Origin of the sequence: Collinsella sp. AF05-9 (genome assembly GCF_003465595.1) — a bacterium.
GTDB lineage: Bacteria > Actinomycetota > Coriobacteriia > Coriobacteriales > Coriobacteriaceae > Collinsella.
In genome coordinates this window covers 1-115,343 of record NZ_QSBB01000004.1, presented here as the reverse complement: position 1 = coordinate 115,343, position 115,343 = coordinate 1, and the positions used below count along the sequence as shown (strand labels likewise).

Below are 115,343 nucleotides of genomic sequence, written 5' to 3'. Positions count from 1 at the left end.
CGCTGGGCGTGCCGCTGGGCGGCCTGCTCGCCGAGAGCTTTACGTACATTCTGCAGATGCCGTCGCTGTACTTTGACGTCGAGGTTGAGCCGCTGAGCTACGTGCTCGCCGTGGTACTTTCCTTCGGCTTTACGATTGTCGTCAACCTCGCTACCAATCGCACCCTCAATAAGATCGACATGGTCGGTGCCCTCAAGAGCGCCGAGTAACCTGCCAAAAAGGGACAGGTTTATTTTTGGCAGGTTTTATCTGGGCAAACGCCGGACAACCATTAGATGGCCCGGCGTTTGCCCCGTTTTGCTGGGGATGTCTGTCGTTCAGCATCTCAACGTACTGGCCGATGAGCTTTTCCATTTGCCTTTCATTCTATTTGGTTTTCGCTCGCAGGCGTGGATGAGAGGCTCTCTTTAGCCTTCGAGATTGGGCTTGTATGGGTCGTATGCCACAAAATGGGCCTATCTACTACGTTTGCTACCACACCCTCGACCATGACAAAGATTATGAAATTAAAACCGCAGGTAGAGGGCTTGCCAATTTTCGGAAAAGGCGGATATGGTCGGTCCTCTCGAGTTAAACGTGGTAAATAGGCCCTTTTCTTGGCGCGCGGTCAGCTCAATGCTAATCTCCGTGCCGGAACTGACCCAGTTGTTTGTAAGTTGCGGTGATATACGGACTGTTTGGCGCTTTGGAGCTTCAAAACAGTCCCTAGCTCACCGCAACTTAGGAGAAGGGCGGGGGTGGTTGGGTGCTAGTGGGTCGGAGCGTGTTGGGCCTGTTTGCGGTGCTTCCATTGTTTGCGGCACCAGCGCATGAGCGCCTTTATGACGGGAATCGTGATGAGGATGATCCATGCAGGATGGGGCTGTCCCAAACAGAGCCACATGTAGAGGAACCAAGCGATGGCGGCTGCCGGGTAGATGGCCTCGATCAGCTTAGACAGGTGGCGCCGATCGATGAAGTCACCAATCGCGTAGTAGACGGGAACCAGAAAGACGAGGAAAAGCCCCATGCCCCATGTGCCGTAGACAATGCCGAGCACCAGATAGGCGAGAGTGACAAGTGCGGGGAAGGGGAATTTGTTCCATGCACGTCCGACCTTGGTGTGGAAATGCTTGCCATGATGGTCGAGCTTGTCGTGTGCTTCCTTCCAGCTGGAAAACGTCTCGCCGTCGATGGTGACGGTGCCGTCGTCATTGGTGCGTACGCTATGTCCATCGTCCTCAAGCGTATCGATATGCACGCCGTCCGGCCCCACATGCACCTCTTCGCCCTTGCGCTCGTTGGTCACATGGATGCCGCTCCAGCCAACATGGACTTCCTCGCCTTTATTGGGATCAATGACGTGGATACCGCGCGCGAGGGAAATATCGACAAGTGGTTTGTCGCCGCAATCGGCGTGCTCGGCAGAATCTTCAGCCTCGTCAGCCACATCCGCCGTCTCGGTGTCGGCGCTACCGTCCTTCAGGTCGTCGGCATCGTTGGCCGCCTCCCCATATAACAGCTCGTCCAACGACACGTCATACAGCGCGGCGAGCGCAATGAGGTTATCGGTATCGGGTGAGGACTCGCTGCGCTCCCATTTACTAACAGCCTGGCGGCTTACGCCCAGCTGGGCAGCAAGCGCCTCCTGAGAAAGGCCGGCAGCTTTACGGCGATCGACGAGGCGTTGTGCCATCGCAAGATTCATGGTGGTTCCTTTCGTTTGATGGTCGAATCGAATGAGCCGAGTATGCCGAGAACAACCGGTAGCGACCACCATTTCTAGTTAGAATCTGCCCCAACCCTACCGCAACTACCGGTAGCAACCCCTAACGACCAGCCATTTCAGGACAAATGTCAGTGCTATTCTCAGCTAAGAGCCTGCAACATCCCAAAATCTCAGCCCACGCACTTGCAGCAAGAAGACGAATAGCCTCGGCCTCCCTAGTTACCGCAGGAGGCCCCAGGGCTTTCCTCCCAAATCTTTCCGCAGGACGGAAGGACCCCGCCGCGCGAAGCGCGCAGCGGGGTCCTGACATGTCCGAGGACGATTTGGGAGGAAAGCCCTGGGGCCTCCGATGAGAGCAGTTCCAGCCGAGGCTATTCGTCGCCGAAGCTGATGCCCAACGCCTTGGCCTCGCGCACCAGGTCGCTCTGGGGGTCGACAAACTTGAGCTTGCCGGCGACCTTCTCGAGCGGCATGTGGCACATCTTGCCGTCACGCAGGGCAATCATGTAGCCAAACTCGCCGCGCAGGCAGCCAAGCGCGGCCTCGACGCCGCACTGGGTCGCAAAGATGCGATCCTGGGCATCGGGCTGGCCGCCGCGCTGCGTGTGGCCGGGGATGGCGACGCGGGTCTCGCGACCGGTCTTGGCCTCAATCTCCTTGGCGATGTCGTAGACGATCGACGGGCTCGTGCGCTCGGCAAGCTTCTTCTTGTATTCCTTCTTGGACAGCGCCGCGTCCTCCTTGGAGATAGCGCCCTCGGCGACGGCCACGATGGTAAAGCGGCTGCCGGTCTCCATACGATGCTCGATGGTCTTGATGACGTTGTCCATGTCGTAGGGGATCTCGGGAATCAAGATGACATCCGCGCCGCCCGCGACGCCGGCGTACAGCGGGATCCAGCCAACCTTGTGGCCCATGATCTCGATAACGAACACGCGGCCGTGACTCGAGGCGGTGGTGTGAATGTCGTCGATGCACTTGGTGGCGACGTCGATGGCGCTCGTAAAGCCAAACGTCAGCTCGGTGCCCCAGGTGTCGTTATCGATGGTCTTGGGCAGGGCGATAACGTTGAGGTCCTCTTCGCGCAGGCGGTTGGCGATCTTGGTGGAGCCGTTACCGCCCAGCATAAACAGGCAGTCGAGCTGCAGCTTATGATAGGTGTGGACCATCGCCGGCACCTTCTCGACACCATCGGTCTCGGGGGTATCCAGACGCTTGAACGGTGTGCGACTCGTGCCCAGGATGGTGCCGCCGCGGGTGAGGATACCGCTAAAATCGGCGGGCGTCATGACGCGGAACCTGCTGTAGATAAGGCCCTGATAGCCGTCCTCAAAGCCATAAATCTCGATAGGCTCTTCGCTATTGGTCATAAGCGTTTTGACAATGCCGCGCATGGTGGCGTTGAGCGCCTGGCAGTCGCCGCCACTAGTAAGAAGACCGATCCTAAGCATGGTGAATCCTTCCGGGCAAGTTATAACATGCGCATAAGTTTACCCCCGCACACTGTTGATACGGGGGTAAAACGTGTTAGCTCAAGCGTATAGAAATGTAAACAACGCCAGGCGAGCGTAAAGTCGACGGGCCTGGCTCCTTACAGTGCGAATGCGTCGATGTCGCCCCAGTGGCGGCGCAGCGTGATGGCGGCAGCAGGCTCGGTGTTGTCAAAGACGACCGACCACTGCGTGTTGCTGGTGATGTCTTCCGGACTGGGCTCTTGCGCTGCAGCGCGTAGGGCCTTCCAAGCGACTGCCTCGTCTTGGGCGCCGGTATGGGCGTCGAGGACATCGGCGATTGCGGCGGCGCGCTCTTTACCATGGCCTAGCTCGCCATTCTTTTGGTTGGGCAGCACTTCGTCGCCATAGCAGGCGTAGAAGTTCGTAACCTGGGTTACAGGAGTCGCTTTGAAAGCGCGGTCCGGATCGTGCGGATCCCACTCTACTACGCGCGCGTCACCGGCGGCGTCGTTTATAAAGAAGTGGTAATCGCGTCCTGCCATGGCGTGCATGTCGTAGGCAGAAAGCAGGTCGACAGCTTCTTGCGTGGTGGCGGCACGGTCGAGCACCAGACGGATGGCGAGCGAGGTATTGATGACGGGGCGTTGCGTGTCCTGGTCGCAGGGCTTGGAATCCAGGGTGAGGACGGCAATGGATACGCCGCATTCGTTAACACCGTCGAGCTGGGCAAACGGGCCCATGAGTGCGGCGGCGCGTCCGGCGACGGAGTCAAGCGGAGTGTTATCGCCCAGGTTGTTAAGGGCGGCAAACCCGATGGAGGCATAGCCGTCGCGCGGGTGATTGCGCACCAGTAGCGCCGAGGTGTCGTCCTTAAAGTCGTAATTGCGACCGGTGCGCACGCGGCCTTCGGCATCTACGGCGACAAAAGCGCTGCAGGCAAACTGGGGCGCCTGGACATGTGCCGGCACACCGGGCAGCACCTGCGCCACCACGGCATCGATGTAGGCCTGGTCGTCGCGCACGCCAGCGGCGATGATGCGATCAAGATCGTAGTCGTAGGCAATGTCGATTGCGTACAGGTCATAGCCATCCGCGTAGCCGGTCAAGCGTTTGAGCGACGCGGCGGACTTGATTTGCTTGCGGTAAACGATGCCGGCGGCAGCGGCAAGGCCGACGGCGGTTCCTGCAACACCGCAGGTGATGGCAATGATACGTGGCTTCATGACGGCTCCTCTCGTCCTGTTAGCGCAATTGTCGCAAAAGGAGCGCGGGCATGATGGCTCAACTTGGTGAGCGGCGCGGAATTAAGCACGGAATGAAGAGTGCGGCGCTGGCGTGGCGGGGTATGCTGGAGGGGACCATCAACCCAGCGAAAGGGGAGAGCATGACGGATCAGGAAACGCCCGAGCGCGCGCATGTGACGGCCGACGATATCGAGGCCGCCAACGAGCTTATCGACTTTATCGAGGCATGCCCCAGCATGTTCCATACGGCGGCGACCATTATGGCCGAGCTCGACGAGGCGGGCTTTACCTACCTGCCCGAGAATGCGGCGTGGGACATCGAGCCGGGCGGGCGTTATTACACGCAGCGCAACACCTCGAGCGTCGTTGCCTTTAAGGTGGGCGAGGACCTGGCCGCGACGTGGGGCGAGGACGGCGTTGCCGGTGACTATCATTTTCAACTCACGGCGTCGCACAGCGATTCTCCGACGTTTAAGGTCAAGGCCGTGCCCGAGCTCGACGGCGCGGGCGAGACGCTGCGCCTGAACACCGAGGCCTACGGCGGCATGATCGACTACACCTGGTTCGACCGCCCGTTGGCGCTCGCGGGCCGCGTGTTGGTGCGCGAGGGCGACCGTATTGAGAGCCGCCTGCTCGCCACCGAGCGCGAGGTCGCTATCATTCCGAGCCTTGCTATTCATATGAACCGCGGCATTAACGAGGGCTTTGCTCCCAACCGAGCCGTTGACCTGTGCCCGCTCATTAGCGCCGGCGACCTTAAGCAGGGAGATTTTGACGCCCTGATCGCTGACGAACTGGACGTTGAGCCCGAGCAGATCCTGGGCCGCGATCTGTTCCTGGTCAATCGTCAGGATGCGCGCATTTGGGGCTGGGCCGACGAGTTTATCTCGACGCCCAAGCTCGACGACCTGGCCTGCGCCTATACCTCGCTACAGGCATTTTTGGGTGCCGAGAATGCGCATGACGTCTCGGTCTTCTGCTGCTTTGATAACGAGGAGGTTGGCTCCGAGACCAAGCAGGGCGCCATGTCGACGTTCTTGGCCGACGCGCTGCGCCGCATCAACGGATCGCTGGGCTTTGATGACGAGTCGTATCATCGCGCCCTTGCCGCATCGATGCTCGTGAGCTGCGACAACGCGCATGCCGTGCACCCCAACCACGCCGAGAAGTGCGATGCCCGCAACCAGGTGGTGCTTAACGGCGGCATCGTCATCAAGGAAGCCGCCAACCAGCACTACTGCACCGATGCCTTTAGCCGCGCGGTGTTCCAGGCCATCTGCGATGACGCCGACGTGCCCACGCAGGCCTTCGCCAACAAGAGCGATATGGCCGGCGGCTCCACGCTCGGCAATCTGTCCAATATGCAGGCGAGCATGCATGCCGTGGACGTGGGTCTGCCGCAGCTTGCCATGCACTCGAGCTACGAGACCGGCGGCGTGCGCGACGTGATGTACGCCATCCGCGCCCTCACCGCCTTCTACGAGCGCAACCTAACCATCAACGGCGCCGAAAGCGTGGAACTCTAAATGCGAGCCGAAGAAATGAAGGCCGAGCGTGGGGCTCAGCTTATTGATCGGGGTTTACAGCTGTTCGTCGCCGCTTGCCATGAGTCAGGGGTCGACGTGTCCAAGGCGCGACCAACGAGTGCTGAAGAACTCAAGCGTAACGCCTATTCGGACCGCTATGACGAGGAGACGGACTGGCTCTAATAAGCGAAGTGTCGAAAACGCTAGATGTATGTTTGATATCACTTTGGCGAGAGTGTCGCAGACAGAACTACCGGTATGGCGCAAGCCAACCTGACCCCATTGCGCCAAACCTACCAAAAAGGGACAGGTTTATTTTGGCAGGTTTTATCTGGGCAAATGCCACAACGCCAACGGCAAGACGGAACTGCTAAGGCTTGCAGATGAAGCCGACGCCAGCGAAACGCCGCAGGTAGAGCGCACGCCAGCGAGAGCCCGCCGTTTGAGCCAAGGTGCCGTGAAATGAAAAGGCATTGACCTTCTGGTCATGCCGCCGAAGTTGAAAGGCAGATTGCCGTCCAGACGGGCTCGCAGCGTCGGCTCATTACGCCGTTTGTAAAACGGCGTAATTCTTAGTGCTCGATCCAGCAGCGCAGGGTCTCGCCGGCCTGCAGGTGACGCAGATTCTCCGCGGCGATGTCGACCACGTTGTTGAGCGTGGCGGCCAAGTGGAACCAGCCGGAGATGTGCGGCGTGATGAGCATGTTGGGCGCATCCCACAACGGGCTTGTCTCAGGCAGCGGCTCGGGGTCGGTGACGTCGACCGCGGCGCCGGCGAGATGTCCCGACTCCAGGGCGGCAACCAGGTCGTCGGCAACCACAAGATCGCCGCGGCCGCCGTTGGCAAAGAAGGCGCCCGGCTTCATCGCGGCGAAGAACTCGGCGTTCGCCAGACCGCGGGTCTCGGGTGTGCTGGGCATAAAGGATGCGACGATGTCAGCCTCGGCCAGGCGCTCGGGCAGGGCGTCCATGCCGTCCATGTCCTCAAACACAATGGGGTAGACGAGTGGATGGCGCTTGATGCCGCGGACGTGTGCACCCATGCTGCGGCAGAGCGTGGCAAAGTGGCCGCCGATATCGCCAGCGCCCAGCACCAGCACGTTGGCGTTTTTGAGCGAGGTGACCGGCCCCAAATCCTTCCAGCGATGCTCGCGCTGCAAGTCGTGATAGCCGGGCAGGCGCTTCATCATCGAAAGGACCATGGCAAACATGTGCTCGCTCACGGCCTGGCCGTAGGCGCCCACCGAGCAAGACAGTTTGGCGTCGGCTGGCACGGTGCCGGCGGCCAAGTAATCGTCATAGCCCGCGGTCTGTAGTTGCAGCAGCTGGAGGTGCTCGCATGCGGTAAGTAGGGCAGGGTCTATGTTGCCCAAGATCACGTCAGCGTTGGCGACTTGTTCGCGCGTGATAGCGTCGGCGCTCGTGTAGATAAAGTCCTCGCCCGGAGCGCTCGACTCAAGAATTGCGCGATGGTGGTCGTTGACGGGCAGCAAAACCAAGATGTTCACAAGCAGTCCTTTCCGCTTGACCCGCCAAAAAGGGACAGGTTTATTTTGGCGGGTTTTATCAGGCAAAACGTTCAAACAAAAACGCCGGATGCTAGACGAGCGTGCCCGTCAGCATCCGGCGCATCCACGGCTACCAGCTCAGCAGCTCGTAGCCGTCCTCGGTCACCACGAGCTGTACCTCGCACTGGGCCGAATCGCTGCCGTCCTTGGTGCGCACGCACCAACCGTCGCCCTTGCTAATCTTGATGTCGGGCGCTCCGGCGTTGACCATGGGCTCGATGGTAAAGACCATGCCCGGAGCCATGATGGTGTCTACATCGGGCGCCTCGGTGGTAAAGCCCACAAACGGGTCCTCGTGGAACTCCTTACCGATGCCGTGTCCGCCGTACTCGCGCACCACGCTAAAGCCGGCGTCCTCGACCGTCTTTTGCACGGCCTCGGCCATCACGGATAGCGGCAGCCACGGCTTGACGGCCGCCAGACCCGCCTCCACGCTGGCGCGGGTGACGTCGACCAGGCGCTGGCGCTCGGCCGAGACTTCGCCGATGCAGAACATACGGCTCGAGTCGCTAAAGTAGCCGTCCAAGATCGTGGAGCAGTCCACGTTGATGATGTCGCCCTCGTGCAGCACGTCCGTATCGCAGGGGATACCGTGGCAGACCACGTCGTTGATCGAGGTGCACACGCTCTTGGGATAGCCCTCGTAGTTGAGGTCGGCCGGCGTGCCACCGTGCTCGACGGTGTAGTCGTAGATCATCTGGTCGATCTGGTTGGTGGTCATGCCCGCGGCGATGTGCTCGCCCACGTAGTCGAGCACGCCTACGTTGATGGCGGCCGAACGCTTGATGCCCTCGATATCGGCGGGCGTCTTGTAGAGTGTGCGGGGCAGAACCTCCCAGCCCTCTTCCCACAGGCGCTCGAGGCGCTCGTCGAAGGCGCTGTGGCATTTCTTATATTTTTTGCCGCTGCCGCACCAGCAAGCGTCGTTGCGGCCGGGCACGGGTCCATTGTCAAACATGGCTAACTTCCTTTCATTCGCAGCTAGTATAGCCCACCCCATCAGCCAAGTACCGGGTAGTCTGTGCGGTTCTGCTAGTAGCTCACCTGGCAGGGGATGCCGAGCGCGCGCACGCGTGCGGCGATTGTGTCGAGCACCACGGGCGCTGCTTTGGCAAGGCCGGCGACCGGTGTCTCGCGCGCCACCGTGTAGATGGTCGCCTCCTGCGGGCGAATGCGCTCGAGTGCCGCGAGCCAGGGGCCGACGTACGCTTCACCAGTGTTATCGAGGGACTTGCCCTGGTACTCGCCGTTCAAAAAGATCGTCTGGATAATAACGTGGCCGTTAAAGCTCGCGAACGTCTCGATCTGGTGCTCGACGTCGTAGGGGCCAACGGGCTGGTCGAGCAGCTGGATAAAAGCCGGGTCGACCGTATCGAGCTTGAGGATGTTGTCGTCGACCATCATGAGCGCATCGTGCACAGCGGGCTGGTCAGCGCGCGTGCCATTGGAGAGCACGGCGATCTTGGTGTTCGGGGCCAGCTGGTCGCGCAGCGCGACGGCACCGGCGATGGCCTGCGGAAACTCCGGCGCGGCGGTGGGCTCGCCGTTGCCGGCAAACGTGATCACATCGGGGAGCTCGCCCTCGGCTGCCATCTCGCGCAGCTTGGCCTCGAGTGCGTCGAGCACCACGGCGGCCGTGTTATACGGCTCATGGCAGGGACGCTCGGCGTTAAGGCCGTTCTCGCAGTAGATGCAGTCGAACGTGCAGATCTTGCCCGACGCCGGCATCATGTTGACACCGAGCGAAAGGCCCAGGCGGCGACTGCGCACCGGTCCAAAGATGGGGCTGGCATTTAAAAACGTAGACATAGGCATATGCTCCTTGGGACAGTTGTGCCTAAGCATAGCATCGGTGCCAAAGCCTGATTCGGGCTTGTGCTTTTCAGGTTTCGTTTTTTCACGCTGTCCTCAATGTCCACGCCATGAGAGGTTTCCGGTTGGGTACAGTTAATGCGTTAACAAGGTGCAAGACGATGGGGCACAACATGGATTTTACGGTCGAGAATGCGGGCACCACGATTGCCTGTCGCGAGTTTGCCGAGCCGGGCGTGCCGTCGGATGCGCCTGCCTTGGTGTGCGTGCACGGCGCTTGCGTCGACGGCACATTTTTTGACGGGATCGCCCGCGAGCTCGCCTGCGGCTATCGCGTAATTGCCTACGACCGCCGCGGTTGCGGCGAGAGCGGCGACGTTGCGGACGGGCGCTACGACCTTGCCGTCCAGGCCGCCGACCTGCAGGCCGTTATCGAGCATGTCGGCGCTCCGGCAAACGTGCTCGCGCACAGTGCCGGTACGCTGGTGACCCTGGAGCTTCTCCGTACAAACCCGGCCATTGTCTCGCGCGCGATGCTGCACGAACCCGCCGTGACAAACGAGGGCGCTGGCCTGGGCACGGCCCCGGTTTTGCTCGAGATGATTGCTGCGGGAAAGGTCTCGAGGGCATTAAGAGCCTTCCTGAGTGCCATCGGTGATTCGGATCCTCAAGCTCCCAAGACAACCGAGGCGGAAGCCAAGCATGCCCTGCGCAACGGCCGCAGCTTTATGGCAAACGAATACGGGATCATTATGACCTGCGTTCCCGATTGGGATCGCGTCCGCGCATCGAAAACGGTGGCCGCCGTGTTTTTGGGCGAGCTCTCGATTGGCACGCCCCGCGAAGCGGGCACGAGAGCGTCGGCTGAGCTTTTGGGCTGTCCGCTCGTAACGGTCCCCGGCGCGCACAACGGGCTGCGCGATCGACCGGTAGCGGCTGCCCAGGCCGTCCGTGGCGTCCTAGGGTTCTAGCAGCTGCAATAATCAAAACGGGCTTTTCCCGTAAACATTTCGACCGTGTTAACAGATGCGCCCAGAACCTTACGGCTGCGGCTTCAGCCCTACCGTCTGCCAACTCATGAAAAAGAAACGGTATTCACGTGCGTACCTGCATCGACAAGGTGCTACCCTTGTAACATTTGGCACCCACTGCTACCAAGCAAAACTACTGAAAGGGCCCCCTATGCTCAATAATCACGAGGCCAATCTAACCGACGAGGAGGCTGCCGCCGAGGTCGCCCGTGTCGCGAAGACCTACCCCGTGGTGCGTTTGCTGTCTTTCGATCAGATTAAGGGCGATCCTAACTGCCTGCTCGCCGGCGAACGGTGTCCCTGTCTGCGCCAGTCAAGTCTTGAAGCCTTGGCGGCGGGTTCCGATGAGGTGTCGGAACGGCTGCTCAACGATGGCGTTGAGTACCGCGCTCGCCTGCGCCCCCTGAAGGTCGAGGGCGAGCCTCATGTCCTGCTGATGGTGCGTCCGATCGATGAGCAAGAGGCTGCAGAAGAGGACCTTGTCTACACCGATGTGCTGACGAGTGTGCACAATCGCCGGTATTACGAGGAAAAGCTTCGCGGCGCCCGTATGAATGCCGGCGTTGCGATGATCGACCTTGATGATTTTAGGGTCTTCAACGATACGTGTGGCCGTCATGCCGGCGACCTTGCGCTCGGTGCTGTGGCGACGGCCATACGCAGCGGTATTCGTTCGACTGACGAGCTTGTCCGCTATGGTTGCGATAAGTTTGTGGCCGTCATGCCCAATATCCCCTCCGATGACTTCGCCCGTCGTCTGCGTCACGTATCCGATGCCGTTCATTCCACGGTTATTCCGGGGCATGAGCGCGTTAGCTTGACGGCATGCGTTGGTGGCGTTCGCATTCATGGCGAGACGGTCGATGAGGGCGTTGGCCGCGCTGTCCAATTATTGAGCCGCGCTAAGGCAAAAGCCGGTACGGTCATGACCGATACCGATTCCATCGAGGCCTTCCAAAGCGAAAAGCCTACGGTGCTTATTGTCGATGACTCCGAGATGAACCGAGCTATTCTCAGCGAGATGCTCAAGGACGAGTATTGCATCCTCGAGGCCGATAACGGTCGCGCGGCACTCGACATGGTCGACCGCTATGGCGATGAGTTGTCGCTCGTGCTGCTGGACATTGTCATGCCGGGCATGAACGGCTTTGAGGTACTGGCCGATCTGTCGCGCCGAACGGGTATCGACAATCTGCCTGTCATCATGATCTCGAGCGAAGATTCCGACGATGTGGTGCTGCGCGCGTATGAGCTGGGTGCCTCGGACTATGTCAACCGCCCGTTTGACTCCCGTGTCGTGCGCCGCCGTGTAAGCAACACCATCCGCCTGTACGCCAAACAGCGTCGTCTGACGAGCCTGCTGTCCCAACAGTACAACGAGCGCGTCAAGAACAGCCGCATGCTCATCGACATCATGGCCGGCGTCATGGAGCTCCGCAATGGCGAGAGCGGCAGGCACGTTACGAACATCGAGAAGCTGACCGAGCTGCTGCTTGGCTGCCTGGTCCACCGTAGTGACAGCATCTCCCTCGACAACGAGGAGCGCTCTACGATTGCCCTGGCTTCGGCACTGCACGATATCGGCAAGATGTCGATTGACGATGCGATTCTCAACAAGCCCGGGCGCCTCACGTCCGAGGAGTTCGAGATTATGAAGACGCATACCACGATCGGCGCCGACATGCTCCATGAGCTGGGCCGCCATCACGCCGGCAATGCGCTTATGGAATATGCGTACCAGATTGCGCGTTGGCACCACGAGCGCTGGGACGGCAAGGGTTATCCCGATGGCCTTAAGGGCGACGATATCCCCATCGCCGCACAGGTGGTTTCGGTGGCCGACGTATACGATGCGCTGACGAGCATGCGCGTGTACAAGGATGCCATCCCGCACGAGGAGGCGATCCAGATGATCCTGGACGGTAAGTGCGGCACCTTTAACCCGCTGCTGCTCGACTGTCTGCTCGAGGTGCAAGACCGTATTGCCGAAACATTGGCGCGCCCTGCCGAGGTCGTTGCGCTTCCTACGATTTAGTTTGACCAAAGGAGTTTGAATCCATGATTTCCATGCGTGAAGCGTATGAGAAGATCGGCGCCAATTATGATGACGCTTGCACTCGGCTGATGGGCGAGGAGATGCTTGCCCGCTTTGCCCTCAAGTTTTTGGATGACGAGAGCATGGACAAGCTGGAGGCCGCCATGGCGGCAGGAGACGCCAAGGAAGCGTTTATGGCAGCTCACACGCTCAAGGGCGTGAGCCAGAACCTGGGATTCGATAATCTGTACGAGCCGGCGGTCGTGGTGACCGAAGCGCTGCGCGGTGCCGATACTGTTGACGGCGCTCGTGAGGGAATGCATGCGCTGCAGCAGCAATATGCGGCCACAATGTCGGCCCTGCGCGAGGCGGCTGAATAAGGGCTTGCGAGCCTTGGTGTGTGCCGGCCACGTACAGGCAAAAGGGCGCCCCGTCGGACCATGTGGCCGGCGGGGCGCCCTCATCTGTTGTGCCGTCCGTGAACTAACGGGCCTGCTTTACCTTGGCCGCTGCCTCGACAAACGACTTCCACAGGTTAAAGTCGGTCTCGAGCGTTTGCCAGGTGTACTCGGGGTGCCATTGCACGCCCAGGCAGAACGGCTGGCCCTCGACCTCGATGCACTCGGGCACGCCGTCGGTTGCCTTGGCGACCAAGCGCGTGCTTTTACCCAGACGATCGACGCAGCAGTGGTGTGCGGAGTTGGTCTGGATCAGCCTGTGCCCGCCAAGCGCGCGCTCCAGCAGCGAGCCCGGCACGACCTCGACGGGATGCACGGGGTCGTTGAGCACGTGGGTATGGCGCCACTGAGTGCGGCCCTCGCGAGCGCCCAGGCTCGGCACGTCCATGCACAGGGTGCCGCCAGTGGCGACATTGAGCAACTGCGTGCCGCGGCAGGTGGTAAAGAGCGGCTTTTTGGCGCGGAGTACCTCGCCGACCAGCTTAAACTCAAAGCTATCGCGGATCTCGCAGCAGAGGGTGGGGTCGTAGGGTCGATCATCGCCCCAACGTTTGGGATTGACATCGGGGCCGCCGGGAATGGCGATGCCGTCGGCGATATCGACGTAATGACGGATGACCTCAATGTCCTCGGTGATGGACATCTGCAGCGGCAGGCCGCCGGCGGCAAGGATGGCATCGACAAAGACACTTGCGATTTCCTCGTTGGGGGAGAGCGTCTCGCTCAAAAAGGGCTTCGCTTCTTCCCAGCGCGGTGCTACCAGGATAAGCGGGCGGTCGGCGGGGTCGACGTCGACGTGCGGGGTATAGGACGATGAGGTACGGGTTCCGATCATGGGCGTGGCTTTCGAATCCGGGTGGACATGGCGCAGGGGCGTGGCGGGACAGATGCGGCGCGGGACAGACGCTCCTGATGAATGTGCCCTGCGTGGCATTTGGGTTAGTGGCCCTTGATGGAGTTGAGGAACTCCTGGGCGCGTTGGGTCTTGGGGCGGTCAAAGAACTCGTCGGGTGTACCGGTTTCCACAATCTGGCCGTCGGCCATAAACACGACGCGGTCGGCCACGCGGCGGGCAAAGTTCATCTCGTGCGTAATCACGATCATCGTCATACCCTGCTGGGCCAGACGGACCATGACCTCGAGCACCTCGTTGATCATCTCGGGGTCGAGGGCACTTGTGGGCTCGTCAAAGAGCATGGCCTTGGGCTGCATGGCGAGCGAACGGGCGATGGCCACGCGCTGCTGCTGGCCGCCCGAGAGCTGTGCGGGCACCTTATCGGCCTGTTCGGCAACGCCCACGCGGCTCAACAGATCCATGGCGCGCTCACGAGCTTCCTCCTTGGACACGCCCAGCACGTCGACCGGCCCCAGCATGACGTTCTGCAGTACCGTCATATGTGCAAACAGGTTGAACTGTTGGAACACCATGCCCAGCTCGGCACGCATGCGGGCAAGGTCTTTGCCTTCCTGCGGCAAGGGCTCGCCCTCGATGAGGATCTCGCCCGAGTCGATGGTTTCCAGGCGATTGATGGTGCGGCACATGGTCGACTTGCCCGAGCCCGAGGGGCCAATCACAACGACGACCTCGCCGCGGTCGACCGAGAGATTGATGTCGTTGAGGACGTGCAGATCGCCGTAGTGCTTATCGACGTGCCTGAGCTCGATCAGCGGCTGATTGCCGGTGGAAGAGGTGCTCTGTGCCATGGTGCTCGGCTCCTTATGACTCGAAATGGTAAAGCGTTAGCGGATGATGGTCGCGCCGGTCTTGTGCGAGACGTAGACAGCGGCCTTGTTGATCGCGACGTTGATGAGGATGTAGATGACCGCGATCACCAGATAGACCGATACGAGCGCGTCGTAGTTGGTAATGAGCACGCGGGCATTTTGCATGAGGTCGGGGTAACTCACCACGTAGGCGACGGTGGTGTCTTTGACTACGACCACGAGCTGCGAAATCAACGACGGGATGATAAATCGGATAGCCTGCGGCAACACGATTTTAAAGGTGATTTTGGCCTTGGAGAGACCGAGCGCCTGGGCTGCCTCGACCTGACCACGCGGCACGGCGTTGACGCCGGCGCGGAAGATCTCGGCAAGTACGCCGGCTGCAGCGAGCGCGACGGGAAGCGTGAGCATCCAAAACGACGGCAGTGAAATCTTGTACTGAGGCAGCACCAAAAAGAAGAAGTAGATGAACAGCAGGCTCGGCACGCCACGGAAGAAATCGGTGAGCACGCGGCAGACCAGCTGCAGCGGCTTGATGTCGCTGGTACGGCCGAGCATGAGGGCTAAGCCCAGTACCAGCGCGATGGCGCCGGCGGTGAGCGCGACCTTAACCGTGCCCTCAAAACCGGCAAGCAGGAACTTCCAGGTGGTGAGGTGCGTAAAGAAGTACCAGTAATGGACCGAAAGCTGGCCGGTCACATAAAAGCGCTGCAGTACCAGAGCGATGAGCGCGGCCACGGCAACAAGTGAGATGGCGGTGCCGACGCGAATCTTGGCGCGCATCTTGGGGCCGGGAGCCTCGTAGAGCGCATCGCGCATGGTGAGCGCGGAGGTGGAGTGCTTGCTCATCGGAGGATCCTTACCTTCTTATCGATATAGTTGCCAATGTGGCTCACCACAAAGGCCGTGCCCAGGTAGCCGAGCGCCGAGATAAAGAACGCGGCGACGCCGCCGAGCGAGCGCGTGTTGATGTAGCTCACCACGCCGGTGAGCTCCTGCGGTTTAAGCGGCACCTGACTGCCGAGCGCGGTGGTGAGCATGACGGCGATAAAGAGGTTGGTCATGGGCAGCACGCTCGAGCGCAGCGCCTGCGGAATCACGATCTTGGCGAGGATACGGCTGAAGCTCATGCCCAGCGAGCGGGCGGCTTCCACCTGGCCGACACCGACGGTGTTGATGCCGCTCATAAAGTTCTCGGAGCCAAAGGCAGAACCCAAGAGCACTGTGGCGACGATGACGCAGGTGCGGTAGGGCAGGACGACCTTGAGCGGCGGCAGCGCGTAGACGACGATAATGAGCAGCGCGATGCCGGGGATGTTACGGAAGACCTGGACATACAGGTCGCCAAAGACGCGCAGCGGCTTGAGCGGCGACACGCGCATCACGGTGACGGCGACGGCCAGCACCATGGCGATGGCAAACGACTCAAGCGTCATGCCCCAGGTTGCTAGCAGCGCGTCGATATAGTTCTGGCCATAGAGCGACCAGAGCTCGGAGAGACTCATGCGGACCTCCCGCCGATAAGGAAAGGGGGCTCCCGTGTGTACGGAAGCCCCGACAACTCAGTGAGGAAACAGTTTAGCGCAATAAAGCGCATCATGCGTTTCCATATGGTTTCGTAGCGGCCGTTACTAGGCGTATTGCCTAGGCGCCGATCTCGGGTAGCTCGGGAACATTGGTGTCGCCCGTACGGTCGCCAATGCAGATCTGCCACAGTTCGGTCCAGGTGCCATCGTCCTCGATCTTCTTAAGGAAGTCGTTGACAAAGGCGACGCCGTCGGAATCGAGCGGCAGGCCGATGCCGTAGGGCTCCTTGCTGCCGAAGGGCTTACCGGCAATCTTGTACTTACCGGGCTCGCGGACCAGGGCGCTCTGCTGCATGTTGTTATCGATGACGTAGGCGTCAACGCGGCCCTGCTGGAGTGCCTGGCGGGCCTCCTCGTCGGTCTTGAACTCCTGCTGGCTGGCCTTGGGGGCGAACTCCTCCAGGATGGCGGGGCCGTTGGAGCCGGACTGGACGGCGACATTCTTGTCGGCCAGGTCGTCGACGCTCTTGATGTCGTCGTTATCGGCGAGCACCAGGATAGCCTGCTGGGTGTAGTAGTAGGGACCGGCAAAGGAGACGAGCTTCTTGCGATCGTCAGTGATGGTGTAGGTGGCAAAGACAGCGTCGACCTGGCCGTTCTGCAGGACGGACTCGCGCGTGTCCGAGGTCACCTGGGTGATCTCGACCTTGTTCTCGCCCAGAATGTAGTTGGACAGGAGCTGTGCGATACCGGCGTCGAAGCCGCGGGTCTGACCGTCTTTCTCGTTGAGGAGGGAGAAAAGTGTGGAGGTCTGAACGCCACCGATCTTAAAGACACCGGCGTCCTTGACGGCCGTGGCCCAGGTGCTGGCGGCGATGGCGTCGTCATCGGCCTTGGGGCCGTTGTCGACGAGTTTGTCGAATGCCTTGGCATCGAGTATGGTGGAAGCCTCGGTATCTTCGGAGCTCTTGGAGGAGCCGGCGGCGGAACCCTTGTCGGCCTCGGCGCTGGTGTCGGAGCAGCCGGCAAGACCAAGGCCGGCGACGGTTGCGAAGGTGGCGGCAACGAAGCCGCGGCGGTCGAGAACGACCTGCTGGGAGAGGTTTTTGCTCATGGTAGAACACCTTTCTCAATAAAATCCCTAGCGGTTGAGTAGAGTTATACCCTATCGCGCTCAAATGGGTCAACACGAAATAACTCAGAAACATACTTACCTTATGGGTAATTCTTCCTACCAAAAAGGGACAGGCACCTTTGTGGTGGTTCTTGCAGATGTGGTGGCCTGTCTCGCTGCTTTGTCTCAATCTGTAACAGTTAGACGAGGAAATGGGTTCTACCTGTTACAGATCGAGATTTTCTCTTTAGGGGAATTCGAATGTCTCAATCTGTAACATCTGGACGGCCAGAAGGTCTCTATCTGTTACAGATTGAGACAAAGGTCAGGGACTAAGACGTCTTTTCTAGATCTGTAACAGTTAGACGGGAATTCGGGCCATAGATGTTACAGATTGAGATAATTGAGCTGTGAAAACAAAAACCTCCGCATGGGTGCTTCCCTTGCGGAGGTTTTTTACTCGTTGAGTAGCCTTACGGCCTCGGCGGCCATGTTCTCGACCGTCATGCCGTTCTGAGCGAGCAGCTCGTTGGGGTCGTAGCGGTCGGGGAAGCCCTTGGCGATGCCGAAGGTGCGCGTGCGCACGGGCGTGCAGGCCAAGTAGCACGCGACGCGTTCGCCCCAACCGCCGTCCAAGATGCCGTCCTCGAGGGTGACGACAACGCGAAGCTCGGCGGCAAGGCTGTCGAGGAACTCGCGGTCAAGCTCGGTTGCAAAGCGAGGGTTGACGAGCGTGGCCTCGATACCGTATTCGGCTGCCAAGCGGTTTGCCACACGCTCGCCCAGCTCAAAGAAATCGCCGAGCGCGAGCACGGCCACGTCGCGGCCCTGGCGCACCACGTTGTAGCGCGCGACACCGTAATCGGCGTCCTCGGCAGGCGCCAAGTCGGGACGGCTTACCAGGCCAATACCAGGCACACGAATCGCCACGGGATGCTCGCGGTGGTCGAGCGACCAGCTTAGCATGGACAGATATTCCTCCATGCAGGCCGGCGCCAGGTAGTGCATGTTGGGAAGACCGCCCAGCATGGAAATATCAAAGAACGAAAGATGCGTCTCGGATGTGGTGCCAAAGATCGACGCGCCAAATACAAGGATCGTCGCCGGGGCATCGTTGAGGCACAGGTCGTGCCACAGTTCGTCGTAGGCGCGCTGCAAAAACGTGCCGTACACGCCAAAGACCGGCTTGGCACCGGCGCTGGCGAGCGCGGTGGCAAAGGTCACGGCATGCTCCTCGGCAATGCCCACGTCAACAAACTGCTTGCCTGCCGCGGCGCGAAGCTCGGGCGTAAAGCCCATGATGTAGGGCGTTGCGGCCGTGATGCCCACAACCTGCGGATCGCGCTCTATGGCAGCGCTCAGGGCCTCGCCCGTAATGTCGGCATAGGTGCGCGGCGCAGGCTCGCTCGGATGGCCCGGGCAGAGCTTGCGCCCAGTCGCCATGTCAAACGGACCTACATGATGCCAGCGCTCGGGGTCGCTCTGGGCCGGCTCAAAGCCCTTGCCCTTCGCGGTGGAGACGTGCAGCACGATGGGATGATCGATATCGCGCAGTTCCTGCAGCACGTCGACTAGGGCCAACACATCGTTACCGGCGTCCAGATAGCGGTAGTCGAGCCCCATCGCGCGGAAAACGTTGCGCTCACAGGTGCCGTTGCTGGCGCGCAGCTCGGCCAGATTGCGATACAGGCCGCCATGGTTCTCGGCAATGGACTGGTCGTTGTCATTGACGACGATGATCAAGTTGCTGTCGAGCTCGGCGGCATTGTTAAAGCCCTCAAACGCCAGACCGCCCGAAAGCGAACCGTCGCCAATGATGGTGATGACGTTGTACGCATCGCCCGCCAGGTCACGAGCGTGCGCCAAGCCGCAGCCCAGGCTCACCGATGTGGAGGTGTGGCCCATGGCGAACAGGTCGTGTTCGGACTCGTCGGGATTGGCAAAGCCAGAGGCCTCGCCGTAGCGTGCCGGGTCGATATAAGTGTACGCGCGCCCAGTCAGCGCCTTGTGGGCATAGGTCTGGTGTGACACGTCAAAGACAATTTTGTCGGTGGGGGAGTTAAACACGCGATGGAGCGCGACCGTAAGCTCAACGACGCCCAGGTTGGGGGCAACGTGCCCGCCGACGGCGGCGGAGCTTTCGAGGATGGCGTGGCGGATCTCGCCGCAGAGCAGCGGAAGCTCGGCGCGATCGAGAGCCTTGACGTCCTCGGGCGTTGTCGTTTGCGTAAGCAGCATCGTTGTGGGTTACTCCATGCGAATCGTGCGCCGGCACTCCCTCGGCCGGCACAATTGCACAAGACAGTCTCGCACATTTTGGCGTTTGATATGTGACGGCGGCGCGGTAATTCGCCAACTGGTGGGGCAAAACGTTTTGTCCGATGCCATACTGATAAGTTCCATGATGATTTTATTCATTGCGTGCAGGCTGTGGCTTGCCGCCGAGCGCCGCCGGAAGGAGGCCGCATGTCCGATACCGTTCGTGCCGAGAAAATCGCGTGCGAAGTAGACCATGCTGCCCGTCAACTGGCACAGGCGGGCCGTCTGGACCTGACGCGCGAGTTTATCCAGCATGGCGATGTGACGGTGTATACGCATGTGACCTCGGTGGCGCGGGCAAGTCTGTCCTTTGCCGAGCGCCTGGGCCGCGTCGGTGTTTCGGTCGACCGCGCCTCGTTGCTGCGCGGAGCCTTGTTACACGATTACTTTCTCTACGATTGGCACGACCCCGACCCAAGCCATCGACTGCACGGATTCCGGCATCCATTTTTTGCTCTGGCGCGTGCCGAGGAAGATTTTGAGCTGACGCCGCGCGAGCGGAATATCATCGCGCGCCATATGTTTCCGCTGGTACCGGTGCCGCCGACGTGTCGCGAGGCATGGATTGTGTGCCTGGCGGATAAATGGTGCGCGCTGCGCGAGACGATTGCCGGCCGTCTGCCGCGCAAAGACAGGGCGGACGATGACGTGAGCAGCGAATCGAACGAAAAGAGGAGTGGGTAGACGGTGGGAACCGCGATCGACATGGCATTTGACGGCGCGACGCTTGCCGCCTGTCCGCTCTCGGCGCTGGTACTCTCGTTTGCCTTCTACGGTTTTTGCGGCTGGGTATGGGAGTCGACAGTCTGCGCCATGCTCAACCACGGACGCTTTGCCAACAGCGGCTTTTTGCTAGGGCCGTGTTGTCCCATCTACGGTGCGGGCGGCATTGCGTGCTGGTTGCTGCTGCGTGGAATCCCAGACGCCTCGAACCAGTTTGTCGCTGCCGCGCTCGTATGCAGCGTGATCGAATATAGCGTGGGCGTGCTGTTGGAAAAAACGACGGGTGCCCGGTTTTGGGATTACTCGCATCTGCCGTTTAACCTGCACGGACGCATCTGCCTGTACTGGGCCTGCGCGTTTGGCCTGGGTGCACTGTGCATTTGCCGTTTAGTGGAGCCGGCATTGCTGGGGCTGCTTGGCCATCTGCCGGTGCTGATTGTGCGGCTGTCCGCCTTTATCGTCGCGGTCGCGATGATGGTCGACGCGGTGTGCTCGTTGGCGAGCTGGCGGCGTCTGTCTGATCAGCTGGAGCGCGTCCGGGCCGACCTTGCCGACCGCATCAATGAGTCGCTTGCCGATGCCTCGGACTCAATGCTCGAACGTATTCCCGATTCTACGATTGACTCGGTGGCACAGACGCACATCCGTAGCCGTGCCGTTAACGCGTGGCTGGCCGAGCTGGGTGACGCCGCGCTCGATGCCCTGCGCGAGAAGGCTTCGATGCCGACGTTTATCTCGGATGGTGCTCGCGGCCTGGCGCTCGCTGCCCGCCGCGTTGCCGATGTCGCGCCGAGCATGCCGCGTCCGTCGCTCAGTCGTCGCCTTGCCGGCAAGCGCATGAGCCGTCCGGTGCCGAGTGTGTCGCTCAGCCGTCGTGACCTGCGCTTCTTTAACGCCTTCCCGCGTCTGCGCATCAATCGCTACGAGGGCGTCATCCGAGCTACCGACCTCCGCGACCGAGCCCGCGAGCTGTTCCGGCGCTAGCCAGAGCGGAGCCAAGCGCGCCCTTCTCGTTCGCACGTTTCCCGTTCGTTTCGCGCCCGTTGCCGTGCCGTTTCCAAGATTGCGGCACCGTTTCCATTCGACAACGCAGCGTTTAACAACGCCGTATCTGGTCTACACCAGTTGGCCCTCGGCCGCATCATGAGCGCCGACAACGTTCATGCGACCAAGGGGGAGCGAATGTACGATACGGGATCGACAACGTTTATGCTCATCTGCACCATGCTCGTGTTTTTAATGACACCGGGTCTGGCGTTTTTCTATGGCGGCCTGTCCAGGCGCAAAAATGTCATCAACACCATGCTTATGTGCTTTGGCGCCATTGGCCTGGTTGGTGTGCTGTGGATTGTTGCCGGCTGGTCGCTGGCCTACGGTGGCGACGGTTCTAACCCGTTTATTGGCGGCTTTGACCAGCTGCTGTGCCTGCCGGTGCTCAACCAGGTGCTGCAGGCGGCCGAGGGCAATGCTGCGGATGGTGCCGTCTACCCTCAGATCATCAACATCGCCTTCCAGATGGCGTTTGCCATGATCACCGCCGCTATCGTTACGGGCAGTCTGGCAGGCCGCGTTAAGTTTGGTGCCATGACGGCCTTCCTGGGCATTTGGCTGCTCGTGGTCTATGCGCCGCTCGCCCACATGGTTTGGGGCGGCGATGGTTCCTTTATCGGCGACATCATCGGCGCGCTCGACTTTGCCGGCGGCGACGTGGTACACATTTCGTCCGGTCTCACGGGCCTGATTCTCTGCTTAATGCTCGGCCGTCGTCGCGGCTTTGGCATGATGAGCTACCGTCCGCATAACGTGCCGTTTGTGGCGCTGGGCGCCGGCCTGCTTTGGTTTGGCTGGTTTGGCTTTAACGGCGGCAGCGAGTTTAAGGCCGACGCCGTGGCGGCGCTCGCCATCCTCAACACCGTGACGGCCAGCGCGGCGGGCATGGTCTCGTGGCTTGCCGTCGAGCGCGTGCACATCGGTCGCCCCACGCTGGTGGGTGCCAGCACCGGTCTGGTTGCGGGCCTTGTGGTGGTCACGCCGGGTGCGGGCTTTGTCGAGCCGTGGGCAGCGCTGGTCATGGGCCTGATCGTCTCGCCCGTCTGTTACCTGGCCATCAGCCATCTTAAGACCAAGTTTGGCTACGACGATGCGCTCGACGCGTTCGGTTGCCACGGTATCGGCGGCATCTTGGGCGGTGTGCTCACGGGCCTGTTCTGCGTGCCGGAGCTCTCGTGGACCGGTAAGGGCGGCCTGTTCTACACGGGCGACGTGTCGCTGCTTGTCTCGCAGGTTCTGGGCATTGTGGTGACGGTCGTTATTGTGCTGGTGCTCGACTTGGTGATCGCCGCGGTGGTCAAGGCACTGTTCCACGGCAGCCTGCGTGTGGACGAGGCCGACGAGGCGCTGGGCCTGGATGCGAGTCAGCACGGTGAGAGCGCATATCCTTCTTTCTCCGGACTCGATTAGCAGCGCGGCTTTCCCAAGCACCCGACCTTGCCCCTCAAACCGTCGCTTGCGTACCGAAGTACGCGGCGCTCCTCTTTCGGGGCAATCTCGGGCACTTGGAAAACCCGCGTTATTGAATGGCAATTCATTTCTTTACTAAAGAGAGGAATTCACTATGAAGAAGATCACGGCGATCGTCCGTCAGGAAAAACTTGAGGTTCTCAAAGACGCGCTGTTTGCTGCCGATGTTCGCGGCATGACCATCAACCAGGTGCAGGGCTGCGGCGCGCAGCATGGCTGGAAGGAATACGTGCGCGGCAACGAGTTGCTTGTCAACACGATCCCTAAGGTGCAGTTCACCCTCATCTGCGCCGATGAACATGTCGACGGAATTGTCGACATCATCTGCAATGCCGCCCGCACCGGCGCCGTCGGCGACGGCAAGATCTGGGTCGAGCCGGTCGAGGAAGTCATCCGCATTCGCACCGGCGAACATGGCCCCGCCGCGGTGTAGAATCGACCGTCTGCCATCCGCAACGTTAAAATGCTGCAATGAGGCACAAGGCTTGCGTTGCGGATGGGCGGATTATGGGTCGCAATAAATATCCCGAGGAGACGGTCGCGAAGATTCTCGACGCGGCACTGGAGCTATTCTGCGCACAGGGTTATGAGGGGACGAGTATTCAAGATATCGTTGACCGTCTCGACGGCATGACCAAGGGCGCTGTCTATCATCACTTCAAGAGCAAAGAAGAGATTTTCAACGCCGCGTTTGATCGGGCGATGACTCCGATTGTTGAGCACCGCCGCTCGATGCTTGGCGTCGGTAATATGACCGGAGCCCAAAAGCTCAAGCGACTGTACGCTCCCGAGTCCGTTGTTCCACAAATTGAGCTATGGGCACGTATGCGTCCTGCAGCAGATCCGGTAAAAAGCTCGCGCCTACTGGCGATGCAGTACCAGGGCTCATTTGACGAGTCGGCCGATGGCTGTCTCTTGCCAGTGATCGAGGAGGGCATCGCCGACGGCTCCATTGCGTGCGAATGCCCGCGCGAAGCGGCGGAGGCCGTATCGTTGTTGGCGAATCTTTGGCTGCTGCCATTGTTCCGTCCGCTCGAGCCCAAGGAGCGAATGCTCGCTCGCGCACAATGTTTGGCGCAGATGGCTGCCGCGGTGGGGCTCGATTTGGGTAATGAAGTGCTCCAGACAACGGCGCAGATTTGGGACGTATGGGACTGCGCCGGGTGGTAATATAGATACCAACGGTATGTAATTGATTTGTGAGGGTAGCCACGGCTGCCCTTTTCAAGTCATTAAATACATACTAGTGGTATGTATAGGGGGTGGGCTTATGGCTGGGCTGAGAGACGTCGGTGTCTCGTTGAAATCAAAAACAGTGCGGTCAATCAGGCTCGCGGAACTTCTGGTTGCGCAGCTGTGCACGTATTCGATGCTGTCGGCGCTGTGCTTTGCGTATCCACTTTACTTGTTCGATCGCAGTTGATCGTCAACGTTATATGGCGTCGTCGCGGCGATAGCGTTCATACCCGGCGTACTTGCAACTCCGGCTGGCGGAATCTTGGCGGATAGGGGAAGACATCGCGAGGTCCTCGTGGCCCTCGGCATTGCTCTGATGACTGCATCACTGCTGTCTATCCCCATGAAGCGCTCGTTGCCTCTTGCGGTCGTCGTAGTAGCGATACTTTGTGTTCAATATGGTGTTCAATCGCTGCTAAAGCCAATGCTCCAAATTGAGACGGTGCGCATGGCGGGTGAAAAGAAGGTTGAGCGGGCCACTGCATTGGTTTCGCAGGTGACCATGGTGAGCAATATCTTGGGTCCTGTGGTCGGGACGGCAGTCTATGGGTGCTTTGGCATCGATGCTCTTTGCACAATCGCGTCGGTAACGTTTGCGATTTCAGCTCTGTTGTTTGGTGGCGTACTCAAGCAAAATGCCTCATCTGAAACGATGGGAGACGGCGCGACTCGCACGACATGCCGAAACGATTTTCGGGAGTCGATTCGGTATCTGTTGCAAAATGCATCATTGGTCGCTGTGATTTTGCTTGCGGCCGTTTTGAACCTTGCGTTGGTTGGGCTAACGATTGGCGCTCCCATTATTGTTACAAAGCATCTCGGCATGCAATCGTCCTGCGTTGGGATAGTTGAGGTTGCTCTGGGCTTGGGTGGTCTTACCGGCAGTGGCTTGGTCGGCATTTGGCCGCATCGCTTTTCTTTCAATGGCATATGTCGATATGTTGCGATGATCTGTTTTGGAGTCGCGCCGATCATTGTCGCGCTATTGTGCGGCACTGATGTATGTGCGTTCGCCGTGTTTGCAGTTGGTTCGGCATGGGTCATGGTGTGGGCAAGCATTGCGTCGGTTGAAATCATCGCGTTTGTTCAGCGGGCAGCGCCGACTGAGCTCTGCGGAAAAGTGCTTTCGGTCGTTTACATGGTCCTTTCCTGCGCAACGCCTATCGGCCAATTGACGTACGGGGCTGCATATGATCGATGGACACCGGCGATTGTATTCGCAGCCATGTTGGCGGTGCTGACGTTGATGACGGCTCTGTTTTATCGGCTGAAAAATCGATTGCGGCGATTGTCTTAACGCGCTGGGGCACCGTGAATTTGTGAAGGCGGTGGTACGCCGCGCCGGGACGGCATTGTTTGGACATGCCTCTCCTTCGTCTACAATATCGGGCAGACGAAGGAGAGACATGCCCATGATCAAGATGTTTGCGAGTGACTTAGACGGAACGCTGCTTAACGCCCTGCACGAGGCAGATGGGACTATCCGCCGCGCCATTCGCGAGCTGACTGAGGCTGGCCTGCACGTGGTTCCCGCGACTGGACGCTCGACGTTGCCGATCGGCGAGCATGGCTTTACGGGCCTGGCGCTTGACGCCTGCTGCTCCAATGGATCCATCGTGCGAGACAGTCATGGCGAGGTGCTCAAAACCTGGACCATCGACCCGCAGGTTACCGAGGAGCTGCTCAAGGCGTTCCCGGACATTTGCTTTGATTGCTCCACGCCCGATGGCATGTTTTCGAGTGGATCGTTCGAGATGCATCAGGCGGGCTTTAAAAAGGACAGCCCCATCAAGCGCATCGTGATGCGCGGTATGCGTGCGCGTGGCGGGTACCACGAGGAACAGTATTTCGACCAGTCGATCGGCGATATCTTGCGTCACGATGTATGCAAGATCAACTGCCGCGTGATCTCGCCCGAGTTGGAGCGCGACCTTAAGGCGTATCTTGCCGAGCGATCGGACCGCGTGGTCAACGCGCCGTTTGACCCGGTGATGTTCGAGATCACGGATGTGGCATGCAACAAGGGCGAGAGTGTGGCCTGGCTGGCGGGCTACTACGGCATTGCCGAGGACGAGGTTGCGGTTTATGGCGACGGCGGAAACGACATCGCCATGCTCAAGCGTTTCCGCCACAGCTACGCGACCAAAAACGCTAGCGATGCAGCTAAAGCCGCCGCGAGCGCGACCATCGGCAGCTGCATGGTCCACGCCGTCCCCAAACACATGTTCGCCACCATGCGCAAGCAAAACTCCCGCACCGTCATCGAATAATGTGACAAAGGGACAGCCCCTTTGTCACAGGGGCCTGTGTGCTTGGAATACGAACATATATTCGTATATATAACTAGGCTCTGGTAGAATCGGTATCGTTGACGGCAGTTCCATGTGCCGGGCAGCGCCCTCCATTTGATGGGAGGTGATGCCCATGACCGATTTGATTGATTTCGTGAGACTTCTGACCGCCGTGGTCTCGTTCTTCACGGCGCTTGTCGGCCTTTCCGAGGCACTCAAGCAGCGTTCGAAGCGCAACAGAAGGGGTCGCCGCCGCTAAGGCGTTGACCCCCTAATGCAAACAACGGCGCTGCCCAGCCAGCTACAACTTGGGCTGCCGTCGACACTATTCTACCCACGAATGACATTTTGGACAATCGGTAATGCCGCTCCAAAAGCCAGGCGGGTTGTGACAAAGGGACTGCCCCCTCGTCACATTCCAAATATTGCCTTTACGTGTTGGTACACACGGTGTGCAATAATACTCGCACTGTGCAATAGCGCACAGGCTGAGTAACAAGGAGGACGCTTGTCCCAGCTCGAGAAATGCGATCGCCGGTCCCTTCGCTCGCAGCGTGCCCTTCGCCAGGCACTTGCCAGCGAGCTTGCCGAAAGCGGCGACCTTTCGCGCATTAATGTCGCGTCGCTCACCGAGCGCGCTGGCCTTACGCGCCGCACGTTCTATTCGCACTACCGCGATATCCCCGACTTTATCAATCAAATCGAGGACGGCTTGCTGGCCGAGATCCGTGAGCGCATTGAGCTCATCACCGCAGCTCAGCTGCCCGATCTCTATCACAATATCGACGAGCTCGAGCCGGCGCCCGGTTCGGTTGAGCTGCTGCGTTATCTTGCGGCCAACCGCGACTTAATCGGTGCGCTGCTGGGTCCGGGCGGCGACCAGGCCTTCATTAAAAGGATCATCGACACCGCGCGTGAGGCTGTGGTGCCGCGTGCGCAGACGGGCATTTTGGGCCTGGCGCTGGGCACGTTCTTTGACTACTACGTCACCTACGTCGTGAGCGCCGAGGTTGGCATGATTCAGCGCTGGTTTGAGCGTGGGCTCACCGAATCGCCCGAGGCCATGGCGCGCATTATGACGGTGCTCGCTTTTGTTCGTCCTGGTGACCTGTATGGCCAACCCATCGATATCAACGTGCCGGAATACGGCATGAAGCTATTGAACTTGCAGCTCGAGGACGCGGCCGACACCGCCGCAACCGTCAAGTCCAACAACTAAGAGGAGAGACAATGAGCAAACTCGTCGAGGGCATCAAGGATCGTATGGTCGCTGCCGCACGCGAGGCCGCGCCCGCCGTGGTGGACGCCGCGCAGAAGGCCGCGACCGCGGCTGCCGAGAAAGTTGCCGAGGCAGTTGCCGATGCCAAGAACGCGGCAGGGGAGACGTCCATCGCTAGCGAGCTCGCCACCGCCGCTGAGCCCGTGGCCGCCGCCCACGCCCCCGAAGGCGCGATTTTCAACTCCGAGGCCGCCCGCGGCAACCTGCACCTGGGCATCGACGTGGGCTCCACCACCGTCAAGCTTGCCGTGCTCAACGATGACAACCAGATCGTCTACGCCAAGTACCAGCGCCACCACACCGACGTCCGCGCTTGCGCCCGCGACTTGTTCGAGGGTGCCGCGACTGTGCTGCCGACGGCCCAGATGACCTGTGCCATCACCGGCTCGGGCGGTCTGCTGCTGTCCCAGTGGCTCGACCTGGAGTTTGTCCAGGAAGTCATCGCCAGCAAGCGCGCCGTCGAGACCCTCATCCCGGCCACCGATGTCGCCATCGAGCTGGGCGGTGAGGACGCCAAGATCATCTACTTTGACAACGGCATCGAGCAGCGCATGAACGGCACCTGCGCCGGCGGCACGGGCGCGTTCATCGATCAGATGGCCACTCTGCTGCACACCGACGCGAGCGGCCTCAACGAGCTCGCGGCCAACGCCACCACCATCTATCCCATCGCCAGCCGCTGCGGCGTTTTTGCCAAGACCGACGTGCAGCCGCTGCTCAATGAGGGCGCCCGCCCCGAGGACGTGGCCGCCTCCATCTTCCAGGCCGTCGTGACCCAGACCATCTCGGGCCTGGCGTGCGGCCGTCCCATCCGCGGCAACGTCGCCTTCCTGGGCGGCCCGCTGCAGTATCTCTCCGAGCTGCGCCACCGCTTCTACCTCACGCTCAACCTGGACGAGGAGCACCGTATCGTGCCCCAAAACGCTCACCTGTTTGTGGCGAGCGGCGCCGCCATGGCGCACGAGTCCAACAAGCTCAGCACGTTCCCGCAGCTCATCGAGGCCATTGATGCCCTGGGTGACACACAGGGTGCCGAGGTCGAACGTCTGGATCCGCTCTTTGCCACCGACGAGGACTTTGCCGAGTTCAAGGGTCGCCACGACCAGGAAGTCGTCCCCAAGGGCAAGCTCGACGGCTACACCGGCCGCGTGTTCATTGGCATCGACGCCGGTTCCACCACCATGAAGGCCGCGCTCGTGGGCGAGGACGGCCAGCTGTTGCATACCTGGTACGGCAACAACAACGGCGACATCCTGGGCACGGCCAAGGTCATCATGGCCGATTTCTACAACCACATCCCCGCTGGCTGCACCATCGGCCACGTGACCACCACGGGCTACGGCGAGGCGCTGCTCATCGAGGCCCTCAAGGCCGATTCCGGCGAGATCGAGACCGTCGCGCACCTGCGCGGCGCCAAGGCGTTCCTGCCCGGCGTCGAGTTTATCCTGGACATCGGCGGCCAGGACATGAAGTGCCTGCGCGTCAAGGACGGTGTCATCGAGCACATCATGCTCAACGAGGCCTGCTCGTCGGGCTGCGGCAGCTTTATCGAGAGTTTCGCCGTCTCTATGAACATGGACGTGCGCGCGTTCGCCGACGCCGCCATCCATGCTAAGGCCCCCGTCGACCTGGGCAGCCGCTGCACGGTCTTTATGAACTCGCGCGTCAAGCAGGCGCAAAAGGAAGGCGCCACGGTGGGCGACATCGCGGCCGGCCTGTCCTATTCCGTCATCAAGAATGCCCTGTTCAAGGTCATTAAGCTGCGCGACCCCAAGGAGATCGGCAGTCAGGTGATCGTTCAGGGCGGCACCTTTATGTCCGATGCCACGCTGCGCGCGTTTGAGCAGCTCACCGGCGTGCATGCCGTGCGCCCTGACATCGCCGGCTGCATGGGCGCCTACGGTGCGGCCCTACTCGCCCGCGATCGCGCCGCCGCCGACGGCATTTCGACCATTCTTTCTGCCGAGGATATCGCGCACCTCACCGTGACGCAAAAGCATGTCCGCTGCGGCCGTTGCTCTAACAACTGCCAGCTTACTGTGAACGACTTTGGCGGCGGTAGGCGCTTCATTACCGGCAACCGCTGTGAGAAGGGTGCCGGCCACAAAAAGCAAAAGACCGAGGCCCCCAACCTCTTCAAAAAGAAAAACGAGCTGCTCTTTAACCGCGAGGTTCTGAGTCCTGACGAGGCCCCGCGCGGCACCGTGGGTATCCCGCGCGCACTTAACATGTACGAGAACTACCCCTTCTGGCACGCGTTCTTTACGCGCCTAGGCTTTAGCGTGCAGCTGTCCGACCAGTCGAGCAAGAAGACCTACCAGGCGGGCATCGAGTCCATGCCGTCAGAGAGCGTGTGCTATCCGGCCAAGATGAGCCACGGCCATGTGATGAACCTTATCGACCGCGATGTCGACTTCATCTGGATGCCGTGCGTGCGCTGGGAGCGCAAGGAGGATCCGACCGCCGGCAACTGTTACAACTGCCCCATCGTCATGAGCTACCCCACGGCGCTGGCGCTCAACATCGACGAGATTCGCGAGCAGAACATCGAATTCCTGTATCCGTTTGTGCCGTATCACGATAAGACCGAGCTCAAACGCCGCCTGTATCAGGTGCTTGCCGTCGACCGCGTGGCCGATGCTGAGGCCGGTCGCGGTCGCGTGCGCGGTCCTAAAATCACGCGCTCCGAGGTCGATGCCGCCGTCAACGCTGCCTTTGAGGCCGATGCGCGTTTCCACGAGGACATCCAGACTATGGGCGAGGAGGCTCTTAAGTGGGTCGAGGACCACGGCGGTCACGGCATCGTGCTCGCCGGTCGTCCCTACCATAACGACCCCGAGATCAACCACGCCCTGCCCGAGCTTATCTCGAGCTTTGGCTTTGCGGTCTTTACCGAGGATTCGCTTGCGCATCTGGTGAAGCCCGAGCGCCCGATCCGCGTCGTCGACCAGTGGATGTACCACAGCCGCCTGTACGCCGTCGCCCGTTTTGTGACGATGCGCAACGATTTGGACCTGATCCAGCTCAACTCTTTCGGCTGCGGCCTCGATGCCCTGACTACCGATCAGGTGCAGGAGATCCTGGAGGCCAGTGGCAAGATCTACACCGTGCTCAAGATCGACGAGGTGTCCAACCTGGGCGCCGCGCGCATTCGCATCCGCTCGCTCATGGCGGCACTCAAGGACCAGGAGGCCGAGCGCTTGGCCGAGGCCACGGCTGCGGGCAAGGTCTTTGAGCAGGGCGACGCTGCGCCGGTGGCGCCCTCCACGGATGCCCCCGCGTTCGCGAGCCGCAAGTACACGTTCGAGGCACAGCGTGAGAGCGCCTCGACCGCGTGGCCCAAGGTGCCCTTTACCGAGCAGATGCGCGACGAGGGCTATACCATCCTGTGCCCGCAGATGGCGCCGATTCACTTTGACCTGGTCAAAGAGGTGTTCCGCGGTGCCGGCTACAACTTGGAGCTGCTGCCCTCGACCGACCACGATGCCGTCGAGGCTGGCCTGCGCTATGTGAACAATGACATTTGCTACCCGTCGATTCTGGTGACGGGCCAGATTATGGAGGCCATCGAGAGCGGTCGGTACGACCTGTCCAAGACCGCCGTGGTCATCAGCCAGACCGGCGGCGGCTGCCGTGCCACCAACTACATCGCGCTCATCCGCAAGGCCCTGCGCGAGAGCGGCCACCCCGAGATCCCCGTGATCTCGCTTTCGGCCGTGGCGCTCGGCGAGGACAATCCCGGCTTTAAGCTGACGCCGGCGCTGCTTAAGCAGGCAGTCTACGCGGTGCTCTTTGGTGACGTGATGATGCAGATGCTCTACCGCTGCCGCCCGTACGAGGCCACGCCCGGTGCCGCCAACGCGCTCTACGAGGAGTACATGGCGCGTGCCCGCAAGTTGGCGCCCAAGTTCAACCGCCACAACTACACCAAGCTGTGCCGCGAGGCCATCCGCGCGTTCGACACCATGCCGCTCGTGGGCGAGGGCACCAAGCCGCGCGTGGGCGTGGTCGGTGAGATCTTGGTCAAGTTCCATCCAACGGCTAACAACCACGTGGTCGATGTCATTGAGCGCGAGGGCTGCGAGGCCGTGGTGCCGGGCCTGCTCGACTTCTTCCTCTACTCCATGAGCAACGCCGAGCTGCAGAAAGACGAGCTGGGAAGCTCTGCTACTACGCGCGCGGGCATGCAAGCGCTCATCAAGCTCGTGGACTGGATGCGCACGCCGGTGGAGGAGATGCTCGAGAAGTCTCGCCGCTTTGAGGCGCCCGAGCGCATCGGCACCATGGCCGACAAGGCCCGCACGGTGCTTTCGGTGTGCAACAACATGGGCGAAGGCTGGCTGCTCACGGCCGAGATGCTCGACCTCATCGACCACGGCGCGCCCAACATCATCTGCACGCAGCCCTTTGCGTGCCTGCCCAACCACGTGGTGGGTAAGGCTGTGATCAAGGAACTGCGCCGTCAGCACCCCGAGAGCAACATTGTCGCGGTGGACTACGACCCCGGTGCGTCCGAGGTCAACCAGCTCAACCGCATTAAGCTCATGATCAGCGTGGCCAAGGAAAACATGCGCGCCGGCAAGGGCTTTAAGCTCGAGAAGGTGGCGCCGCTCGCGATGGACGAGGTCACCGGCCAGATGCGCGCCCACGACGGCTGCGTGAGCTGCGAGCCGGCCAGCGAGGAAGCCGTTGCGTCGGTCGCCGAGCGTCTGGGACGCGGCATTAAGAAGTAGCTTGCCCGCTATGGGCTAGATATGAGACAAACGGGTGGCAGCCGTGCCGGCTACCACCCGTTTTTGCTGGACATATGTTGCGTAAACGCCCCAACTATCACCCTTTGCGAACTTAGATTTCGGAAGTATGCGGCAAAATCTGAATAGGCCGAGCACACCGGATATGTCAAAGCTCTGTACCTGCGGTTTTATTGGCGAAAAATCAGGACGTGCTCAAGAGTTTCGGAATTTGCCGCATACTTCCGAAAACGACGTCTCGGTGGCACCAAAAACTGCCCTCGGAACCCTGAGATAATGAACATATGTAGCCGTTTGCCGCGAAATACCGCCCGTTTATAGAACCCACCCCCAGCGCGCGTCATCCTTACGTTTGAATTAATACACATCTATGGAATTACGTAAGAGAGGATCGTCCCATGAGCTACAAGACCGTTTGTGTTGCCGGCGGCGGCGTGTTGGGAAGCCAGATTGCCTTTCAGGCTGCCTACTGCGGCTTTGATGTAACGATTTGGCTGCGCAGCGAGGGCAGCATCGGCCGCACCCAGCCCAAGATCGATCACGTGCGCAAGGAGTACATCTCGGCAATCGAGGGCATGGCGGACGGTACGGGCGAGTGGTGCGCCGGTATCGCCGATGGCACCCAGCCCTTCGACAAGGAAGCGGCGCTCGCCGCCGTCGAGCGTGCCTACTCCACACTCAAGCTGGAGCTCGATCTTGCCAAGGCCGTGGCCGACGCCGACCTGGTCATCGAGTCTATGGCCGAGGACACCCAGGCAAAGATCGACTTCTACAAGAAGCTCGCCCCGGTTCTGCCGCAAAAGACCGTCATCGTGACCAACTCATCCACGCTGCTGCCGAGCACCTTTGCCAAGTACACCGGCCGTCCCGAGAAATACCTGTCGCTGCACTTTGCCAACTCCATCTGGAAGAACAACATGACCGAGGTCATGGCACAGGACCAAACCGACAAGCGCTACTTCGACGAGCTCGTCGACTTTGCCAACGATATCCGTATGCTTGCCCTGCCCGTCAACAAGGAAAAGAACGGCTACCTGCTCAATTCCATGTTGGTGCCGTGGCTGCTTTCGGGCCTTGACCTGTATGTTTCGGGTGTGAGTGACCCCAAGAGCATCGACCTTGCATGGACGCGGGGCACCGGCGCCCCCAAGGGCCCGTTCCGCGTATTCGACACGGTGGGTATCCAGACGGCCTACAACATCGTCATGCAGTATCAGAAGGTCCCGGGCCTGGTGAGCCCGCTGCTCAAGAAGATGATGATGCCCTACAACTTTAAGGCTATGGCATCCGTCCTCAAGAAAATGCTCGACGAAGGCAAGCTGGGCGAAAGCTCGGGCGAGGGCTTCTTCAGGTACTAAAAAATGATCCCTCGGGGACGGAGGAAAACGGGTCATCGCATTCCTGCGCCCCCTGTGCGTCTTGCGGCTAACAGCTCCGGCTGCCGCGAGCCTGAGCTAGCCTTAAGGGGCGTTTGTTAAGCTGCGAGTCAAATTGGACAGGGCTGGGCAAACGCCATGGTATATGAGGGAAGCGACGGTGGCATTCAAAGACGGTAACGATATGGAATTGAGTGATAAAGACAGCAGGTTGCTCACGCGCCGAGCGGCTCTTGCGGGTGCGGCGGGCGCGCTGACGCTTGTCGGGACGGGGCTCATGGGCTGCTCCGTTGTCAGTGCCGGGGCAAGCGACGCATCTGCTGCGAGCAATGAGCTCACCGACGAGCAAAAGAAGCTCCACAATCAGATCGTCGCGACCTACAACGTCGAGAAACAGGCTGCCATCAAAGAACAGCTCGATGCCGAGTACGCTGCAGGCGACTACGACGAAACTGCCCCGTTTGTCAAGCCGATCCCTTTGGTACCGACACCCTGAGGTGCTACGTGCGTTTTGCAACGACAGACCCCGTAGCCGTCACCTACGAGGTCGCCGGTCTCAAAAAAACCGACGATACGCCCAAAGTCGCCGCCTTTTCCGCACGCCCCACGGTGGCGACACGCCGGTCACGGAGCACGAGTTCAAGGTCATCGGCCTCATTCCCAACCGCAAAAACACGGTAACCCTAACCTGCATCGCGCAGAATGGCACGAGCCGTACCTCGAAATTCACCGTCAAGACGCCGACGCTCAAGGGCGAGGAAGAAGAGCAGCTCGCCGTCACGGCGGGGGGTCCAACACGCCGCTCGCCGATGCCCCCTCCGCGAGTGGCAGCCATATGGTTTAATGTTAGAAACATATAGTTGTCGCCAGCCTGCTGGCGACATTCCCCCTGATACCGGAGGTACCAAGTATGTTTTGCACTCCGTTAAACAAGTATCGGGTTGGTTGACATGAACCGCCGTACTATCTCGATAGCCCTCGCAGTGGTTTGCTTGGCTGTGCTCCTGGGCGCTGCAGGGCAGTTTGCTATAAATCGAGAAACATCCTATATGCAGGAATGCGTTTCCGAAGGCTTTGCCATTGACGGTTACTATCGGGATGACAAAACAAGTCTGGAAACCCTGGCCTTTCTTGAAGAGGATAACCATCGTTGGCAACTGGTCGACAAAGACGGCAGCTGCGTTGACGGGCAGTTTAAGCGTACGGATGATCCCAATATCCTGGTATTAAAGAAGGAAAACGGCGAAGAATTCGGCACGGTTCACGTTGCGTATATATCGCGCCGACGCAATCAGGGGCAGATTTACCTAATTAGAAATACTAAGGTGACCCGATTTTATCTTGTGAGCACCGATCCGGCGTTTACGGTGGAGTCTGGCGATGTCGATGCGGACGTCTGATTCACGGCAATAAAACAGCGAGCGGGGGCGCGGTCATGAACTACGCCCCCGCTTTTTGCTCGTATTCGTGTCGCGTCTGCGCCTCGTCGTGACTTGCGCCTACGCCCTGCGTTACCTCACATCAAACTCAACGCGATCGAGTTCGGGCACGTTGAGGTCGATGAGCTTGCGGGCAACGCGGCGGTCGTGCGCCCCGAGCGCCTCGCTTGTCGTCACATGGGCGACAATCTCGCGTTCGACGATGCCCTCCTCGTCCCCTTCGGTAGCCGAGGTCTCGACGGCGACGGTGTAATCCTCAAAGCTTGGCAGCACCGCGGCAAGCTCGCGCGTGGTTTCGGTGACGCCGTAGCCGTCCTGTACGCCGGCCTGCGCCGAGCCAATGGAACCCGCGGTCATAACGATGCAGGGGATGGCAAAGATCACCGTTCCCACGATGATGTGGCGGCGCACCTTGCGCGATAGCTCGTCGACCTCGGCGTTTTCCTCGGCGGTCACGATGCCGTCGCCGTTCAGATCGCGCTTGAGCGGTACGCGCAAAAGAAGTAGCACGGCTTCGGCAGCCAGTGCGATAAAGACCACGTTGATGCCAAACTCATAAAGCGCCGAGAGAAACAGTGACCCGCTTGCGATGGCGATGCCATAGCCCGCCGCGCACAGGGGCGGCATGAGCGCGGTTGCCACGGCCACGCCCGCGATAAGCGTTGCTGGCTCCTGGTCGCGTGAGTTGCCTAGGCCGCCTGCAAAGCCGCCGGCGAGCGCGACAGCGAGGTCCCACACGGTGGGCGTCGAGTTGTCGATGATGGCGGCCGTGGTGGTGCCAAGGGGCGAGAGCTTAAAGTACAACGTGGACGTGAACAGGCAAAAGGCCATCTGTAGAGCCAAGCCCGCGACGGCCTCGACGGTGATCTCGCGGTCGAGCGTGGCAATGCCGTATGCCATGGCAAGGACCGAACCCATGAGCGGGCAGATGAGCATGGCGCCCACGATGGCGATGTCCGAATCGATATCGAGGCCAATACTTGCGATTAACATCGCGATGATGAGGATGCACAGGTGAGTGCCAGTCAGACGCGCCCCGTTTACAAAACGCTTGCGGATCACGTGATAGGGTGCGCGTCCCTCGCGAATGTTGAACGCGCGCTTGAGGAAGCGGGTGACGTTTTCCATGGCTTCGCTATGAGCAGGGCGGATGCCGTGACGCCGATGATGACGCTCACGCAGTCGTTCGATCTGTTGTTTATCGAGTTCCATGTCCACCTCGTTCTGGCACGGGCCGCGCAACGCGCCCGTTGTCCTAACTCTACACCGTGGCGGACGAGGTGTCTGTTGGATGCGGAATCCGATAGGGCGGATGACGCGGGAGCAAATGCAAATCACAGGTTCAATTTGATCCCGCAATAATATGATGCACCAGCTCCTACATATGTGACGAAATTGTGAAGCACGAGAGCGTGAATTTCAAAAAATACGCTGGTCGCCAATGTTGCGCAACAGAATTCAAAAATCGACAGCTACCGTTTGATACGTATGGATACATCCGTGTCAAAGGGAGAAAGCCATGGCAAACTACAGTCCACAACACTTTGGGCCTCGGGCCAAGACTGTCAACGTCAAGGGCGTTGCTAACCGCGCCGTCGCAACCGTTTTGACGGCGGGCCTCATTGCTCAGCCGCTTATGTCGCCGCTGGCGGCAATCGCCGCACCGTCAACCGATAACGGCGATTCTGTTCAGGGGGGGGGTAGTTCTGTAGAGAACACCGTTGCCGCCGGTAACCAAGCGGTCGTAAAGACGGCTGCCCAGCTGGCCGAGGAGTCGGCAAAGCAGCTCAAGGACGCTCAGGCCGCCTACGATGCCGCCCAGAAGAACGCCGATGCGGCGGGCCAGTCTCAAAAGCAGGCGCAGCAGCAAAAGAATCAGGCCTCGCAGGCTGTGAGCGACAACGAAATCGAGCAGAACGCAGCAGAAGTCGCCGCGCTCCAGGAGAAGATTGACGAGCTCAAAGCCGCCGTCGAAAAGACCGAGCAGCAGCAGAAGAAGCTGGGCGACCTGAACGATCAGCTCGATCAAGCCAACAAGAGTGTCGAGGATAAGACCCAGGCGCTCAAGGACGCCAAGGCAAAGCAGGATGAGGCCAAGAAGGCCCTCGACGATGCCCAGGCCAAGCTCGAGGCCATGGGTATGGACGAGTACGAGGCCGCCAAGAAGGCCGTCGAGGACGCGCAGGCAAAGCTCGATGACGCCAATAAGGCCGTTACTACTGCACAGGCCAATCTGGACCAGGCCAAGGCTGCCGAGGCCAGCGCCCAGCAGGAAAAGCAGAATACCGAGGCAGCTTTGACGACTGCCCAGGCCAAGAAGCAGGAGACTGCTGCTGCTCTCGCAGCCGCAACCACCGCGCGCGATAACGCCCAGCAGAAGTTCAACCAGGCGCAGGCCGCGCTCGATGCTGCCGTCTCGGGTACGGGTGTTGACCTGAGTGCGCTTGAGGCCGCCGAGAAGGCCGCCGCTGGTGAGCTTAAGACCGCGCAGGCGGAGCTCAATGCCGCGACGGATGCCGACGCTACCGCCCAGGCGAACCTGCAGGCGGCCCAGAATACCGCCACCGCCGCGCAGGAGAAGGCCAGCGCCGCCAACGCTGCCGTGGCATCTGCCCAGTCTGCATACGATGCGGCAAACAAGGAGTACAAGGACGCGGCCAGTAAGCGTGACACCGCGAAGTCGGCATACGAGCAGGCCCAGCAGACCGAAGCCGACAAGAAGGCGGAGTACGACCGACTCGTCGAGGTCCGTCAGCAGAAGCGTGCTGAATACGATGCAATTTGCGCCGAAGTTATATCGGCAAAGAGCGCTTATGATGCCGCGAGCGCTGAAGTCGACAAGCTTAACCAGCAGATTGCCGACCTCAAGTCGAACATGACCGTAGACCAGAATGTCATCAGCCAGGGTATGTTCGGCTTCATGAACTACATCATCGGCGGCAGCCAGTTCACAGCCACGCAGAAAAAGAACGCCCAGGATGCCGTATCGATGCTGACCGGTGCTGAGGGCAAGGCCGAATGGTATGACCAGTACGTCGATCAGGACATGTCTCGCGACACCAACCCGCTTTCCTTGGAGCAGATGCGCAACGCCTTGACATATCTCGACACCCAGAACAACCTCCGCAAGGCGAACGGTCAGTCGGCGCTCAGCGTCAGCCTCCGCATGACTGCGGCAGCCGCCCTTAATACATCATATTCATCGAACATCTGGGGACACTCGAACTGCTACTGGGATAACGGTGAAAATCTTGCTGGCGGTGGCGGTGCATATACCGGCGGCGAGACTGAGGACACCCTAGGCTGGCCCTACACCGGTCTCTATACCCAGGAGAAGGAGGCATTCGATAAGTACGCCAAGAAGAATGGTGACCTTGAAAATCATCGATATGATTCCTACTATATCTCCCAGCACTACACAAGCATCTCCCAAGAGTGCGGGCACTATCTCAACATCATCGATGCCGGTACGAAGGCTATCGGCATCGCGACCGGTAGCGGTAAAAACACCGATTCCGAGGTAACCATCTTCGATTACAGCTCTTTTGACAGTCAGGCTGATTTCACTGTCTCCGAGTTCAAGAAGCTCCTGAACGACTACATCGCTTCCGCCTACAATGCAGGCGGCACGCAGGAGCAGAAGGAGCAGCTGAAGCAGCTTCAGAATAAGCTGGCAGAGGCGCAGAAGAATTATGGTTCGACCAGCAATGCCTACTACGCTGCCGTCAATAAAAAGGATTCCGCACGCGACGCCTATACCGCGGCCGACACAAACGTGAACACTGCCAAGGGCGAGTACGAGAAGGCTAAGTCCGGCACCGCCGCCGCGAAGACGGCATACGACGCCGCCGAAGCCAAACTCAAGGGTGTCGACGTCAAGACGCCCCAGACCAAGCTCGACGCCGCCAAGAGCGAGGCCGCTACTGCCCAGGCAGCTCTCGATAGGGCAAACGCCACGCTTGCTGACAGCAAGACGAAGGCAGCCGAGGCCGCTGCTCACAAGGCGAAGGCTCGCAGCGCCCGCGACGCCGCCAAGGTAAAGTCCGATCAGGCCAACGAGGCGTATGACAACGCTACCGCTTCGGTCAAGGACCTTGCCGCCAAGTGCGATGCCGCCAAGACGGATCTTGCGAACAAGCAGGGCACGCTTAACGATGGCAAGAAGGCCGACGACACTGCCCAGGCTGGCGTTGACAAGGCTCAGGCCGCAGATGTGCACGCCGCGACCGCTCTTTCGGGCGCCAAGCAGGCAGTTGCCGCCAAGACGCAGACCCTGTCCGACGCACAGGCGAAGGCCAAGGCCGCCGAGGACGAGCTTGTCACCGCAAACAAGGCCTTCGAGCGCTTCGCCGGCGCCCAGAAGGCGGTCGACGACGCCAAGGCCGCCTATGACGCTGCCGTCGCCGGTGTCGCCGATGCCCAGAAGCAGCTCGAGGCCGCCAACGAAGCCGTCGTCGATGCGAACTTCGAGATCGTCAAGGCCAAGGCCGAGCTTGCCAGCGATGAGGCACTCAAGGCCGATCTTGAGGCTGTCGACCACAAGGCCTCTCTTGCCGCGGGCACGACGGGTAACGAGAAGCTGGTCAAGCTGAACGCTGCCTACGCTCGCTATAAGGCTGCCGTCGATGCCGCCGCTGGTCTCAAGGCTGCTCTGAGCGATGCCGATGCCAAGCTGTCCGATGCCAACGACGCCTATGCCGCCGCGCTTGCCGAGCTTGGCGATGCCAAGGATGCCCTGGCTGCCGCTCAGGCCGAGTACGACAAGTATCATCCCAAGGCTGAGCCGCAGGCCAAGCCTCAGGTTGCGCAGGCCGCTGCAAAGGCTCCTGTCGCCAAGAAGAAGGCCGCGGACGGTGCGCTCGCCCAGACTGGCGATGACTCCGCGCTTGCAGGTGAGGTTTTCGTTATCGGTGGCATTACGCTCGTTGCTGCGGGCGTGACGCTGGGCGATCGTCGTCGCAAGCAGATGTAGCGTTTCGAGCGTAGATTCTGCAACGAACTTCGGTTCATAGCGGGACCGTCTCGATAGCCAAACGATAAGGCCGGCGCGCTGTCATACGCAGCGCGCCGGCCTTTCTTTGCGTTGGTATCAAAAAGCCCGGTCGGCAGCCGCAGAAGCTATCGACCGGGCAAGCCGTAGGCAATATGGTCGCTGTCGAGCAACTGCTCAGCTTATCCCAGCAGGCTCAGACCAACAGAGACAAACGCCAGGATAACGCCGACGATGGACTCGCCGCCGAGCAGGCCGCTGGCAACGACCAGGCCCTGTTCCTGGAAGGCGGCGTCCTTGGTGGCCTTCTCTTCGTCCGAAAGGCCGGCAGCGGCGTCGCGGTGGGCGGACCACTTGTCGTAGGCGAGCTTGACGCAGGAGCCCAGGAATGCCGTGAGTGACATGTAGAACGGCAGGTACACGCCCAGGCCGATCATCATGGCCGGAATGCCGAGCCAGTACATGACGATGCCGGCGATAAAGCCGCCAGCGAACCACGGCACGCTCGGGATGCCCGAGACCATGGTGGCGACCACACTTGCCTGCGCGGCAACAAAGCTCTTGTCGGGGCCAAAGGCGTCCGGACCATAGGCGGTGACGAGCGCGACCATGACGGCTGCGGCGACCAGGGCACCCACGATGCCGCCAATGGCCTGGCCGATCCACTGCGCACGCGGGTTGGTGCCCAGCACGGCGCCGGCCTTAAAGTCGTTCATGACGTCGCCCGCAAGGCCGCATGCCACGGCCACGATGCCGGCGATAAAGAACAGCTTGACCTGGGCGATCTGTGCGAAGGCTGCCACGATGAGCATGACGATGAGGCCGAAGATCTCCATGGGGTCGATGCCCGTCTGGCCGCAGCTCTGCGCGCTCATGATGGTGGTGACAAAGGTGAACAGCGTCACGATGACGGCCGGAACGGGGCCAAGGTCAAGCACGATGGCGATGATCACGGCGATGGCGGCGGCGCCCAGGCCGATGATGCCGGCGTCGAGCTTAAGGGAGCCCGAGATGAGCGATTGCTCGTCGGTGTCGGTGGAGCTGTCGGCGGCAAGACCGCGGACGATGCCGGCGACCTGCGGCAGGATGTCCTTGAGGACGACGGCGACGCCAAAGCCCATCATGAGGCCCATGCCCAGGGACTTGACGATGCCCTGCGCGGTCACAACGTCGAACAGACCGGCAGCGGTGCCGCCCACGATGATGCCAAAGTTACCTAGCAGCGCGCCGGCAAACCAGAAGGCAACCGGGGCGAAGCCAACCAAAAAGCCGATGGAGAGCAGCATGGGCGAGTTATAGATGGCAAAGGTCACGCCGGGGATATTGAGCGTGCACAGCATGCTGGGCACCACGCCCAGAGCGTCGCGAAGCACGCTGTAGATGCCTGCGATGGCCATGGAGCCAAAGAGCTGCTTGCCGGTCTTGCCGCCGGCCTCGGTGGCGCGCAGTGTCTGAGCTGCGGCATTGCCGGTGGGAAACTCCAGCGCGGCGTCCACGATAAAGTGGCGGTGGATGAGCGCCGTTGCCAGCAGGCCCAAGATGGTGCCGACGAGTGCCACGATAAACATGTCGAGCCAGCTGATCTGGTCGGCATAGCCCAGCATCCAGGCGCCCGGGATGGTAAACGCCAGGCCGCCGGCGACCATGGCGCCCGCGGACATGATGGTGTGGGTGACGTTGGCCTCGTTGAGGCTGGCGTTGCCCATGAGCTTCAGGAAGAACAGCGAGATGACGGCAGCGAAAATAATCGGCCAGGGGAGTGCACCCATCTTGAGGGCCGTGTAGGCCGAGCTTGCCGTGATGATCACGCAGCCAAGGACGCCGATGACGACGCCGCGCAGCGTGAGTTGCCCGCGCATCGAAGCGCGGTTCGAGGGATTGCTCATATAAAACTCCTTTGCGTATATCCGCTTCCCCCGGGAGCGCCGTTACGGATACGGCGCGGGAAGTCGGGTTACCAAGGGCCGCCGCGTGAGCTCGCAAACGACCGCGCACCAGTATAGCCGCAAGCTAGTCATTTTGGGATGACTGGTTTAGGTAGGCGATATACTGCTGGACAGACGAAAGGAGCGCCGACGATGCTTGATGGGTGCGCATATATATTGACGGTCGACGTAGGCAACACGTTCATTCGCTTTGGCCTGTTTGCCGAGGATTCGGCCGCGGCGCAGGAATGTCCGCTTGCGACATGCGAGATCACGACGCCGTCGAGCATTACGGCCGACGAGGCACGCATGCGTCTCGTGCAGGTCATGGCCGCACTGGCGGCCGATGCGGGCATGCCGGGTGCGCTTGTGCCCGCGGCTGCTGTGCTGAGCTGCGTGGTCCCGGCGCTCGAGCGCCCGTGGAAGGCGGCACTTTCCCGCACCTGCACGGGGCGCGTGCTCACCGTGGGGCCGGGACTTAAGACCGGCATGCCCGTGCACTACGACGATCCAGCCGAGATCGGCCCCGACCGCATCGCCGATGCCGTGGCGGCCCGCGCCGTCTACGGCTCGCCGTGCATCGTGATTGACCTGGGCACGACGACCAATATCGAGGTCATCGACGCGCACGGTACCTTTGTGGGCGGCGTTATCGCGCCGGGGCTGGCACTCGGCGCCCGTTCGCTCTCGGCGGCAGCAGCGCGCCTACCCCAGGTTGAGCCCTCGGCGCCCACACATGTAATCGGCCACAACACGCGTGAGGCCATGCGCTCGGGTGTGGTTTTGGGCGAGGTAGCCCGCATCGACGGCATGCTCGACATGGTGCTTGCCGAGATGCGCGCGACCAAGGCCGCGGGGGAGGGCGATGTGCCTATCGTCATTACCGGCGACGATGCCGAGGCACTTGCGGCGCTGGTCGGCCATAGCCTGACGGTAGACGACGCGCTGACGTTGCGGGGTCTCGCCGAGCTCTACCGCATCAACCAAAAGCCCCGCCGCGCGTAGGGCGAGGGGCTGGTGGGATAAGCGCCCCTACCTTTCACCTGCTACAATGGGCCAAACTATTGCGATTTCGGAGGTGTCTGCCATGTCGGACGATCTTCATCAAACCGCGTCGGGCAAGCGCCGCGACGTTATTAGCTGGGACGAGTTCTTTATGAGCGTGGCCATCGCCGCGCAGCGCCGTAGCAAGGACCCCAACACGCAGGTGGGAGCATGCATCGCCAGCACCAACCACCGCATCCTTTCGGTGGGTTACAACGGCACGCCCTCGGCGCTCAACGACGACTTTTTCCCGTGGGGTACGAGCGATGACCCGCTGCAGGACAAGCACAACTACGTGGTCCATGCCGAGGCCAACGCCGTGCTCAACTACCGTGGCTCGCTCAAGGACCTCGAGGGTTCCACGGTCTACGTCACGCTGTTCCCGTGCCACGACTGCGCCAAGATCCTGGCGCAGGTGGGCGTGGGCGAGGTCGTCTACCTGGACAATAAGTATGCCGACACCGATGACGGCCGTATCAGCCGCCGCATTCTCGACTCCTGCGGCATCAGCTACCGCCAGGTCATCGTCGATGTTCACATCGGCACCGAGGGGCAGGCTCAGCAGTAGCGCGTGGCAACGCCAGCTGGCAACAAAAGGCAGCCAAAAGAGCCCCGTCCCAAATTGACTACTCGTGAAAGTCGCGTCTGCGCGCATGGACGGCTCGTGAGCGGGTACACGGCTGTAGTAACATAGCTTCTGTCCGCGGGCGCGCCCGCGTAATTGTGAGAAAGGAGCCCCTGTGGCTGTTAACGAAGAGCTGCTTAAGAAGGTTCTTGAAGAGATTCGCCCCAACCTGCAGGCCGACGGCGGCGATATGGAGTATGTGGGCGTTGACGACGAGGGCGTCGTCAAACTGGAGCTGCAGGGCGCTTGCGCCGGCTGCCCCATGAGCTCGCTGACCCTGTCCATGGGTATTGAGCGCATCCTGAAGGAGCATGTGCCCGGCGTTACACGAGTTGAGCAGGTCAATGCCTCCGGCGAGGCCGAGGACCTGTACGACGAGTACGCGCCGTTCTAAGCTGCGAAAGCTGCGGACGGCATACTCCGCATAGACGTTACGCCCAAATATGCGGCTGCGAGCGCAAGGGCCGCGGCCGCATTTGGTATGTAGGGAGTAGGAGGGTCGACATGCTCAACGACTTCTACCATATGCTTGATCCCGTCGCGATTTCGGCGGGGCCCATCACGATTTACTGGTATGGTCTGGCCTATGTGGTCGGCGCCCTGCTCACGGCGGTCGTCATGTACCGCACGCAGCGTTGCTGGGGCTTTAACATCACGATTGACGACCTGACGAGTGTCGTGGTCGGCGTGGTCTTTGGCCTCATTATCGGTGCGCGCCTGTTCTACGTCGTCTTTTACGGTGATGGCTACTACTGGGCGCACCCGCTCGAGATCTTTGCCACCAACGAGGGCGGCATGAGCTTCCATGGCGGTTTGGTGGGCGGTATTATCGGCGGCATCATCGTGTGCCGCATGTATAAGCTCGACGCATGGACTTTGGCAGACCTTGCCGTCATCGGCGCGCCGCTGGCCCTGTGCCTGGGCCGTTGTGCCAACTTTGTCAACGGTGAGCTGTGGGGCAAGCCGACCGATCTGCCCTGGGGTGTGGTCTTTGGCGGGACTGCGGGCGATATGCCGCGTCACCCCTCCCAGCTCTACGAGGCATTTCTTGAGGGCATCGTGCTCTTTTGCATTCTGCAGGTGCTCAGCCGCAAAAAGCCGCTGCTGCCTCAGGGTACGTTTATGGGCGTGTTCGTGATGGGATACGGCATCGTCCGCTTCCTCGTCGAGTTCGTGCGCGTGCCCGACGCCCAGCTTGGCTATCTGCTGGGCGGCGTCATCACGATGGGGCAGCTGCTGAGTCTTCCGCTCGTGATCGCCGGCCTGGCGCTCATCATCTTCGCGCGACACCGCAACCGTCCCCAGCGCATCTACCTCGACGCCTAACCACCACAAAGGGGACACAGGCACCTTTGTGGTGGTTTTGCTGAGTTTGATAGGTTTCTAGAAAGGCTTTCGGACTGTGAAGGATTCCGATCTCTCCACAACGGCTGCGCGCGACGCTGCCCGCATCGTCTGGTTTAAGCGCTACCCCGCCAAGCAGACGCTCATCGCATTTCTGCTCGCGCTGTTGGCGACCACGGCGTTTTCCATCGATCCCGCCCCGGTGTCGAGCAACGCAGTCTTGGCGATTGACCCCAAAGCCTCGGGCATGCTGTACGTGTGCTACGAGGTGCTCCTCTCGTTTGCCGGCCATACCGACGCGGTCATGCTGCTTGCGCTTGCCTGCCTGCTCACGCTGCCGTTTCGCTACGTGTTCTTTGGCCGTGGCGACACCTGGCGCCCATCGATTATTCTGCCGTCGCTGTTTTTCGCCATCTGCATGGTGTTCGGCCGCAGCTACGACCTTATCGACTCGGCCGAGATTGTTCTTGGCGACAAGGCCCGCATCATCTGCGCCTGGATTGGCGGCGCGGGCTGGATGCTCCTAGCGATCGTGGCCTTCTATCTGGCTTTTGAGTGCCTGGATTGGCTGAGCTCTCGGCGCATTCCGTTTTCCGAAGCGCACTTTGGCCGCGTATGGCGTGTGGCTCACGCCGTGCTCTCGGTCCATCCCTTTGCCGGGCCCTTCCTGGTGCTTATGATCGCCTGGGCGCCCACGCTCATCGCTTCGCTGCCCGGCCTTTTTATGGGAGATACGGGTGCGCAGATTCGCCAGTGGTTCAACTATCCCAACGGCACGAGCGACTACCTGCGCCTGCTCAACCCCAACGTGCTGCTCAACGGGCACCATCCCGTAGTGCACACGGCCATTATCGGCTCGTGCGTTCAACTGGGGCTTTCGCTGTTCAACAGCGCTAACGCGGGCCTCATCATCTATACCTGCGCTCAATTTGTCATCACGGCTGCCTGCATGGCCTATTCCATTTCGTCGCTGCGCAAACTGGGCGTGAGCCTGCCGGTTCGCGGTACGATCCTGCTGTTCTTTGCGTTTATGCCGATGTTCTCTAACTACGCGGCGTTGCTCACCAAAGACGTGCTCTTTGCCGACGCGTTTTTGGTGCTGCTGGTACAGACCGTCAAGCTCGTGGCATGTGGCTTGCCCCGTCGTGATGCCAATGCCGAGCGTGCGGGCGAACAGAGGCCCGTGCTCTTTGCGCGCCACGACTGGCTGTTGCTTGCGCTGGCTGCCATGGATTCCACGTTTTTGCGCAATGGCGGTCTGGTCTTTCCGTTGGCGGCCTGCGTGATTGCGGCGGCGTTTTGCGCATGGGATGTACATGTCGCCCGTCGTGCGGCTAAGCAGACGGGCACCGCGGTCTCATGCGCCACGCCGCGCTTCCGCTGGGTTGGCGTCCTCGCGGTGCTCGCACTCTGCCTTGCCTCTAATATGTACTTCACCAAGGTCTTTATGCCGGCGCACGACATCACGCCTGGTTCCAAGCGCGAAATCCTCTCGATTCCGTTCCAACAGACGGCTCGTTTCGTCCAAAAGCACGACGGCCTCAACTCGGGCGTCAACCCCACGGTAAAGGAGGACGGCACCATCGTGGAGGCTCCTTGCGACGGTTTGGTGACCGACGAGGAGCGCGCCGTGATCGACCGGGTGCTCAAGTACGAGAATCTGGGCCGCCGTTACAACCCGGATAAGTCGGACTCCGTCAAAAATTGCTTTAACGAGTACGCCTCGCAGGAGGACATCAAGGCCTATTTTGAGGTCTGGGCGCAGATGTTCAAAAAGGATCCCGAGTGCTATATCTCGGCGCTCATCAATAACTATTACGGCTACTTTTATCCGAGCGCGCGCGATGCCTGGGTCTACAGCACGGCGCGTAGTGCCGAGATCATGGCGCGTCCCGACAACCTCAAGTACTTCGACTTCCATCCGGTTGACAGCAACGTGGTGCGCTGGTGCGACCACCTGATCAATCTGTACCGTGTGGCGGTGCAGCGCATCCCGTTTATTTCGCTCACCATGAGCTCGGCCACCTATGTGTGGATTATGATCGCCGTGGTGGTCTACCTGCTGCGTCGTCATTCATGGCGTGCGCTGGCGATCTGGGTGCCGCTGTTGGGCGTGCTCGCCGTGTGCCTGATTGGTCCGTGCAACGGCTCGACCTACATGCGCTACCTGTATCCGGTCATCGCCTGCATGCCCTTCGCCATCGGCGCCACCGTCACCCGCAGTGACTTCCTCTGATTCTAACCTGGTGCATTGGGGTCAGGTTTCTTTGCTGCACCAAAGGGGCCATCATCACGACGCCTTCATTTTGGGGTTTATCTTGCAGGCCAGTAGGTATATCATAACGACGTTTGTTTATATTGCCCGAGCATCTGCGCTGGGCTTTAGGTCGAAACCGATAGGAGACACGTATGTCCGGACACTCTAAGTGGGCCACAACCAAGCATCGTAAGGGCGCGCAGGACGCCAAGCGTTCCGCCCTCTTCTCCAAGCTCAGCCGCAACATCACCGTTGCTGCCCGTCTCGGCGGTGACCCGCTGCCCGAGAACAACGCCAGCCTCGCCGCTGCCGTTGCCAAGGCCAAGGCTCAGTCCATGCCTAAGGACAAGATCAAGTCCGCTATCGACAAGGCTTTTGGTTCGGGTGCTGACGCCGCCGTCTACGAGAACATCGTGTACGAGGGCTACGGTCCCGCCGGTGTCGCCGTCTACGTCGACTGCCTGACCGACAACCGCAACCGTACCGCCGCTGATGTCCGTTCCGCCTTCTCCCACGCTGGTGGCAACCTGGGCACCTCCGGCTCCGTCGCCTTCCAGTTTGAGCGCAAGGGCCAGATCGTCGTCGCCAAGGAGATCCTGGACGAGAACGCCAAGAAGGAGACCATGATCGCCAACGGTGCTGCCGGTGACGAGGATGAGTTCATGATGGCCATCGCCGAGGCCGGTGGCGAGGACTACGAGGACGCCGGCGAGGAGTGGATCGTCTGGACTGCTGCCAACGACGTCATGGCTGTCTCCAAGGCGCTCGAGGAGCAGGGCGTCCAGGTCAAGGGTTCCGAGACCACCATGGTCCCGACCACCCCGACCGAGGTCTCTGGTACCGACGCCAAGAAGGTCCAGCGCCTCATCGACCGTCTTGAGGAGCTCGACGACGTCCAGGACGTCTACAGCACCATGGACATGACCGACGAGGTCATCGCTGCCCTCGAGGAGGAGTAGCGCCAGCACGGATTGAGCCGTGCATATCTGGGCATAATGAAGCGAGCATGCAAGCCTCGTGGAATAGATGAGCCGGATCCGCGTGCGTAGAGCACCGGACCCGGCTCTTTTATAATGATGCGAACCGTTCTGCATTTCGAGAGCCGAGATTTGAAGGGAGCGCCGCGTGCGCGTACTCAAACGAGCCCTAGCGATCGTGTATCTTGCCGCCACCATCGTGGCACTGGGTACGCTTGTCTGCCAGTTTTGGGGGCCGTATACGTATCGCTTTATGCTGTTGATGCGCGACCCCATGCCGCGCATCGTCGTCACGGCGTGCGCCAGCGTCGTGGCGATCGGCGTGCTGGTAAGCTTTTTCCGCCTGATGTTCGCTCGTCGCGAACCGTCCTGCGTGCATCCGGCGGGGGAGCGCAATATCGAGGTTACCCTTGCGGCGCTTTCTTCGTGCGCCAGGGTTGCTGCCGAGCGCGACGACCGCGTGATGGTCGAGCATGTCGAGGCTCGCGTCCAAGGCCCCGACGATTCGCACGTCCGTTTTAAGGTCGAGGCTATCGCGCTTGACGATAAGGACGTGGCATCTCTGGCTACCGCGATGCAGCAGCGCATCGAAGAAGCCTGCGATACCATGCTCGGCGCGCCGGGTACGACCGCGCGCGTCCGTTTTTTGCCGTCCAAGACTACCGTCCAGACCGTGGAGGTTTCCGGTGAGTGATACCAATCAAGATAAGACCGCTCGTACGCCGCGCCTGACGATTGACCAGAGCGCCACGTCGGCGAGCGAACCTGTTGATTCCAAAGCAGAGGCAACCGAGTTACAAGACGCGGCAGCCGCGGATTTTGACGAGGCTATGGGTCTCATCAAGGGTACGGGCGCTGCCATCTGGAGCTATGCTGTGCGTCATCCCAACACCACGCTCGGCGCCGTCGCCGGCTTTATCCTCGCCGTGTTGGTGCTCACGTTGGGCCTGTGGGACACGCTCGTCATTGCATTCTTCGTGCTGATCGGCGCTGTGATCGGCCAAATTCGCGACGGCGAGAACGGGATCGTCAACTTCTTCGGCCGTCTGTTTAGCGGCCGCTAATATGTATTCGACTGTCGCATCCGCGGCAGGCATAAGGAGGAACCATGGCTTTTAATACGAAGGTCGATGTAGCCGATACCGAGCTCGAGGAGAACGAGGCGGTCGTCGCCGAAGCTGAGGATGTGACGCTCGAGGATGAGGCTCTCGTCGAGGCCGAGTCCGATACGGATGAGGACGACGAGGAAGCGGATGAGTCCGAGGACTCGTTGACCTATTCCAACGGCGTGATCGAGAAGATCGTTGCCATGGCCACCCGCGAGGTTCCGCACGTTCTGGGCATGAAGGGTAACCTCATGCACTTTGTGCAGGAGCAGTTTGGTGCCGAGAATCTGACCAAGGGCGTGACGGTCGAGGTCACCGACGATAATCGCGTGGTCGTCAACATCTCCGTCATCATCGAGTACGGCGCCTATGCGCCCGCGATCTTCGACGATGTTAAGGCACGTGTCACCGAGCGCCTTGCCGCGATGACCGGCCTTGAGGTGGCGGGCGTCAACCTGCGCATCGAGGACGTCATCACCCCCGAGGAGTACGAGCACCGCACCAGCCAGCACGAATAACCTTCCAAAAAGGGACAGGTTTGTTTTGGCAGGTTTTATCTGCGAAAACATTAAACGGCCGACCGCGCAAGCAAAAGCGTGGCCGGCCGTTTTTGTACGCTCCCGATATAGTCATACCGCTCGTCTAACTAAGGGTTGCAATCCCCACGTTCCGCGTTACTCTAATGGGCGCATTGTTTCCAAATTGTTAACGAGGGGTTGCCGTAATGGCCGACGAGCACGAAACAGAAAGCAAGGCATGGGCAATTGAGGCCGCTGCGGCAGAGGCGGCGTCGCGTGCTGCCGAGGAGGTGCATCGTCCTCCCGTAGTGCCGATGGAACGCGTGGTCGATCGCGATGTTATCGAGCGGGGCGAGCGCGCTGGTCGCAAGCGCAGCCAGGAGCCGGGCTTTCCGCGCTTTTTTGCCGAGCTCAATTTGGGCCTGATCCTCACGGCCTTTGCCATCGTCGCGTTTAAAACCCCTAATCACTTTGCTTTTGGCGGCACCTCGGGCGTGTCGGTCATTCTGTCCACGCTGTTCCCGACCCTGCCCGTCGGCGTCTTTATGTGGATTATCAATGCGGTCCTGGTCGTTCTGGGCTTTATCTTTTTGGAGCGCAAGGCAATCCTGTGGAGTGTCTTTGCCTCGTTTGCGCTGTCCGCCTATGTTTCGCTGTTTGAGCTCTTTATTCCGACCGATGTCTCGATGACGGGCGATATGTGGCTCGACCTGTGCTTTGCCGTGATTCTGCCGGCGCTCGGCAGCGCCATCGTCTTTGATATTGGTGCCTCGACGGGCGGCACGGACATCCTCGCCATGATTCTCAAACGCCGCACGACGCTTGAGATCGGCCGTGCGCTGCTGCTGGTCGATATCGGCATCGTGACCATCGCGGCCTTCTTGTACGGCCCGCGCGTCGGTCTGTATTGCGTGCTCGGCCTGTTTGCCAAGACGCTCGTGGTCGACAAGGCCATCGAGAGCATTCACCTGCGCAAAGTCTGCACAGTCATTTGTTCCGAGCCCCTTAAGGTCGAGGAGTTTATCGTCAAGCATCTCAACCGTACGGCGACTATCAGCCGCGGCTACGGTGCTTTCTCGGGCAAGTGCGTGACGGTGATCATGAGCGTGCTAAGCCGTCGCGAGGCCGTGCAACTGCGTCGCTACGCGCGCGAGATCGATCCGGGTGCCTTTATCACGATTGTCGACAGCTCCGAGATCGTCGGCAAGGGTTTCCGCGGAACGAACTAACGCGGTCGAGCTCATCAAACAATCGAATAGCGCCCTGCGCATTGCAAATGCGTCATGTTGGAGTATTTGTCCCCACATTGGGTGATAATGATGCCAAAGACATCGTTTGCGATCCAGATGATTCGTTCAAGATACGAAGGGATGATTCTATGTTCTGCTCGCAGTGTGGCGCCCCCATGGGCGATAACGACAAGTTCTGCGGCACGTGTGGTGCCCCCAATGCCGGTGCCGCAGCCTCTGCCCCTCAGGGTCAGCCCCAGCAGTTTGTTCCGCAACCGCCCGTGGCGAATGCGTCCAAGGGCTGTGTGGCTCAGGCGTTTGAGGATATGACCAAGACTCCGGGCGTGCTGCAGCGCGTGTGCCAGATTGCCTTTTTGCCGGCGCTGATTTGTGTTGTGTCGGTACTCGTGCTGTTTATTCCCGTTATTGGCGGCATTGCAGCTGCCATCGGCTTTTTGGCAGCTTGCATTGCGAGCGTGTGTGGTTCCGGCTTTGGTATTGAGTGGGGTCGCGATCTGTCGCTCAAGGTTGATGGCGGTATGGATCGTCCACTCATGCGTTCCACGTCGTTTGGCCTCGGAGTCTTTTCGAGCGTTATCTCGGTCGTGCTCGAGGTTATCGCTGCCATTCCCGTTATCGGTGTAGTGCTTTCGCTGGTGGAGAGCGTGGTAATTGGCGCCGCGGGCTCTTATTCGTATTACGGCTCCTATGCACTCGAGGCAGCGCTGTTTGGCTCGCTTGGCCTGCTTGTCCTGGCTATGATTGCCACGGCGGTCTTGGGGGTCTTCTTTAAGATGTTCGCCGACATTGCCGTGATGCACTTTGCGGTGACCGGTCGTGTCGAGAGCGCGTTTTCGCTCGACAAGGTCTGGGCGGCGTTTAAGCACAACAAGACCAAGCTGTTCTGCGCTTCGTTCCTTCCCGAGTTTTTGACGGGTCTGGTCGCCAACGTTGTCACATGGATCCTGACGCTCGTCTTCGGCGCCATTGCCTCTGTCGGTATGTATAACTACTACTACCGTCCTTCGGCTATTGAGGCGCTTGTTACCGGCGGTGGCATCACGCTCGTATTGTTCTTGGTGCTGACGGCGTTTGTCACGGTATTCCTTACGGTCTTTGGCAAGATGCTCAAGCATCGTGCCGTTGGCTATTGGGTTGCGCGCTACGCAAGCGAGTGGGCCGACGAGGACAAGGACGACGTCCTGACTTTTGTGCTGCCGTTTGAGAAGAAGTCTGCTCCGGCTGGTTTTAGCGCCGACGCAGCGCTCGTATCCGATTCCGCTGCGGCGCCTGCGCCCGAGCCCGAGCCCGAGCCCGAGCCCGAGCCTGAGTCTGAGCCTGAGCCTGAGCCCGCGCCCGTGCCCGTGCCTGAGCCCGAGCCTGCGCCAAGCTCCGACGAGGACCCGCAGGACGAGTGACCCTGCCACCTGCCATTTGGGGACGGGGTAGAAACGGTAGAAATAGCGCTTGACAAATGAGCGGGGGAGGACGTGTCGAAACGTCCGCCCCCGCTTTGATATCGCGATGTGGCTATGACTGCGAGATGGCCGCGAATCGACTACTCGCCGCGCTTCTCCTCGCGGCGAGCGGCGGCACGTGCATCGTGGATGCCCTTGATCGCGGCATGGCGTGCCGTGCGGGCGTCATGGATGGCGTCGCGAGCCTCGGCGGTCGTTGCCTTGGCAGAGCGCAACTTGGCGGCCAGGTCGGGGTTGGTTTCGGCGACCGCGGTGATCGCGGGGCCGTCGAGCTCCTCTTGCGTGGGCTCGGCCAAAAAGTCGATGGCATACTGGGCGGCCACCATGGAGCCCTTTGCCAGCACAGTCTCGTCGATCTTGTAGAAGCAGGAATGTTGGGCGTACGTGGCGCCAATCTTGGGGTTGCGCGTACCTACAAAGGCGAGCACGCCCGGTACACGGCGCAGGTACTCCGAAAAATCCTCGCCCGAAAGTGTGCCGCGATAATGGCCTTCGCCGGCTGCACCCAGGCACTTGACCACGGCCTGACGACAACGCTCGCTCGAGGCGGCGTCGTTTTCGACCTTGTAGTTGGCGATGGTGTAGTCGGTGAGCTCTGCCTCGGCGCCCAAGGCGGCCGCGGTATGCTCCACGATGCGGCGCATGAGCTCCGGCATTTCCTCGTGGGTCGAATCTCCGTAGGTGCGCACCGTGCCGGCGAGGTAGGCCGTGCCGGCGATAACGTTGCGCGCGGTTCCGCCGTGCAGCTCGCCGACGGTAATGACGGCCGGCTCGTAGGGGCTGATCTCGCGCGAAACGATGGTCTGCAGGGCATTGACGATCTCGGCGGCCACCATAACGGCGTCGTGGCCGCGCTGGGGCATGGCACCGTGGCATGAGGTGCCGCGAACATCGATGCGGAACCAGTCGGTATTGGCCATGCGCGGTCCGGGCTCGCAGCTCACGGTGCCGGCGTCGACCTCACTCCAGATGTGCGCGGCGTAGGCGCCATCGACGCCGTCGAGCACGCCCGTGCCGATCATGAGCTTGGCGCCCTGGCCGTTTTCCTCGCTGGGTTGGAAGACGATGCGGACTTCGCCGTGGATGTCGTCGGTCATATGGCGCAGGATTTGCAGCGTGCCGAGCATCATGGCGATGTGGCAGTCGTGGCCGCAGGCGTGCATGCAGCCCTCGTTGACGCTGGCAAACTCCTCGCCGGTCTGCTCGGTGACGGGCAGGGCGTCGATATCCGCGCGCAGCAGGATACGGCGGCGCGGCGTGCCGTCCTCGCGATAGGCGTCGTGCGCGGTGCCGCGAAGGGTCGCCACCAGACCCGTCTTAAGGGGACGCTCGTAGGGGATATTCATGGCGTCGAGCTGGTTGGCGATGTCAGAAGTCGTGCGCTCTTCGACGAGGCTCAGCTCCGGGTGCTTATGGAAGTGCCGACGCTGCTTGATGATGTAGGGTTCAAACTCGGCGGCGATATCTTGGATGGCTGCGGTGACGTCGTCAGCCGCACGAGCCTCGGTCGCCGCCATAATCTGCTGTGCCTTGGTCTTCGTCATAGTCGATTTGCTCCTTACTGGTTTATCGCAAAATCGTACAAGCTCTTTCCAGTATGCCACCTGCCACTTGGCCTGGCAAAGCTGCCGTTTGCCGCTTGGCATTTTGTAACCGAGGCGGGGGAGTACACTCGGGGGTGTTGAATTTCCTGCCAGAGATGGGGATGCCCATGCAACATATCGATCGGATTATCCGCTCCAAGAACGTCTTTACCGCGCAAGACGGCATCGATACTGCCCGTGAGCTGGCGATTGCCATCGCAGGCGACCGTATCGTCGCAGTCGGTGCGCCCGATGACGTGATCGCCGCCGCGCCTGCCGCCACGCCGGTTATCGACTACGGCGAGCAGTTTGTCTGCCCCGGTTTCCATGACGCTCATCTGCACTTCTTCCATACCTCGGTCGGTTCCTCGCCATACATGCTCATGGATATGGGTACGTCCGAGGCGGCGCTGGTGCAACATGCGCTCGAGTTTTCCCAGGACCTGCCCGATGACGCCTGGGTTGTGACGCAGGGCTGGCGCGACTACCGTTGGGACCCGCCCGAGCACCCTACCAAGGCGTCGCTCGATGCGGCATTCCCCGATCGTCCCTGCGTTATGTACTCGGGCGACGGGCACACGCTGTGGCTCAACAGCCGCGCACTCGAGGCGCTCGGCGTTACGCGCGACAGCGAGCCTCCGGCGGGTGGCAGTTACGACAAAGATGCAAATGGCGAGCTTACGGGTATCGCCCACGAGGCGGCTGCTATGCAGCTGCTGCCGCGCTGCCTGGAGTGGCTGGGCGAGGACCGCATCGCGAGCGCTTACGCCGACCAGATGAAGCGTATGGCCGAGCAAGGCATCACCTCAATCTGCGATATGTCGCTCATGCCCATGCCGGGCTGCGACTTTATTCGCGACGATGTTTACGACAAGCTGCAGGCCTCCGGCAAGCTGGGCATCCGCGCCCATCTGTTTCCCACGCTGCTGGATGACCAGTCGCGCTTGGAAGAACTCCAGACCCGCTACGCGAACAACGCGCTGCTCTCGGCGCCAGGCTTTAAACAGTTCTTCGACGGCGTGTCGAGCGAGCATACCGCATACCTCACTGAGCCCTATACCAACCCGCGCTTCCCGGGCGACCAGGGCCGCCTGACGGTCCCTGTCGAGCGTATGCGCAAGTTGGTTTTGGCGGCAGCCGAGCGTGACCATACCGTGCGCATCCACGTTATCGGCGACGGTGCCATCCATGCCGCACTCGATATCTTTGAGGAGGCGGCAGAGCTCTACGGCTTGCCCCAGCACGGCCACAATACGCTTGAGCACCTGGAGAATCTGCTGCCTCAGGACATCGATCGTCTGCGCAAGCTCAACGTCATTGCCTCGAGCCAGCCTTGCCACATCACGCTCGACCCGGGTGGCCCGGAGCGCGACCTGGGCCTGGAACGCAGCCGCATCATGTGGCCGTTCGCAACTTATCAGCAGCGCGGTATCCGTCAAGCTTTCGGTACCGACAGCCCCATCACGGCCGTTACCAGCATGAACGTGCTCTACACGGCTATCACACGCCAAGATCCCCGCAGCCACTGGCCCGAGGGCGGCTGGCTGCCGAGCGAGCGTATCGACGCGGCAACGGCCCTGCGCAGCTACACGCTTGGCAGCGCGTACGCAGCGGGCGACGAGCAAAACCTCGGCAGCCTAGAGCCCGGCAAATACGCCGACCTGGTAGTCCTGGACCAAAACCCGCTCACCATCGACCCCCAAGAGCTGCAAGCCACCAAGGTTCAGGCCACCTACCTGGCGGGCAACTTAATCTACGAGCGCTAATATTCATGCCGTACCGTTAAACGCGGCTCGGGCAGCATATTTTGGGATGGCGCTCGAGCCGCGTTTGTTTGCCGATGGGGGTTCGTTAGGAGCGTCCCCTCTCTGCTGGATTTGGGCACAGGGTGGAAGCGCTGCTGCTCCGCGCGCTCAATTGGGACATCGGCGATGCTTTCTCTTAGCGTTTTGCATACTTCCAGTTGCAGATTGCAAAAAAAGTTGAGATGTTCTTTCCGGTCCTGATGTACCCCCGCCTGGGCCGTGCAAAAAATGGAGTATTCAGCACCGTGAGCTCTGCCGGTGCCGCTGCAGTCGGGTGGCATTGCGGAGATCGACGTCATTTTGGGGTCCGGTGCGGCGCGAGGCACGCTTTTTTGTCCTGACGGGGTTTGCCCGTCGACCCAAATCGCCGGTCAAAGGCGTTCTTGGGACCAATATGGTGTGTCCGGCGCGTATGCAGCCGTCCTGGCCTGCTGAAAACTCCCAAAAATGCACGCTGCTCCCCAGGGGACCCGTGCGAGCGGCGAAAACCATGCCCAAGTCGCTGTCCGCATCGCGATTTTGCTGCACTGACTTTTCTGAATACCGGGCCCGAGATTGGTCAACCCTAGGCTCCCGGAGCTGCGTTGGGGTCGGTTTCGTTGGCGGCCGCCTGCTTATGGGTGGCAAAGACCGAGCCTTCGTGGTCGAAGAGCTTACGATATTGCATGCGGTCCAGGCGATCGCGCGCGTTAGCGGTCTTGGCGGGAACGTACTTGGCCTCGGCTGTATACCAAACGCCGTGCGCATCCTGCGCCCCCACCACGTTTATCGCCGGCATGTGCGCTCGGTTTTGCAAGCGTGCGCGTTGGTAGGCGGTGAGCGGGGCACCGATGGCATTGAGTGCGAGTGCGCCGACGTTATTGATGCTTGTGTTGAGTTCCCCACTCGTTTGTGCGTTGCCGGCGACATCGTAGTTCGCCCAGACCACATAGCGTGTCTGCCAGATGCGCTCGGTATGGGTGGCATCGTCCTCATCGGTAAAGTAGAGGTCGTTGTAGCGGTCGGTGAAGAACGGCTGGTGGTCGCCGTACATCACTACGACGACGGGGCGGTCGAGATCACGCAGCTTTTCCAGGAAGGCGGCGAAGGCGGCATCGGACGCTTCCATGAGCGAGCAGTATTCATTGGTCCAGGTGATAACTTTGTCGGACACACCTTCGACGGCAAGGTGCAGTTGCTGGTCGGTGGGCACCAAGCCCGTGTCATAGGCGGAGTGGTTCTGCATCGTCACGTCGTGGATGAAGATCGGCTGGTCGCTCTGCTTTAGCACCTCGAGGCACTTGTCGTAGGTGGCGGCGTCGGTGACCTTGCGGCAGAGCTCGGGTGCGCCGGCGAAGTCCTCGATCGAGAGGAACTCGTCGAATCCCATGTCCGCGAAGACGTTCTCGCGATTCCAGTTGGTGGCGTGGTTGGGGTGCATGGCCACGGTGCGATAGCCGAGTCTCTTGAACTGACGGGCGAGGTTCTCGCTCGGGGCCAGGTTGTAGCTCATGAACGGGTAGACGCCAGCGCCCAGGAATGCCATGGAGTGTCCGGTTAAGAACTCGAACTCGCTGTTACAGGTGCCGGCACCGAAGGCGCTCGTGTAGCTCACTCCCTGCAGAAGCGCGTTATCGATGGCTTTGAAGCGCTCGGGCCCCTTATAGCCACAGCCCAGTTCGTTAAAGATTGAAAGGTCGGCGAAGGACTCGTTCATGATGCAGATGACTGAGGGCTTGAGCTGGTCAAACTGTTCGACGGCAGCGGCACGGGAGGAGTCGGCGATGCCGTTCGTGCCCGCGTTTCAGCGCGCGGCAAGGCGCTTGATGATCGCCGAGGCCTCACCGCTCTTGTAGTGCTTGGGTTTAGGCGGCACCATTTTTTTGCGCGCTCGAAATAAAGGTGGGGAGAAACCCCTGACTGTAATAGCTTTCGAGGGGCTTCCAGGTATGAAGCTTGATGCCCAAGGTGTCGTAATAGCTGATGAAGGCCTGCGCCCCCAGTGCGGCTCCGGCAACAAGTGCGGTACGACGGTCGACGGAGAGGGGGAGTTTGGATTTGGTTGCGACTGGATGCTCCCTCGGCGCTGTCGATGTCCCCTCGGTTGCCGGAGACGCCTTTGAGTCCTTCGATTTCAAGGACGCAGACATCGCATGGTCGATGGACTCGGGGGACGTTTCCGATGCGCGGCGCGGCGGTCGCCCACATGCATCACGCGGAATGAGGACGATAAGCGCGATTCCCAAGGCCGCGGCGGCAAGCCCCATGAAGCAGAAAGTGCTGAGCTCATAGGTGTAGCTGCCGGCGACCGTCGCAGCGGTCGAGAGGGCGAACAGGTCTCCGGGTTGGATGGGCATCGATTTGAACGTGATTACGAAGTACTCGGCGATACCGATGCTGGCGAGCGCAACGATGCCAACGATTGCGGGGGTCTTACGGCGGTGCGGCAGATAGAACAACAGGCACAAGAAGCAGAAGATGAGCAAAAGCTCCAAAAGTGCCGGTCCGGCCTGCATCTTCCATAGTTCATGGTTGGAGGGCAGCTCGAGGGCGAGCATCGAGCATATCGATGCGCCGCCGATCGTTGCCAGCGTACGGGGGTAGGGATGGTCGGTCATCCAGCTTTTCAGATCCTTCATGCTCATCTTCATCGTCTCTGTTCCTTACTCCTAGTTCAGCGTCTTCACGAGCTTCTCCAGGTTGTCGTTCATGATGGGTGGGTAATCCTCGCCGGCTTTAAGCTGTTTGTCAGTGAGCCCCTCGACGGGGTCGAGCTGGACGCATTGTCGTCAGAAGCGGCGAGAGCAAAGACCGCACTTAAAAGGGGCATATATGCCGCCGCCATGGGGCCACGGTGACGAATAGGACGCCGCTTGGGATGGCGACGGTAGATTCGGTTGTCCATAGATTGCTCCTGAATTGAAAACGGCTGCGTCGGGGTGCCGACGGCCGAAGGCGATGCCGCTGTGGCACGCGGTAGCTATTTGATTCAATTGGGAGCCGTTAATCGTCCAGACGGACCCTGAGGGATAATAGGGTGACCGGGGCATATGAAGATCGCTCGGTGCCGATGACGGCTAGGGCGGAGATCAGCAAGAGGGTGATGAACGATGTCGCGCCCACGGGGACGGTGTCACCGCCACGGGCGATCGACAGATTGCCGGCGAGCTCGGCGCAGATGGTGCAGCCCGCGCCGGTGCAGTCATGATGCAACTCATGGGCGGTTGCGATGGGGGAGAGGATGGTTACCGCGAGAAGGGCGAAGACGAGAGCCAGGGCGAGCAGGCGAGTGCGAACGGGCGGCATGGAGTCGCGTGCATCGCGATTCGGTGCTATATCTCGCCATGCCGAGGTGCTCAGCTCATCAGTCATCTGCCCTCCCTTCCTCTCATCCGGGCATATTTCATCTGGAGGATTGTAGTCTTGAGAAGCTGATTCACAAAGTTGCCGCGCTAAAACTTCATGCTTTCCGGTCCGCCTTGGGGCTGCGCATAAGTTATCCTCCGACATTCAGAAAATCTAAGTGCCAAAAAATAAGATTTTTTGACTCCGTGTTGTATAACCCGCCATTCGTGGGTACCATTCAACGCGTACGCAAACAAAAAGGGTTAATTCGCGTGGCATAACCACGCGGCCCAAAAAGGAGGAGACAAGCATGTCGTCTTTGAAGCCGCTTGCAGATCGTGTTCTGGTCAAGCCCGACGAGGCCGAGCAGAAGACCGCTTCTGGTCTGTATATCGCCAGCAACGCCCAGGAGAAGCCGCAGCGCGGCACCATCGTTGCCGTTGGTGCCGGCAAGGTCAACGACAAGGGTGAGCGCATCCCCATGGACGTCAAGGTCGGTGACGTTGTCATCTACGGTAAGTTCGGTGGCAACGAGGTCAAGGTCGACGGCGAGAAGTATCTGCTGATGCGCGCCGACGACATCTACGCTGTTGTCGAGGCCTAGTCTCGTCAGAATCTCTGATTCGTCTTTGAACGCGCCCGCCGCATAGGACTCGGAAGCGGCGACGCGAGTCACGTTTCTTTTGGAGGATTACCTACCATGGCAAAGAACATTACGTTCAACACCGATGCCCGCGCTAAGCTCGCCAAGGGTGTCAACACTCTGGCCGACGCCGTTACCGTCACCATGGGCCCCAAGGGTCGCTACGTTGCTCTGCAGCGCACGTTTGGTGCCCCGACCATCACCAACGACGGCGTTTCCGTCGCCAAGGAGATTGAGCTCGAGGACAACATCGAGAACATGGGTGCCCAGCTGGTGAAGGAGGTCGCCACCAAGACCAACGACACCGTGGGTGACGGCACCACCACCGCAACCCTGCTCGCTCAGGCCATCGTCAACGACGGTCTGCGCAACGTCGCCGCTGGCGCCAACCCGCTGGCCATCCGTCGCGGCATCGACAAGGCCGTCAACGCCGCCGTCGCCGAGATGAAGAAGCAGGCCAAGCCGGTCGAGACCAAGGAGCAGATTGCTTCCGTCGGTACCATCTCCGCCGGTGACCCCGAGGTCGGCGAGAAGATCGCCGAGGCCATGGAGGTCGTGGGCAAGGACGGCGTCATCACCGTCGAGGATTCCCAGACGTTCGACATCACCATCGACACCGTCGAGGGCATGCAGTTCGACAAGGGCTACGTCTCCGCTTACTTCGTCACGGATAACGACCGCATGGAGGCCGTGATGAAGGATCCGTACATCCTCATCACCGACCAGAAGATCTCCAGCGTCCAGGACATCATGCCTGTTCTCGAGGCTGTCCAGCGCGCTGGCCGTGGCCTGCTCATCATCGCTGAGGACATCGATGGCGAGGCTCTGCCGACCCTCGTCCTCAACAAGATCCGTGGCGCCCTCAACGTCTGCGCCGTCAAGGCCCCGGGCTACGGCGATCGCCGCAAGCGCATCCTCGAGGACATCGCCGTCCTCACCGGTGGCCAGGCTGCCCTGGACGAGCTGGGCGTGAAGGTCGCTGACATCACCGCCGATATGCTCGGTACCGCCAAGTCCGTCACCATCTCCAAGGACAACACCGTTGTCGTCGGCGGCGCTGGCTCCAAGGAGGCCATCGACGCCCGCATCGCTCAGATCAAGGGTGAGATGGAGAACACCACCTCTGACTTCGACCGCGAGAAGCTCCAGGAGCGCCTGGCCAAGCTCTCCGGTGGCGTTGCCGTCATCAAGGTCGGCGCTGCTACCGAGTCTGAGCTCAAGGAGATCAAGCATCGCGTCGAGGACGCCCTGCAGGCTACCCGCGCTGCTGTCGAGGAGGGCATTGTCGCCGGTGGCGGCGTCGCCTTCATGGACGCTGCTCCTGCGCTCGACGCCGTTGAGCTTGACGACCCTGAGGAGAAGATCGGTGTCGACATCGTCAAGAAGGCTCTGACCGCTCCGGTTGCTACCATCGCCAAGAACGCTGGCTTTGAGGGCGCTGTCGTGGTCGACAAGGTTGCCGAGCTGCCCGCCGGCCAGGGTCTCAACTCTGCCAACGGCGAGTGGGGCGACATGATCGAGATGGGCGTCCTCGACCCCGTCAAGGTTAGCCGCGTCACCCTGCAGAACGCTGCTTCTGTCGCCAGCCTGATCCTCATCACCGAGGCTACCGTCTCCGATGTGCCCAAGAACACCCAGCTTGAGGACGCTATCGCTGCTGCCACCGCTGGTCAGCAGGGCGGCGGTATGTACTAAGGCCGACAAGGTCTAGAACTCCCACCGGGAATCCGGGGGCGTGACGGGGTTTCTCTCCGGAACGTCCTCGGTTAGATTGGGACCCCTTGTCCCGCTCCTTTGGAGCCGCGGACAAGGGGTCTTTTTTTGTGTTGATGTCTTTATTTAATGAGGCGCTTTCCGCTTTGTTTGAATGGTGATGTAAGAGGAAGGGCGCCGAGGAATCAGAGCAGCCCTCTTGCTCGCTCGTCGTAGATTTTATTGAGCTCCGATTGCACGTACTCTTCTTTGAGCTTGGCAATGAAACGCACGTCCGAGAACAGTCGGTAGATGAGTATCGCTGCACCTCCGAGGTCGAGGCACTCGGGATTCTCTTTGATTAACGCCCGTATGACGCTGCTAGAAGTTGCGATGGTATCGGACAGGAGGATGATTTTCTTGGTACGTGCTTGGTACATCTCGGTGCAGTAATCCGATCCGTCGTCCTTGAATATCAGCGTGCACCCGTGAAGTGCCGCTATCAACCAGTTGATAAGAGCGGCCATGCCTGCCTGCGCGCCGACCTTCAGCACATCGCCGGTGCTGACGTATTTGGTAAGCGCCTCGGTATGTGTTTTGTCGAGGATGAGATTGGCGAATGGAATCTGTATCCCGCACGGCGTGTACAGGTCTGTGCCGATGTGGATCAGCTGCTTGATTAGAGCAGCCGCGGCGGCATCCGGCTCGCTCACGACGCGTCTTCCCGCCGCAACCAGCATCTCTACAGTCCCAGCAGACGCCCCAATCTGCGGATTTTTCCCAAAGGCGTCATAGGAGACCGAGTAGGTTGCGGGAATTCGTGCACCAATACCAAAAACATTGGTGTCTTTAACGCAGGTGATGCTGTTGGTCATGATGTTAGATGTTCCGAACACGAGACCGAGCACTGGGTCGTGGCCGAGGGTTGCGAACCGGTGGTTTGCGCCCTTGAAGAGTCCGATGTTTTCTGCCTCGTAGCGTGTCGCGTCGTAGGGCACTCCACGTGAATTAAGAATATGATGTTTTGAGGCGAACAGATGGTTCGATTCCCGTGGCATCCTGTCATCGAAACCAGAGAAGACACGACTTTGGAAGTCGTGCAGAGCATGTTCTTTTACGTTGCCCGCTCCGGCACACTCGACCTCCGTCAGTGAGTTGATGATAAGAATGCGGGCGACTTGGAGCATGGTTGCGGCGACGACGAAGGCGACGTCAGCATCCTGCAATCGCGTCCGCTCCTTGAACTCCTGGTCGATGTGCTGAAGGTTCTCGCCATACTCGCGGACGGACTTTTCGACTGCCTGCTCGGCCCGGCTCTCGTCAATGGCCACGCATGCCACCCTCGCCGCCATATAGTCGGCAAAGAGTCTGCAGGCATGCTCCTCTTCTTCTGTCACCTGACCGTCCGCCGCCGCGGCGACTTGCAACTGCTCGGCTATGGAGTCCAGCGACACGATGCTAACGTTGTCCAAACAGTTCTTGACTTGGTCGAAGGACAAACCCTCGTCATCCGCGATGACCTGCACCCTCGTCTTGACGTTATTTGGGAGGCCTCCGTCCAGCTTGAGGTAATCGAGACCCTCCTCGAGCCACTTCTGCTCCTCTTGGGAGAAGTCACCGTCGCAGCGCATCAAGAAGCAGAGCGTTGCCACATATGCGTAGATGAAATTGTGTCGCTTCTCTCCCGCAAGGTAGGCGCCCTGCTTGATTCCGTCACGGAAGCCCTTGATGCGTGCCCTGCGGAGTCGCGCGGAGAATGAGTTCTCCTTGATGGCATTGATCCCGCCCTCCACGGTCGACGCCGCGTCGGACGCAAGGGACGATGCTCCTTGGGCCAGATTTACGGCGGCACCGATGGCAATTCCGCCTACCGTGTTCGCGGCCCCTGTAATCGTTTTGCCTGCATCGGACGACACAATTTGCTCGCCGGCACTCGACATACCTTCCGCAACCGAGCACATGGCGCTGCCGATGGCCTCGGATGCCGAGGTGGCCGTGTCGACGATAGCGTTTCCCGCGCCTTCAGCTGCATTTGTGGCGCCTTTGGCGGCGGACTCGATAGCCGCCGATGCGTCTTTTGCCATCTCACCGGCGGCTTGGGCGGCTTGGGATAGAGCTTTCCCGAGATCAAGTTTTGCTGCCAATTTGTTCTCCTGACATACGCGGGTTGCGCAGTGACCTCCTTCATACTACTGCGCGGTGCGGAGCATTTGGTGCGTCGGTGGATTGATGATTGCGGAAAATGGGATACTGCATCTTCATTCCGCTTCCGTTTCCCCACCATAAATTACCCTCGGCATACTTGCGCGAAAGCCTACTGGTGCTACACTTGCAATTGCTGTTTCAGGGCGGGGTGAAATTCCCCACTGGCGGTAAATCGGGCGGTGTCAAAGGGGCGCCGTGGCGCAGGCGAGATGCCTGCGGCCGAGCCGATGAGTCCGCGACCCGTGTGTGCGTTGGTTCGCATGCCGGCTGAACTGGTGAGATTCCAGTACCAACGGTTAGAGTCCGGATGAAAGAGGCAGGTGATCTTATGTCTGAACAGTCGCAGCATATCCATTTTGAGAACACGAATAGGTGGAGCACCAAACAGCTCGTTACCATGGCGCTGATGTGCGCCCTGGGCGCCCTGTTTATGTACGTGCAGCTGCCCATCCTTCCTTCGGCGCCGTTTTTGACGTATGACCCGTCGCTGGTGCCGGCGATGGTGTGCGGTTTTGCGTATGGTCCTGGCGCCGGTACTGCTGTTGCCGCTATGGCGATTGTTATCCATGCGCTTACCACGGGCGATTGGGTCGGCGCACTTATGAACCTGGTGGCTACGCTGGGTTATATTCTGCCCGCGGCTATCATCTACCAGAAGATGCATACCTATAAGGGTGCCGTGATTGGCCTAGCGCTCGGCGTCATTGCCGCTACGGCGTTGTCTATGGTCGCAAACCTTACCATTGGTGTTTGGTTCTGGTATGGCTCGGTCGATGTGATCGCCCCGCTCATGATTCCTGCCGTGCTGCCGTTCAACCTCATCAAGACCGTGCTCAACTCGGTGTTGACGCTGGCGGTGTACAAGGCGGTCTCTAATCTCATTACGCCCAAGAAGGACCAGGTCAAAGGCCGCGCATGATTGAGTGTCGGGGCGTTTCCTTTAGCTATGACGGTGCCACACCGGCACTCGACGGCATCGATCTGAACATCGAGGATGGCGAGTTTTTCTGCATCCTCGGCGGAAACGGGTCGGGCAAGTCGACGTTCGCCAAGCATTTGAACGCGCTGCTGCAGCCCGATACGGGAACGGTGCGCGTCAACGGCATGGACGCGTCCGATCCCGAGCTGGTCTACGACATCCGCTCGACTGCGGGCATGGTGTTCCAGAACCCGGATGATCAGCTGGTGGCGACGCTTGTCGAGGACGATGTTGCCTTTGGTCCCGAAAACTTGGGCGTGCCATCGGCCCAGATCGCGCAGCGTGTGCGAGATGTGCTGAAGGCCGTGGGCCTGGTGGGCTTTGAGCGCCACGAGACCCATGCGCTCTCGGGTGGCCAAAAGCAGCGCGTGGCGCTTGCCGGCGTGCTTGCCATGGAACCGCGCGTGCTCATATTGGACGAGGCTTCCTCGATGCTCGATCCGCGTGGACGCAAGGGCCTCATGAAGGCTTGCCGCGCGTTGCACGCTCGCGGCATGACCATCGTGATGATTACGCACTTTATGGAAGAGGCCGCCGAGGCCGATCGAGTCGCGGTGTTTCAGGCGGGGCGCGTTGCCATGCTCGGTACGCCCGAGGAAATCTTGACGCGGGCGGACGAACTTGCGCAGCTCAACCTGGACATGCCGGAGTCGTGCCGTTTGGGCATGGCACTTCGTGCGAAGGGCGTACCCGTTTGCGCGCAGGTGCGCGAGGCGGATATGGTTGCCGAGGTTGCGCAGGCCTATACCGAGCGGAGCGGGGCAGGCACTGCGGGGCAGCCTTCCGCGTCCCAGTTGGAAATCGCTGACGGCACTGTTCCGGTAGACAACGAGGGCAACGCGTCGGAGCCCGTCATCGAGATTTCGCACCTCTCGCATAGTTACTCGCTGAGCGCCCGCGAGCGCCGCCGCTGGCATAAGCGCTCGGCCGTTGCGGGCAAATCGAGCAAACAGGCTCTCTGGGGAAACGACCCCAGCAGCCCGTGGGCGCTGCGCGATGTATCGCTGACGGTGCGTCGCGGCGAGTTCCTGGGCTTAGCAGGTCATACCGGTTCGGGTAAGTCGACGCTGGTCCAGCATCTCAACGGTTTGATTCGCCCCCAGGAGGGATTCGTTCGCGCGCTGGGGCTCGATCTGTCAAACAAGAAAGACGCCGCCGCGGTTAAGGCCAAGGTCGGCGTGGTGTTTCAGTATCCCGAGCGCCAGTTATTTGCCGAGACCGTGGCACAGGACGTGGCGTTTGGCCCGCATAACCTTGGCTTGCCGCAAGATGAAGTCGACCGTCGCGTCGAGTCGTCGCTCTCGCGCGTGGGCCTCGACCTTTCCACGGTCGGCGACAAGAGTCCCTTTGAGCTTTCGGGCGGTCAGCAACGGCGTGTGGCATTCGCCGGCGTGCTCGCCATGGAGCCCGAAGTCCTGGTGCTCGATGAACCCATGGCGGGGCTCGATCCGGCTGCGCGCAGGGATTTCCTTGAGCTTATCGATCGACTTCACCGCGATGGCCTGACCGTTGTCATGGTTTCACACAGCATGGATGACCTGGCCAATTGCTGCGACCGTATCGTCGTAATGAACGAAGGTGCGGTGTTTGCCGAGGGAACCCCCGCGCAGGTGTTTGCGCATGCCGATGAGCTCAAGTCGATCGGCTTGGGCGTACCTGCTGCTCAGCGCATGGCGTTGGCGCTCGCGGAGGCGGACGTGCCGCTGCGTTGCGGCGGGCTCTATACGGTTGAGTCGTTGGCCGACGAGTTGGCAGATTTGCCGATCGGTCGCTCAGGCGGTTCTTCTAACGTCTCGGACAAGGCCAAATCCGAAACGGTCGCGCGAGAGGAGGGTTGCTGATGGAGGCGTTTTCGTTTGGCAGCTACTATCCCGGCGATAGTGCAATCCACCGTCTGGACCCGCGAACCAAGTTGCTCTTGGGTTTTGTGTTTCTGATCACGATGCTCACGGTCAGTGGCTTCCGCGGACTGGTCCCGGTCGCAATCTTCGTTGTCCTGATTTATATCGTGTCCCGGGTGCCGGCTCGTCGCGTCCTGTCATCGATGGCGCCGCTGCTGGCGATCGTCGTGGTGGTCGCGGTGCTCAACCTATTTACCGACCAGAGCGGGCACATCCTATGGCAGCTCGGCTTTCTGCAGATAAGCGAGGGCTCACTGCGTTCTGCCGCCTTTATGGCGTGCCGCCTGACCCTGATGATGGCCGGCATGAGCGCCATTACGCTCACCACGCCCACACTCGACCTCACCGCGGGCTTTGAGCGTCTGCTCGCACCGTTTGCGCGCGTGGGGCTCCCTGCGCATGAGCTCGGCATGATCATGGGCATCGCGTTGCGCTTTATGCCGCAGTTCGCCACCGAGATGAAGCAGACGGCGGACGCGCAGACAAGCCGCGGTGCGCGCGTGACGGGAGGCCCGCTCGGCGGCGTGCGCATGCTCGGTAGCGTGGCGATTCCGCTGTTCACGGGCGTGTTCCGTCATGCCGAGACGCTTTCGGCCGCCATGGATGCGCGCTGTTATCACGGCGAGCAGGGACGTACGCGTCTGCATGCGCTTGCGTTTCGCCGCGGGGATGCGCTGGCTGCGGTGGTGACGATGCTGCTGTTTGCGTGTGTCATCGTCGTCAACCTTCAACTTGTTTAGGCGCGATTCGAGCGCAAGAAAGGGGTCCCTATGACCGACAACGACCGCACAGCTCAGTTTGAGCGCGCCTGCTCGTATCTCAGGCGCATTCCGGCGTGGTATCTGGCCACGATCGATGTGGCCGACGGGCATCAGCCTCGCGTGAGGCCGTTTTCGTTTGCCATGGTCGATGAAGGTAAGCTGTGGTTTTGCACGTCGCGCGACAAGGATGTGTGGGCGGAGCTGAGTGCGAATCCCAAGTTTGAGCTCTCGGGCTGGAAGCCGGGGGAATGCTGGATCGTATTGACCGGCGAAGCCGCACTTGAGGACGACGCAGTTGCGAGCGACAAGGTGCGTCAAGCGGGTTTTAAGCACATGGTGGGCATCGGCGAGGAACACGAGAGTGCCAACGACGGCCGCCTTGCTTTCTTTTCGGTCCGCAACATTGCCGCGCGCTTCTGTGATATCGACGGCAGCGAGGAGCGCCTGGAGCTCTAGCGCGTCTCAAATTAACTACCCGTTCCGAATTAGCTAGCGCCAAGAGGACACATGGACGGATTGAATACGGTGTTGGAGTATCTGACGTCGGTGCCGGCATGGTATTTGGCGACGAGCGTTGACGGACAGCCTCATGTGCGTCCGTTTTCGTTTGCGCAGATCCAGGACGGCAAGCTGTGGTTTGTAACAGCGCGCACCAAAGATGTGTGGCAAGAGCTGCTGCAAAACCAGCGCTTTGAGGCCACGAGTTGGTGGCCGGGCCATGGCTGGCTCATCTTGCGCGGGCGTGCCGGCTTGGATGACCGGGCTTTAGGCGAAATGCGCGAAGCTGGGTGGAAGCATCTAGAGCGCCTGGGCGAGCACTATGAGGGGCCTAACGACCCCACGCTCGTCTTCTTTAGCGTCGAGGATCCCGAGGCTTTTATCTGCAATCACGACGAATGGGTGCCGGTCGAGCTCTAGCCAGCTGGCTCATCCTAACAACTTGGTTTCGCATGGGCGGGCCCCGTATTGCCCGGCGCCGTTAGGAGCGCCGGTCAATACGGGGCCCGCTCCATTTGTCAATTCCTTCAAGCGAATGTGTCGGGAATGTTTCAATGCATGAATATGCAAGCCATTTACGTATTCATGCATCTTTTGGTGCTAAAGTTTCAACCCACTTCATAACGACGGCTGCGAGATGCGCATTGGTGCATAACTGCAGACAAGGAGTCTGATATGTCTGTAAAGGTTGGAATCGTCGGCGCGGCTGGATATGCCGGAGCCGAGCTCATTCGCCTCGTCCTCGGTCATTCCGAGTTTGAACTTGCTGCCATTACGTCCAACGCCGATGCCGGCCAGCCGTTGTCTGCGGTGCACCCGAGCTTCACCGGCGTAAGCGATCTTGTCTTTACGACGCATGATGCCCCTGAGCTCAAGAACTGCGACGCGGTCTTTTTGGCCGTGCCGCACACGGCTGCCATGGCACAGGTGCCCGCGCTGCTTGCATCGGGCGTCTCCTGCTTTGATCTTTCGGCCGACTACCGTCTGAACGACGCGTCCGTTTTTGAGGCTTGGTATGCCGCCGAGCATACGAGCCCCGAGCTGCTCAAGACCCGTGCCTTCGGTCTGCCCGAGCTGTTCTGCCAGGACTTGGAGACCGCCGCATCCGACCATGCCGACGGCAAACCCGTGCTGGTCGCCTGCGCCGGTTGCTATCCCACCGCAACGAGCCTTGCCGCCGCGCCCGCCGTGCGCGCGGGCTGGGTGGCCGAGAACGGTCCCGTGATTGTCGATGCCATTAGCGGCGTGACGGGCGCCGGTAAGTCCTGCAACGCCCGCACCCATTTTTGCAGCGCCGACGAGAACTTGGAGGCCTACGGCGTGGGCAAGCATCGCCACACGCCCGAGATTGAGCAAATCCTTGGCCTGACCGATCGCGTCGTCTTTACCCCGCACCTGGCACCGCTCAAGCGCGGTCTGCTCTCCACGGTGACGCTGCCGCTCGCGCCGCAGGCTCTCGACACGCTGGCTCTTGAGGATGTCGTCGACCATTACAAGCAGTTCTACGCCGGTCGCACCTTTGTGCGCGTGCTCGATGCCGGCCAGCAGCCCAAGACGGCTTCGGTCGTCGGCACCAACGCTGCCCAGATTGGCCTCGCGCTCAACAAGCGCGCGGGCGTGCTGGTGGCGACGGGCGCCATCGACAATCTGTGCAAGGGCGCTGCGGGCCAAGCAGTCCAGTGCGCCAATATCGTCTTTGGCTTTGACGAGCGACGAGGCTTGCCTACAGTGGCGTGCCCGGTGTAGCACATTCGATTGTTAACGATTTGGTAGTCGGGCATCGAATGGGGCGCCACTCTTAAGCTGGTCTCATGATCACGACTGGCATGGCGCACCAACCGATGTCCGTTTTTTTTGTTTGACATAAGGAGTCATAAAGACGATGGATACCGAGCTGTTTGATATCAAGATTCGCGCCGTCGAGGGTGGCGTTACGGCTGCGGCTGGTTTTAAAGCTGCAGGCATCCACGCTGGGTTCCGCAAGAACCCCGAGCGTCTGGATTACGCGCTCGTCGTGCCCGATAAACCCTGTCCCGGTGCCGGCGTGTTTACCACCAATCGCTTTTGCGCGGCGCCCGTGCAGGTGAGCCGTGCCAACCTGGGCGGTGCCGACAAGGGCTACGGTATCATCGCCGGTGTTTCGGTCAACTCTGGCAATGCCAACGCCGCCACGGGTGAGACCGGCCTTGCCTGCGCGCGCGAGACGTGCAGCATCGCATCGCAGGTCATCGGCTGCGAGCCCCAGCAGATTCTGGTTGCCTCCACGGGTGTGATTGGCCAGATTCTGCCGATCGACACGTTTGAGACCGCCATTCCTGCTGCCTACGAGGCGCTCTCCGCCCACGGTGGCGCCGATGCCGCTCGCGCCATCATGACGACCGACACGCACTCCAAGGAGTACGCCGTATCCTACGTCAGTGAGGCTGCGGGTCATGCGGGCAATGTCTATACGGTAGGCGGAATGTGCAAGGGCTCGGGCATGATCATGCCCAATATGGCCACCATGATCGCAGTTATCACCACCGATGCCCCCGTCGAGCCTGCGGCACTTCATGCCCTGCTGCTCTCGACCGTCAAGCAGACCTTTAACAAGGTAACGGTCGATTCCGACACCTCGACCAACGACACCTGCATCATGCTTGCCTCCGGCGCCGCTGCCGCAGATGCCGAGCCTATCGTCGAGGGCTCCGATGCCTTTGACGAGTTGGCATTTGCCGTGCACGAGGTGTGCGAGAGCCTGGCGCGCAATATCGCCGCCGATGGTGAGGGCGCATCCAAGCTTGTTACGGTCAACGTTACCGGCGCCGCCAACGACGAGGAGGCCGATATCGCCGCCCGTGCCGTTGCTAACTCGCCGCTCGTTAAGACCTGCATCGCCGGCCACGACTGCAACTGGGGCCGCGTTGCTATGGCGCTTGGCAAGTGCGGCGTGAAGTTTAATCAGGAAGACGTTTCCATCGACATGATGGGCATGCCTGTCTGTCGCGATGGTCTGACTGTTCCCTTTGACGAGGACGAGGCTCTACGACGTTTCGAGGCGCCCGAGATCGTGATCTCGGCCGACCTGGGCGCAGGCGACGCGGCAACGACCGTGTGGACCTGCGACCTCACGCATGAGTACATCTCCATTAACGGCGACTACCGTTCCTAGATTCCAGGCACGCTGCGCATCTTGCCGCGATTGCGGACAGCGGAGCACGGCGCGATAACGATACGAAAGACGAGGCAGATTATGAAATTCGCACGCGATTGTCGTTCGAGTGAATCCAACGAAGCAACCGCGCAGCTGCTGTTCGAAGCGCTGCCGTGGATTAAGAACCTGACCGGCAAGACGGTTGTTATCAAATATGGCGGAGCCGCCATGGTTGATGAGCAGCTGCGCCGCGACGTGATGAGCGACATCGTCCTGCTCAAGATCATCGGCATGCGCCCTGTTATCGTGCACGGTGGCGGCAAGGCCATCAACGAGGCGCTTAGCCACTACGACATCCCCGTCGAGTTTATGAACGGCCAGCGCGTGACCACGCCGGCGACCATGGATATCGTGCGCGAGGTGCTGGGCGGCAAGGTCAACCAGGAGCTGGTCGCGGCGCTCAACCATCACGGCAACCTGGCCGTGGGCGTTTCGGGCAGCGATGCCGGTACGCTCATCGCCGAGCCGCTCGACCCCGAACTCGGCCGCGTAGGCAAGGTCACGCACGTCAACACCGACTATATCGAGCGCCTGCTCGATAGCGAGTACATCCCCGTCATCGCTACCGTCGCGGCGGGGGAGGACGGCGGTTTCTTCAACATCAACGCCGATACCGCCGCCGGTGCCGTTGCGGCGGCGCTGCATGCGCATAAGGCGATCTTTTTGACCGACGTCGACGGCCTGTACAAGGACTTTAGCGATAAAGACTCACTCATCTCCAACCTAACGCTCGACGAGGTTAACGAAATGCTCTACGGCGGCGAGGTCGATAAGGGCATGATTCCCAAGCTGCGTGCGGCCGTCGATGCGCTTGCCGGCGGCGTATTTCGCGCTCACATCATCAACGGCACCACGCCGCATTCGCTGCTGCTGGAGCTGCTGACCGATGCCGGCGTCGGCACCGTGATCCATTCCACCGAGACGGCTTACGAGTTCGATACGCATCCGCATCCGCTTTCGACCTTTGCGGCGCGTCTGACCGAGAACCTCGACGAGGTCGAGAAGCTTCAGACGGTCTAACTGACTCGCAGCCGCCCCATTCCTGCACCCATAGGCCTGCGCCGTCTGGCGCCCAACGAAAGGCATCCCATGTCACTTGCAGCTCAGCAATCGCTTGAATCCCATTACGTTATGTATACCTTTGGCCGCTCTCCGGTCGAGTTTGTCGAGGGTCACGGCATGAAGCTCACCGGCGACGATGGCCGTGAGTACCTCGACTTTCTTGCCGGCATCGGCGTGTGCAGCCTAGGTCATGGCAACCTGGCTGTGCTCTCGGCACTTGAGGCACAGACCAAAAAGCTCATGCATGTCTCCAATTACTTCTACATTGAGCAGCGCGGACAGGTCGCGGCGCTGCTGTCCAAGCTTGCTAACGACGACGCAGATGGTGCGCGCGTGCTTGCCGATGCCATTGCCGCCGGCGATGAGACCACGGCAGCTGCTCTTGGTGCCCCGGCTGCGGACGAGCAGGTGTGGGAGACCTTCTTTGCCAACTCCGGCGCCGAGGCCAACGAGGGCTCGATGAAGCTCGCGCGCCTGTACGCCAAGCGTGCCGGTAACGGCGGCAACACCATCGTGTGCATGCGCGGCGGCTTCCACGGCCGTACGCTCGAGACCATTGCCGCCACCATGCAGGATTGGCTGCAGGATAGTTTCCGCCCACTGCCGGGTGGCTTTGTGGCCTGCACGCCCAACGATATCGATGAACTGCGTGCGATCTTTAAGCAGCTGGGGAGCGAAATTTGTGCCGTGATGCTCGAGCCGATCCAGGGCGAGAGCGGTGTGCACCCCATGACCGAGGAGTTTATGGCGGCAGCGCGCGACCTGGCACACGAAGTGGGCGCCGTGCTTATCGCCGACGAGGTCCAGTGCGGCATCTTCCGCTCCGGCAAGCCGTTTGCATTCCAAACCTATGGCGTGGAACCCGACATCATGAGCCTTGCCAAGGGCATTGCTGATGGCGTGCCCATGGGTGCCGTCGTGGCAAAGAAGGAGATTGCCGACGTGTTTAAGCCGGGCGACCACGGCTCGACCTTTGGCGGTAGCTGCTTGGCCATCGCGGCGTGTGCCGCGACGCTCTCCGCACTCGTGCGCGGCGATTATGCCGACCACGCTGCCAAGGTAGGCGCCTATATGGAGGCAAAGCTCGCCAAGCTGCCGAACGTGACCGAGGTGCGTGGCCGCGGCTTGATGCTCGGCTGCGATCTGGACGATACTGCGGGTGATGCACACGACGTTGTGGCCCGTGCATTGGGGGCTGGTGCCGTGATTAACGCTACGGGTGCCCATACGCTGCGTTTCCTGCCGCCGCTCGTCTGCGAGGAATCCGACGTGGACAGTCTGATCGAGATCCTGTCGGACGTTTTGGCCTAACACAGCGAAATAACTTAACTTTGACCGGGTTCCGGACTGCGGACGTGCCCTATGTGGCATGATTCAGCGGTCTGGAGCCCGTTTTGCCTTAGATTTGCTAAGGCGGGGAGACCTGCTGGTCAAAAAACATCAAATATGAGTACTGTTATCGATTTGGTAGCAGCAATTTTGGACTAATAAGGCCAGATAGCTAGTCGAAATGGCGATGAATGTACGATTTTGATCCAATTGTTAGTCCTTATAATGGACATATGTTGCGTAACTTAAGCAAATACTATCTTTTGATATGTTGTAAGCAAGGTAGCAGTACTCATTTTTGCCATTTTTTGGCCACGGCCTTTGTGACAGACGTGCTGGCGGGTTCGAATCCCATGCGCTGGGCCTGAAAAAGGAAAGGCCTCCATCGCTGGAGGCCTAACAATTCAGTGGTGGGCGATGAGGGATGTCCGCGTGCGGCCGGCGCCGCCCGCGCCCCGCTTCGCCGCTCCGCTCCTCGCGTGCTGCGCTGGAAAACGCTTGCGCGTTTCCTCAGCTCCGCACCCTGGCGGGTTCGAACCCCATGCGCTGGGCCCAAAAAAGAAAGGCCCCCATAGCTGGGAGCCTATCAAATCAGTGGTGGGCGATGAGGGATGTCGCGTGCGGCTGACGCCGCCCGCTTTCGCTTCGGGCCTGCGGCCCTCGCGTGCTGCGCTGGAAAACGCTTCGCGTTTCCTCAGCTCCGCACCCTTTCGGGTTCGAATCCCTCTGCGATGGGCCCAAAAATGAAAGGCCCTCATAGCTGGGAGCCTATCAAATCAGTGGTGGGCGATGAGGGATTCGAACCCCCAGCCTTGTGCGTGTAAAGCACCTGCGCTAACCGTTGCGCCAATCGCCCGTGCGGAGAGAGTATAGCAAAACAATCGCCTCATTCATCTCATATCCATTAAAGGTAACCGTCGCGTGTCACAGCGGAGCTGATTCAGTTGAGATTGCCTGAACATTCCGCCCCTCTTTACGCCCTCGGGTATACTCAAAAGCTACTGATTCGATTTGATACCCAGCAACAGCAGAGGGGATAGTATATGTGCGGTTTTGTCGGTTTTGTCGGTGGGACGGATAACCAATCCGAGGTGCTCACCAAGATGATGGACCGCATCGTCCATCGCGGTCCCGACATGGGCGGTCAGTTTATCGACGGCCGCGTTGCCCTCGGCTTCCGCCGCCTGTCGATCCTCGACCTGACCGAGGCCGGCGCTCAGCCCATGGCCAATGAGGACGGCAGCGTCGTTATCGTCTTCAACGGCGAGATCTACAACTTCCAAGAACTCCGTTCCGAGCTCGAGGCCAAGGGCTATAAGTTCCACTGCGGCGCCGACACCGAGAGCCTCCTGCACGGCTATGAGGAGTGGGGCGAGGCAGTACTTGATCGCCTGCGCGGTATGTACGCCTTCGTCATCTGGGACAAGAAGAAGAACAAGCTTTTTGGCGCCCGCGATATCTTTGGCATCAAGCCGCTCTACTACTATCCCATGGCCGATGCGGGCGACGGCGCTCCGGGCGTGCTCTTTGGTTCCGAGATCAAGAGCTTCCTAGACTACCCGCACTTCCACAAGGCGGTCAACAAAAAGGCCCTGCGTCCGTACATGACGCTGCAGTATTCGGCAACCGAGGAGACCTTCTTCGAGGGTGTCTACAAGCTGCCGCCGGCGCATTACTTTACCGTAGACATCCCGACCGGCAAGATGAACATCGAGCGCTACTGGGATTGCGATTACTCTGCCGTCGAGAAGCCGTTCGAGGAGTACGTCGACGAGCTGGATGAGGTCGTGCACGAGAGCGTCGAGGCCCATCGCATCGCCGACGTCAAGGTCGCGTCGTTCCTTTCCGGCGGCGTCGACTCCAGCTACATCGCCGCTTGCCTCATGCCCGACAAGACCTTCTCGGTGGGCTTTGACTACAAGAACTTCAACGAGACTAACTACGCCAAGGAGCTTTCCGATAAGCTCGGCGTCGAGAATGTCCGCAAGATGATTACCGCCGACGAGTTCTTCGGTGCGCTCGAGGACATCCAGTATCACATGGACGAGCCGCAGTCCAACCTGTCTTCCGTGCCGCTGTGGTTCTTGGCCGAGATGGCCCGCAAGGACGTCACCGTCGTGCTTTCGGGCGAAGGCGCCGACGAGCTCTTTGGCGGCTACGCCTACTACGAGGACACGGTCCCAGTCCGCAAGTACAAAAAGATGGTGCCGCTGCCCATCCGTCGCGCGCTCGGTAACCTGGCGTTGCATATGCCGTACTTCAAGGGACATAACTTCCTGGTCAAGGGTGCCGAGATTCCCGAGAAGTCGTTCCTGGGACAGGCTCTGGTATGGCCGGAGCGCGAGGTCGACGGCGTGCTCAAGCCCGAGTACAACACCGGCGATGGCGCCTTCGAGCTTGCCGCTCCCATCTATGCGCGCGTGAAGGGTCAGCCCGAGCTGGTCAAGAAGCAGTACCTGGACATGAACATGTGGCTCCCGGGCGACATTCTGCTCAAGGCCGACAAGATGTGCATGGCGCACTCGCTGGAGCTGCGCGTGCCCTTCCTGGACCGCAAAGTCATGGAGTTCGCCGAGCACATTCCCGACCGCTACCGCATCAACGAGAACGGCAACAAACAGGTACTCCGCCACGCTGCCAACAAGTCGCTGCCCGATGAGTGGGCCACCCGTCCCAAGGTGGGCTTCCCGGTGCCGATTGTCTACTGGCTGCGCGAGCAAAAGTGGTACGACTATGTCAAGGAGTACTTCACCGCGCCGTGGGCAAGCGAGTTCTTCGATACCGACGAGCTCATGCACCTGCTCGATCTGCACTTTGCGGGCAAGGGCGATTTCCAGCGCAAGATCTATACGCCGCTCGTGTTCCTGGTGTGGTACAAGCGCTTCTTTATCGACGAGGACCAGCCCGCTGTTCAGGCTGCCTAGCCTCGGCTTACGAACGCCTGCGCGTAACGGCTCCTCCGGGAGCCGTTTTTGCGTGGGTGCGTTTCAGTTACTATAAAAACCGTCCCTGCCAAATGGCTGAGAAAGGTGAAAGATGCACCATTCGGATTCCGCGACCGTGACCACGGTCGATACGCTTGCCAAGCTTCTCGATGTGTGCGGTAAGCTGCGCGCATCAGAGCAGGTTGACGAGCGTGCCGTGACCGGCTGCTCGTTTGATTCGCGCGCGGTCTCGGCAGGTGACGTGTTCTTTTGCAAAGGTGCTGCCTTTAAGCCCGCGTTTTTGAGCATGGCGCTCGATGCGGGCGCCGTCGCATTTGTGTGCGAGGAGTCGCTGGTCGAGTCTCTGGAGCCGCTGGCGCAGGAGAGCGGTGCTGCGATGCTGGTTGTTGATAGCGTTCGCACGGCCATGGCCCTGTTGCCGCCGGAGGTCTACGACCGTCCCGACCACGATGTCAAGATCGTGGGCATCACCGGTACCAAGGGAAAGACCACGGCCGCTTTTATGCTTCAGTCCATCATCAAGGCAGCGGGCGAGTCCTGCGGCATGATCGGCTCGGTGAGTACCGACGATGGCATCGAGTGCTACGAGAGCACCAATACTACGCCCGAGGCCCCCGAGGTCTGGCGCCATATCGCCAACTGCCGCACGTCAGGTCGCCAGTCCATGGTCATGGAGGTCTCGAGCCAGGCGCTCAAGTACCAACGCGTCGAGAATCTGCCGTTTGACGTGGCGTGCTTCCTCAACATCGGCCGTGACCACATCTCGCCGATCGAACACCCCACGTTTGAGGATTATTTTGAGAGCAAACTCAGGATCTTTGACCAGGCGAAGACCGCCGTGGTGAATCTGGGCACCGAAGAGGTTGACCGTGTGTTGGAGGCAGCGTCGACGGCCGAGCGCTTGGTGACCGTTGGCGTCGAGCATCCCGAGGCAAGCCTGTGGGCGAGCGATGTGCGCATGGTCGGCTTTAACATCGAGTTTAACCTGCATGGCCTGTGTGCCGACGAGTCCGAGGCGGGGGAGAAGGTCCTGCTGGGCATCGCGGGCGACTTTAACGTGGAAAACGCGCTGGTCGCTATCGCCGCTGCGCGCGAGATCGGCATCGGTATCGAGGCTATCAAGAAGGGCCTCTCCAAACTGCGTGTACCGGGCCGTATGGAGGTCGTGGAGTCGAAGGACGGCCGCGTGATCTGCGTCGTTGACTATGCGCACAACCAGCTTTCGTTCCGTTCGCTTTTCTCGTCGGTCAAGCGCGCGTTTCCCGCTAGTCCAGTCATTGCAGTGTTTGGCGCTGCCGGCGGCAAGGCGCAGGAGCGCCGCGAGCAGCTTCCGCGCGAGGCCGCACCATATTCCGACCTGATGATCTTTGCCAACGAGGACCCGGCTCACGAGGACCCGATGAAGGTCTGTCGCGAGCTTGCCGAGCATGTTCCCGACGATACGCCGAACGAGATCATCCTCGATCGCGAAGCCGCTGTGCATGCGGCGTTCAAGGCGGCGCGCGAGGAGTACGTCAGCCCCAATGCTCCCACCATTGTCTTGCTGCTGGCAAAGGGTGACGAGGAGCTCATGCACGTGGGTGACGAGTTCGTGCCTATCGAGAGCGACCTTTCGTTGGCCAATCGCCTGATCGATGTTACCCAGTTTGACTAATGAACCATGATGGCGGCGGCGCCCTGAGTGCGCTGTCGCCATAAGCGTGTTCCCTCAATCAAAACATGCCGTCCAAGTCCAAACCCTTCTACGTAAACGGAGTAACCATGTCCCACAACACCCTGCCGACCGTTGCCGAGCTTTCGGGCGAGATGCGCGAGCGCTTGGCCAAGGTCAAGTACGTCTTTACCGACCTGGATGCCACGATGCTCGCACCCGGCTCGTGCGTGCTGTGCGACAACGACGGCAACCCCTCGACCAAACTCGTCGAGGCCGTCGTGGCACTTGCCCGCGCTGGTATTCAGGTGGTTCCCACCTCGGGCCGCAACCGTACCATGATCCACGAGGACGCGCGCGTGCTCGGCCTCAACTCTTACATTGGTGAGATGGGCGGCCTGGTCATGTACGACCTCAAAGCCAACGATTGGGAGTATCTGACTGGCGACATGCCTTACGACCCCGTCTGCGGCCTTACTCCGCACCAGGTGATCGAGCAGACCGGCGTGTGCGAGAAGATCCTCGCCCGCTGGCCGCACAAGATCGAGTATCACAACGACATGTCGACCGGCTACAAGTACCGCGAGGTCACCGTCGGCATGCGCGGCGATGTGCCCGACGATGAGGTCCAGGCCATCCTCGACGAGGCCGGCTGCGGCCTGGTGTGGGCCTGTAACGGTCACCTGACGCATCTGTCCAAGCCGACGACGCTCGAGCTCGATCGCGTCGAGGACGGTCGCGCGTTCAACATCAACCCCGCGGGTCTCAACAAAGGCGTCGCCATTGCGCGCTTCTGCGAGCACCTGGGGATCGAGCGCGAGGAGACGCTCGCGCTCGGCGACTCCGAGTCCGACTTCTACATGGCCGATCACGTGGGCACGTTCTGTCTGGTCGAGAATGGCCTGACGAGCGCCGGCGCGCCCGAGTTCCTGGCTGCTTGCGAGAACGCTTTCGTTACGCGCGGCAAAATTGTCGACGGTTGGGCGGCGACGGCAGAGCTGCTGGTCGCGGCGCGTTCGTAGCGCGGCGTCGCCGCACTTGGATATGTCTTTTCGAGAGAGACTGGTGAGGTAATGTCCGATATCGAGAATCCGGCAGGCGACACGCGCCCGATCGGTGTGTTCGATTCTGGCCTGGGCGGTCTGACGGTTGCGCGCGCCATCGCGACGGCGCTGCCGCACGAGTCCGTCTACTACTTCGGCGACACCAAACGCTGCCCCTACGGCACGCGCACCGAGGATGAGGTGCGCTCGTTTGCGTTGCAGGCGGGCCGTTGGCTGTCGAAGCACGACGTCAAGATTATGGTCATCGCCTGCAACACGGCGACAGCTGCGGCCTTACGTCTGGCCCAGCAGGTGCTCGACGTTCCCGTGATCGGCGTGATCGCGCCGGGTGCCCGTGCGGCAATCAACAGTACCCGTTCGCGTCGCGTGGGCGTGCTCGCCACCAACCTCACCATTCGCTCGGGCGCTTACACGCGCGCCATTCAGGATCTAGATGCCGGCGTCGACGTATACGGCTGCCCCGCCTCGAGCTTTGTCGAGGTTGTCGAACACGAGCTCGCCTCGGGTGCGCATCTGCAAGAGCAGTGGCTTGAGAACGAGGACATCTTCGATACGCCTGCCGTGCGTGCGCTGGTGGGTGCCACGGTTGAGCCACTGCGCGACCACGGTATCGATACCGTGGTGCTCGGCTGTACGCATTTTCCGCTGTTGGTGGGACCTATCCGCCATGCGCTGGGGCCTGGGGTGCGCGTCGTGAGTTCCGCCGAGGAGACCACGCGCGAGCTGACCGATATCCTCACGCGCCGCGAGCAGCTGGCGGGCGTCGCCGCCGAGCCGCAGCATCGTTTTGCCACGACGGCCGATAACATTGCCGAGTTTGCGGTGGCGGGCAGCTTTATCTTTGGTCAGCCGCTCAAGAGCATTGAGCATATCGATATCGATGAACTGAAATAGATGTAAGGCAGCCGCCAAAGCCTTCGCCACATCTTTTGCCGAAAGGATATTTCTATGGAGTACATGCAGGTCAACCGTGCCAACGGCCGCGCCGCCAATGAACTGCGCCCCGTCAAGCTCACCCGTGGTGTTATGAAACATGCCCACGGCTCGTGCCTGGCTGAGTTCGGCGACACGCGCATGCTGTGTGCCGCCACAATTGAGGAGGGCGTGCCGGGCTGGCGCAAGGGCGCCAAGGCCGGTTGGGTAACCGCAGAGTATGCCATGCTGCCGGCATCGACCGGTAAGCGTTGCAAGCGCGAGTATACCAAGCGTAAGGGCCGCTCCATGGAGATCGAACGTCTCATCGGCCGCAGCCTGCGTACCGTCGTCAACATGAAGGCGCTCGGCGAGTACACCGTCACCGTCGACTGCGATGTGATCCAGGCGGATGGCGGCACGCGTACGGCGAGCATTACCGGTGCCTGGGTGGCGCTGCATGATGCTCTTGCTATGTGGGTCGAGGCCGGCAAGATCGAGCGCATTCCGCTCACGGGCCAGGTTGCCGCCATCTCTATGGGCGTTGTCGACGGCAACACCATGCTCGACCTCGATTATTCCGAGGACAGCCACGCCGAGGTCGACATGAATCTCGTCGCTACCGACACCGGCGAGATGATTGAGCTCCAAGGCACCGGCGAGCAGGCGCCCTTCGACCGCAAGCGTCTCAACGCCCTGCTCGACCTGGGCGACAAGGGCATCGCCGAGCTCATCGAGCTTCAGCGCCAAGCCCTCGCCTAACCTGCCAAAAAGGGATGTTAATTTTGGTAGGTTTTATCTGGGAAAACGTCGAAGTATAAGACTGCCGTTGATTGATAGGGGAGAGGCGGAGGCCCTCGTCGCCCTCGGCGCGGCATTGCTATAGAGACAAGGAGACCACTCATGGCACTTGAGAAGATCGACATCGACACCCTCGACCCGGCGGCGACCATTGTCGTGGCAACGGGCAACGCCCATAAGCTCACTGAGATCGAGGCCATTTTGGGCAAGGTCATGCCCGAGGTGCGCTTTGTGGCGCTCGGCCAGCTGGGCGATTTTGAGGACCCCGAGGAAAACGGCACGACGTTTTTGGAGAACGCCATCATCAAGGCGCAGGCTGCGGTCGAGGAGACGGGCCTTATGGCCATTGCCGACGATTCTGGCTTGGTCGTTGATGCCCTGGACGGCGAGCCCGGTGTGTATAGCGCGCGCTATGCGGGCGTGCATGGCGACGATGCCGCCAACAACGCCAAGCTGCTCGTTAACCTGGAAGGCGTGGCCGACGAGGATCGCACCGCGCGCTTTATGAGCGTCGTTGCGCTCATCGACACGGACGGTTTGGTCACCTATGGTGAGGGCGCCTGCGAGGGCACTATCGCACACGAGGGCCGCGGCGATCACGGCTTTGGCTACGACCCGCTGTTCCTGCCGGTCGACACGCCGGGCAAGACCATGGCCGAGCTGACGGCGGACGAGAAGAACGCCATCAGCCATCGATTCCATGCGCTCGAGCACCTATCCGCCAAACTGACGGGCGAGGAGTAGGCCGTGCGCGCGGTGGTGCAGCGCGTGCTCAACGCTGGCGTGACGGTCGACGGCGAGTGCGTGGGTCGCATTGGACGCGGCTACCTGGTGCTGCTGGGTGTGGGCCATGGCGATACGCGTGCCGAGGCCGATAAACTGTGGGGCAAGCTCCGGGGCTTGCGCATTAACGAGGACGAGAACGGCAAGACCAATCTGGCGCTTGCCGATGTCGACGGCGAGATGCTCGTGGTGTCGCAGTTCACGCTGTTCGCTGACTGCCGCCACGGTCGCCGTCCGTCGTTTACCGATGCAGGCGCGCCCGATGTTGCCAACGAGCTCTACGAGTACTTCCTGACGCTCGTTCGTCAAGATGTCGAACACGTGGCGCACGGCATCTTTGGCGCCGATATGAAAGTCGACCTCGTCAACGACGGCCCATTCACCATCGTCCTCGATACCGACAATCTGTAAGTAGCCAAATTAGCTACTTGCGTGTGGTCGCAACAGGGTGCTATAGTATTAGAGTTTTGTCTATCTTAGGGGTATTATCCCCTTTTTGAATTGCACCTTCTGGAGGCCCTGTTCATGGAAGAGATGGAAGTCAATCACGTCGACGACATCCACGAGAAGCTGACCGATATGGTGGGCGATCGCGTCAAGGTTAAGGCCAACATGGGCCGCACCCGCGTCGTCGAGCGCATGGGCACCATCAAGAGCGTCCACCCCGCCGTCTTTATCGTCGAGGTTGACGAACGTCGCGGCCGCAAGTCGCGCCAGTCCTATCAGTATATCGATGTCCTCACCGGGCAGGTCGAGCTGTTCGACCCCGAGAGCGGCGAGCATATCTTTACCCCGCTCGGCAATCAGCTCGAGGAGCACTAACGGTGACCGATCGGTCCCTGACTCTTTCCGCGCCGGCAAAGATTAACCTCTACCTGGGGGTTCATACCGAGCGCGATGACCGCGGCTACCACAGGGTCGATTCCCTGATGGCAGCCGTCGGTCTTTCCGATACCGTGACGGTCGCGCCGGCACAGGCGCTGACCGTCCAGACGATTCCGACATCCGACTTTCCCATGCAAAAGAATACGGCGTATCGTGCTGCGCTCGCTATGGCCGAGCATTATGGTCGTGAAGCAAACATCTGCGTGACGATTGAGAAGCGCATTCCATTGTGCGCCGGCTTGGGCGGCCCCTCGACGGATGCGGCCGCGGTCATTGTCGCCTTGGCGGAGCTCTGGGGAATTGATCGCACCGACCCCGCGCTCGACGACATTGCGCGGGGTATTGGTGCTGACGTCCCGTTCTTTTTGCACGCGAGCCTTGCGTTCTACGTAGGTGGGGGAGACGTGCTGGCAACTGAGTATCCCGCGCTGCTCGCAACGCCCGTCGTGTTGGTCAAGCCGCGCGAGGCAAGCGTTTCAACAATTGAAGCCTATCGACGTTTTGACGAGGCTCCGGTGCCTGCAGACAAGCCCGGCGCGATAGCTTCTGCCTTGCATGCTGGTGATGCCGAGATGGCATATGCGCTCATCCATAACAACCTAGGTGTCATTTCCGCACAGATGGAGCCGCAGATTCAAATGGTTCTCGATTGGCTGCGTAAACAGGACGGCACCGTTGCTGTAGATGTGTGCGGATCGGGTGCCTGCTCATTTGCCATTTGCGACACCGCCGCCACGGCCGAAAGGCTTGCCGACACTGCCCTGCAAAACGGCTGGTGGTCCTGCGCGACGGAGCTCATTCCCAACACGGTTCGCATCGAAGCGCCAAAGAAATAAAAATTTATCTAGCACGCGGCGAAAATCTTTGTTACTATAGTCGAGCTAACGGGTTGTGGCTCAGTTTGGTAGAGCACTGCGTTCGGGACGCAGGGGTCGCTGGTTCAAATCCAGTCAACCCGACCAGAGCATGAGGAGGGACCGCTTCTTGCGGTCCCTTTTTTTAGCTATTGTTGTGATACCGCGATACCCGCGGTATACTCATTCGAGCTTGTCTCGCTGTATTGTGGAGGTCTACATGTTTGGACTGAGGGCTCCTGAGCTCATCATTATTCTCGTCGTTGTCCTGATTATCTTCGGGCCCAAGAACCTGCCGAAGCTCGGCAAGTCCCTCGGCTCTACCGTCAAGAATATCCGTGAGGGTATGGAGGGCGACGATAAGGCCGAGACCAAGCAGGCCGAGGAGGTCGTGGTCGAGCAGTCCGAGGAGGACAAGGAGATCGCTGAGCTCGAGGCCAAGCTCGCTGCTGCCAAGAAGAAGCAGGCAGAGGACAGCGACGCGGACGCAGAGTAGTCCCATCCCTTTGGGGTGAGCACCTGACCGGCTTGCCCGCAGGCTAGCCGGTCTTTTTCGTTTTGTTGACAGTTGATTGTTTGATCAGAGTTGGGGAGATATCCGTATGGACGCAAGCCAGATCGTACTGACCGCTGAGGGCCGCCAGAAGCTCGTCGAGGAGCTCGCTTGGCGTGAGGGCGATTACGCCAAGGAGATCGTCGAGGACATCAAGGAAGCCCGCGCGTTCGGCGACCTTTCGGAGAACTCCGAGTACGACGCCGCTAAGGACAAGCAGGCCCAGAACGCCGCTCGTATTGCCGAGATCCAGGCCATCCTCGCCAACGCTCAGGTTGCTGCCACCACGGGCGATCTGACCGTCTCCATCGGTTCCACCGTTTCTCTGATTGATCCCAACGGTGAGGTCATGGAAGTCACGCTTGTCGGTACCACCGAGACCAACTCGCTCGAGCACAAGATTTCCAACGAGTCTCCGGTCGGCCACGCCATCATCGGTCACGGCGAGGGCGACTCCGTCGAGGTCGTTACGCCTTCCGGCAAGACTCGCGTCTACACCATCGCCAAGATTGCACGCTAGACCACGGTCCCGCGTAAAGGTATGTTTTCGCTCCCTGGGACCGAATCCTGGGGAGCGTTTTAGTTTGAGGAGCTAACTTATGGCAGAGAACCAGAACGCCGCAGATCAGGCATCGACGCTCAACGACGAGCGCGCCACCCGCCTGGCCAAGCGCGCCGCCCTGTTCGAGGCGGGCCAGAACCCCTATCCCGAGCACTCTGAGCTTGAGGACTACGTTGCCGATATCGAGGCTAAGTATGCCGAGCTTGCCGATGGCGAGGACACCGAGGACGTCGTGAAGATCGCTGGCCGTGTGGTCGCCAAGCGCGGTCAGGGCAAGATCATGTTCATCGTCGTACGCGATGCGACTGCCGAGATTCAGCTGTTCTGCCGCATCAACGACATGGACGAGGCTGCCTGGAATACGCTCAAGTCCCTCGACCTGGGCGACATCCTGGGCGTGACCGGCGTGGTTGTGCGCACCCAGCGCGGTCAGCTTTCCGTTGCCCCTAAGAGCGCGACCCTGCTTGCCAAGGCCGTTCGTCCGCTGCCCGAGAAGTTCCACGGTCTTTCCGACAAGGAGACCCGCTATCGCCAGCGCTATGTTGACCTGATCGCCAACGACGACGTTCGCGAGACGTTCCGTAAGCGTTCGCAGATTCTCTCCACCTTCCGTCGCTTTATGGAGTCCGACGGCTACATGGAGGTCGAGACCCCCATCCTGCAGACCATCCAGGGCGGCGCTACTGCCAAGCCGTTCATCACGCACTTCAACGCGCTCGATCAGGAGTGCTACCTGCGCATTGCTACCGAGCTGCACCTCAAGCGCTGCATCGTCGGCGGTTTTGAGCGCGTGTTCGAGATCGGCCGTATCTTCCGTAACGAGGGCATGGACCTTACCCACAACCCCGAGTTCACCACGATGGAGGCCTATCGTGCCTTCTCCGACCTCGAGGGCATGAAGGCGCTCGCCCAGGGTGTCATTAAGGCGGCTAACAAGGCCATCGGCAACCCCGAGGTCATCGAGTACCAGGGCCAGACTATCGACCTGTCCGGTGAGTGGGCCAGCCGTCCCATGACCGACATCGTCTCCGACGTGCTCGGCAAGCAGGTCACCATCGACACGCCGGTCGAGGAGCTTGCTGCCGCCGCGCGCGAGAAGGGCCTGGAGATCAAGCCCGAGTGGACTGCTGGCAAGATCATCGCCGAGATCTACGATGAGCTGGGCGAGGACACCATTGTCAACCCCACGTTCGTTTGCGATTACCCCATCGAGGTCAGCCCGCTTGCCAAGCGCTTTGAGGACGACCCGCGCCTGACGCACCGCTTTGAGCTGGTTATCGCCGGTCACGAGTACGCCAACGCGTTCTCCGAGCTCAACGACCCGGTCGACCAGGCCGAGCGCTTTGCCGCCCAGATGGCCGAGAAGGCTGGCGGCGACGACGAGGCCATGGAGTACGACGAGGACTACGTGCGCGCCCTCGAGTACGGTATGCCTCCCGCGGGCGGCATCGGCATCGGTATCGACCGCGTGGTCATGCTGCTCACCAACCAGGCTTCCATCCGCGACGTGCTACTGTTCCCGCACATGAAGCCCGAGAAGGGTTTCCAGTCCGGTGCCGCTACCGCCAAGGCTGCCGAGGCCGGCAACACCGCGAGCCCGTTCGTCAAGCCGCTCAAGCCCACGGTTGATTACTCCAAGATCGCCGTCGAGCCGCTGTTTGAGGAGTTCGTCGACTTTGATACCTTCTCCAAGAGCGATTTCCGCGCTGTGAAGGTCAAGGCGTGCGAGGCCGTCAAGAAGTCCAAGAAGCTGCTGAACTTTACGCTCGACGACGGCACTGGCACCGACCGCACCATCCTCTCCGGCATTCACGGTTATTATGAGCCCGAGGACCTGGTCGGCAAGACTCTGCTCGCCATCACCAACCTGCCTCCGCGCAAGATGATGGGCATTCCCAGCTGCGGCATGCTCATCAGCGCTATCCACGAGGAGGATGGTGAGGAGCGTCTCAACCTGATCCAGCTCGACGCTTCCATCCCTGCCGGCGCGAAGATGTACTAGGGGGTTACGCGGTTCTACGAACCGCGTAACGGCTCGACGCTGCGCGCCGCCCAGAGCGACAATTTGTCATTCAAAAGGCAAGGCATGACCAGAAGGTCTATGCCTTGCCTTTTTCATGCCAACTTGTTCGCTCTGGACGTCGCTCGCTGTCCGTCCTCAACCTGTGGTATTGCCCTGGTTGGCACTTAGGGACGTTCCTCTTGTGCCGGCACTTGGGGACGGTCCTAGCCGCCTGGGGTCTACCGGCGCATTGGGGGTTTACGCCTTCCATGCATGACAGTCGTCTCTTTTATGTTTCCTTTAGCCGTCGCTGCCTAGGATGGGGGTTAGTCGGTAGGAAGGGAGCGTCTATATGAACGACGCGAGCGATCGTGCAATCGAAGAGGACATGCTCGATCAGTTCAATTACTTTGACGATGAGGACGAGGAGCTGATCGATCGTCGCGAGCCGGCGTCGCTCGATGCTTTCGACCTTGTTGATGAAGGGCCCGACGAGGACGAGGTCGAATCGACGGAACCCCCACAGCCTTCGCGCCATGATTCGTTGCTCTCAAGAGTCCCTCTGCACCACGGTGTTCGTGCCGGCGCCCTCCATATGAAAACCGACTGGTGCCAGATCGTGACGGCAGGCGGTGAGCTTGCCGTCGATGCGCCGCTCACCGATAAATCATCCATCATTTGCCGCACCGGTATGCTTATGCTCGCGAGCGGAACGGGTGCCTGGCGTGTACGCGATACCATGAATCGCGTCGCCGCTGTACTCGGTGTCACCATCCACGTTGACTTAAGTCTCCTGTCGTTTGAGTGTACTTGTATCGAAGATGGTCACTGCTTTAACGAGGTCGTCAGCCTACCCACAACGGGGGTCAATACTCATCGCATATGGATGATGGAGAGCTTCTTAAAGGAAATCGAGGTTTACGGGCGCCGGTTTACCGTGCATGAGTACCACGAGATGCTCAAGACCGTTGAGAGTTCAAAACCCGATTACACTCCCTGGCAACAGGGCATTGCGGCGGCCTGTGCTTGCGGCGCCTTTGTCTTTTTGCTCGGCGGCGGCCCTATCGAGATGGCCTGTGCATTTGTGGGCGCTGGTGTCGGCAACTTTGCGCGCTCCCATATTCTCAAGCAGGGCCTTGGCCAGTTTAGCGCGCTGACGATCGGCGTTGCACTCGCTTGCGTCTCGTATCTGCTGGCATTGCTTGGCCTTGGCCAGGTCATACCGGGGGCAATGTCGCACCAAGAAGGCTATATCGGCGCCATGCTCTTTGTGATCCCCGGCTTTCCTCTCATTACGGCAGGCCTCGACATCGCTAAGCTCGACATGCGAAGCGGCATTGAGCGTCTTTCGTATGCTGTGTCGATTATTGTGATGGCGACCCTCGTAGGCTGGATGGTTGCCGAGTGTGTGGGGCTGGCGCCGGATGATTTTGCCCCGCTCGGCCTCTCACCGTTGGCTCTTACACTCTTGCGTATTGTGATGAGCTTTGTCGGAGTATTTGGCTTCTCGGTTATGTTCAACAGTCCGGTAAAGATGGCAGCGGCGGCAGGGCTCATCGGCGCCGTGTCTAATACCTTGCGCCTTACGCTCGTTGATGCGCCGACGCTGTTTCCCTTCCTGGGTCTGAGCGTGGGTATGCCTCCCGAGGCGGCAGCGTTTATCGGCGCGCTGGTATCGGGACTGCTCGCGAGCTTAGCCGAAATCAAGCTCACCTACCCACGCATCGCCCTCACGGTGCCGTCGATTGTCATTATGGTGCCGGGCTTGTATCTGTATCGCTCGATGTATTACATGTGCACCTTCGACACGGTCAATATGCTCGGCTGGTTTGTGCGTGCAGTGCTCATCGTGGCGTTTCTGCCCGTTGGCCTGGGCGTGGCGCGTACACTTACCGACCCTCGCTGGCGCCACACCAGCTAATTTGTCGTTGGGGACGTCCCAACGGATCAACTGCGCCTCGCATCTCCATAAACTCAACGCTTACGAAGCGCGTGCCGTTCGTGCTAGGCTGGTTCCACCACATAAGTAGTCGCAGACGCACGTACCACGGGCGGGCGAGATGAAGTCCCAACAGCTCCATCTCGCCCGCCCGTTTTTGTTACGTGGTGCCGCGGCGTAACACAGAAAGGACCATGCCCTTTATGCCTATCAACAAACGAGAGAGCCTGCTGTTCACCTTTATCATGTGCTTTTGCATGGTGCTCTGGATGAGCATCTACAACGTTGTCCTGCAGCATGGGGCCATCAACGGCGAGGTTGTTGCCGCCGCGTGGCTCGGCTTCCCCGTTGCCTACGTCTTTGCCATGTGCTGCGACTGGTTTGTTGCCAGCCCCCTTGCCAAGGGTTTCGCCTTTAAATTCCTGGTCACGCCGGGCAAGAGCTCGCCGCTTGCCATGACGCTCGCCGTCAGCTCCTGCATGGTCGTTCCCATGGTCATCATCATGTCGCTCTACGGCGCGTGCGAAGGTCTGTTCCATATGCCCGGCGGCCCGCTTGCAAACCTGCAGATGCTGCCGATGATGTGGCTCATCAACATTCCGCGCAACTTTATCATGGCCCTGCCCTGGAACCTGCTGGTGGCTGGTCCGGTTGCTCGCTTTGTCTTCCGCCGCGCCTTCCCCATGGGAACCGTCTTTGAAGAGCAGCATATGGAGCTCGTGCGCATGCCGGGCGCTCCCGTTGCCGAGGAGGTTGCCAACATTTCCGAGGGCATGGACGCCGAGCCCGCCTGCTAGACGGCAGTGCAAAACCAAACCGTCAAGCGGACCAGAGCGATTCCTTTTTTGTAGACGTTGTCACGCGGCTACGGGTGGGAAAGGTCCCAACGGTTAACATATACTCCATATGGGTAAAGAGACCAAAGCGCTGCCGCGGGGCGGCGCTTTGCGTTTGAAAAAACTAGCTCGTCTAAGAGGAACTAGCATGTTAGACCGTTTTACCGATCGCGCGCGCAAGGTCATGTCCATGGCCAAGCAAGAGGCGCTCGATCTTCATTCAAATAAGGTGGGTACCGAGCATCTGCTGCTTGCGCTCGCCAAGGAGGACGAGGGCATTGCCGCCGAGGCGCTGCGCTCGCTCGATATCTCCTACGACGACATCATGGATACTCTCAAAGAGGTCCAGACCACGGTTCCCGAGCCCAGTGAGGAGACCGAGGCGGCCAAGCTCGCCTTTACGCCGCTCGTCATTAGCGTGATGGAGCGTTCATTCCGCGTGGCGCGTGAGAACAACCAGACCTACGTGTCGACCGAGCACTTGCTGATCGGCATCGTCGAAGAGGGCAACGGCATGGCCATGGACATCCTCATGCGCTTGGGTGTGTCGTCCGCCTCCATCAAAAAGGCTATCGAGAAACTCACCGCCAAGGACCAGGACAAGAAGCGTCCGCTCGCCGGCGCCGGTGCTGGTCGTCCCGGTGCGGGCCTGCCGTTCTTTAGCGGCTCGGATGCCTCTCAGCAAAAGGGGAGTGGCACCGATACGCTTAAGCAGTTCGCGACCAACCTCACGCAGAAGGCGCGCGACGGCGAGCTCGACCCTGTAATTGGTCGCGAAAAGGAAGTCCAGCGTATGATGGAAATTCTTTCGCGCCGCACCAAGAACAACCCGCTTATCCTGGGCGACCCCGGCGTGGGCAAGACGGCCATCGTCGAGGGCCTGGCACGGCAGATCGCTGCCGGCAATGTGCCCGAGAACCTTATGAACCAGAACATCTGGACGCTTGACCTGCCGGGTCTTGTCGCGGGCGCCAAGTATCGCGGTGAGTTTGAGGAGCGCCTCAAGAACGTGATCCAGGAGGCGACCGAGGCCGACGACGTCATTCTGTTTATCGACGAGATGCACACCATCATCGGTGCCGGTTCTGCCGAGGGATCTATCGATGCAAGCTCCATGCTCAAGCCCGTGCTCGCGCGTGGTGCCTTCCAGATTATCGGCGCCACCACGGCCGAGGAATTCCGCAAGTACCTCACCAAGGACCCAGCCTTCGAGCGTCGCTTCCAGACCATCGATGTCGAGGAGCCGAGCGTCGAGGACACGGTCAAGATCCTGACTGCGCTCAAGCCGCGCTACGAGGAGCACCACCACGTGCGTTACACGCAGGGTGCCATCGAGGCCGCTGCGAACCTCTCCAACCGCTACATTCAGGATCGCTTCCTGCCCGATAAGGCCATCGACCTCATTGACGAGGCCGGTGCCCGCGCTCGCATCGCCGCGAATCGCGCACCCGAGCCGGTGCGCGAGGCCGAGCATCGCATCGAGGAACTCAAGGCTGCCGCACAGGAGGCTACCGAGAGCGACGACATGAACAAGGCCGCCGAGATCACCGAGCAGCAGAAGGCCGCCGAGATTGAACTCGCCGAAGCCAAGGCCGCCTGGACCGCCGAGCTCGACGCCAGCCCGCTCACCATCGACGTGAGTCAGATTGCCGACATCGTGTCCGTGACCTCTGGCGTGCCGGTTTCCTCGCTCACCGAGAGCGAGAGCCGTCGCCTGCTGCAGACCGAAAGCGTGCTCAAGACCCGCATTATCGGCCAGGACGAGGCCGTCGAGGCCGTCGCCAAGGCCGTGCGCCGCAGCCGCTCGCCGCTCAAGGACCCGCGTCGTCCCGGCGGCAGCTTTATCTTCCTGGGTCCCACCGGCACGGGCAAGACCGAGCTCGCCAAGACGCTCGCCGAGTACCTCTTTGGCAGCAAGGACGCGCTCATCAGCTTCGACATGTCCGAGTTCGGTAGCGAGTTCGAGGTCTCCAAGCTCATCGGTAGCCCTCCGGGCTACGTCGGTCACGACGAGGGCGGCCAGCTCACCAAGGCCGTTCGTCGCCACCCGTACTCGGTCGTGCTGTTCGACGAGATCGAGAAGGCGCACCCCGATATCTTCAACATCCTGCTGCAGGTGCTGGAAGAGGGTCGTCTGACCGATAGCCAGGGCAAGACGGTCGACTTCCGCAACACCGTGATCATCATGACGTCCAACGTGGGCGCCCGCGAGATTGCGCAGGATGCAAGCGTTGGCTTTGGCACCACCGGCGAGCAGGGCCTCACCTCGAGTGAGATCCGCGGCCGCGCGATGGGCGAGCTCAAGCGCCTGTTCCGCCCCGAGCTGCTCAACCGCATCGACGACATCGTGGTGTTCCAGAAGCTCTCGGGCGAGAACCTGACCAAGATCGCTCACCTGCTGGTGGACGATCTGCGCCAGCGCCTGATTGCCAACGGCATGAACATCAAGCTCACCGATGCGGCCTATGACAAGATCGTGGCCGAGGGCACCGACCTCACCAACGGTGCGCGTCCGCTGCGCCGTGCTATTCAAAAGCTCATCGAGGATCCGCTGTCCGAGGAGCTTCTGGCCGGCGAGTGGGGTGAGGGCGATACCGTCCTGTGCGACGTGGCCGATGGCAAGTTTGTCTTTAGCCATGGCACGGGCGAGATCCCGGCACCGCGTCCGGCGGGCACGCTCGGTGGCGATACCGCCCCGGCGGCACCGCACACCGGCAACGCTGCTCCTGTGGGAGGCGGCGTGACCTCGGGCCCCGGCGGCATGATGCAAGCCGGCTCTGGTGCGCTGTAGGGCGTAACAAAACCTTGTGTCTACGAGGGCGTTCCAAAGGAGCGCCCTTTTTCTGTTGGAAAGGCCCCTTCGTTCAAAGTGGATCTCATTAAACACATCAATGGCGTATGCATAAACGTTGATCAAGCGCTGAGGTTGGTTGAAGGGTCCAACGTCCCTTTGGTACGGCCCGTCTAGCCTGCTTTATCTTAATAAAGTGGCGTCTCCCCGCCGTTAGCCGATGATGCAAGGGCGCTCGGCGTTTTCGACTGGTTTATGCACGCAAAGTCTGGGAATATACAAGTCGCATGTCTTACTGTCTAACCAGTTGCGCCAAGGAGGCACCATGGATTACAAGATCACCGGCTACGAGCCCGCCCAGCTGTTCCATTTCTTTGAGGAGGTCAGCGCGATCCCCCGTGGGTCTGGCAACGAGAAGGGCATCAGCGATTTCCTGGTTGCGTTTGCTAAGGAGCGCGGCCTCGATGTGTACCAGGACGAGGTCTACAACGTCATCATTCGCAAGCCCGCTTCTGCCGGCGCCGGGAATGCTCCGACCGTGATGCTGCAGGGCCACATCGATATGGTGTGCGACAAGTTGGGCTCCGTTGAGCACGACTTTACGACCGATGGTATCGACCTGGTCGTCAAGGACGGCGTCCTCACCGCTAACGGCACCACTCTGGGCGCCGACAACGGTATCGCCGTCGCGCTTATGCTTACCGTGCTCAACGACGATTCGATTGCCCATCCGGCCCTCGAGTGCGTGTTCACCACCGACGAGGAGACTGGCCTGGTCGGCGCCGAGACGCTCGACAAGTCCCAGATTAGCGCCCGCACCATGATTAACCTTGACTCCGAGGAAGAGGGCGTTGCCACCGTCAGCTGCGCCGGCGGCGTCGTCGTTACCTACACCTGCCCCATCGCGCGCGAGCACAAGACCGGTAGCACCCTCACGCTCGACATCTCCGGCCTGCTGGGCGGCCACTCCGGCAGCGATATCCACCTGGAGCGCGGCAACGGCAACCTCATCATGGCCCGCATCATCGACCGCCTGATGGTCGCCGGCGAGCCCGCCATCGTTAGCTTTAACGGCGGCACTAAGGACAACGCCATCAACCGTGAGTGCAAGGCCGAGCTGGTTTACGCCGACCACGCTGCCGCCGAGGCCGCGGCCCAGATCGCAAAGGACATCATCGCCGACGTCACTGCCGAGCTCGAGGTCTTCGACCCCGGCTTTACCTGCACCGTCGAGATTGCCGACGACGCCGAGGTCGAGGCCATGGATCAGAAGTCCGCGCTTGCCCTCATCCGCGCCCTGCGTCTTGCCCCTAACGGCGTGATTCGCCGCAACGTCGCCACTGACGGCTCCGTCGAGGTTTCCTCCAACATCGGCGTGGTCGCCACTTCCGACGACCAGGTCAAGATCATGCTGTCCCCGCGCTCCTCGATCACCTCGCTGCAGAACGAGTTCAAGGACCGCCTGCAGACGCTGGCCGATGTCTTGGGCTTCGACGCCAAGTTCGAGTTCGAGTATCCCGGCTGGAGCTATGCCGAGCATTCGCCGGTCCGCGACGTTTTTGTCGAGAGCTATCGCGAGCTCTTTGGCTCCGAGCTGCGCATCGAGTCCATTCACGCTGGCCTTGAGTGCGGCCTGTTTGCTGAGGCCCTGCACGGCCTGGACGCCATCGCCGTGGGCCCGACGCTCTCCGATGTCCACACCCCGGACGAGAGCATGGAGCTCGCTTCTGCCGAGCGCTTCTACGAGCTGCTCATCGACGTCCTCAAGCGCCTTGCCGCGTAAGGGTCGCGCTAGCAGCAGTTCGAGCCACGTGCTAGCGGATTGCAAATGACATTACGAGAGGGGGCATCCGAACTTTTGCGACGGGTGCCCCCCTCTTCTTTTAAGAAATGTGGATTGATTGGCGCCTAGCCCATATCCGCCTTGATGAGGTCGAGGGTGCGCTGGCAGTTTTCGCGGACGGGGCCGAGCATGTGCTCGCGCAGGTCCGCCATGCCGGGCAGGTCGGCGTATTCGTCCATGATCTCTTCCATGCAAATGGGCACCTCGTAGGCGAGGTCCATCATGGTCGCAAAGCAAAACTTCTCGGATAGCCCGGCATCGGTGAGCGCCGCCTCCAGCGCGGGGTCGCCCATACCGTGGTATCGGCGGATAGCGCCTGGACCGATGCGCCCCACTCGATTTTCGCCGCCAACGCTCATGGCAAGGCGCGCCCGGCGGCGCATACGCTCGTACGCCAAGCCCGATGCGACATCGTACATGGGTGCGAGCGCTGCGTTTGTGCCTTTACCTAGGATGAGCGAGTAGTTTTTAGCGTGTGCGTCAGGCGCTCCGATAATGGCGTTATAGAACAACATATAGGTAAAAAGCACAAGATTCATGTGGTGGGGGACTGTGTTAATCAGTCGTTCTTGGATGTCTCGTGTGGTTGGTCCTCCGTCGGCGGTGTATTTCTGGCTTGGCAATACACCGAGCGCCTGGCAAAAGTCCTCCTGATGCAGCCTTTCGATATTTCCGCTGCTATTGACAATTCTGTCGTACCGTTCAACGACGAGCGCGGCTTCGTCTTCAAATGTGCAATAGGAGACGTTGGCAGTTGGAATGCCAACACGCCGAGCCGTTTTCATGCAGACGAATTCGTTTAAGGCCTGATGTTTGAACCCAACGACACCATTTTTGAAGATATGGGTAGTGGGGGATGACCCTAGACATTCGCACCATTGGCCATCATGCCAAGCTAGTGCAAATTTGCCTTGGTTGCCGCCCAGGGACCAGCTTTCGTTGGAGCCCATCCATGTCTCTCTTTCGTCATCGCGAATTGCTTTGAGCTTGTGAGCGATTTGAGAATTGGTAAGCGGGCGGTATGCCGAGACCCTGCCGCGGGCGGCGCCTAATTGATCGGTTCGACAAAACTGAACGGCCCCTGCGCAGTCAAGACCGATATGGCACAAGAGGGCGACGGGGTTGTTGGATGCAACGTCATGCTCGGCGGCAATAGCGCGGCGCTGCTCTTGGCTGTCGGGCAAAAGGCCAAATAGGAACGGGCGGACGATGTTATGGCCATACGTGCGATTGGAAAGCGGCATTGTAAGCGATAGTGGTGCTCCGCGATAGGTTGGGGCGTATACAAAGCTGCAGAGTCCATGCTCGTCTTGCCGGAGAGTGCCTGCGATTTCGCCACAAATGAGGGTCGCAAGCTCCATCTCTGCCATTTATTTCACAACCTTACAGCCAAAGGAGAGGTCTGAAGTGTCGGAAAGGCCTTGCTCGGCTGCGATTTGGGCCAGCAAGGCACCATAGGAAGATGGCGTTCCCTGTCGAGCGGGTCGTCTGCCTACGCTTGGCTTTGGCAGGGCATTCGAGTTCGCGATAGGGAGGTCCGCTTTCGTCGTCGGATGTTCGGAGGGCGATGCGATGGAGTCGTTATCGCTTTGCGCAAAGAGACCTATGCCGAGTGCGTTAAAGACGGACAGCAACTTGTCGAGTCGAATGCCGGTGGCGTCTCCTAGCTCGAGCGATGCGAGCAGGCGCTCCGAAACACTGGCCGTTTTGGCGAGGGCGGCACGGGTGAGACCCTGAGCCTCGCGTGCCTGGCGCACGTAGATGCCAGCTTGGCGTGGTGTGGTGATGGGAAGGGTATCCATGGCGATCTCCAACATGCAGACTTTTGCATATCAGTATGACATGCAAAAGTCTGCACGAAAAGGCCTCATGCAAAACTTTGCATGAGGCCTTGTACTGGCGTTGAGTTTTGAGCGATTGCGTTTGGCGTTACAGCGCCAAAATCCCCAGATGCTCAAGCAAGATCTTAAGTCCGATGAGGATGAGCACGATGCCGCCCACGATGGTGGCAGGTTTTTCGTAGCGCGCGCCAAAGGTGTGGCCGATCGCTACGCCGGCGACGGAGAAGATAAACGTTGTGACGCCGATAAGCGATACAGCGGGAACGATGTCAACCGAGAGCGCCGCAAATGAGATGCCTACGGCTAGGGCGTCGATTGAGGTGGCGATGGCGAGGATCAGGTACTCGCCCAGGTCAATCTTTTCGGCATCCTTGCCGTCGCCTTCATTCTCGTCCTTGGTAAAGGCTTCCCACAGCATTTTGCCGCCGATAAAGGCCAAAAGGATAAAGGCGATCCAATGGTCGATGGGTCCGATGATGCCCATGAATTGACTGCCAAGCGCCCATCCGATTACGGGCATGCCGGCCTGAAAGCCGCCAAAGAACAGGCCGAGCACCACGGCGACTTTAAGGTTGATCTTCTTCATGCCAAGGCCCTTGCAGATGGATACGGCAAAGGCATCCATCGAAAGGCCAACGGCGAGCAGCACGAGCTCTGCGAGTCCCATAGTCTGGCTCCCTCTCTGCGGGCGGGCCCGCGTGTACCTCTTGGGGGAGTAACAAAAAAGACCCGTGGCGTACGCGTTGCGCGCACGGCCACGAGTCTCGTTCATTAAGGCAAGCCAGGCCGCATCGGCCAGTGTGTTGACTTGCCGCGCCACCGGAGGCGAACCCGATCACGCGACTACTCCCTCATTTATGCGAATCCCGATGCTACCACATAAGCAGCTCATTTGGATTGGGGCTCTCAGCTGTGTTCGCTCATTCTGTAAGCATCGGATTTTGCGGGCGTCACAGAGGCAAACCGTGAGAAACTTATTGACGTTTATGGAGCGTATACGATGGGAGCGATGCCTTGGATAAGAACGAGCTGCAAAAGCGTATGGAACAGGCCATCCGCCTGACGGCACCTGGCCAGCCGATCCGCACCGCCCTCGACATGATCATTGCTGGTCACCTGGGCGCCCTTATCTGCGTCGGCGACACCGAAAACGTGCTCGCTGCCGGTAACGACGGCTTCCCGCTCAACATTTCGTTTACCTCGAACCGCCTGTTCGAGCTTTCCAAGATGGACGGCGCCATCGTCATCGATGGCGACCTCACCCAGATCCTGCGCGCCAACTTCCACCTCAATCCCGATCCCTCGCTCGCCACGAGTGAGACGGGCATGCGTCACCGCACCGCCGCCCGCATGTCGGTGCTCACGGATGCCATCGTGATCTCGGTCTCGGCCCGTCGTGCCGTCGTCAACGTGTACGTTCACGGCAAGAGCTACGAGATCCAGCCCGTCACCACCATCATGAGCTCGGTCAACCAGCTCGTCGCCACGCTCCAGACTACCCGTCAGTCGCTCGACCGCTCCCTGCTGCGCCTGACGGCCCTCGAGCTCGACGACTACGTTACGCTCGCCGACATCACCGGCATTTTCTCGAGTTTCGAGATCATGCAGCAGGCAAAGACTGAGCTTAAGGATTGCATCGTCAAGCTGGGCAACCAGGGCAAGCTCGTGCAGATGCAGCTCGAGCAGCTCGCGGGCTCCAGCATGGATACCGAATACGACCTGATGATCCGCGACTACGCAAGTGATTCTTCCGAGGCTAATGCCGAGAAGATTCGCGCCAACCTGAGTCGTATGACACCTAAGGACCTGTCCGACCCACAGCATGTGGCGGCGGTTCTGGGTTACGACGACCTGGACGAGGACTCCGTCATGACGCCGCTGGGCCTGCGCACGCTTTCGCGCGTGTCCGTCGTGCGCGACGGCGTGGCCGAGAAGATCGTCGACGAGTATGGCTCGTTGCAGGAGCTCATGGACGACATCAGCGAGGATCCGGAGCGCCTAGGCGACTTTGGCGTCAACAACCCTGCCATTCTTGCGGACTCGCTGTACCGCATGAAGGGCACCAAACAGGGGAACGCATAATGGCGCCCGTATGCGCCGTGGTCGTTGCCGGCGGCAGCGGCCAGCGCTTTGGAAATCCCGGCGGCAAGCAGCTCGTTAACGTGGCGGGCCGTCCGCTCATGAGCTGGTCTATCCGCGCGTTCGATCGGAGCGACAAGGTCGGCCACATCGTGGTGGTGTGTCCTGCCGAGCGCCGCGCCGAGATGCGCCGCCTGGCCATCGATCCGTTTGACTATGACACGCCCATCAGCTTCGCCGATGCCGGCGATACCCGTCAGGATTCCACCCGTGCCGGCATGCATGCGGTACCGACGGGTTTCGAATATGTCGCCATCCACGACGGCGCCCGTCCGCTTATCACGACCGAGGCCATCGATCATGCGATTGACGTGCTTGTGGGTGACCGCTCGCTCGACGGTGTCGTGTGCGGTCAGCCCGCGATCGATACGCTCAAGATCGTCGATGGCGACAACATCGTCGAGACGCCGCCGCGCGAGCTCTATTGGGCCGCGCAGACGCCGCAGATCTTTAGCGTCGACGCCATGAAGCGCGCCCATGCCGCGGCGATTGCCGAGGGCTTTATCGGCACGGACGATTCGTCACTGGTCGAGCGCATGGGTGGGCGCGTCCGCTGCGTCCAGAGCCCGCGCGATAACCTTAAGGTGACGGTGCCCGAGGACCTGCGTCCCGTAACCGCGATTCTGCTTGGCCGCATGGCCGAGGGAGAGGACCTTCCCCATGTTCAGTAACCTGCGCATTGGCCACGGCTACGACGTCCACCGTTTGGTGGAGGGGCGTCGATGTATCATCGGCGGGGTCGACATTCCCTACGAGCGCGGCCTGCTGGGCCACTCGGATGCCGATGTGCTCGCGCATGCCTTGGCCGACGCCATTCTGGGCGCCTGCCGCGGGGGAGACATCGGCAGGCTATTTCCCGACACCGATCCCGCCTACGAGGGTGCCGATTCGATGGTGCTGCTCGCTCGCGTGATGGACTATGCGCGCGAGCTGGGCTTTGAGTTTGTCGATGCCGATTGCACCATTGCCTGTCAGCAACCCAAGATCACTCCGCACCGCGATGCCATGCGCGCCAACCTTGCCCATGCCCTGGGCGTTGACGTCGAAAACGTGGGCGTCGCCGCCACTACGACCGAAAAGCTCGGTTGGGAAGGCCAGGGCGAGGGAATCGGTGCCTGGGCCGTCTGCCTGCTACAGAAAACCGTTAAGGAGTAACGAATGCGTATCTACAACAGCGCTACCCATAAAAAGGAAGAGTTCCAGCCCATCGAGTCCGGCAAGGTCCGCATGTACGTGTGCGGCCCCACGGTCTACGACAACATCCACATTGGCAACGCCCGCACGTTCATCAGCTTCGATGTGATTCGCCGCTGGCTCATCGCGAGCGGCTACGAGGTCACGTTCGCCCAGAACCTCACCGATGTCGATGACAAGATCATCAAGCGCGCCAACGAGCAGGGCCGTACGGCCGCCGAGGTCGCGACGGAGTTCTCCGACAAGTTCATCGGCGTCATGCGCGCCGCCAACGTGCTCGATCCCGATGTGCGCCCCCGCGCCACCAAGGAGATCGGTCCCATGATCGCCATGATCAAGACGCTTATCGAGCAGGGCCACGCTTACGCAGCCGATAACGGCGATGTGTACTTTGCCGTGCGCAGCGATCGCAGCTATGGTCAGGTCTCGGGCCGCAACATCGACGACCTTATGGTGGGCGCGCGCATCGAGGAGAACGAGGACAAGAACGACCCGCTCGACTTTGCCTTATGGAAGGCCGCCAAGCCCGGCGAGCCCAGCTGGCCGAGCCCCTGGGGCGAGGGTCGTCCCGGTTGGCACACCGAGTGCGCCGCCATGGTGCATCGCTACCTGGGCACCCCGATCGACATCCACGGCGGTGGCTCGGACCTTGCCTTCCCGCATCACGAGAACGAGTGCGCCCAGGCTACCTGCGCCTGGCACCAGGGCTTCTCCAACACCTGGATGCACACGGGCATGCTGCTGGTCGACGGCGAGAAGATGTCCAAGTCGCTCGGCAACTTCTTTACGCTGGCCGAGGTGCTCGAGCAGCACTCTGCCGCGGCCCTGCGCCTGCTGATGCTGCAGACGAGCTATCGCTCGCCGCTTGACTTCTCCTGGGAGCGCTTGGAGGGTGCCGAGAACTCGCTCACGCGTATCGCCGGTACGGTCGAGAACCTGCGCTGGGCCGCGAACCATGCGACGGCCGATGCCGATGAGGCATCATCCGAGGCGTTTGCCGCCAAGGCCGCCGAGACCCGTGCCACCTTTAAGGAGTGCATGGACGACGACTTTAACACCGCCGGTGCCATGGGTGCCGTCTTTGGCTTTGTGACCGAGTGCAACCAGTACCTGGAGCAGGCGGGCGACGCTGCCGACAAGGCCGCCGCGCTCGCCGCCGCCGATACGCTGGTCGAGCTGCTCGATACGTTTGGCGTCGAGCTTCCCGAGCCTAAGGTCGAGTTGCCGCTGGGTCTGCTGGGCGTTGCTGCCGGCCTGGTTGCCTACACGGGTGACGACGTGGACGAGGCCGCTGCCAAGATTCTCGAGGCCCGCGCCGAGGCCCGCGCCGCCAAGAACTGGGATCTGGCGGATGCCATCCGCGACCAGCTCAAGGATCTCGGGCTGACGATCGAGGATACTGCCGCCGGCACCCGTATCAAATCTCTCTAATCCCCGCGGGTTTCCCAAGCACTCGACCGCCCGAGCCACGGCACCTTGCCTTTCAATCGTCGGGCATGACCTCAAGGTCTATGCCCTCCTCTTTCAAGGCAATCTGCCGCACCTCGGGCGGTCGGTCTATTTGTTTCGTTTGATAGTTGTATTTAGGAGGTCGCTTCATGGCCGATAATCGCAAGCGTGCACCGCGTGGCGGCAAGCAGGCTGCTTCTGGCTCGCGTCCGATTCGCCGCAATGACCGCGCCGCCGCCCCCAAGGCTCAGCGCCGCCGCTCCCAGGCTGCGCGTCCGCAGCGCGAGCGTGGCCGCGAGGGCGTCCAGGCTCCCAAGGGTGAGTTTATCGAAGGTCGTCGTGCTGCCGCCGAGGCGCTGCGCACCGGTTTTCCCATCAAGTGTGCGCTCATTGCCGAGGGCGGGGAGCGCGATGCCGCCTTGTCGCGTCTGGTCGACGACCTCAACGCCGCGGGCGTTCGCATTAAGTATGTGTCGCGCGCGCAGCTTGATGCGCTGTCGAGCCATGGCGCCCACCAGGGCATTGCGCTCGAGGTGGGAAATTTCCCCTATGCCGATGTTGCCGATATTCTCGACCGCGCGGGTGACGGACCGGCGCTCGTCGTCGTGCTCGACCATGTGACCGACGATGGCAACTTTGGTGCGATCGTGCGCTCCGCCGAGGTCGTGGGCGCGGCGGGCGTCATCATTGCCAACAAGCGCGCCGCCGGTGTGACCGTTGGCAGCTACAAGACTTCCGCCGGCGCTGTCATGCATCTGCCTATTGCGCAGGTGCCCAATATCGCCCGTGCTCTCGATGACCTCAAAGCCGCTGGCTTTTGGGTGGGCGGCGCTTCCGAGCACGCCGAAGGCAGTTGCTGGGATGCCCCCTTCGAGGGTCGCGTGGCGCTCGTCATGGGCTCCGAGGGCGATGGCATCTCGCGCCTGGTGCTCGAGAAATGCGACTTTTTAACCAAGCTTCCCCAGCGCGGCATGACCGAGAGTCTCAATGTGGCCCAGGCGACCACCGCGCTGTGCTTTGAGTGGCTGCGCCGCAATGCCGGCGAGCTCATGGGGGAGGAGTAGCGCATGTCCAAGAAGAACCGCGCCAAGTCCAAGGCCAAGCGCTTTGGCGAAGGCTCGGCCAAGCCGATTGTTTCGGCCGCGACCTATGGCGTGGGCGGCAATGCGTTTGCGCAGGCCATCGCCGATCCTGTCTCGACGGTGCACTCCAATAAGCCCGAGCTGCTGGTGGTCGACGGCTATAACGTGATTCACTGCACGCCGCGCTACGAAAAGCTCGTGTACGACCATTCCGACGATCCGTATTCCAGCGACGTCCACGATATGGCGCGCACCGCCCTCATCAACGACGTCGCCGCCTTTGCCCAGGGCCGCTACGAGGCCGTGATCGTGTTCGACGGTGCGGGCAATATCTCCAGCGAGCGCCCCAACCTGCCGGCCCGTGGCGTGCGCATCGAGTTTTCGCCGACGGGTGTCTCTGCCGATACCGTGGTGCAGAAGCTCTGCATTGAGGCGCGCGAGGAAGGTCGCGCGTGCTCCGTGGTGTCGAGCGACGGCACGATCCAGGCCGTCGTCATGGGCAAGGGAGTCACGCGCATCTCGAGCCGCATGCTGGTGGACGAGATCAAACAGATCGACAACGACGTTCACGAGGCAGAGGAAGCCCCGCAGATCAAGATGACTCTGGGCAGTCGCCTGAGCCCCGATGCCCTGGCAAAGCTCAAGGCCCTCCGCGGGAGGTAGGGGAGCTGACGGTGCGACGCTGTCTCGCTAACTCCATTCAGCGATGTCGATCATTCTACGGAGGCGCCATGTAAGTGCCTCTTTTAGATATGGCAGCCTTGCCGTGAGCGCGTCATTTCTGGACAGAATCTCGAGTGCCTCGTCAACGAAGCCTTCGAGTTTGTCGCCGTCAAACCAGCTCATATCCTCAACAAGCAGCATTTGTTTCGCGGGGCTTGAATGAAACTGCGCGCTGGTAAAACTGTGCTCTCCTGCCCGAAGCTCCTCAAGAGAAATGTTGCACCAGAGCGATGAGCCCGAATCGAAGATGGGGGCAGGTCTGCAGGTTAGTGTGTTGACGTTTCGTACAAGGCCAAAGTTACGCCAATGGCGGTCATAGTTGGCGATGATGTCGTCGCATACAATCATGCGGTCAAGGGCATCCTTGACGCCTGTCACCCCGAGCTCTTCGCAGTTTGCTACATATCGCTCGTAGTCGGTTAGCCGTTCATCTGCGTTTGCGTGCTGGTTTACATAGAACGCAGGGACATACTCTTCTTCATCAGTTAAGAAGACATCGCATATGCTCAGGGCAGAAGTACCCACGCCTTCGAGCGAATAGGGTACATAATCGCAAGCGTTTAGGATACGACGGTGAAGTGCAGTCGCCACCATCTCGTTATAGGGTTCCTGGTTTAGATGCGCACCTGCCTTGTGGAGGATTCGACGGTCGCCCTCGCATGTCCAGTACTTTTGAAGATTGCCGTCCGAGGTGTTGTCGGGCTTTGCGGCAGCCGCCTTGCCCTCTGGGGCGAAGGGCGCGATGCTGAGAGAGACGTCGTCAAAAGCATTATTGAAGAAATTGATATCTTCCCACGAGAGACCGGAGTCTTGGGGCCTAATCCAATACTGGTCGGATAAGGAGAGGCCAAGATTTCGCTGAACGAGTTCATCGGGAACATCGACTGCGGCTTCTTCAAGCAGAGAGGTTAGCCCAATGCGTGCGAGCGGGATACCGCGGCCGCGCCACCAGATGCGGAAGGAGTCGAGCGATACAGGTTTGCTGGGAGCAAAAACTCCAATAGGGGCGTGGGCACGATCGACGTCGGCGCCGATATGGGTGAAGTCTTTCCGTGATCTGCTGTAGACCAGCTGGGCCACTTCGTGCGTGCGGTTCATGAGGGTGAATGCGATCTCGCTTTTCCCATGCCCACGACGAGGCCGTCCCCCTCTTTTGGTTGCGGAGCGGAGTCGCGTGTCTACGCTGTCTTTGTCGATGAGCCATACTCCAGAAGCCTTGCGGGCCTCAAGTGCTCCGTTTTTTATGAGCTCCTGCACCCTGCGCGGAGTGATGTCGAGCAGTTCGGCGGCTTCCTTGGTAGTTAACATCGCGAAACCCTTCGCCAGAACGAACAGTTTTATCTATTTCATTGTAATTAAAACTATTCGTTTTGACGAAGGGTTTTAAGATTGAGGGCGAACTGACAGAAATGAACGGGCCTGGTACGTGTTGTTGCTGGATTTTGCATATTTGTATAACGCTGTGCGGCCTGTTGCGCCTCGTCCGCAATTCCTTTATTCTTAATTGGCTTCGCGCGAAAGCGCCAAGTGTGCCAGTGTGGCGCAACGGTAGCGCAACTGATTTGTAATCAGTGGGTTGCGGGTTCGATTCCTGTCACTGGCTCCATGAGTTTTCGCAGGTCAGAGGCGATATAGCCTCTGATTCTGCCTTCTCATGCAACAGCTCATGCAACAAATATGCAACAATTAAATCTGAAAGTGCACTTGTGTGTTTTGCAACCGATGCTCATTGTCAATAAACGCGTGCAATGAGGCGGGAAAAGCCAAGCTTACAGTTGCTGTCTCCATTAGAGTTTTGGGCTTTGTGTCTCCAACTGGGATAGAGTGGAAAGTGACCAAGGCGCTGAGAGCTCCGATGCCGCTTCTCGAAAGATCGCACGCCGTGCACGGCTCTCTTTCCTGTAGCCCATGGGTATTACTATAGTCTAGATTTAATTCGGCGCGAGAAGTCAAGAGCGACAAGGATTTCCCGTCGTTTGTGAGCAAGGCGATTGAAAGGACCCATGATGATTAATAGCGTAGAGGACCCAACGGTTGCCAATATTCTGTCGACCGATATGCTAAAAATCTATGACATTCCTCGTTACCAGCGCGAATACACTTGGAATCAGCGCGACTGGGCGAATCTCTATGATGACATCACCCAAAACGACGCCGGTTACTTCCTGGGCTCGTTTATTGTCGTGAACGGGACCGTGAATTCCAAGATGGATACCATTCACTATGAAGTTATCGATGGCCAGCAACGCCTGACGACGCTCAGTCTTCTCCTTGCCGCCCTCTATACTCGCATCATGGAGCATAAGGATTCTATCGATGACGACATGATGTTGGACGATATTCGACCCCTGCGCAATCGTCTGATCTTGAAATCTGACAAGTCAATCACGCGCGTTATTCCTCAGGTTCAGAATCATAACCTTGAGGATTACCGCTGGATTTTGAAGGAACATATCGGCTTAGATACGGTTATACAAAAGCCGAAGTTCCTTGGTCTAAGAAAGATGTCTAAGGCATTCAACTATTTTTACGATCGGCTGGGTGAGGACGTTGAGGGCAGGGATGGAATCGAGTGCGTTCGCTGCCTCCTTGATATCTGCAGGTTGGTGTGTTCGGCGGTCGTGGTCCAGATTACCGTCGATAGTCATGCTGACGCCTACACCTTGTTCGCGTCCCTGAACAACCGCGGTGTTCCCTTGAGCGCCGTTGACCTTATCAAGAACATGCTTCTCGGCAAGGTTGCCGGGGTGGATGACGGACAGCTCAACTATTACTTTGAACGCTGGCAGGAAGTGCTCCACAATCTCGGCGATGACTACAAGACGCAGGAACGCTTCTTCCGCCAGAACTACGACGCCTTCCGCCGGGAGGTGAACAAGCCATTTATCGGCGAATCTGGTTCCCAGCTCCCCCTCGGTTCCGTTGCCACGCGGTCCAACCTTCTGAAAATCTACGAGAAGCGGATGGAATCTGATGACGGCGCCCTTAAGGTGTTGGACGAGCTGACCGAGAATTCCGCACTCTATTCGAGGATCATTGGACTCGATCAAGAGAGCCCGGATTCCGAGCTTTCGCATCAGCTTTTGGAGCTTTCGAGAGCGCAGGGCGTCGCATCTTACCTGTTGCTGCTGTTCCTCTTTAAGAAGCAGAGCCAATTGGAGCTAAAAGATGAAACCCTCGCGCTTCTTGTTAAGCTCCTCGTCTGCTTCTTTGTCCGGCGCAACCTCACCGATACACCTCCCACACGTGATCTTGAGAGACTCTTCATCAGTATTTGTGAGAGCCTCGAAAGCGAGGGGCTCAAGGGCATTGCAGCCGCGGAGTACATCAAGAAGCGTCTCGTCGATGTGTCTGCCAGCGACGCTTTCTTCAAAGAACGTCTTGAGGGGCCGATTTACGACGTCAATCCCGATATGACGCGCTACATCCTTACTGTTATCGCATCTCCGAGCGTTACGAAAGAGATGAAGCCACTTTGGGAACGATACGCCTCCGGAAACTACGTCTGGACAATCGAGCACATCTTCCCTCAGGGCAAGAACATTCCAGATGAATGGGTGAAGATGGTTGCGGACGGCGACATGTCTAAGGCGATTGAGGTGCAGGAGAAACAGGTCCACACGCTTGGTAATCTAACCATCACCGGGTATAACTCAAAGCTGAGCAACATGCCCTTTGTGACCAAGCGAGACCGCAAGGATGTCAACGGGGCGAATGTCGGATACCGCAACGGGTTGAACCTGAACGACGAGTTGGTAAACACTGATACCTGGACGAGCGAGCAGATTCAGGAGCGCACAGACAAGCTCGTTGGACTCACTTTGAAAGCTTTTGACTTTGACGAGATTGAGTTCTAGTGACCGCCAGCCAATATCTTGGGGCATTCAGCCCAAGCGATTCAATCTTGATCCGCAACATCTAGACCGGTATTTCTCTTCAAGCTGTTACAGATTGAGATGTTAAGACGGGTTGGTGGGTAATATCTCAATCTGTAACACGAAGAGGCTGAAAACCGTTCAAGCTGTTACAGAATGAGACGTAAGCTGGAATCTCTGCTTAATATCTCGATCTGTAACAGATAGGGGAGGAATAACCCTCTTACTGTTACAGATCGAGATGAAAACGGTGAAGCCCATGGTCTGCTTGATCGAGCGAGGATTTTCGGACGAACGAGCGTGGAAAATCTCCCGCTTAGTGAATGAGCGTGGATAATCTGCCACATTGGGCCCAGTGGCACGTCAAAAGTGGGAGATTATCCACGCTCGATTTCAAACGGAAGAAAATCCACGCTCGATTTTGCCTGGGAAGAGCAATCTTCTGTCTGGGAAGCTCGATCTCGACCTATATATAGGTGCAAATGAATCGCTATCGAAGCAATAATCTGCAGGCTCACTCCACTACGCCAAAGTGTTCCCTCGGGAAATGTCACCGCTACATGCAAATCCACTGTCCATCATATCTAAACTCAGCAAAACCGCAGGTCACAGCTAAATAGATACGCCCGGGGCCGTGTATCTAGAGGTTTTCGTTGACAGCCCCCAAGGTTGCATCGTATTATCTTTTTCGTTCGCGGGGGCGGCGGTCCAAAAGACCAAAGGACCTGCGGATACTTGAACGATTGGGAGTTTGCCCGAGTGGTTAATGGGGACGGGCTGTAAACCCGTTGGCTCTGCCTACATAGGTTCGAATCCTATAGCTCCCACCCGTCAAGTGCCTGTATAGCTCAGTCGGTAGAGCACTTCGTTGGTAACGAAGAGGTCACCAGTTCAAGTCTGGTTGCAGGCTCCATCCGGCGGTGTAGCTCAGTTGGTTAGAGCACACGGTTCATACCCGTGGCGTCACTGGTTCGAATCCAGTCACCGCTACCATAGGTAACACGGTGGCTTCTCAATAGTATGTTGAGAGGCCACTATGGTATAAAGGCAAAGTCCCGTCCGGGGACGACCTGTTTAGAGGAGGGCTTTATGGCCAAAGAGAAGTTTGAGCGCACTAAGCCGCATGTTAACATCGGCACCATTGGTCACGTCGACCACGGCAAGACCACGCTGACCGCCGCCATCACCAAGGTTCTCTCCGAGACCGAGGGCTGCAAGGCTGACTTCACTGCGTTCGAGAACATCGACAAGGCTCCCGAGGAGCGCGAGCGCGGCATTACGATCTCCGTCTCCCACGTCGAGTACGAGACTGCTGCCCGTCACTACGCTCACGTTGACTGCCCGGGCCACGCTGACTACGTCAAGAACATGATCTCCGGTGCTGCTCAGATGGACGGCGCTATCTTGGTCATCGCCGCTACCGACGGCCCCATGGCTCAGACCCGCGAGCACATCCTGCTCGCCCGTCAGGTTGGCGTTCCTTACATCGTCGTCTTCCTGAACAAGTGCGACATGGTTGACGATGACGAGCTCATCGACCTCGTCGAGATGGAGACCCGTGAGCTCCTCTCCGAGTACGATTTCCCCGGCGACGACATCCCCGTCATCCGTGGTTCCGCTCTGGGCGCTCTCGAGGGCGACGCCAAGTGGATGGACGCTATCCGCGAGCTCATGAACGCCGTCGACGAGTACATCCCGACGCCTGCTCGTAACAACGACCTCCCGTTCCTGATGGCCGTTGAGGACGTTATGACCATCTCCGGCCGTGGTACCGTTGCTACCGGCCGTGTCGAGCGCGGTGAGCTCAAGCTCAACGAGCCCGTCGAGATCGTCGGCATCAAGGATACCCAGAACACCGTCGTTACCGGTATCGAGATGTTCCGTAAGTCCATGGACTTCTGCGAGGCTGGCGACAACGTCGGTCTGCTGCTCCGCGGCATCAAGCGCGAGGACATCGAGCGCGGCCAGGTTCTCTGCAAGCCCGGTTCGGTTACCCCGCACACCAAGTTCACCGGCGAGATCTACGTTCTGACCAAGGAGGAGGGCGGCCGTCACACCCCGTTCTTCGATGGTTATCGTCCTCAGTTCTACTTCCGTACCACCGACGTTACCGGTACGGTCAAGCTCCCCGAGGGCACCGAGATGGCTATGCCTGGTGACCACATCACCATCGAGGGCGACCTCATCCACCCGATCGCCATGGAGGAGGGCCTGCGCTTCGCTATCCGCGAGGGTGGCCACACCGTCGGTTCGGGCATCGTCTCCACGATCATTGAGTAAATTAGCTCTTTGATATAGCTGACTTAGAGAACCCGGCACTTATATGGGTGCCGGGTTCTTTTCTGCAATGGATATTGAGCCGTTGCTGGTGTCGAGAGGATCGATAGTGGTCCTGGATGCACCGTCGATTAGCTCTCGATGGCTTCATTGATGTGTTCCAAATATGAATGGATCCACCGAGAACCAATTGACTCGAGGTTTTCATTGACAGCACTTACGTGGAGCTGATAAAGTAACAACTCGTGCCCGTACGGGGCGGAAATGAAAGGTTCAGGATACATGCGTACTCTAGTTACTCTTGCGTGCACTGAGTGCAAGCGCCGCAACTATACGACCACCAAGAACAAGTCGACCATGCCTGATCGTATGGAGATCAAGAAGTATTGCCCCTGGTGCCGTCACCACACGCTGCACAAAGAGACTCGCTAGTCTCTAGTCACATACGCCAGTAGTTCAATTGGTAGAGCATCGGTCTCCAAAACCGAGTGTTGAGGGTTCGAGTCCTTCCTGGCGTGCCAGTCATTATTCCGTAAGCTCCCACTTGGGGGCTTACGGTTTACTCATGTATAAGCGCATTGCGCGGAGGTAACCCAAATGGCCAACAAGAAGAACAAGAAGAAGGCTCAGCAGCCGGCACCTGCCAACAACGCTGCTGCCAACTCCAAGGTTGAGGCCAAGAAGGCCGTTGCCAAGAAGAACGAGAAGGCTGCGAAGTCCAAGAAGAACGAGAAGCCTGGTTTCTTCGCCCGCACCAAGAAGTATTTCGCTTCGGTCAAGTCCGAGATGAAGCGTGTCACGTGGCCTGATAAGAAGGAGCTCGTGAACTACTCGGTCGTCGTTTGCGCTTCTCTGGTCGTCGTCGGCGTCGTCATCGCTCTGCTCGATGCTGGCTTTGGCGAGGCTCTTGCTCTGTTCTCTGGATTGAGGGGCTAAACCATGTCTAAGCGTTGGTACGTCGTTCACACTTACTCCGGATACGAGAACCGCGTAAAGTCCGATCTCGAGCATCGTATCGAGACCATGGGCATGCAGGACCGTATCTTTGATATCGAGATTCCTATGGAGCGCGTCACCGAGATCAAAGAGGGTGGCAAGCGCGAGACCAAGGATTCCAAGATCTTTCCGGGTTATGTCCTGGTTCGCATGGAGATGGATGACGATGCGTGGACGTGTGTTCGCAACACGCCCGGCGTCACCGGTTTCCTAGGCGGCAACGGCAAGCCCGCTCCGCTTTCCCGCGACGAGTACAACAAGATGACTCGTCGTCCCGGTAAGGGCGATTCGCCCAAGCGCACCTCGGTTGATATTCAGGTCGGCACGTCCGTCCGCGTCACCGATGGCCCGCTTACCGACTTTGATGGCAAGGTCTCCGAGGTTAACACCGAGGCTGGCAAGCTCAAGGTCACGCTGATGATCTTTGGCCGCGAGACGCCGGTCGAGCTCGACTTTAACCAGGTCGCTGTCATCGCTTAAGTTTTCGTCCGTTCGCGCGAGCGTGCTTCTTCTGTGACTGCTCATCTCAGGAGTGCTTCTAACACGTGCGTGCTTACGATATAGCAAGTACTTCACACTCGTGATTCGAAAGGAATGACCATGGCTGAGAAGAAGGTTGCCAACGTCATTAAGCTCCAGATTCCTGCTGGTGCAGCTAACCCCGCTCCTCCCGTCGGCCCCGCTCTGGGCGCTGCTGGCGTGAACATCATGCAGTTCTGCCAGGCCTTTAACGCCGAGACGCAGGACAAGAAGGGCGACATCATCCCCGTTGAGATCTCTGTCTACGAGGATAAGTCCTTCTCCTTCATCACCAAGACCCCGCCGGCGGCTCACCTCATCAAGAAGGAGCTGAACCTCAAGTCTGGTTCCGCTAAGCCCCAGGCCGACAAGGTTGGTCAGCTCTCCCAGGAGCAGCTCACCAAGATCGCCGAGATCAAGATGCCGGACCTCAATGCCAACGACATTGACGCCGCCAAGAAGATCATCGCCGGTACCGCCCGTTCCATGGGCGTCACCATCGCTGAGTAGCGATTTCTTATGGTAACGACGGGTGCTCCGACCTGGGCGCCCGTTAAATGTGTGCAATAGGGCACACGATACGATGTGGGAGGGCTCACGCCCGTTTAACCACAGGAGGTAATGCACATGGCTAAGCATGGTAAGAGCTATAACGCCGCTGCCGAGAAGATCGATCGCGCCACGCTCTACACCCCCCTTCAGGCTGCCAAGCTCATTAAGGAGCTCGACACCGCCAAGTTCGACGAGACCGTCGAGGCCCACTTCCGTCTGGGCATCGATACTCGTAAGGCTGACCAGAACATCCGTGGTTCCATCTCCCTGCCCCACGGCACCGGCAAGACCGTTCGTGTTGCCGTCTTCGCCGAGGGCGAGAAGGCCCGCGAGGCTGAGGCTGCTGGCGCCGACATCATCGGTTCCGACGAGCTTGTCGCCCAGATTCAGAAGGGCGAGATCAACTTCGACGCCGCTATCGCTACGCCGAACATGATGGCCAAGGTTGGCCGCATCGGTAAGATCCTTGGTCCCCGTGGCCTCATGCCGAACCCCAAGCTCGGCACCGTGACCATGGACGTCGCCAAGATGGTCTCCGAGCTCAAGGCTGGCCGCGTTGAGTACCGCGCCGACCGCTACGGCATCTGCCACGTGCCCCTGGGCAAGAAGTCCTTCTCTGAGCAGCAGCTCGTCGAGAACTACGCTGCCCTGTACACCGAGATCCTGCGCGTCAAGCCCTCTTCTGCTAAGGGCAAGTACGTCAAGTCCATCTCCGTGTCTTCCACCATGGGCCCTGGCGTCAAGGTCGATCCCGCTATCCAGCGCGACTTCCTGGCTGAGTAACTAACAGTTACTGCCTGAGCAAAGCAAGCATTGCTAAAGAGACCCGGTTCTGCCTCGTGCAGGACCGGGTCTCTTGCTTTTGAGTCAACGAAACCACCACGAAGGGGACAGGCACCCTTGTGGTGGTTTTACTTGTGTTGTACTTTAGCGCGATGTAGTACTACCCGAGGCCGAAGGGAGCCCAACATGTTTAAGAACACGCAACAGCTCCTAGGCCTAGCGCTACTAGATTGGATAGCGCGCTAGGGTTGTAATCTCGCTATAACGATTTGTTGTACCCGGGTGCGCTATCGTCTGCCGCTTTCAGGCGTGATGAGCGACACGGGTATTTTTCTATCTCTAGGCCTTCTCTCTCTCCTGAAAGCCATCTGTCATAAAACGGTCAATCAGGAGGAACATATAAGCCGCAAAATCACAATCTTTGACGCCACCCTGTGCGACGGTGAGCAGTCGCCGGGCGCCAGCATGAATACCGAGGAAAAGCTCTTCATCGCCCGCCAGCTGGTGCGCATGAACGTGGACGTTATCGAGGCGGGCTTTCCCATCTCGAGTCCTGGTGACTTTCGCTCCGTACAGGAGATTGGCAAGATTGCGGGCGACCGATGCACGGTATGCGGCCTGACGCGCGCTGTCGACAGGGATATCGAAGTGGCTGCAGAGGCGCTCAAAACGGCCCAGAGGCCCCGTATCCATACAGGGCTGGGTGTGAGCACCAGTCACCTGCGCGACAAGCTCCATATGACTGAGGAAAGGGCAATTGAGTGAGCGATCCATGCCGTCAAACATGCTCGCAAGTTCGTTGACGATGTTGAGTTTTATGCCGAGGATGCCGGCCGCTCCGATCAGGAGTTTCTGGTGCGCATTATCGAGGCGGCCGTAAAGGCCGGTGCCACGGTCGTGAACATCCCCGATACGATGGGCCACAACATGCCGTGGGACTTTGGCGTCCGCATCCGTGACCTGCGCGGGCGCTGCGGGTGCGGCCGGTCAGCGTGCGGTCGACGTGATGGAGTATCGCGAGTACGAGATTGAGCGCATTGCGCGCCAGGCATTTGAGGCGGCGTGCAAACGTCGCGGCAAAGTGACGAGCGTTGATAAGCGCAACGTGCTGGAGACGAGCCGCATGTGGCGCGAGATCGTGCATCGCGTGCAAGACGAGGAGTACTCCGACGTGGAGCTTGAGGACCTGCTCGTCGACAACGCCGCCATGCAGCTCATCAGTCGACCGGCAGACTTTGACGTCGTGGTGACGGAGAACATGTTCGGCGACATCCTGTCCGATGAGGCGGCTCAGATTACCGGATCGCTCGGTATGCTTGCCTCTGCCTCGCTGGATGATGGCGTATCGCTGTTTGGGCCGAGCGCTGGCAGCGCTCCTGACATCGCGGGGCTCGGCGTGGCCAATCCGCTGGCTCAAATCTTGTCGGTGGCGATGCTGCTGACCTACGCGCTCGACATGGGCGAGCAAGCCGCGTGGATCGAGAGCGCCGTGGCGCGCGTGCTCGACGAGGGCTGGCGCACCCGTGACATCGCCGATGTCAACACCCCGGCAGATAAGATCCTCGGCACCACGACGATGGGCGACAAGGTCGTCGCCGCGCTGTAGGCGATGCCGATTCAAGCTGTCAAATATCTCAATCTGTAACATCTAAGGGGCAAAATCGTTCCTACCTGTTACAGATTGAGATTTTCGGCTGAGCATCCGTGGTCTGTCTCGATCTGTAACAGCTAACCGATTATTTGGGCCCTACCTGTTACAGATTGAGACAAACCGTTGGGACAGGTCGGACGAGTCAGCAAAACCACCACAAAGGTGCCGGTCCCCTTCGTGGTGGTTTTTAGCGCAACGAGGTGTTCCCAGCCGACCATACGGGCGGCCTTGCGCTCACGCTGCTCGATGACAGCGCATCTTTAGACGCGAAGTGTGGAACCGGGTGCATATACGAGCCGCGTAGCGTTACGAATTCATGGGAATGACCGTATCGCCAATTTGTACGCTTGCAATCTTGTCTGTGTCACAAACTTGCGAGAACGGCCAGGTCTTGTGGACATCAGTGGTGCCGTTATCCAGTTTATTTGCGAAATAGCCGCTGTGGCTGGTTGCGTCCTCAACATGACCGTCTTTGAACGTCACGATGAGGGGTATGTTGCCAACGGCATCCATAGACTCCTCCATGTTTTGAGACATCTTGCCGCTGTTGTTGTCGTGTTCGATGGAACGATCTATGTTGTAGCGGACTGAAACGCCAACGCAGGATACGGTGGCCTCTTGAATCGTCGCCTTGGTGCCGTTAAAGTTGACCGATTTGGGCGCGGGAATCGTAACGGATGTATCTTCGTAATTCAGCTGGAACTTAAGATCCCATGGGCCCGTAAGTATTTTCTTATACTCGGGAAGCTCTTTGCCAGCACGTGGCACAACGAGAGAGTTGATATGCGTGCGGACGGTCCTGCCCATAAGGCCGGGTGATTCAACGCTGAACTGTGCAAAGTATTGAATGCTGGAGTCATTGGGGTTCTTGTCAATGAGCCATGATTGGCCTTGGCCGCCATGCTCGCCATCAACGTATACGTTTCCATCGACACTTCCGGTGATAGTTCCGTTCTCGCCCGGCTCGGAAAGCTTTTTCAGGGCAGCGGGATCGTCGAACGTAAGCGTATAGGCGATGGTAACCATATCCTTGTCGCCCATGATGGCGTCGGCGGTCACGGTGACTCCGTTGTTGGAGCAGCTAGCACCGACGGGCCGGCCAATACGGTCGATGATCTCGGTTTGAGAAGCAGGTCCGTCAAAGATGTCGGAAAGCATGTCAGAAGGAAGCGGCAGGACGCCTGTTGCCATAGCCGTGCCAGCGCCTCCAATGACGATAGCGAGGACTGCCGTTACAGCGGCAATGCGAGCGACTGTTCTTACGGGATGGCGGGCGATGCGCGGCTTGCGTCGCGTGCCATTAAAGTTGCTTTGAGCGGTCGCCGCATCGCTCGAGGCGACGGACTGAGCAATCGAGTTTGCCATGTGCTGCTTCGCATTATCGGTAAACGAAATGTGCTCCAGGGCGTGGCGATAGTCATTCGAATTCGTAGTCATTGTGGTCTCCTTTCAAGGAAAGCCGAAGTGACGCACGTCCGCGGCTAAGGTGCTGGGCGGTTGCAGCTGGCGTCGCGTGAACGGCGTCTGCGATTTCCCTGATGCTCATGCCTGCGTAGTAGTGCAAAAAGATGGCGATGCGCTGTGCTTGAGGCAGGGCCGTGACAGCGGAAAGAATGGCGCAGTCGCGTTGCGCGAATTCTTGCTCGGTATGTGTTACGGGTGCGCAGAAATCGGGGAGCGAATCGAGGTCGACAACCGGGTGATTCGCGTGCGTACGGCCGATATCGCGACATGCGTTCAGTGCGACTCGGATCACCCAAGCACGTTCGTGTTCGAGCGAGTCGAACGGTTGAGTGCGTTGGAGAATCTTGATCAGCGTGTCCTGGCAGATGTCTTGAGCGTCGTCAGCGGATCCAAGGGCCGAATAGCACAATCGAAGGATGAGGTCGGAATACGTGTCGACCAAGCGCTTTGCTTCCCGCTCGATCTGATCGGCATCGCATCGGAGCGTGCTATTGCGGTTACGGCGTGCAGGCATAGTGTCACCTCCAATTGGTCGTGGTGGATATAGGGAAGGCGTCTCGCGAGATCCCTCTACATACAACACGGTCGAGACTGCATAAGTTGACAAAAAAAGACGGCATGTGAGCGCCGTCCTTACAAAACAATGAGTGTTCTCGTTAATTACACAAGCACCGTGATGGACAGGTCGGACGAGTCAGCAAAACCACCATAAAGGTGCCTATGAACTGCGCCCCGAAACTTGGACTGAATAAATAGCGACTACGCCGCAAGGGC

Annotated in this window: 99 protein-coding genes, 7 tRNA genes, 2 pseudogenes and 1 riboswitch (1 of these 109 running past the window's edge); of the genes and pseudogenes, 82 read left to right on the top strand and 26 right to left on the bottom strand. The window is 59.9% G+C overall.

The window, feature by feature from the left end:
• Positions 1-209 carry the final stretch of an FtsX-like permease family protein gene (locus tag DWV43_RS02565; protein WP_233539183.1) on the top strand. Its footprint begins 2,557 nt before the window's first position, so only the last 209 of its 2,766 coding nucleotides appear in the window; its start codon lies off the left edge, out of view; it ends in the stop codon at positions 207-209.
• A 539-nt stretch (positions 210-748) separates the two neighbouring features.
• Here the strand turns inward: DWV43_RS02565 and DWV43_RS02560 are convergent.
• From DWV43_RS02560 to DWV43_RS02550, 3 genes are all read right to left on the bottom strand, one after another.
• The gene (locus DWV43_RS02560) at positions 749-1,687 is read right to left on the bottom strand and encodes a helix-turn-helix domain-containing protein (protein ID WP_117816946.1); all 939 of its coding nucleotides are present in this window, start codon (positions 1,685-1,687) and stop codon (positions 749-751) included.
• Between the two features lie 392 nt (positions 1,688-2,079).
• Positions 2,080-3,159, bottom strand: coding sequence for a 6-phosphofructokinase (locus tag DWV43_RS02555; RefSeq protein WP_117816945.1), 1,080 nt, complete (start codon positions 3,157-3,159; stop codon positions 2,080-2,082).
• A 140-nt stretch (positions 3,160-3,299) separates the two neighbouring features.
• Positions 3,300-4,385, bottom strand: coding sequence for a carcinine hydrolase/isopenicillin-N N-acyltransferase family protein (locus DWV43_RS02550; RefSeq protein WP_117816944.1), 1,086 nt, complete (start codon positions 4,383-4,385; stop codon positions 3,300-3,302).
• Positions 4,386-4,546: 161 nt separating this feature from the next.
• Here DWV43_RS02550 and DWV43_RS02545 point away from each other — a divergent pair, with 161 nt between their 5' ends.
• Complete coding sequence (locus tag DWV43_RS02545; RefSeq protein ID WP_233539182.1) at positions 4,547-5,932, top strand: M18 family aminopeptidase; 1,386 nt, start codon at positions 4,547-4,549, stop codon at positions 5,930-5,932.
• The gene (locus tag DWV43_RS02540) at positions 5,933-6,115 is read left to right on the top strand and encodes a hypothetical protein (protein ID WP_117640212.1); all 183 of its coding nucleotides are present in this window, start codon (positions 5,933-5,935) and stop codon (positions 6,113-6,115) included.
• A 389-nt stretch (positions 6,116-6,504) separates the two neighbouring features.
• Here the strand turns inward: DWV43_RS02540 and DWV43_RS02535 are convergent, their stop codons facing one another.
• The 3 genes from DWV43_RS02535 to DWV43_RS02525 form a co-directional block, all read right to left on the bottom strand.
• A complete protein-coding gene (locus DWV43_RS02535) occupies positions 6,505-7,440 on the bottom strand; it encodes a D-2-hydroxyacid dehydrogenase (protein ID WP_117816943.1) in 936 nt (311 codons plus the stop codon).
• Between the two features lie 130 nt (positions 7,441-7,570).
• Positions 7,571-8,458 (bottom strand): type I methionyl aminopeptidase, encoded by an 888-nt coding sequence (gene map, locus DWV43_RS02530; RefSeq protein WP_117816942.1) that lies wholly within the window; start codon positions 8,456-8,458, stop codon positions 7,571-7,573.
• 74 nt (positions 8,459-8,532) lie between these two features.
• A complete protein-coding gene (locus DWV43_RS02525; RefSeq protein ID WP_117816941.1) occupies positions 8,533-9,309 on the bottom strand; it encodes a radical SAM protein in 777 nt (258 codons plus the stop codon).
• Positions 9,310-9,485: 176 nt separating this feature from the next.
• Between DWV43_RS02525 and DWV43_RS02520 the strand changes: the two genes are divergently transcribed.
• From DWV43_RS02520 to DWV43_RS02510, 3 genes are all read left to right on the top strand, one after another.
• Positions 9,486-10,283, top strand: coding sequence for an alpha/beta fold hydrolase (locus tag DWV43_RS02520; RefSeq protein WP_158569819.1), 798 nt, complete (start codon positions 9,486-9,488; stop codon positions 10,281-10,283).
• A gap of 211 nt (positions 10,284-10,494) precedes the next feature.
• Positions 10,495-12,378: an HD domain-containing phosphohydrolase gene (locus DWV43_RS02515; RefSeq protein ID WP_117816939.1), complete on the top strand. Its 1,884-nt coding sequence runs from the start codon at positions 10,495-10,497 to the stop codon at positions 12,376-12,378.
• A gap of 23 nt (positions 12,379-12,401) precedes the next feature.
• Entirely contained in the window at positions 12,402-12,758 is a 357-nt protein-coding gene (locus DWV43_RS02510; protein ID WP_199569316.1) for an Hpt domain-containing protein, read from the top strand.
• Positions 12,759-12,861: 103 nt separating this feature from the next.
• Here the strand turns inward: DWV43_RS02510 and DWV43_RS02505 are convergent, their stop codons facing one another.
• The 6 genes from DWV43_RS02505 to DWV43_RS02480 form a co-directional block, all read right to left on the bottom strand.
• On the bottom strand, positions 12,862-13,671 hold the full coding sequence (locus DWV43_RS02505; protein WP_117816938.1) for a gamma-glutamyl-gamma-aminobutyrate hydrolase family protein: 810 nt from the start codon (positions 13,669-13,671) through the stop codon (positions 12,862-12,864).
• A 104-nt stretch (positions 13,672-13,775) separates the two neighbouring features.
• Entirely contained in the window at positions 13,776-14,540 is a 765-nt protein-coding gene (locus DWV43_RS02500) for an amino acid ABC transporter ATP-binding protein (protein WP_117806994.1), read from the bottom strand.
• Positions 14,541-14,576: 36 nt separating this feature from the next.
• Positions 14,577-15,410, bottom strand: coding sequence for an amino acid ABC transporter permease (locus DWV43_RS02495; protein ID WP_117629933.1), 834 nt, complete (start codon positions 15,408-15,410; stop codon positions 14,577-14,579).
• Positions 15,407-16,066 (bottom strand): amino acid ABC transporter permease, encoded by a 660-nt coding sequence (locus DWV43_RS02490; RefSeq protein ID WP_022094657.1) that lies wholly within the window; start codon positions 16,064-16,066, stop codon positions 15,407-15,409. Before DWV43_RS02490 ends, DWV43_RS02495 begins: the two co-directional genes overlap by 4 nt.
• 139 nt (positions 16,067-16,205) lie before the next feature.
• A complete protein-coding gene (locus DWV43_RS02485) occupies positions 16,206-17,201 on the bottom strand; it encodes a glutamate ABC transporter substrate-binding protein (RefSeq protein WP_117816937.1) in 996 nt (331 codons plus the stop codon).
• A 456-nt stretch (positions 17,202-17,657) separates the two neighbouring features.
• Complete coding sequence (locus DWV43_RS02480; RefSeq protein ID WP_117816936.1) at positions 17,658-19,439, bottom strand: 1-deoxy-D-xylulose-5-phosphate synthase; 1,782 nt, start codon at positions 19,437-19,439, stop codon at positions 17,658-17,660.
• A 228-nt stretch (positions 19,440-19,667) separates the two neighbouring features.
• On the opposite strand from DWV43_RS02480, the gene DWV43_RS02475 reads away from it, so the two are divergent.
• The 14 genes and pseudogenes from DWV43_RS02475 to DWV43_RS02420 all read left to right on the top strand — a co-directional run bounded on the left by DWV43_RS02475 (position 19,668) and on the right by DWV43_RS02420 (position 35,096).
• The gene (locus tag DWV43_RS02475; protein WP_117816935.1) at positions 19,668-20,204 is read left to right on the top strand and encodes an HD domain-containing protein; all 537 of its coding nucleotides are present in this window, start codon (positions 19,668-19,670) and stop codon (positions 20,202-20,204) included.
• Between the two features lie 3 nt (positions 20,205-20,207).
• The gene (locus DWV43_RS02470) at positions 20,208-21,227 is read left to right on the top strand and encodes a putative ABC transporter permease (protein ID WP_233539181.1); all 1,020 of its coding nucleotides are present in this window, start codon (positions 20,208-20,210) and stop codon (positions 21,225-21,227) included.
• A 198-nt stretch (positions 21,228-21,425) separates the two neighbouring features.
• The gene (locus tag DWV43_RS02465) at positions 21,426-22,703 is read left to right on the top strand and encodes an ammonium transporter (RefSeq protein WP_117816934.1); all 1,278 of its coding nucleotides are present in this window, start codon (positions 21,426-21,428) and stop codon (positions 22,701-22,703) included.
• Between the two features lie 154 nt (positions 22,704-22,857).
• Positions 22,858-23,196, top strand: coding sequence for a P-II family nitrogen regulator (locus tag DWV43_RS02460; protein ID WP_099432138.1), 339 nt, complete (start codon positions 22,858-22,860; stop codon positions 23,194-23,196).
• 74 nt (positions 23,197-23,270) lie between these two features.
• Positions 23,271-23,933: a TetR/AcrR family transcriptional regulator gene (locus tag DWV43_RS02455; RefSeq protein ID WP_158569818.1), complete on the top strand. Its 663-nt coding sequence runs from the start codon at positions 23,271-23,273 to the stop codon at positions 23,931-23,933.
• Between the two features lie 265 nt (positions 23,934-24,198).
• Positions 24,199-25,296, top strand: a pseudogene (locus DWV43_RS02450) (MFS transporter); the annotation flags it as partial.
• A gap of 115 nt (positions 25,297-25,411) precedes the next feature.
• Entirely contained in the window at positions 25,412-26,269 is an 858-nt protein-coding gene (locus tag DWV43_RS02445) for an HAD-IIB family hydrolase (RefSeq protein ID WP_117816953.1), read from the top strand.
• A 154-nt stretch (positions 26,270-26,423) separates the two neighbouring features.
• Positions 26,424-26,549 carry a hypothetical protein gene (locus tag DWV43_RS10470; protein ID WP_255413482.1) on the top strand — a complete coding sequence of 42 codons (126 nt, stop codon included), beginning with the start codon at positions 26,424-26,426 and terminating at the stop codon, positions 26,547-26,549.
• Positions 26,550-26,798: 249 nt separating this feature from the next.
• Entirely contained in the window at positions 26,799-27,509 is a 711-nt protein-coding gene (locus tag DWV43_RS02440) for a TetR/AcrR family transcriptional regulator (protein ID WP_117816931.1), read from the top strand.
• A gap of 11 nt (positions 27,510-27,520) precedes the next feature.
• Positions 27,521-32,302 carry a 2-hydroxyacyl-CoA dehydratase gene (locus DWV43_RS02435; protein WP_117816930.1) on the top strand — a complete coding sequence of 1,594 codons (4,782 nt, stop codon included), beginning with the start codon at positions 27,521-27,523 and terminating at the stop codon, positions 32,300-32,302.
• Positions 32,303-32,718: 416 nt separating this feature from the next.
• A complete protein-coding gene (locus DWV43_RS02430) occupies positions 32,719-33,678 on the top strand; it encodes a 3-hydroxyacyl-CoA dehydrogenase (RefSeq protein WP_117816929.1) in 960 nt (319 codons plus the stop codon).
• A gap of 178 nt (positions 33,679-33,856) precedes the next feature.
• Positions 33,857-34,192 (top strand): hypothetical protein, encoded by a 336-nt coding sequence (locus DWV43_RS10145; protein WP_158569817.1) that lies wholly within the window; start codon positions 33,857-33,859, stop codon positions 34,190-34,192.
• Positions 34,116-34,556, top strand: coding sequence for an aryl-sulfate sulfotransferase N-terminal domain-containing protein (locus DWV43_RS10530; protein WP_369832301.1), 441 nt, complete (start codon positions 34,116-34,118; stop codon positions 34,554-34,556). The genes DWV43_RS10145 and DWV43_RS10530 overlap by 77 nt, the downstream gene beginning before the upstream one ends.
• Positions 34,557-34,646: 90 nt before the next feature.
• Positions 34,647-35,096: a hypothetical protein gene (locus tag DWV43_RS02420; RefSeq protein ID WP_117816927.1), complete on the top strand. Its 450-nt coding sequence runs from the start codon at positions 34,647-34,649 to the stop codon at positions 35,094-35,096.
• Between the two features lie 111 nt (positions 35,097-35,207).
• On the opposite strand, the gene DWV43_RS02415 is transcribed toward DWV43_RS02420, so the two are convergent.
• The gene (locus DWV43_RS02415; RefSeq protein ID WP_117816926.1) at positions 35,208-36,347 is read right to left on the bottom strand and encodes a DUF389 domain-containing protein; all 1,140 of its coding nucleotides are present in this window, start codon (positions 36,345-36,347) and stop codon (positions 35,208-35,210) included.
• Positions 36,348-36,654: 307 nt separating this feature from the next.
• Here DWV43_RS02415 and DWV43_RS02410 point away from each other — a divergent pair, with 307 nt between their 5' ends.
• On the top strand, positions 36,655-40,107 hold the full coding sequence (locus tag DWV43_RS02410; protein WP_117816925.1) for a CAP domain-containing protein: 3,453 nt from the start codon (positions 36,655-36,657) through the stop codon (positions 40,105-40,107).
• 200 nt (positions 40,108-40,307) lie between these two features.
• On the opposite strand, the gene DWV43_RS02405 is transcribed toward DWV43_RS02410, so the two are convergent.
• Positions 40,308-42,011 (bottom strand): OPT/YSL family transporter, encoded by a 1,704-nt coding sequence (locus tag DWV43_RS02405; protein WP_117816924.1) that lies wholly within the window; start codon positions 42,009-42,011, stop codon positions 40,308-40,310.
• A gap of 192 nt (positions 42,012-42,203) precedes the next feature.
• Here DWV43_RS02405 and DWV43_RS02400 point away from each other — a divergent pair, with 192 nt between their 5' ends.
• The 11 genes from DWV43_RS02400 to DWV43_RS10140 all read left to right on the top strand — a co-directional run bounded on the left by DWV43_RS02400 (position 42,204) and on the right by DWV43_RS10140 (position 52,568).
• A complete protein-coding gene (locus tag DWV43_RS02400; RefSeq protein WP_117816923.1) occupies positions 42,204-43,055 on the top strand; it encodes a type III pantothenate kinase in 852 nt (283 codons plus the stop codon).
• A gap of 82 nt (positions 43,056-43,137) precedes the next feature.
• Entirely contained in the window at positions 43,138-43,662 is a 525-nt protein-coding gene (locus DWV43_RS02395) for a dCMP deaminase family protein (RefSeq protein ID WP_117756880.1), read from the top strand.
• 172 nt (positions 43,663-43,834) lie between these two features.
• The gene (locus tag DWV43_RS02390; protein WP_035137589.1) at positions 43,835-44,113 is read left to right on the top strand and encodes a NifU family protein; all 279 of its coding nucleotides are present in this window, start codon (positions 43,835-43,837) and stop codon (positions 44,111-44,113) included.
• Positions 44,114-44,223: 110 nt separating this feature from the next.
• Positions 44,224-45,045 carry a prolipoprotein diacylglyceryl transferase gene (gene lgt / locus DWV43_RS02385; protein WP_117816922.1) on the top strand — a complete coding sequence of 274 codons (822 nt, stop codon included), beginning with the start codon at positions 44,224-44,226 and terminating at the stop codon, positions 45,043-45,045.
• 76 nt (positions 45,046-45,121) lie between these two features.
• Positions 45,122-47,299, top strand: coding sequence for a DUF6020 family protein (locus DWV43_RS02380; RefSeq protein WP_233539180.1), 2,178 nt, complete (start codon positions 45,122-45,124; stop codon positions 47,297-47,299).
• A gap of 173 nt (positions 47,300-47,472) precedes the next feature.
• Positions 47,473-48,279, top strand: a complete 807-nt coding sequence (locus DWV43_RS02375) for a YebC/PmpR family DNA-binding transcriptional regulator (RefSeq protein ID WP_055251993.1) — start codon at positions 47,473-47,475, stop codon at positions 48,277-48,279.
• 166 nt (positions 48,280-48,445) lie between these two features.
• Positions 48,446-48,991, top strand: a complete 546-nt coding sequence (locus DWV43_RS02370) for a hypothetical protein (RefSeq protein WP_147346256.1) — start codon at positions 48,446-48,448, stop codon at positions 48,989-48,991.
• Complete coding sequence (locus tag DWV43_RS10305; RefSeq protein WP_231500738.1) at positions 48,984-49,361, top strand: DUF2273 domain-containing protein; 378 nt, start codon at positions 48,984-48,986, stop codon at positions 49,359-49,361. Before DWV43_RS02370 ends, DWV43_RS10305 begins: the two co-directional genes overlap by 8 nt.
• A 44-nt stretch (positions 49,362-49,405) precedes the next feature.
• Complete coding sequence (locus DWV43_RS02360; protein ID WP_055251999.1) at positions 49,406-49,921, top strand: Asp23/Gls24 family envelope stress response protein; 516 nt, start codon at positions 49,406-49,408, stop codon at positions 49,919-49,921.
• A gap of 206 nt (positions 49,922-50,127) precedes the next feature.
• Positions 50,128-51,150, top strand: a complete 1,023-nt coding sequence (locus DWV43_RS02355) for a YitT family protein (RefSeq protein WP_082435553.1) — start codon at positions 50,128-50,130, stop codon at positions 51,148-51,150.
• 149 nt (positions 51,151-51,299) lie between these two features.
• On the top strand, positions 51,300-52,568 hold the full coding sequence (locus DWV43_RS10140) for a zinc-ribbon domain-containing protein (protein ID WP_158569816.1): 1,269 nt from the start codon (positions 51,300-51,302) through the stop codon (positions 52,566-52,568).
• A 140-nt stretch (positions 52,569-52,708) separates the two neighbouring features.
• Here DWV43_RS10140 and DWV43_RS02345 read toward each other — a convergent pair whose 3' ends face one another.
• On the bottom strand, positions 52,709-54,172 hold the full coding sequence (locus tag DWV43_RS02345) for a M20 family metallopeptidase (protein ID WP_117816920.1): 1,464 nt from the start codon (positions 54,170-54,172) through the stop codon (positions 52,709-52,711).
• Positions 54,173-54,339: 167 nt separating this feature from the next.
• Between DWV43_RS02345 and DWV43_RS02340 the strand changes: the two genes are divergently transcribed.
• Positions 54,340-55,977, top strand: coding sequence for an amidohydrolase (locus DWV43_RS02340; protein ID WP_233539179.1), 1,638 nt, complete (start codon positions 54,340-54,342; stop codon positions 55,975-55,977).
• Between the two features lie 604 nt (positions 55,978-56,581).
• On the opposite strand, the gene DWV43_RS02335 is transcribed toward DWV43_RS02340, so the two are convergent.
• Positions 56,582-57,712, bottom strand: coding sequence for an LTA synthase family protein (locus DWV43_RS02335; protein WP_117816919.1), 1,131 nt, complete (start codon positions 57,710-57,712; stop codon positions 56,582-56,584).
• On the opposite strand from DWV43_RS02335, the gene DWV43_RS10135 reads away from it, so the two are divergent.
• The gene (locus DWV43_RS10135) at positions 57,711-57,851 is read left to right on the top strand and encodes a hypothetical protein (RefSeq protein WP_158569815.1); all 141 of its coding nucleotides are present in this window, start codon (positions 57,711-57,713) and stop codon (positions 57,849-57,851) included. The genes DWV43_RS02335 and DWV43_RS10135 overlap by 2 nt on opposite strands.
• Positions 57,852-57,860: 9 nt before the next feature.
• Here DWV43_RS10135 and DWV43_RS02330 read toward each other — a convergent pair whose 3' ends face one another.
• Both DWV43_RS02330 and DWV43_RS02325 read right to left on the bottom strand, forming a co-directional pair.
• Positions 57,861-58,634: a hypothetical protein gene (locus DWV43_RS02330; RefSeq protein WP_147346388.1), complete on the bottom strand. Its 774-nt coding sequence runs from the start codon at positions 58,632-58,634 to the stop codon at positions 57,861-57,863.
• A gap of 364 nt (positions 58,635-58,998) precedes the next feature.
• Complete coding sequence (locus tag DWV43_RS02325) at positions 58,999-59,367, bottom strand: hypothetical protein (RefSeq protein WP_117802898.1); 369 nt, start codon at positions 59,365-59,367, stop codon at positions 58,999-59,001.
• Positions 59,368-59,650: 283 nt separating this feature from the next.
• Between DWV43_RS02325 and groES the strand changes: the two genes are divergently transcribed.
• Together groES and groL are read left to right on the top strand one after the other, a co-directional pair.
• A complete protein-coding gene (groES, locus tag DWV43_RS02320; protein ID WP_022094351.1) occupies positions 59,651-59,944 on the top strand; it encodes a co-chaperone GroES in 294 nt (97 codons plus the stop codon).
• 96 nt (positions 59,945-60,040) lie between these two features.
• Entirely contained in the window at positions 60,041-61,678 is a 1,638-nt protein-coding gene (gene groL / locus DWV43_RS02315; RefSeq protein WP_022094352.1) for a chaperonin GroEL, read from the top strand.
• Between the two features lie 203 nt (positions 61,679-61,881).
• Here groL and DWV43_RS02310 read toward each other — a convergent pair whose 3' ends face one another.
• Positions 61,882-63,819 carry a TerB family tellurite resistance protein gene (locus DWV43_RS02310; RefSeq protein ID WP_117816917.1) on the bottom strand — a complete coding sequence of 646 codons (1,938 nt, stop codon included), beginning with the start codon at positions 63,817-63,819 and terminating at the stop codon, positions 61,882-61,884.
• 191 nt (positions 63,820-64,010) lie between these two features.
• Positions 64,011-64,203: riboswitch (FMN riboswitch) on the top strand.
• A gap of 5 nt (positions 64,204-64,208) precedes the next feature.
• On the opposite strand from DWV43_RS02310, the gene DWV43_RS02305 reads away from it, so the two are divergent.
• The 9 genes from DWV43_RS02305 (at position 64,209) to DWV43_RS02265 (ending at position 73,585) form a co-directional block, all read left to right on the top strand.
• Positions 64,209-64,799, top strand: coding sequence for an ECF transporter S component (locus DWV43_RS02305; protein ID WP_117816916.1), 591 nt, complete (start codon positions 64,209-64,211; stop codon positions 64,797-64,799).
• On the top strand, positions 64,796-66,700 hold the full coding sequence (locus DWV43_RS02300) for an energy-coupling factor transporter ATPase (protein WP_117816915.1): 1,905 nt from the start codon (positions 64,796-64,798) through the stop codon (positions 66,698-66,700). Before DWV43_RS02305 ends, DWV43_RS02300 begins: the two co-directional genes overlap by 4 nt.
• Positions 66,700-67,500, top strand: a complete 801-nt coding sequence (locus DWV43_RS02295) for an energy-coupling factor transporter transmembrane protein EcfT (protein WP_117816914.1) — start codon at positions 66,700-66,702, stop codon at positions 67,498-67,500. Before DWV43_RS02300 ends, DWV43_RS02295 begins: the two co-directional genes overlap by 1 nt.
• Before the next feature lie 30 nt (positions 67,501-67,530).
• Positions 67,531-67,977: a pyridoxamine 5'-phosphate oxidase family protein gene (locus DWV43_RS02290; protein ID WP_117816913.1), complete on the top strand. Its 447-nt coding sequence runs from the start codon at positions 67,531-67,533 to the stop codon at positions 67,975-67,977.
• Positions 67,978-68,028: 51 nt separating this feature from the next.
• Positions 68,029-68,439 carry a pyridoxamine 5'-phosphate oxidase family protein gene (locus DWV43_RS02285; protein ID WP_117637582.1) on the top strand — a complete coding sequence of 137 codons (411 nt, stop codon included), beginning with the start codon at positions 68,029-68,031 and terminating at the stop codon, positions 68,437-68,439.
• Positions 68,440-68,694: 255 nt separating this feature from the next.
• Positions 68,695-69,765 (top strand): N-acetyl-gamma-glutamyl-phosphate reductase, encoded by a 1,071-nt coding sequence (gene argC, locus DWV43_RS02280; protein ID WP_117816912.1) that lies wholly within the window; start codon positions 68,695-68,697, stop codon positions 69,763-69,765.
• Positions 69,766-69,901: 136 nt separating this feature from the next.
• Positions 69,902-71,170: a bifunctional glutamate N-acetyltransferase/amino-acid acetyltransferase ArgJ gene (argJ, locus tag DWV43_RS02275; protein WP_199569312.1), complete on the top strand. Its 1,269-nt coding sequence runs from the start codon at positions 69,902-69,904 to the stop codon at positions 71,168-71,170.
• Between the two features lie 81 nt (positions 71,171-71,251).
• Positions 71,252-72,232, top strand: a complete 981-nt coding sequence (gene argB, locus DWV43_RS02270) for an acetylglutamate kinase (protein WP_089572540.1) — start codon at positions 71,252-71,254, stop codon at positions 72,230-72,232.
• Between the two features lie 69 nt (positions 72,233-72,301).
• Complete coding sequence (locus tag DWV43_RS02265) at positions 72,302-73,585, top strand: aminotransferase class III-fold pyridoxal phosphate-dependent enzyme (RefSeq protein ID WP_117816910.1); 1,284 nt, start codon at positions 72,302-72,304, stop codon at positions 73,583-73,585.
• Between the two features lie 798 nt (positions 73,586-74,383).
• Here DWV43_RS02265 and DWV43_RS02260 read toward each other — a convergent pair.
• Positions 74,384-74,459, bottom strand: a tRNA-Val gene (locus DWV43_RS02260).
• Between the two features lie 187 nt (positions 74,460-74,646).
• Between DWV43_RS02260 and asnB the strand changes: the two genes are divergently transcribed.
• The 17 genes from asnB (at position 74,647) to DWV43_RS02175 (ending at position 93,964) form a co-directional block, all read left to right on the top strand.
• Entirely contained in the window at positions 74,647-76,527 is a 1,881-nt protein-coding gene (gene asnB / locus DWV43_RS02255; protein WP_117563808.1) for an asparagine synthase (glutamine-hydrolyzing), read from the top strand.
• Between the two features lie 112 nt (positions 76,528-76,639).
• Positions 76,640-78,202 carry a Mur ligase family protein gene (locus tag DWV43_RS02250; RefSeq protein ID WP_117816909.1) on the top strand — a complete coding sequence of 521 codons (1,563 nt, stop codon included), beginning with the start codon at positions 76,640-76,642 and terminating at the stop codon, positions 78,200-78,202.
• Positions 78,203-78,309: 107 nt separating this feature from the next.
• Complete coding sequence (locus tag DWV43_RS02245) at positions 78,310-79,221, top strand: HAD family hydrolase (protein ID WP_117563806.1); 912 nt, start codon at positions 78,310-78,312, stop codon at positions 79,219-79,221.
• 51 nt (positions 79,222-79,272) lie between these two features.
• Complete coding sequence (gene murI / locus DWV43_RS02240) at positions 79,273-80,157, top strand: glutamate racemase (RefSeq protein WP_117637589.1); 885 nt, start codon at positions 79,273-79,275, stop codon at positions 80,155-80,157.
• 54 nt (positions 80,158-80,211) lie between these two features.
• A complete protein-coding gene (rph, locus tag DWV43_RS02235; RefSeq protein ID WP_117816908.1) occupies positions 80,212-80,937 on the top strand; it encodes a ribonuclease PH in 726 nt (241 codons plus the stop codon).
• A gap of 141 nt (positions 80,938-81,078) precedes the next feature.
• Positions 81,079-81,720, top strand: a complete 642-nt coding sequence (gene rdgB / locus DWV43_RS02230; protein WP_117802906.1) for an RdgB/HAM1 family non-canonical purine NTP pyrophosphatase — start codon at positions 81,079-81,081, stop codon at positions 81,718-81,720.
• Positions 81,721-81,723: 3 nt separating this feature from the next.
• Positions 81,724-82,170, top strand: a complete 447-nt coding sequence (dtd, locus tag DWV43_RS02225; RefSeq protein ID WP_117816907.1) for a D-aminoacyl-tRNA deacylase — start codon at positions 81,724-81,726, stop codon at positions 82,168-82,170.
• A 114-nt stretch (positions 82,171-82,284) separates the two neighbouring features.
• Positions 82,285-82,581: a Veg family protein gene (locus DWV43_RS02220; RefSeq protein ID WP_006234957.1), complete on the top strand. Its 297-nt coding sequence runs from the start codon at positions 82,285-82,287 to the stop codon at positions 82,579-82,581.
• A 2-nt stretch (positions 82,582-82,583) separates the two neighbouring features.
• The gene (gene ispE / locus DWV43_RS02215; protein ID WP_117816906.1) at positions 82,584-83,480 is read left to right on the top strand and encodes a 4-(cytidine 5'-diphospho)-2-C-methyl-D-erythritol kinase; all 897 of its coding nucleotides are present in this window, start codon (positions 82,584-82,586) and stop codon (positions 83,478-83,480) included.
• A gap of 49 nt (positions 83,481-83,529) precedes the next feature.
• A tRNA-Pro gene (locus DWV43_RS02210) sits at positions 83,530-83,606 on the top strand.
• 112 nt (positions 83,607-83,718) lie between these two features.
• Positions 83,719-83,994 carry a twin-arginine translocase TatA/TatE family subunit gene (tatA, locus tag DWV43_RS02205; RefSeq protein ID WP_022094895.1) on the top strand — a complete coding sequence of 92 codons (276 nt, stop codon included), beginning with the start codon at positions 83,719-83,721 and terminating at the stop codon, positions 83,992-83,994.
• Positions 83,995-84,100: 106 nt separating this feature from the next.
• The gene (gene greA / locus DWV43_RS02200) at positions 84,101-84,571 is read left to right on the top strand and encodes a transcription elongation factor GreA (protein ID WP_006234960.1); all 471 of its coding nucleotides are present in this window, start codon (positions 84,101-84,103) and stop codon (positions 84,569-84,571) included.
• Between the two features lie 79 nt (positions 84,572-84,650).
• On the top strand, positions 84,651-86,615 hold the full coding sequence (gene lysS, locus DWV43_RS02195) for a lysine--tRNA ligase (protein ID WP_117816905.1): 1,965 nt from the start codon (positions 84,651-84,653) through the stop codon (positions 86,613-86,615).
• A 352-nt stretch (positions 86,616-86,967) separates the two neighbouring features.
• Entirely contained in the window at positions 86,968-88,536 is a 1,569-nt protein-coding gene (locus DWV43_RS02190; protein ID WP_199411004.1) for a threonine/serine exporter ThrE family protein, read from the top strand.
• Positions 88,537-88,757: 221 nt separating this feature from the next.
• Positions 88,758-89,351, top strand: coding sequence for a DUF2798 domain-containing protein (locus tag DWV43_RS02185; RefSeq protein ID WP_117816904.1), 594 nt, complete (start codon positions 88,758-88,760; stop codon positions 89,349-89,351).
• Between the two features lie 187 nt (positions 89,352-89,538).
• Positions 89,539-92,181: an ATP-dependent Clp protease ATP-binding subunit gene (locus DWV43_RS02180; RefSeq protein WP_117816903.1), complete on the top strand. Its 2,643-nt coding sequence runs from the start codon at positions 89,539-89,541 to the stop codon at positions 92,179-92,181.
• 325 nt (positions 92,182-92,506) lie between these two features.
• Positions 92,507-93,964: an aminoacyl-histidine dipeptidase gene (locus tag DWV43_RS02175; protein ID WP_117816902.1), complete on the top strand. Its 1,458-nt coding sequence runs from the start codon at positions 92,507-92,509 to the stop codon at positions 93,962-93,964.
• A 125-nt stretch (positions 93,965-94,089) separates the two neighbouring features.
• Here DWV43_RS02175 and DWV43_RS02170 read toward each other — a convergent pair whose 3' ends face one another.
• The 3 genes from DWV43_RS02170 to DWV43_RS02160 form a co-directional block, all read right to left on the bottom strand.
• Positions 94,090-95,394: a type II toxin-antitoxin system HipA family toxin gene (locus tag DWV43_RS02170; RefSeq protein ID WP_117816901.1), complete on the bottom strand. Its 1,305-nt coding sequence runs from the start codon at positions 95,392-95,394 to the stop codon at positions 94,090-94,092.
• Positions 95,395-95,826 carry a helix-turn-helix domain-containing protein gene (locus tag DWV43_RS02165; RefSeq protein ID WP_158549257.1) on the bottom strand — a complete coding sequence of 144 codons (432 nt, stop codon included), beginning with the start codon at positions 95,824-95,826 and terminating at the stop codon, positions 95,395-95,397.
• Positions 95,827-95,953: 127 nt separating this feature from the next.
• Positions 95,954-96,532: a manganese efflux pump MntP family protein gene (locus DWV43_RS02160; RefSeq protein ID WP_117816900.1), complete on the bottom strand. Its 579-nt coding sequence runs from the start codon at positions 96,530-96,532 to the stop codon at positions 95,954-95,956.
• A 374-nt stretch (positions 96,533-96,906) separates the two neighbouring features.
• On the opposite strand from DWV43_RS02160, the gene disA reads away from it, so the two are divergent.
• The 6 genes from disA to DWV43_RS02130 all read left to right on the top strand — a co-directional run bounded on the left by disA (position 96,907) and on the right by DWV43_RS02130 (position 102,392).
• Positions 96,907-97,947, top strand: a complete 1,041-nt coding sequence (gene disA / locus DWV43_RS02155) for a DNA integrity scanning diadenylate cyclase DisA (RefSeq protein WP_369831362.1) — start codon at positions 96,907-96,909, stop codon at positions 97,945-97,947.
• On the top strand, positions 97,947-98,675 hold the full coding sequence (gene ispD / locus DWV43_RS02150; protein ID WP_117786126.1) for a 2-C-methyl-D-erythritol 4-phosphate cytidylyltransferase: 729 nt from the start codon (positions 97,947-97,949) through the stop codon (positions 98,673-98,675). Before disA ends, ispD begins: the two co-directional genes overlap by 1 nt.
• Positions 98,665-99,159 (top strand): 2-C-methyl-D-erythritol 2,4-cyclodiphosphate synthase, encoded by a 495-nt coding sequence (ispF, locus tag DWV43_RS02145; protein WP_117773482.1) that lies wholly within the window; start codon positions 98,665-98,667, stop codon positions 99,157-99,159. The genes ispD and ispF overlap by 11 nt, the downstream gene beginning before the upstream one ends.
• 3 nt (positions 99,160-99,162) lie before the next feature.
• The gene (gene cysS / locus DWV43_RS02140) at positions 99,163-100,629 is read left to right on the top strand and encodes a cysteine--tRNA ligase (protein WP_117816899.1); all 1,467 of its coding nucleotides are present in this window, start codon (positions 99,163-99,165) and stop codon (positions 100,627-100,629) included.
• Between the two features lie 167 nt (positions 100,630-100,796).
• Complete coding sequence (gene rlmB / locus DWV43_RS02135) at positions 100,797-101,711, top strand: 23S rRNA (guanosine(2251)-2'-O)-methyltransferase RlmB (protein WP_117816898.1); 915 nt, start codon at positions 100,797-100,799, stop codon at positions 101,709-101,711.
• Between the two features lie 3 nt (positions 101,712-101,714).
• Positions 101,715-102,392, top strand: coding sequence for an NYN domain-containing protein (locus DWV43_RS02130; RefSeq protein WP_006234978.1), 678 nt, complete (start codon positions 101,715-101,717; stop codon positions 102,390-102,392).
• 27 nt (positions 102,393-102,419) lie between these two features.
• Here DWV43_RS02130 and DWV43_RS02125 read toward each other — a convergent pair whose 3' ends face one another.
• The gene (locus tag DWV43_RS02125; RefSeq protein WP_117816897.1) at positions 102,420-103,760 is read right to left on the bottom strand and encodes a DNA-binding protein; all 1,341 of its coding nucleotides are present in this window, start codon (positions 103,758-103,760) and stop codon (positions 102,420-102,422) included.
• A 223-nt stretch (positions 103,761-103,983) separates the two neighbouring features.
• On the opposite strand from DWV43_RS02125, the gene DWV43_RS02120 reads away from it, so the two are divergent.
• From DWV43_RS02120 to DWV43_RS02055, 14 genes and pseudogenes are all read left to right on the top strand, one after another.
• Positions 103,984-104,058, top strand: a tRNA-Thr gene (locus DWV43_RS02120).
• A gap of 397 nt (positions 104,059-104,455) precedes the next feature.
• Positions 104,456-106,309, top strand: coding sequence for a DUF262 domain-containing protein (locus DWV43_RS02115; protein ID WP_117816896.1), 1,854 nt, complete (start codon positions 104,456-104,458; stop codon positions 106,307-106,309).
• Between the two features lie 763 nt (positions 106,310-107,072).
• A tRNA-Tyr gene (locus DWV43_RS02110) sits at positions 107,073-107,154 on the top strand.
• Positions 107,155-107,164: 10 nt separating this feature from the next.
• A tRNA-Thr gene (locus tag DWV43_RS02105) sits at positions 107,165-107,240 on the top strand.
• Between the two features lie 3 nt (positions 107,241-107,243).
• Positions 107,244-107,320: transfer RNA gene (locus tag DWV43_RS02100), tRNA-Met, on the top strand.
• Positions 107,321-107,416: 96 nt separating this feature from the next.
• Positions 107,417-108,607: an elongation factor Tu gene (tuf, locus tag DWV43_RS02095; protein ID WP_117563790.1), complete on the top strand. Its 1,191-nt coding sequence runs from the start codon at positions 107,417-107,419 to the stop codon at positions 108,605-108,607.
• Between the two features lie 279 nt (positions 108,608-108,886).
• Positions 108,887-109,036 carry a 50S ribosomal protein L33 gene (gene rpmG / locus DWV43_RS02090; protein WP_022093895.1) on the top strand — a complete coding sequence of 50 codons (150 nt, stop codon included), beginning with the start codon at positions 108,887-108,889 and terminating at the stop codon, positions 109,034-109,036.
• A gap of 13 nt (positions 109,037-109,049) precedes the next feature.
• A tRNA-Trp gene (locus tag DWV43_RS02085) sits at positions 109,050-109,125 on the top strand.
• Between the two features lie 76 nt (positions 109,126-109,201).
• Positions 109,202-109,540: a preprotein translocase subunit SecE gene (gene secE / locus DWV43_RS02080; RefSeq protein WP_117635375.1), complete on the top strand. Its 339-nt coding sequence runs from the start codon at positions 109,202-109,204 to the stop codon at positions 109,538-109,540.
• 3 nt (positions 109,541-109,543) lie between these two features.
• A complete protein-coding gene (gene nusG / locus DWV43_RS02075) occupies positions 109,544-110,080 on the top strand; it encodes a transcription termination/antitermination protein NusG (RefSeq protein WP_006234984.1) in 537 nt (178 codons plus the stop codon).
• Positions 110,081-110,200: 120 nt separating this feature from the next.
• Positions 110,201-110,629, top strand: coding sequence for a 50S ribosomal protein L11 (gene rplK, locus DWV43_RS02070; RefSeq protein WP_022093893.1), 429 nt, complete (start codon positions 110,201-110,203; stop codon positions 110,627-110,629).
• Between the two features lie 117 nt (positions 110,630-110,746).
• Positions 110,747-111,454, top strand: a complete 708-nt coding sequence (rplA, locus tag DWV43_RS02065) for a 50S ribosomal protein L1 (protein ID WP_089572518.1) — start codon at positions 110,747-110,749, stop codon at positions 111,452-111,454.
• A gap of 312 nt (positions 111,455-111,766) precedes the next feature.
• Positions 111,767-112,486: pseudogene (locus DWV43_RS02060) on the top strand (hypothetical protein).
• Positions 112,395-113,060 (top strand): isocitrate/isopropylmalate family dehydrogenase, encoded by a 666-nt coding sequence (locus tag DWV43_RS02055; RefSeq protein WP_233539178.1) that lies wholly within the window; start codon positions 112,395-112,397, stop codon positions 113,058-113,060. Before DWV43_RS02060 ends, DWV43_RS02055 begins: the two are co-directional and overlap by 92 nt.
• Before the next feature lie 351 nt (positions 113,061-113,411).
• On the opposite strand, the gene DWV43_RS02050 is transcribed toward DWV43_RS02055, so the two are convergent.
• Both DWV43_RS02050 and DWV43_RS02045 read right to left on the bottom strand, forming a co-directional pair.
• The gene (locus tag DWV43_RS02050) at positions 113,412-114,542 is read right to left on the bottom strand and encodes a DUF4179 domain-containing protein (protein ID WP_117816894.1); all 1,131 of its coding nucleotides are present in this window, start codon (positions 114,540-114,542) and stop codon (positions 113,412-113,414) included.
• Positions 114,523-115,083, bottom strand: coding sequence for an RNA polymerase sigma factor (locus DWV43_RS02045; protein WP_117583099.1), 561 nt, complete (start codon positions 115,081-115,083; stop codon positions 114,523-114,525). Before DWV43_RS02045 ends, DWV43_RS02050 begins: the two co-directional genes overlap by 20 nt.
• Between the last annotated feature and the right edge of the window lie 260 nt (positions 115,084-115,343).

Excerpts from the sequence above, each read along its gene's own strand:
- DWV43_RS02115 (WP_117816896.1), top strand. The coding sequence starts at position 104,456 with ATGATGATTAATAGCGTAGAGGACCCAACGGTTGCCAATATTCTGTCG.
- DWV43_RS02460 (WP_099432138.1), top strand. The coding sequence starts at position 22,858 with ATGAAGAAGATCACGGCGATCGTCCGTCAGGAAAAACTTGAGGTTCTC.
- nusG (WP_006234984.1), top strand. The coding sequence starts at position 109,544 with ATGTCTAAGCGTTGGTACGTCGTTCACACTTACTCCGGATACGAGAAC.
- DWV43_RS02185 (WP_117816904.1), top strand. The coding sequence starts at position 88,758 with ATGCCTATCAACAAACGAGAGAGCCTGCTGTTCACCTTTATCATGTGC.
- DWV43_RS02500 (WP_117806994.1), bottom strand. The coding sequence starts at position 14,540 with ATGGCACAGAGCACCTCTTCCACCGGCAATCAGCCGCTGATCGAGCTC.
- DWV43_RS02180 (WP_117816903.1), top strand. The coding sequence starts at position 89,539 with ATGTTAGACCGTTTTACCGATCGCGCGCGCAAGGTCATGTCCATGGCC.
- DWV43_RS02285 (WP_117637582.1), top strand. The coding sequence starts at position 68,029 with ATGGACGGATTGAATACGGTGTTGGAGTATCTGACGTCGGTGCCGGCA.
- DWV43_RS02420 (WP_117816927.1), top strand. The coding sequence starts at position 34,647 with ATGAACCGCCGTACTATCTCGATAGCCCTCGCAGTGGTTTGCTTGGCT.
- cysS (WP_117816899.1), top strand. The coding sequence starts at position 99,163 with ATGCGTATCTACAACAGCGCTACCCATAAAAAGGAAGAGTTCCAGCCC.
- DWV43_RS02165 (WP_158549257.1), bottom strand. The coding sequence starts at position 95,826 with ATGGATACCCTTCCCATCACCACACCACGCCAAGCTGGCATCTACGTG.
- DWV43_RS02345 (WP_117816920.1), bottom strand. The coding sequence starts at position 54,172 with ATGACGAAGACCAAGGCACAGCAGATTATGGCGGCGACCGAGGCTCGT.
- argJ (WP_199569312.1), top strand. The coding sequence starts at position 69,902 with ATGGATACCGAGCTGTTTGATATCAAGATTCGCGCCGTCGAGGGTGGC.
- rplA (WP_089572518.1), top strand. The coding sequence starts at position 110,747 with ATGGCTAAGCATGGTAAGAGCTATAACGCCGCTGCCGAGAAGATCGAT.
- DWV43_RS02520 (WP_158569819.1), top strand. The coding sequence starts at position 9,486 with ATGGATTTTACGGTCGAGAATGCGGGCACCACGATTGCCTGTCGCGAG.
- DWV43_RS02130 (WP_006234978.1), top strand. The coding sequence starts at position 101,715 with ATGTCCAAGAAGAACCGCGCCAAGTCCAAGGCCAAGCGCTTTGGCGAA.
- DWV43_RS02545 (WP_233539182.1), top strand. The coding sequence starts at position 4,547 with ATGACGGATCAGGAAACGCCCGAGCGCGCGCATGTGACGGCCGACGAT.
- DWV43_RS02290 (WP_117816913.1), top strand. The coding sequence starts at position 67,531 with ATGACCGACAACGACCGCACAGCTCAGTTTGAGCGCGCCTGCTCGTAT.
- DWV43_RS02305 (WP_117816916.1), top strand. The coding sequence starts at position 64,209 with ATGTCTGAACAGTCGCAGCATATCCATTTTGAGAACACGAATAGGTGG.
- DWV43_RS10470 (WP_255413482.1), top strand. The coding sequence starts at position 26,424 with ATGACCGATTTGATTGATTTCGTGAGACTTCTGACCGCCGTGGTCTCG.
- DWV43_RS02550 (WP_117816944.1), bottom strand. The coding sequence starts at position 4,385 with ATGAAGCCACGTATCATTGCCATCACCTGCGGTGTTGCAGGAACCGCC.
- greA (WP_006234960.1), top strand. The coding sequence starts at position 84,101 with ATGGACGCAAGCCAGATCGTACTGACCGCTGAGGGCCGCCAGAAGCTC.
- DWV43_RS10135 (WP_158569815.1), top strand. The coding sequence starts at position 57,711 with ATGATGCAGATGACTGAGGGCTTGAGCTGGTCAAACTGTTCGACGGCA.
- murI (WP_117637589.1), top strand. The coding sequence starts at position 79,273 with ATGTCCGATATCGAGAATCCGGCAGGCGACACGCGCCCGATCGGTGTG.
- DWV43_RS02220 (WP_006234957.1), top strand. The coding sequence starts at position 82,285 with ATGGAAGAGATGGAAGTCAATCACGTCGACGACATCCACGAGAAGCTG.
- secE (WP_117635375.1), top strand. The coding sequence starts at position 109,202 with ATGGCCAACAAGAAGAACAAGAAGAAGGCTCAGCAGCCGGCACCTGCC.
- DWV43_RS02335 (WP_117816919.1), bottom strand. The coding sequence starts at position 57,712 with ATGAACGAGTCCTTCGCCGACCTTTCAATCTTTAACGAACTGGGCTGT.
- lgt (WP_117816922.1), top strand. The coding sequence starts at position 44,224 with ATGCTCAACGACTTCTACCATATGCTTGATCCCGTCGCGATTTCGGCG.
- argC (WP_117816912.1), top strand. The coding sequence starts at position 68,695 with ATGTCTGTAAAGGTTGGAATCGTCGGCGCGGCTGGATATGCCGGAGCC.
- DWV43_RS02355 (WP_082435553.1), top strand. The coding sequence starts at position 50,128 with ATGGCCGACGAGCACGAAACAGAAAGCAAGGCATGGGCAATTGAGGCC.
- DWV43_RS02160 (WP_117816900.1), bottom strand. The coding sequence starts at position 96,532 with ATGGGACTCGCAGAGCTCGTGCTGCTCGCCGTTGGCCTTTCGATGGAT.
- DWV43_RS02505 (WP_117816938.1), bottom strand. The coding sequence starts at position 13,671 with ATGATCGGAACCCGTACCTCATCGTCCTATACCCCGCACGTCGACGTC.
- DWV43_RS02340 (WP_233539179.1), top strand. The coding sequence starts at position 54,340 with ATGCAACATATCGATCGGATTATCCGCTCCAAGAACGTCTTTACCGCG.
- DWV43_RS02300 (WP_117816915.1), top strand. The coding sequence starts at position 64,796 with ATGATTGAGTGTCGGGGCGTTTCCTTTAGCTATGACGGTGCCACACCG.
- DWV43_RS02405 (WP_117816924.1), bottom strand. The coding sequence starts at position 42,011 with ATGAGCAATCCCTCGAACCGCGCTTCGATGCGCGGGCAACTCACGCTG.
- groES (WP_022094351.1), top strand. The coding sequence starts at position 59,651 with ATGTCGTCTTTGAAGCCGCTTGCAGATCGTGTTCTGGTCAAGCCCGAC.
- DWV43_RS02560 (WP_117816946.1), bottom strand. The coding sequence starts at position 1,687 with ATGAATCTTGCGATGGCACAACGCCTCGTCGATCGCCGTAAAGCTGCC.
- DWV43_RS02455 (WP_158569818.1), top strand. The coding sequence starts at position 23,271 with ATGGGTCGCAATAAATATCCCGAGGAGACGGTCGCGAAGATTCTCGAC.
- groL (WP_022094352.1), top strand. The coding sequence starts at position 60,041 with ATGGCAAAGAACATTACGTTCAACACCGATGCCCGCGCTAAGCTCGCC.
- rplK (WP_022093893.1), top strand. The coding sequence starts at position 110,201 with ATGGCTGAGAAGAAGGTTGCCAACGTCATTAAGCTCCAGATTCCTGCT.
- DWV43_RS02480 (WP_117816936.1), bottom strand. The coding sequence starts at position 19,439 with ATGCTGCTTACGCAAACGACAACGCCCGAGGACGTCAAGGCTCTCGAT.
- DWV43_RS02330 (WP_147346388.1), bottom strand. The coding sequence starts at position 58,634 with ATGAAGGATCTGAAAAGCTGGATGACCGACCATCCCTACCCCCGTACG.
- asnB (WP_117563808.1), top strand. The coding sequence starts at position 74,647 with ATGTGCGGTTTTGTCGGTTTTGTCGGTGGGACGGATAACCAATCCGAG.
- DWV43_RS02295 (WP_117816914.1), top strand. The coding sequence starts at position 66,700 with ATGGAGGCGTTTTCGTTTGGCAGCTACTATCCCGGCGATAGTGCAATC.
- ispF (WP_117773482.1), top strand. The coding sequence starts at position 98,665 with ATGTTCAGTAACCTGCGCATTGGCCACGGCTACGACGTCCACCGTTTG.
- DWV43_RS02265 (WP_117816910.1), top strand. The coding sequence starts at position 72,302 with ATGTCACTTGCAGCTCAGCAATCGCTTGAATCCCATTACGTTATGTAT.
- DWV43_RS02190 (WP_199411004.1), top strand. The coding sequence starts at position 86,968 with ATGAACGACGCGAGCGATCGTGCAATCGAAGAGGACATGCTCGATCAG.
- DWV43_RS02555 (WP_117816945.1), bottom strand. The coding sequence starts at position 3,159 with ATGCTTAGGATCGGTCTTCTTACTAGTGGCGGCGACTGCCAGGCGCTC.
- ispD (WP_117786126.1), top strand. The coding sequence starts at position 97,947 with ATGGCGCCCGTATGCGCCGTGGTCGTTGCCGGCGGCAGCGGCCAGCGC.
- DWV43_RS02415 (WP_117816926.1), bottom strand. The coding sequence starts at position 36,347 with ATGGAACTCGATAAACAACAGATCGAACGACTGCGTGAGCGTCATCAT.
- DWV43_RS02045 (WP_117583099.1), bottom strand. The coding sequence starts at position 115,083 with ATGCCTGCACGCCGTAACCGCAATAGCACGCTCCGATGCGATGCCGAT.
- DWV43_RS02410 (WP_117816925.1), top strand. The coding sequence starts at position 36,655 with ATGGCAAACTACAGTCCACAACACTTTGGGCCTCGGGCCAAGACTGTC.
- DWV43_RS02490 (WP_022094657.1), bottom strand. The coding sequence starts at position 16,066 with ATGAGTCTCTCCGAGCTCTGGTCGCTCTATGGCCAGAACTATATCGAC.
- DWV43_RS02465 (WP_117816934.1), top strand. The coding sequence starts at position 21,426 with ATGTACGATACGGGATCGACAACGTTTATGCTCATCTGCACCATGCTC.
- DWV43_RS10530 (WP_369832301.1), top strand. The coding sequence starts at position 34,116 with ATGCCGAGTACGCTGCAGGCGACTACGACGAAACTGCCCCGTTTGTCA.
- DWV43_RS02125 (WP_117816897.1), bottom strand. The coding sequence starts at position 103,760 with ATGTTAACTACCAAGGAAGCCGCCGAACTGCTCGACATCACTCCGCGC.
- DWV43_RS02525 (WP_117816941.1), bottom strand. The coding sequence starts at position 9,309 with ATGTCTACGTTTTTAAATGCCAGCCCCATCTTTGGACCGGTGCGCAGT.
- DWV43_RS02475 (WP_117816935.1), top strand. The coding sequence starts at position 19,668 with ATGTCCGATACCGTTCGTGCCGAGAAAATCGCGTGCGAAGTAGACCAT.
- DWV43_RS02495 (WP_117629933.1), bottom strand. The coding sequence starts at position 15,410 with ATGAGCAAGCACTCCACCTCCGCGCTCACCATGCGCGATGCGCTCTAC.
- DWV43_RS02430 (WP_117816929.1), top strand. The coding sequence starts at position 32,719 with ATGAGCTACAAGACCGTTTGTGTTGCCGGCGGCGGCGTGTTGGGAAGC.
- DWV43_RS02515 (WP_117816939.1), top strand. The coding sequence starts at position 10,495 with ATGCTCAATAATCACGAGGCCAATCTAACCGACGAGGAGGCTGCCGCC.
- DWV43_RS02175 (WP_117816902.1), top strand. The coding sequence starts at position 92,507 with ATGGATTACAAGATCACCGGCTACGAGCCCGCCCAGCTGTTCCATTTC.
- DWV43_RS02360 (WP_055251999.1), top strand. The coding sequence starts at position 49,406 with ATGGCTTTTAATACGAAGGTCGATGTAGCCGATACCGAGCTCGAGGAG.
- DWV43_RS02325 (WP_117802898.1), bottom strand. The coding sequence starts at position 59,367 with ATGACTGATGAGCTGAGCACCTCGGCATGGCGAGATATAGCACCGAAT.
- DWV43_RS02400 (WP_117816923.1), top strand. The coding sequence starts at position 42,204 with ATGCTTGATGGGTGCGCATATATATTGACGGTCGACGTAGGCAACACG.
- DWV43_RS02375 (WP_055251993.1), top strand. The coding sequence starts at position 47,473 with ATGTCCGGACACTCTAAGTGGGCCACAACCAAGCATCGTAAGGGCGCG.
- DWV43_RS02050 (WP_117816894.1), bottom strand. The coding sequence starts at position 114,542 with ATGACTACGAATTCGAATGACTATCGCCACGCCCTGGAGCACATTTCG.
- DWV43_RS02540 (WP_117640212.1), top strand. The coding sequence starts at position 5,933 with ATGCGAGCCGAAGAAATGAAGGCCGAGCGTGGGGCTCAGCTTATTGAT.
- tatA (WP_022094895.1), top strand. The coding sequence starts at position 83,719 with ATGTTTGGACTGAGGGCTCCTGAGCTCATCATTATTCTCGTCGTTGTC.
- argB (WP_089572540.1), top strand. The coding sequence starts at position 71,252 with ATGAAATTCGCACGCGATTGTCGTTCGAGTGAATCCAACGAAGCAACC.
- DWV43_RS10140 (WP_158569816.1), top strand. The coding sequence starts at position 51,300 with ATGTTCTGCTCGCAGTGTGGCGCCCCCATGGGCGATAACGACAAGTTC.
- DWV43_RS02395 (WP_117756880.1), top strand. The coding sequence starts at position 43,138 with ATGTCGGACGATCTTCATCAAACCGCGTCGGGCAAGCGCCGCGACGTT.
- DWV43_RS02445 (WP_117816953.1), top strand. The coding sequence starts at position 25,412 with ATGATCAAGATGTTTGCGAGTGACTTAGACGGAACGCTGCTTAACGCC.
- DWV43_RS02485 (WP_117816937.1), bottom strand. The coding sequence starts at position 17,201 with ATGAGCAAAAACCTCTCCCAGCAGGTCGTTCTCGACCGCCGCGGCTTC.
- DWV43_RS02245 (WP_117563806.1), top strand. The coding sequence starts at position 78,310 with ATGTCCCACAACACCCTGCCGACCGTTGCCGAGCTTTCGGGCGAGATG.
- map (WP_117816942.1), bottom strand. The coding sequence starts at position 8,458 with ATGTTTGACAATGGACCCGTGCCCGGCCGCAACGACGCTTGCTGGTGC.
- lysS (WP_117816905.1), top strand. The coding sequence starts at position 84,651 with ATGGCAGAGAACCAGAACGCCGCAGATCAGGCATCGACGCTCAACGAC.
- tuf (WP_117563790.1), top strand. The coding sequence starts at position 107,417 with ATGGCCAAAGAGAAGTTTGAGCGCACTAAGCCGCATGTTAACATCGGC.
- rlmB (WP_117816898.1), top strand. The coding sequence starts at position 100,797 with ATGGCCGATAATCGCAAGCGTGCACCGCGTGGCGGCAAGCAGGCTGCT.
- rph (WP_117816908.1), top strand. The coding sequence starts at position 80,212 with ATGGAGTACATGCAGGTCAACCGTGCCAACGGCCGCGCCGCCAATGAA.
- rdgB (WP_117802906.1), top strand. The coding sequence starts at position 81,079 with ATGGCACTTGAGAAGATCGACATCGACACCCTCGACCCGGCGGCGACC.
- rpmG (WP_022093895.1), top strand. The coding sequence starts at position 108,887 with ATGCGTACTCTAGTTACTCTTGCGTGCACTGAGTGCAAGCGCCGCAAC.
- DWV43_RS02170 (WP_117816901.1), bottom strand. The coding sequence starts at position 95,394 with ATGGCAGAGATGGAGCTTGCGACCCTCATTTGTGGCGAAATCGCAGGC.
- DWV43_RS02510 (WP_199569316.1), top strand. The coding sequence starts at position 12,402 with ATGATTTCCATGCGTGAAGCGTATGAGAAGATCGGCGCCAATTATGAT.
- DWV43_RS02250 (WP_117816909.1), top strand. The coding sequence starts at position 76,640 with ATGCACCATTCGGATTCCGCGACCGTGACCACGGTCGATACGCTTGCC.
- disA (WP_369831362.1), top strand. The coding sequence starts at position 96,907 with ATGGAACAGGCCATCCGCCTGACGGCACCTGGCCAGCCGATCCGCACC.
- DWV43_RS02435 (WP_117816930.1), top strand. The coding sequence starts at position 27,521 with ATGAGCAAACTCGTCGAGGGCATCAAGGATCGTATGGTCGCTGCCGCA.